An 89,262-nucleotide genomic window follows, 5' to 3' on the forward strand; every position below is an offset into this window, starting at 1 on the left:
GGCGTCGGCGATGAACGGCTTCGACAAGGCCGTGGAGTGTTGCTACTCGCCGCACGCGACGCCGATCACCGACGGCACCGCGAGCCGTGGGCTGGCGCTGATGGCGTCCGGGTTTGGCGCGCTGGCGGCCGAGCACCCCGATCCCGAGCGGTTCGACGATGCCGTCGCGGGCGTGGTCTGTGCCCAGTACGGCATCTCCACGCCCGGCGCCTATCGCGCGTCGATCATCCACGCGTTCGGCCACGGCTTCTCCCACGGCTACGACGTGCATCAGGGCACGGCTCACGGGATCCTCGCGCCGCACGTCCTGCGGCACGTGTTCGCCCGCGTGGACGGCCGCCGGGAACTGCTCGCCGAGTCGCTGGGCGTCGCCGAGGACGGGATGGACGACGAGGAACTCGCAGACGCAGTTGTCGACGCCGTCGCGGCCGTGCGCGACGACCTCGGCCTCCCCTCCCGCCTGCGAGAAATCGAGGCGCTCGATCAGGCTGACCTGCCGGAGATTGCCGAGATCATCGCCGAGGACGGCCTGTTCGCGCAAGCGCCGGTCCAGCCCTCCGTCGAGGAGGTTCTGGCCGTGCTGGAGGAGGCGTGGTGACCGCGCCGCGAGCGACCCACTTTTGGCCCGTTCGGGAGAACCCCGGGGCATGACCGAGTTCGACATCGTCGGCGCCGACGCCATCCGCGAGGGGCGGGCCACCGACGCGTACTTCTACCGGACGGAGGAGGCCCTGCGGGAGGCCGGCCGGAACCCCCGCGTGACCTGCGAGGTGACCGCCGACCAGTTCCCCACGGGGGAGTTCGAACTGCTCGCCGGTCTCGAGAACGCCGCACACCTACTTGAGGGCCTGCCCGTCGACGCCGACGCGCTGCCGGAGGGGACGCTGTTCGACGGCGGCCCCGTCCTCCGGATCGAGGGCAACTACCTCGACTTCGCGCGCTACGAGAGCGCGCTGCTGGGGTTCCTCTCGCACGCCTCTGCGGTTGCCACCGCAGCCCTCGAAGTCCGCCGCGCGGCGCCCGAGAGCAACGTGCTCTCCTTCGGCGCGCGGCACGTCCACCCCGCAATCGGCGGGATGATCGAGCGCGCGGCGCTCGTCGGCGGCCTCGACGGCTTCTCGAACGTCGCCGCGGGCGACCTGCTGGGGAAGGACGCCAGCGGCACGATGCCCCACGCGCTCTCGATCTGTTTTGGCCGCGGGAATCAGGAGCAGGCGTGGCGGGCCTTCGACGACGCCGTCGACGCCGATGTGCCCCGGATCGCGCTCTGTGACACCTACTCCGACGAGGTCGACGAGGTCCTGCGCGCGGTGGAGACGCTGGGCGAGGATCTGGACGGCGTCCGCCTCGACACCACCGGCTCCCGCCGGGGCGACTTCCGGCACATCGTCCGCGAGGTGCGCTGGGAACTCGACGCGCGGGGCCACCCCGATATCGACATCTTCCTCTCGGGCGGTCTGGGGCCCGCAGAGCTCCGGGAGCTCCGCGACGTGGCCGACGGCTTCGGCGTCGGCGGCTACGTCTCCAACGCCGACCCCGTGGACTTCGCGCTGGATATCGTCGAAGTCGACGGCGAACCCGCCGCGAAGCGCGGGAAGCTTTCGGGCGCGAAGTCGGTGTACCGCACCGACGACGGCGGTCACCACGTCGGCCTGCGCGGGCGTGAGGCGCCCGCGGACGCCGACTCGCTGATGGAGCCACTCATCCGCGACGGCGAGGTCGTGCGGGAGTTCTCCGTTCACGAATCGCAGAGCGATTCGGGAGCCAGGCAGAACGCGGAGCGTTCTGGCGCTGTCGACACCGCGGCCGAGCACGCGCTGGCGGACGCGGAGAAGGTGGGGTTCGGCGCCGACGACTGACCCACCGAACCGCTTAACCCCGGCAACGGCCTATCCTGAATTGGCAGAGAGAGCCCGGTTCCCGCGCCCCAGCCCGCGAGCAAGGGGCGTGAGGAAAGTCCCCCCACCGTCCGGACGGGCGACCGGGCGCAAGCCCGGAGTCGGAGACGGCTGGCTCTGGAACAGAAACGAGACCGCTCGTCCTGACCCATGACGTGTGCGAACCGACCCGTAAGGGAAGGGAGCTAACCCACGGAGGGCGCGTGGCGCGCAGCGCCACGAACTGGGCGAACGGCGAGAGCCGTGAGCCGACGGACGAGAACGGATGGAACGGCGAACCCTCGCCGGTGCAAGCCCGTGCCCGAAGGTAGTCCGGACAGCCGGCAACGGCAGGGCGCGGGTGCTTAGCGGAATGCCGGGTCGAAACAGAAGGGGGCTTACTCCTCTCGGCCGCTCACACTCATCAGCGACGGCGTTCGCCGGAACGTCTTTTTGACCACGCCTCGTCCCCGAACACGGATGCGCCTCACCCGTCGGTCCGTGTTCGCCGCCTCCTCGGCCGTCTCCGCGGACGGCGATCGCTCCGTCGTCGCCGCCCACCGACAGCACGGACGAGGTGACGATGGCTGAGGACCACCGCCCCACCGCCCCCGACTTCGACTCGGAGACGCTGGCTGATGCGCTCACCCGATTCGGCGGGAAGCCGGCCGAGCGCCGGACAGTCGCCCGCCAAGCCGTCGATCTGGCGGATTCGGGCGAGTACCACCGGGACAGCGGTCGGCGGCTGACGGTCGACCTGATCGTCGACGAACTCGCCGACGCCCCCGAGGGCTCGCCGGCAGAGCGCTGGAACTGGTGGATGGGCGTGCTCTCCTTTGCCTACGGCGGCTACGACCAGTTCGTCGTGCGGCGCTACCCCGGGTCGTCGGTCGATTCGGGGGAGTAAGCCGCGAGGACCGGCCCCGAGACGACCGGGAACCGACGAACGGAAACCCCGGGACCGCCGAAACCACACGAATGCAGCTACGCTTCCTCGGCGGCGCCGGCGAGGTCGGCCGCAGTGCCGTCCTCGTCGACGACTCCCTGCTGCTCGACTTCGGCCTGCTGACCGCCGAGCCCCCGCAGTACCCCGTCGGGACGCCCGACCCCGATGCTGTCGTCGTCTCCCACGGCCACCTCGACCACGTGGGGACCGTCCCGGCGCTCCTCTCGGGCGCGGATACTCGACTTACCAACTGAGATAGCCAATTCTGAAATAGGCTATTTTGGAATTGGTTATTCGCTACGTTTATGCCAGTGTCCGGACAGCAGACAGTATGGCCCGATTCGTCGACCGAGCAGCTGAGATCTCCCGGCTTCGAGGCTGCTACGGGTCGGACGAGGCTGACATGGTCGTTATCTTCGGTCGTCGGCGCCTCGGCAAGACCGAACTCGTCCGTGAGTCGCTGGCCGGCCGCGACGACGCCGTGCTGTACCAGGCGACCGAGACGACGCCGCAAGTACAGCTCGACGAGTTCGTCGACATCGCATCAGAGTCGTTCCCCGGCGTCGGCCGCATCAAACAGGAGTGGGAGTCGCTCCTCGGCTACCTCGCCGAGCAGGGCGCGGTCGTCGTACTGGACGAGTTCCCGTACCTGATCGACGCGGACGAAAGTCTCCCGTCGGTCGTGCAGCGATTGTGGGACCAAGAGATACAGAACACGGCCGCGACGCTCGTGCTCGTCGGCTCGTCAATCAGCATGATGGAGGAGGCAACGCTCCTCGGGAACAGCCCGCTGTACGGCCGGTTCTCCGAGAAGATCGACCTTCGACAGCTCGACTTCGACGCCGCGTGCGAGTTCTTCCCCGACTCGTACACACCCGAAGAGCAGGTGTTCGCGTGGGGCGTGTTCGGTGGAACGCCGTACTACCTCGACGGCGTCGACCTCGACCACGACTTGGGAACGGTCATCCAACAGTCGATCCTCTCCCAGCAGGGGTTCCTGCACAACGAGCCCGAGTACGTCCTCCGCACCGAACTCACCGAACCCAACCGGTACTTCGCCATCCTGAAAGCGATCGCCGCCGGGAACACGACCGCAAACGAGATCGCGGGGACAGTCGGCATCGACGGGAAGCAGATTTCGACGTACACGCAGAAGCTGGAACGGCTTCGACTGGTCGAACGCGAGGTCCCAGTCACTGAGGATAAGACGAAGTCACGCCGAGGCCGATACCGGATCCTCGACCCCCTGTTCCGGTTCTGGTACCGGTTCGTCTACGGCAGCGAAGACCGGTACGAGCGCCTCGGTGACGACACCTATGAGACCGTCATCGAATCCGGGATGGCCGACTTCGTGAGCCAGGGCTTCGAGACGCTCTGCCAGGACGCGCTCCCCGACCTGTATTCGGAGGAGACGTTCGTCGACATCGGCCGCTGGTGGTACAAGGAGCACGAGGTCGACATCGTCGGGTTGACCGACGGCGGAACGATGGTCGCGGGCGAGTGCAAGTTCACGTCGTCGCCGCTCGACTACAGCGCGTTCGCGTCGCTCGAAGAACACGCCGACGAGATTCGGTGGTCCGCCGATAGTGGTGAGGTGAAGCGGGAATACGCGCTCTTCGCTCGAAGCGGGTTCACACAGTCGGTCCGTGAAGCCGCCGCTGAACGTGACGACCTCCAGTTGTTCGACCTCGACCGGATCGTCGAGAGCGTCTGAACACCGGCCAGTACCGGGGCAGACGATCACCGAACACAATCGGGAAGTGTGTCACCCATCAGCGGCGTACTGCTCGATGGCCTCGCCCCTGCCCTCGACTACTTCAGGGCCTCTCTCGGCCGGTTCGTCGACGATTTCCATGAGAATCGCGTAGAAGCGCCACTCGTCGCCGTAGTCGTACAGGTAACAGAGTCGGTCACGTTCGTCGAGTCCTAACTGTTCGACGATGTCGCTGACCCTCGTCTCGCCGGCATCGTACGTCTCCTCGTCGAACCCAATTGTTGCCCCACCCTGTGAATCTTCGAACCCCTGCGAACACTGGTACTTGACGTCGCTGTTCCAGTAGTCCTCATCGGTACCGACGAACCAGAGGTGCCCCTGGTCGAGCCCCATCGTCGCGTTGACCGTCGTCTGAAACTCGTCGAGTGTGCGGTCTGCTCCGACGACTACGTCTCGCCAGAGGGATGTCGGATCTGGATCGAACTTGACGCGGAAGCGGTAGGCTGTCATCCTCGTTTTGTTCTCTCTCCACCGACGATTGTGAGCGTTCGGCTCCTGACCGAGGCGAGACGATTCGACGTTGTCAAACGGCATGAACGACTACCAGTCGGTAATGGATCTTCGGTTTCTGGGCGGTGCGGGAGAAGTCGGCCGGAGCGCGATCCTCGTCAACGATCGTCTCCTGCTCGACTACGGGATGAAATCGGGGAATCCGCCGCAGTTCCCGGTCGACGCCGATCCCGAATCGGTCGTGGTGAGCCACGGCCACCTCGACCACGTGGGGACCATCCCGGCGCTCCTCTCGGGCGCGGACCGGCCGCCGATCCACTGGACGCCGCCGACCCAGGAGCTGGCGCTCACGCTCGCACGGGACACGCTCAAACTCCACGGGCGCTCGCCACACTGCCCGTTCACCGAGAACGACGTGAAGCGCGTCACTGAGGTCTCTCAGACCCACGGCTACCGCGAGACGTTCGAAGCCGCAGGCTACGAGGTGACGTTCTTCCGGGCCGGCCACATTCCGGGGAGTGCGCACGTGCTGGTCGACGATGGTGACACTCGCTTGCTCTACACCGGCGACTTCCACGTCGACGAGGAGGCCGCCGCTGACCCGCCCGCGGGCTTCGACGCCGGCGAGCCACCCGTCGGCCAGCGACTCGTCAAGGGGTCGATAGCCCGCCCCGACGCCGACGTAGTGTTGTGTGAGAGCACCTACTCCGACGTGGACCACGACCCGCGGGCCAGCGTCGAACACCGGTTCGCCCAGAGCGTGAAAACGACCCTCTGGGAGGGCGGCACCGTCGTCGTTCCCGCGTTCGCCATCGGTCGCACTCAGGAGATGCTCATGATCTGCGAGGCCCACGACATCCCCTGCTATGTCGACGGGATGGGGAAGGAGGTGACCGAGATGCTGCGGCGCCATCCCGAGTTCGTGCGCGACCCGGCCGCGCTCCGGCGCGCGAAGTCCCACGCGCGGTTCGTGACGGGTCGCGACGGCCAGCGCGAGACCGGAGGTCTCGCTGGCCGCACGGGACGGGCTGGGCCGTCCCGTGGACAGCGCAAGCGGATTACGGACCAGAAAGCCGCCATCATCACCACGAGCGGGATGCTCTCGGGTGGCCCCGCTATGACCTACATCCCCGAGATCCGGGCGAACCCGGTGAACAAGATCACCATGACCGGCTATCAGGTCGAGGGGACGCCCGGCCGAGATCTGCTGGAAACCGGGCGCGCCGAGATCGACGGGCGCGTGATGCCCGTCAGCGCGCAGGTCGAGGCGTACGACTTCTCGGCCCACGCCGACCACGGCGGGATTCGGCGGTTCCTCGACTCCTACGACGACGCCGAGGTTCTCGTGAACCACGGCGACCGCTGTGGCGCGTTCGCGGCGGAACTCCGCGCGGACGGCTACGACGCGTCGGCGCCCGAACTCGGCGCGACCTACTCGGTCTGATCGCCGAGTTCCGCCGCCAGCCAGTCGAACTGCTGTTCCAGCTCCTTCCGGCGCTGACGCTTGATCACCGTCGCGTCCATCAGTTTCCCGACCAGCGCCACGTCGATGGCGAACTCCGTCTCGGCGGTCACTTGGGTCCCAGAACCGGTCGGTTCGACGGTGTAGCGCGTCACCATCTCCTCGAAGATGCCCTCCACCTGGCGGTACGCGAGCGCCGCGTCCGGGTCCTCGACCAGTTCGAGGCTGAGTTCGATGGTGGCGATGCCGACGCCGTTGGTGAGGCCGATCTGATCGCCGTCGCCGGCCTGCGGCCGGCTGCCAGAGGGGCTTTGCCCCTCCCTGTCCACTTCGACCTCGTCGAACCCCGCGGCGCGCATGAACGGCCCAACGTCCTGCATCCGCTCGCGGACCGCGTCCGGCGGCGCCGTGATCTCCCGCGACACGCTGACGGTCTCCATACCTCGGCGTAGGATGGGGTCACTGAAAGCTCCCGGCACGAACACCTCCGGCCTCAGCCGTCGACTGCTGCCGCGTCGCTCAGGCGCTCGGCCAGCCGTTTCGCCTGCCCGACGCGCCCGGGAATCCCCGCTCTCGACTCGTAGTTCGCACAGAGATGGATCCCCGCAGGCGGTTCGACGCCCTCCAGTGCCGTCCACGAGGTGTCGTAGGCAGGCATCCCGCGCTCCAGTCGACGCACGTCCAGCACCGTCGCCTCGGCGCCGGTCAGTTCGTCGAACTCGCGTTCGGTGATTTCGCGGATCGCCGACAGGGACTGGTCGACCAGTTCAGGGTTCTTCGCGCCGCCGAGGAACGCGGTGTGGAGGCGATCGCGGTCGAACAGCGTCGCGTTGCAGGTCACGCCCAACGTGCTGAACGCCTCCTCGTACTGGACCTGGAAGCCGCTGGCCTCGATTTCGGGGTCGGCCGCGAGATGGACGATTGCGAGAGGGTTGTAGCTGAGTCGTCGCAGCGGCACGGCCGTCGCGGGCGCGAGATCCTCGAGCAGCGTCGCCGTCACGTCGGCCGGCGTCGTGAGCACCACCTGATCGACGACGGTCGTCCCCGACGGCGTTTCGAGTTCGAACCGATCCTCGCTCTCCCGCACAGTTTCGACCGGTGTCTCCAGCCGAACGGTCTCACGGTGCTGCTCAGCGAGTGCTTGGGGGAGCGTCTGGAGGCCGCCGTCGAAGGAGACGACCGGCGGCGCCTCGGAGTCCCGGAGCCTCGCCCGCACGGCGGCGACGAGGAGACTCCGGTCGACGCCGTACTTCTCCAGTGCCCGCCCCAGCGAGTGTTCCATCAGCATCTCGTCGGGGTGGGTGCCGTAGATTCCGCCGTACAGCGGGCCGATGACGTACTGTGCGACCTCCGGCCCGACCATTCGGGTCAGGCTCTCCTCGACGGTTTCCTCGCCCCGCGGCGGCCCGGTCAGGGGCTCCATCAGCAAACGGAGCTTTCCGCGGAGCGAGAGCAGATCGGTCGAGAGGCCCTCTCGGAGTGAGAACGGCACCTGCCGGAGCGCGCCGTCGTGGTAGACGTACAGCGGCGCGTCCGCCGCCTCGACGACTCGGTCGCCGATGCCCAGCGACTCGACGAGCGACGCGACGGGCGGCGAGAGCCGGGTCCGTTGGGGGCCGTTCTCGACAGTCTGGCCGCCGATTTGGCGGCTCCGTATCACGCCGCCCGGTTCGGCGCCGGCCTCGAACACGGTGCTCTCGACGCCCTGCTGTGCCAGATAGTGCTGCAGCGTCAGTCCGCTGATCCCGCCGCCGACGATTCCGACGTGCATGGCTGTTGGGTGGTGATTCGCGGCGGATCGGCTACTGCGCTCGGCCGAAGATGTTCACGTCGACGACGGCCGGCGCCGCCCGAAATGGCTCAGCACTGTCAGTCGGCAGGCGACTGTTCGGGCAGCGGGCCGTCGTACCCCTCCGGGACGTAGGGACAGAGCGGGTCGCTCTCGAGGGGGTCACCCGTGGTCGCGTACGCCCGGGAGCGACTGCCGCCACAGACGTTGCGGAACTCGCAGGCCCCGCATTTCCCCTTGAGCGCGTCCGGATCCCGGAGCTCCTCGAACAGCGGCGAATCGCGGTAGAGGTCGACGAGGCTGTCTGTCCGGACGTTGCCCGCTGGCTTCGGCAGGAATCCCGAGGGGTACATCTCGCCAGTATGGCTCACGAACGCGAAGCCGTCGCCGGCAGTGATGCCCGTTCGGCGGCCGATGGCGTCGCTGTCAGGTTTGTCGGTCGCCGAGCGGCGCTGCTGGATCGCGACCCGGCGGTAGTGGGGCGCCTCGGTGGTCTTGATGCCGAAGTCGGCCGCTGAGTTGACCGCCGTCAGCCACTCCATCACGCGGTCGGCGCGTTCCGGGGGAACTGGGTCAAGCACCTGCCCCCTGCCGACCGGGACGAGGAAGAACACCGACCAGAGCACGGCGTCGAGGTCGGCGACGAGTTCGCGGAGCTGTGGGAGCTGTTCGACCGTCTCGGCACAGACGGTCGTGTTGATCTGGAGCGGGAGCCCGGCCTCGTTGGCGGCCCGCGCGGCCTCGACGGTCTGGCGGAAGCTCCCCGCCTCCTTCCGGAAGCCGTCGTGGGCGTCAGGGGTGGCGCCGTCGATGCTCAGCGCGAGTCGACGCAGCCCCGAATCGGCGAGGGCCTGAATCCGGTCTGGGGTGAGCGACGCCGTGCCGCTGGGGGTGAGCGTCATCTGCAAGCCCTGCTCGACGCCGTACTCGATCAGGTCGAACGTGTCGTCGCGGTAGAGCGGGTCGCCCCCGGAGAGGACGACCAGTTGGTTCTCGCCGAACTCGTTGGCTTCCTCGAGGAGTCGCTTCCCCTCCTCGGTCGTGAGCTCGTCGGGGTGGCGCTGGGGCTGGGCCTCCGCGCGGCAGTGTTTGCAGGCCAGTTCACACGCCTGCGTGAGTTCCCAGACCAGCACGAACGGGCGCTGATTCGTGTCGATAGTGGATGGGCGCATGGGGTTCGTTGGGGTCGGGGGTCGCTACTGGACGTGGACGCGCACGACGTGCCCGCCACAGCCACACTGTTCGACGTACTCCCAGTCGGCGTCGTCGCCGAAGGCGCGGCCGAGCGCGTCGTAGAGATACGTCTCCGGGTGTCCTTGCTCGCCGTGGGTGACGAGGTTGACGTGGTTCCCGGGCGCGGTATGGCCGACCGCTTCGAGTGCCTGTTCGACGAGCAGGTCGCGGTCGTCGGCGTGCTCCGGCCCTTCGAGGTTCGCGGACCACGAGTTGTCGTGCACGTGGTCGGTGATCGGTTCGGGGTCCTCGTGGTCGTGCTGAGACATGGCTCAGTTGCAGTTTGGCCGCCGACGCCCAAGTCCGGACTCCCGAACATGTTTCCGGTGTGCGAACCGCTCGCTCGGCCGCGGGAGGCTTTTCCCCCGCGGGGACGAACCGGCAGGTAATGTCACATCTCGACCCCGAGCGTGACGGGGCTGACGAGGAGGCCGTCGCCTCGACGGACCGTCGCTCGCGGGTGGGAGAGCCGGTCGTCCGCGCCGACCCCGAGATCACCGGCGAGCGAGCCAGCGAAGCCATCGACTTCGATCCCGACGACCCCGAGAGCGTCGAGCGCGCCGCGGAGGTGCTCGCGGCGTTCGCCGACGGCGAGGTCGGCGACGACTACCTCGAGATGCTCCGTGGCGCGGCGGCGTGTGCGGCGCTGGTGCGCGGGGTCGGCTCCTACCGCGCGGCCGCCGAACGCGCCGGCGGCGTCTCGGTCTCGTTCATCCGGACCTGGGCGCGGGTCCACGACTTGCCCCAGTCGGTGCGCCGGCACGTCGCCCGCGGCGACATCGCCCCCTCGGCGGCCAAACACCTCGCGCGGGTCGACGGCGCCGCTCGGCTGGATCTGGCGTGGGCGCTGCTGGATCACGATCTGACAGTCCGGGAGATCCGGTCGCTGGCGAGTCGGGTCAACGACGGCGAGTCCGCGACCGAGGCGCTCCGCTCCGAGGGTGTCGATCTGGGCGATATTCAGCTCTCGCTCCCGGTCGAACAGTACCGCGAACTCCGGCGCGAGGCGTCGATGCGCAACACGACGCCCGGCGACGTGGTCGCCGCGGCGCTGGCCGAGCGCTACGACTGAAGGAAGCGAACCGCGGTCTCGGCGATGGTTTCTCGCGCCTGTTCCACGTCCGGCCAGTCGATAGTCTCGTCGGGGAAGTGGGCCTGCTCGATGGTTCCGGGGCCGAACAGGACGGTCGGGATGTCGGCGGCGACGTAGTGCCGCGAGTCGGCGCCGTAGGTCGCGCCGCGCGGATCGGTCTCCGGGAGTCCGGTGTCCAACATCGCCGCCCGGAGCGTCCGGACGATGGGTTCGTCGGCATCGACCTCCGCGGAGGCGAACTGGATGCTGAAGCGCTCGAACGTCGGCGGATGCTCGGAGGCCAGTCGTCTGCGTTAACGACTGCCTGTAGGGCTTCTTCGTACTCCTGCTCGACCTCGTCGACGGTCTCGCCGGGCGCGACGCCGAAGCGCATCTCGGCGGTGAGCGAACTCGGGACCGAGGAGGCCCAGTTGCCGGCCTGCACCTTCCCGACCACGACGGGCCACGGGACGGGGTACTCCTCGTAGAGCGGGTGGGTGACGGTCTCACCGCGCTCGGCTTCGAGGTTCGTGAACGCCGCGCGGATGCGCTCGAAGTGCGGGAGCACGTCCTCGCCGCGCCAGCGCGAGGCCGCGTGGGCCGCCCGGCCCTGAATCTCGAGACGCTTCATGACGGTGCCCTCCGTGGCCGTGATGGGGGTGAGCTCCGTCGGCTCGGCGACGAGGGCGGCGTCGCGCTCGAAGGGGTAGGGGTTCGACAGCGCGGCCGCGGCGGCGCCGATGCCGCCCTCCTCCTCGCCCACGACGGCTTCGACGACGAGACGGCCGTTCAGGTCGGCGTCCTCGGCGCGCTCGGCGACGTCCAGCGCGGCGAACACGCAGGCCGCGACGGGGGCCTTCATGTCGACAGCGCCGCGGGCGGTCAGCGTCTCCTCGCCCTCGTCGTTCTCGCCCCACACTGGCTCGAACGGCGGCGAGGTCCAGGCGTCCTCGTCGGCCGGCACGACGTCGATGTGGCCGTTGAGGACGAGCGTCGGCCCCGCGTCGGGGTCGCCGGAACCGCCATCGGACGGTTCCGGCTGGCGAGCGGGAGCTTCGCTCCCGCCAACGTCGCCGAACTCCAGCACGCCGGCGACGCTGGGGCGGTTCTCGGTGTCGATCAGGTCCGGGTCGTCGGGAAACGAGGGGTGCTCTGCGAGTTCCTCGGCGTCGGCCAGCCACTCGTAGGTCTCGAAGCCGAGCGCGTCGAGGCGCTCGCGGGTCCACGCGGCCGCGTCGGCCTCCCCGGCATCGACGGTCTCGAACTCGAGCAGGCGTTCGGTGAACTCGCGGATGTCCATGGCTGGGGCGTTGGACGGAGGGGGTTTAGCTCCCACGGGAACCGTAAACGCTTACCCGGTGCTCGTATTGGTTCCGTGTGAGGGCTGATAGCTCAGCTTGGCAGAGCGTCTGGCTTTTAACCAGACGGTCGGGGGTTCGAATCCCTCTCAGCCCGTTACTCCGACGAACGAAGTGAGTCGTGAGTCGCGACGCTGGAGGGATTCGAAGCAGGGAACGGAGCGCAGCGAAGTGACCGTGGTTCGAATCCCTCTCAGCCCGCGACTTATCGAGAAACAGCCGTCCGCTCGCGCCTCAGTTCTCCCCCTGATACGTCCCATCGTACGTCCCCTCGTGGTCGGCATCAGCCACCACGAACTGCGCGATCCGGGCGCCCTGCTCGATCTCGATCTCGTGGCCCACGTGCAACATCCCCTCGCCGCGACCCTCGTAGCCCGCGTCCCAGACCGCGGTGTTCAGCGTACACGAGTTGCGCAGTAGCGTCGAGCGCGGGAGCACGAAGCCGATGCCGTCCTCGGGCACTTTGAGGCGCTCGCCGTAGCGTACGACGTACGCGCCGGGTTCGAGTTGGTACGTCGGCGGGTCGTCGCCGACGGGCGCGAGTTCCCCGCGCTCGCCGACGGTTTTCCCCTCGCGGCCGATACGGCCAGGGGTGGCCTGTTCGAACACCGCTGCGACGGTGAGATCGACGCCGTTGGGCTGGACCGCGTCGTCGGCGACCCCGTCGATGCCGGCGGCGACGCTGGCTCCGGAGCGGAACATACCGCCGAACGGGTCGTCGTCGGCATAACGCTGACGAACGCCGCTGTAGCTCCTACCGCAAGATTTCCGGAGTTTCACGCTGCCCTGCGGTTCTCGCCGGATTTATCACTGTTCCAAGCCCATCTGCAGACGATATGGGAAAGACAATCACGGAGAAGATTCTCGACGAGCATCTCGTCGAGGGCGACCTCACCCCCGGTGAGGAGATCGGGATCGAGATCGACCAGGTACTCGCACAGGACACCACCGGGACGATGGTGTGGCTCCAGTTCGAGGCCCTGGACCTCGACGAAGTACAGACCGAACTCGCCGCGCAGTACTGCGACCACCAGACCTACCAGTTCGACTTCAAGAACACCGACGACCACCGCTTCCTGCGTTCGGCCGCGGGCACCTTCGGCGCCCACTTCTCTCGGCCCGGTAACGGCATCTGTCACAACGTCCACAAGGAGAACTTCGCCGCGCCCGGCAAGACGCTGCTCGGCAGCGACTCCCACACGCCGACGCCCGGCGGGCTGGGCCAGCTCGCCATCGGTGCGGGTGGCCTCGACATCGCCGTCGCGATGGGCGGGGGCGCCTACTACGTCGAGATGCCCGAGATCGTCAACATCCGCCTCGAGGGCGAACTCGGCGAGTGGGCCTCCGCGAAGGACGTGATCCTCGAGCTGCTGGGCCGGCTCTCGGTGAAGGGCGGGGTCGGCAAGGTGTTCGAGTACACCGGTCCGGGCGTGGAGACGCTCTCGGTGCCCGAGCGGACCACCATCACCAACATGGGGACCGAACTCGGCGCCACCTCCTCGATCTTCGGCACGGACGAGCGCACGAAGGAGTGGCTCGACGAGGTCGACCGCTCCGGGGACTACGTCGATCTCCAGCCCGACGCCGACGCCGAATACGCCGACGAGATCGTCGTCGACCTCTCGGAGATCGAGCCCATGATCGCCGAGCCGTCGATGCCCGACAACGTCGTGCCCGTCCGCGAGGCGGCCGGCCAGTCCGTCGAGCAGGTGATGATCGGCTCCTGTACCAACGGCGCCTACGAGGACATCCTCCCGACCGCGAAGATGCTGGAGGGCCGCGAGGTCAACAAGAAGACCGAGATGATCATCGCGCCCGCCTCGAAGCAGGCCTCCGAGATGCTGGCCCGCGAGGGCTGGACCGCGGAGCTGATGGCCGCCGGCGTGAACTTCTCCGAGGCGACCTGTGGCGCCTGTATCGGGATCGGCCACGTCCCCGGCAGCGACACCGTCTCGCTGCGGACGTTCAACCGCAACTTCGAGGGTCGCTCGGGTATCGAGGACGACTCGGTCTTCCTCTGCTCGCCGGAGGTCGCCACCGCGGCGGCGATCAAGGGCGAGATCATCGACCCGCGTGATCTGGCCGACGAACTCGACGACCTCGAGGACCCCGGCTTCGAACTCGGTCGGGGCTACGACCGACAGGACGCCGACCTCATCGCCCCCGACGAGGCCGTCGACGACGAACTCGTGAAAGGGCCCAACATCGGCGACGTGCCGCTGAAGGACGCGCTGGAGCCGAACCTCGACGGTGAGGTGCTGCTCCGCATGGGCGACAACATCACGACCGACCACATCATCCCGGCCACCTCGGACATCCTGAAGTTCCGTTCCAACGTGCCCAAGCTCTCGGAGTTCACGCTCTCGCGTGTCGACGAGAGCTTCGCCCAGCGCGCGCTGGACGCCGACGGCGGCTTCCTCGTCGCCGGCGAGAACTACGGGCAGGGCTCCTCGCGTGAACACGCGGCGCTCTGTCCGATGTACCTCGGCGTCGAGGGCGTCCTCGCGCAGTCGTTCGCCCGCATCCACAAGGCGAACCTGTTCAACTTCGGCCTCGTCCCGCTGACCATCGACGAGGACGACTACGAGAACATCGAGCAGGGCGACAACGTCGAAATCGTCGACGACGTGGGTCAGGGTGTCCGCTCCGGCCAGGAGGAGTTCACCTTCCGCGTCAACGGCGAGTGGGAGGGCACGGCCCACCTCGACGCTTCCGAGCGAGAGCGCGAGATCCTCGCAGCGGGCGGGAAGCTCTCGTGGACGAAACAGCAGACCCAGGGCGGTAGCGGTGCGGCGCCCGCGGACGACTAAGCCAGTCACGTTGACGAGAGCCGCCGGCTCTCGTCTGCCAACCAGAAATCTTTGATTTCTGGTGACGGCTCGCGACCCACCGTGTCACGGTGGCGGAGCCTGTTGCCGTGACTGTGTATAGCCGACCACGGCTCGTGACCGGCGATCACCGTCGGGTGATCGCTCGGCGCCTGTTGCCGTGATCGTGTCGAAGCCAATCGCGGTTCGTGACCTGCCGTGACCGCCGTGTCACGGCGACGGAGCGCGATGCCGCGATTGTGGCCTAAAAATCACGACCCGCGATATCGCGGGCCACCCACCATCTCCGTTTTGCGGTTTTCACCTAAAAACGAGCCACAGCGTCGCCGGTGGCCACGGTGCTTATGCCGTCGAACGCCCTAGCCGCCGTACGTGACCTCCACTTCGGAGCCCCCGACTGCGGAGGACCTCACGATCCGCGAGGCGGGGCGCGCGGATCTGCTGGCGGTGTTCCGCATCGAGAAGGCGGTGTTCCCCCAGCCGTGGCCCTTCGCCTCCTTCGAGCAGTTCCTCGGCAACCCCGGCTTCCTCGTCGCTACCGAGGACGGCGCCGTCGTCGGCTACGCAATCGCCGACGTGACCGCCAGCGGGGGGCGGGATCTGGGCCACCTGAAGGATATCGCGGTCCACCCGAAGGCACAGGGCCGTGGGGTCGGGCGCGCGCTGCTGCGCCGCGTGCTGGTCTCGATGGCCGTCGCCGGCGCCAACGTCGTCAAACTCGAAGTCCGGGAGAGCAACGAGATTGCCCAGTCGCTGTACGATGACGTGGGGTTCGAGCGCGTCCGGCGGGTGCCGTCCTACTACGACGACGGCGAGGACGCCTACGTGATGGTGCTGGACATCGAGACGTGGAGCCGCGACGGCGCCTAGAGCACGTCGAGCACGACCACGGCGAGATACAGTTGACCGAGCCCTGCGGCCACCATCACGGCGCCGGCGGCCTGCCGGATTCGCCCCGTGTAGGAACCGACCGAGCGCCACACCTCGACGCCGGCGCCGGCCAGCAGCGTTACGCCCGCGAGCGGGGCGGCGACCCCGAGCGCGTACGCCCCGAGCGCGATCCCGCTCGCGGTGCCCTCGAGCGCGAGCGCTTGCGTGACGACGCCGAGGAACAGCGGGACGACACACCCCGCCGCGGCAATACCGTACACCGCGCCGAAGACGCCGAAGCCGACCAACGTGTTCGGCCGGCGCGGCAGCGGGATTTCGAGGGTCGGCGCGCCACTCCGGAACGTCACGACGCCGAGGGCGACGAGTCCCAGACCGACCAACGGTTCGAACAGCGGGAGCGCCCGGGTGAGCGGGCGGCCGATAGCGAGTACGAGGCCGCCCACGACTGCGAGCGCGAGCAGCGTGCCCGCCGCGGCCGTGACCGCGGCCGGGACCGCGGCCACGCGCTGGTCGCTCTCGCGGAGGTAGTAGCCGACGTAGCCCGGCAGCAGCGGGAACGCACACGGGGCGAAAAACGTCGTCACGCCCGCGCCCGCCGCGAACCCGACGACGCCGACGGTCCCCGGGTCAACCATTCCCGACCACCGCGTCCAGTTCCGTCCGGAGGGTCTCAGCGTCGACGAGGCCACCGTGTTCGAACTGGACCGTTCCCGCGGCGTCAGTGATGGCGATGTACGGGAGTCCGTCTGCGCCGAAGGCGGCCATCAGATCGCTGCCGGGGTTGAGCCCGACGGTCCACGCGCCGCCGTTCTCGGCCCACCAGTCGGCGATGTCGGCTCTCGTCAGCGACTCGCCGAGACGCTCGTTGGTCACGGAAACGAAGAGTACCTCGTCGTACTCGGTTCTGACGGCGTCGATAATCCCGATCTGTTCGCCACAGGGCGCACACCACGTCGCGAACAGGTCGACGACGGTCACTCGTCCCGGCGTGGGAACGGTCGCCGACCCCGATTCGGAGCCGGCCGCGTCGATGGTTTCGACGCGAATGGGGAGGGCTCCGGCGCCCGTCCCGGACAGGCCGCGGGCCGCCCAGAAACTCCCACCGGTCAGCCCGATGCCGGCGAGCGCGGCGAGCAGTCGCCGGCGGTTCATGCCTCTCGCAGGGCAGTTAGGTCGTCGATAACCGCCTGCTCGTCGGGGGTGGAGGTCTGGTACGCCCGTTCGACGTAGCCGTCCGCGTTGACGAGCAGCGTCAGGGAGGTGTGGGCGAACATGTACATGTCCATGTTCTCGGGTTCGGTACGCCGGAAGTCGACGCCGAACTGCTCCTGTACGACCGTTTTGGCACGCTCTTTGGACTCGGGTCGGAGGAACCGCCAGCCGTCCTCGCCGGTCGTGACGTTCATCTCCTCGCCGTAGCTGGCGAGTCGGTCGGCGGTGTCCCGGGCGGGGTCGAACGTCACCGGCGCGAACGCCACCTCGTCGGCGTACTCGTTCGTCCGTGCGTGAGCCTGGACGTTTCGGAGCGTGCCGATGAGGACGGGACAGACCGTCTGACAGTGGCTGTAGAAGAACGTGAGCAGTCCGGGCCTCCCGAGGTCACGCAGTGACCACGTTCCCCCGGCCAGCGGTGCGGAGAGGTCCACGTCGGGGACGCGCTGGCCCCACGCCGGATAGGGCACGTCCTCGCTCTCGAAGGGTCGGTCGGGTTCGGCGAGCGCGACATCGGGGTTCGCATCTCCCAATCCGACGGCATCGAGACAGCCCGCCGTCGCACCGACGGGAACGGCGGCGGTCGACTTGATGAACGTCCGTCGATTCATACGGGTCAGTGGGCTCTCGTCCGCTTAGGCTGTTTGGTGCGAACGTCGAAATACCCGGCGTACGTCCCGACAAGCGCATCGAGCGCATCTGTTTTCCCCTTCGGGGCACAGTTTCGGGTATGGGATACAGCTGTCCGGTCTGTGGCGCCCCCCAGCACGACGACGAGCATCTGGCGAACCACCTCGCGATGACCGCGATGCTCCACGGCGAGGACCACGAGGCGTGGCTCGACGACCACCTCGCGGAGTGGAGCGAGCACACGCCGCCGGAGCTCGCCGCGGAGATCGTCGAGGACGCCGAGGAGATCGACTACGAGGAGGCCACCGCCGAGCGCGCCGACATCCCCACGGAGGACGCGGACAGCCACGAACACGACCACGCCGGCGGTCACCCGACCGAGGAACTCGCCGAGCCGTCGGAAGTGCCCGATTCGGGGCTCATCGACGAGGCCGCAGAGGCAGTCGTCGCCGAGGCCCGGGAGATGACCCGGGAGCGCCGGGAGAAGGTGGCGGAGAACGACGCGGAAGAGGTCGAGGACGACGCCTGACCGCGCACCGCCAGCGGTAAGCCCGTCCGCTCCGAGGTCCGACCATGCGTACGGAAGGTGTTTTCGCCCCCGAGACCGAGGCTGAGGCGTTCGAATCCTTCGACGCCGTCGGGCCCGCCGCCCAGACCGTCGTGCGCGAGACGGCCAAGGCGATGGAGTTTGACCGCGAGGAGTACGACGAGCGCGTCACTGGCGACGTGGTGGAGACGGCCCGCGACGCGATGTTCGCGTCGCTGCTGGTCGTCAGCGTCGGCGACCGTGAAGAGTACGAGGCGTGGATCAACAACCACCCCAACTACGACGTCCACGAGACCGGCTCCGAGAACGTCGACAACGTCGTCTGGCATGCTTCGCCAGTCGCGGAGGCCGTGGTGGCGGCGACGTTCCAGTCCGAGCCGGAGGCGGCCGTTGCGACCCTCCGCCGGCAGGCGTTCGGCCGGATCTACCGGCCGATGTTCAAAGACGACGCCGGCGTGACCACCGAGTAGCCGAATGAGCGACTACCCGCCCCAGGACGGCCGCCGGCACGAACCGCTCCCGGAGCCACACCCAGACTGGCACGTCATCGAGAGCGTGCCGGAGTACGAAACCGGCTGGTTCGTCGCCGGCTACGACCGCGTCGAACAGCCCGACGGCACCGAGAAACGCTACTACTGGGCCGAGCTCCCGACGGCCGTCGTGATCACCGCCGTCACCGACGACCACGTGCTGTTCGTCGAGCAGTACCGGCCGACGATCCGCCACGAACAGCTCGAGCTCCCCGCCGGCGTCGTCGAGGCCGGCGAGTCCGCTACCGCCGCAGCCGAGCGGGAACTCGAGGAGGAGACCGGCTTTTGCGCGGACTCGCTGTCGGTGCTGGAGGAGGTCTGGGTCGCGACGGGCGTGCTCAGACACAAGCGCGCCTACGTGTTCGCGGAGGGACTCACCCCGACCCAGCAGGATCTCGACGACAGCGAGTTCCTCACGCCGCGGGCGGTGCCCGCCGACGAGGCGCTGCCGACGGCCCGGTCGCGGCCGCTCAACGAGGCCACGCTGCAGGGTCTGACGCTGGCCGACGAGGAAGGGCTGCTCTGACTTCCTAATCCAGCCTCCACGTGGCGCCGATATCGCGGGCCAGCCAGACGACCTGCTGCCGTGAGGTTCAACCCCGAGAGGCCGGTAGGCGGGGTATGGACGAAATCTCGCCCGAGCGCGTGGCCGAACTGCTGGCCGACGGCGCCGACCCGACGGTCGTCGACATCCGGGAGCCGCCGGCGTTCCGCCGGGGCCACATCCCGGGGAGCCTGAACGTCCCGTTCCGGCGCCTTCCCGACCGTGTCGCCGAACTCGCGGACGCCGACCATATCGTCACTGTCTGTCCACACGGCAAATCGAGCGTGCAGGCCGCGAAACTGGTCGAGTCCTACGAGGGTGTCGACGACGCCGCCGTCGAGAGCATGGCTGGTGGCTTGAGCGAGTGGGACGGTGAGATCGAGTCGGGCGCCGACGGCGACGCCGAACCCGACGAGGGTCCGGCGGCACCGTTCTAGACCGGCTAGGTCGCGGTCGCGGCGACATATTCGGAATTCACCCCGGCCTACTCGCCGGAACGCCGCCGTCGGAGAGCGATAGCGGCCCCAACGGCGCCGACCGCGGCCGGCGCACCGAACCCGGGGGTGGTCGTCGTCGAAGTCGCTGGTGTCGAAGTCGCTGGTGTCGAAGTCGCTGGTGTCGCAGTCGCGGGCTCCGTGACGCGCACGTCGACCTCGTTGCCCTCGACGCCGACGCGGTGGTCGCCGGCGTCGGGCATCCCGACGCGGTTCGTGACCGTCACCTGCTCGTCCGAGCCGAGGGTGACCGTCTCGGTCGCGATCTGCTCGCCGTCGCGCGTGAACGCCACCGTCGCGTTGCCCGGTACCGTCTCGTCGTTCGTCACGGTCGCGGTCACCGTCGCCTCGCCGCCGCGCTCGACGGATGTGGGTTGGACAGCCACCTCGGTCACCGTCGGCGTCGCCGGCTCCCGGACTCGAACGCTGAACTGCTCGTCGGCGACCGAGACGGTGTAGCGACCCGGCTCGGTGAACTGCCGTGCCAGCGAGGCGGTCGCTGTCTCCCCCGGTGGGAGCGTCCCGTTCGCCTCGTCGACGACCCTGTCGGCGGCTCTGAGGGTCACGGTGTAGTCGCCGGCGGTGCCGCCGCGGTTCTCGACGGTCGGCCGGACCGAGAGCGTCTCGCCAGCCGCAAGCGTCACGGGCGCGGGCAGGCTCGCGTTGCGGTACGGGCCGGTCGCACGCAGGTCCGTCGCCGTGTCGAAGTCGACCTGTAGCAGCGCGGCGTCGGCGCCGAACGCCTCGGTGTGAGCGCTCCGGTTCCAGACCGCGGGCACGTCGCTCGTCGTCGTGTAGCGCTCCGCGACGCTCCGGGTCTCCGCCGTAGCAGCGTTCCCGACGGCCGCGAGGATGTCCCCGTTCGTGATGGGGCTCGTGTGGCCGTTGAGCGCGCTAAAGGCCCGCTGGAGCGTGGCGCCGCCGTCGGTCGCCAGCCGGATCCGGCGGTCGATCTCTCCCGTCACCAGCGCGCCCTTCCAGTAGTTGGCGTTGTTCGCCCAGCTAGTGGGGTCCGCGAGCACTGCCGAGGCCTGTGGGCTCGCGGTGCCGCGGCGTAGGAACTGGGTGAGATCGTCGTAGCTGGCGCCCGCCTGCTGGCTCAGTAGGACGGCGTACCACGTCGCGCTGGCCTCGGTGAACCAGCGGGCTGACTCGTTGGTCCGGAACGCCTGCCGGGTGTGGACGTACTCGTGGAGCCACGTGCTGCCGACGGTGTCGACGGAACGGCTTGCGCGCGTCCAGAAGTCGGTGTCGCCGATCTGGAGCCCCTGAACGGCCCAGCCGACCCGGCCTGTCGGCGCCGCGACGGCGAACACCCGTGGGTCGCGGTCGCCGACATGCATCGCCCGCGAGGCGTTCCCGAGGCCGTCGAGGATCTGCTCGGGCGGGTCCGCGAGATCGGCTGCGTCGGGGACGATTAGCTGAATCTCCTGCCCGGCGACCTGCCGAGTGTGGACTGTGTGGGCGCCGAGGAAAGCGGTCGCCTCGCCGGCGGCGCCCTCGCCGTCGACGCGAGTCGAGCGGTTCACCGAAATCGGCTGGTCGCCCCGGTAGCTCGACCGGAGGCCGACGGTGGGCTGGCGGACCAGCGCCCACTCACCCACGTCGGTGTAGAGGTACGACCCGTCGGCGCCCATCGGACCGTCGCGGTCTGCAGTCCGATTGGCGGCCATCTCGTAGCGAAGCTCTGGGGTCGGCGTTTCGCCGTCCCACTCCCACGTCCGGCTGTCGATCTGACTGAAGCCGTCGGACTCGGTGACGGTCGATTCGGGGTCGAGCGTGACCCGGAGTCCGACCACCTCGTCGGGCGTGTCGAACGTCTGGACGACGCCGATGGAGCCCGGCTGCTCGGGCGTGAGCGACAGCACGGTGTCGACATAGATTGTCGGTGCCGCCGCTACGGTGGCGTTTGCGGTCTCGGTAGTAGTAGCGGCGTTGGGGACGTTGGCGGCGTCGACGGCGTCGCTGGACGCCGTCGTGATTCCGGAGCCGGGCGCAGCGGTTGCGACCGCCGGCTGGCCGAGCACGACGAGTAGCACGAACGCGACAGCGACGGCTCGAGGCACGTTCAAACGGTCGGCGCGGGCCGACATAGTTCCCACGTCACCGCCGCGGCCGGCGAGAGGGGTGAGAAGTCAGGTCGGCGAGAAGGGGGTCAGGCCACGTTGAAGCCTTTGTCGCGGAGGAAGTCCTCCACGCGGCCGCTGTGGTTGCCCTGGAGTTCGATGGACCCGTCCTCGACGGTGCCGCCACACGCGAACTTGGACTTCAGGTCCGAGGACAGACTGTCCATGTCCACGTCTTTCGGATCGAACCCTTCGATGACCGTTACCTCCTTGCCGTACCTGCGCTCGTCGATGCGGATGCTGATCTGTTGGGACTCTTTCGCGACGTCTTCGCAGACGCAGAGTTCCTCAGGCAGCCCGCACGTCGAGCAGACTTCACCCATTACGGCTAGAAATTAGCCACCCGTACTACAAAACAGTATCGGGGACGACACGGCGCGTTCGTCGGTTGGCCGGTTCCAATGCGGCCGTCGATGGTCTATTCCTCCCCCTCGTGGGGCCACTTGTGGACGTACGACCGCCTCGAGAGTCCCCGAGCAGTAGCTCACCGGGGGTGCGCTTCCGGTCGAACCCGCCGATTCGGGCGATATCCGGCCGTTCCTCGGCCGTCTGGAAGTAGTTCACCCCGTCACCAGCCACACGACGCCGGCGACGACCAGCCCCGTGAACGCCGCCTTGAACAACAGCGCCCAGTACTCGGTCTCGTCTCGAGGGTCCCCGTCCGGCACTGCCGGAGCACTACGGAACGGGTAACTTCTGGGGATCTCGCTCCCGCTCAGAACGGGCCGTACGCCCGCACCAGGATCGCCAGCCCGACCAGCGCGGTGATCGCGCCGAAGATCTGGGTGGCGTCGATCTCCCACTCGTCGGCGACGTCGGTCTCGTTGCCCTCCTTCATCGCTGCCTTCCGGGCGGCTTGGTACGGTGCGAACACGTGAATCGATCCCGAGGCGAGCAGAAACAGCCCCGCGACTAACGGCTGCCACCATTCGTAGGCCATGGCTGCTGGTTCTGGCCCGTCGGGCAAATCGGTTGTGGCGGCGAGGAGAGCCGGCGATGTCGTCGTCGCGGGGGTCGACACTGACGGCTGGCGGAAGATAACCTGGACCGGGAGTCGAACACGGCGAGAAATGCTCGTTCGCTTCGCTTACTGTGCGTTCCTCGCCTGCTCGACGCCCGGTGACAGCTTTCGCTCCTCACTGTCGTTCGGAGACGAAAGCCTGGACCGGGAGTCGAACCAGAGCAGGAGGTGCTCGCCCACGTCCGTTCGCTGCGCGCCACCTGCAGGCTTCGACTCCGGGTACGGCTTCCGCTCGTCGCGTTCGCTCCTCGCAGGAAGCCTGGACCGGGAGTCGAACCCGGGAAGTCTCGATTACAAGTCGAGTGCATGAACCACCCATGCTCTCCAGGCGCGGCCGGTGCTAGTCAGTCCTCCCTTGAGTGCATATCGCTTTCGGGTCCTTTCTCCATCTCCACGCGGTGGGGTTTGTAGCCGTGTCGCGCGTAGAACCGCCGGGCGGCCTCGTTGGGCGCCAACACGTCCAAGACGATCCGGTCGGCACCCCCCTCGCGCAGGCGGTCCTCGGCGGCAGCCAGCAGGTCGCTCCCGGTGCCGTCCCCGCGGTGGCTCGGCCGCACGTAGATGTTCTCGATCACGCCGCGGTCGGCGTCCTGCCGGTAGCTCACCGTCTCCGGCGCGAACTCGACGAAGCCGGCGATCTCGCCGTCGTCAGTTCGGGCGACCAACACTCCCTCGGTGACGATGGAACGCGCCAGCCCCTCCCGGACCGACGCACGGTTGGGTTCGGCCAGTAAGTGCGAGCCGTGTGCGCGCTGGTCGCGCGCGAGGTCCACCCAGAGCGACGCCAGCCGATCCGCGTCGGCCATCGTCGCCGACTCGATCTCCATGTCCGGGATCGTTGGACCGCCCGCGGGTAAGAGCTACCGGATGCGGCGCGCGACCGCCCGCCGGCTCCGGCCGGCGGACGTGGAGCCTGTTGCCGCATCCGTGTGCTACCACCCCCGGCGCGCGACCGCCCGCCGGCTCCGGCCGGCGGACGTGGAGCCTGTTGCCGCATCCGTGTGCTACTACCCCCGGCGCGCGACCGCCCGCCGGCTCCGGCCGGCGGATGTGGAGCCTGTTGCCGCATCCGTGTGCTACCACCCCGGCGCGCGACCGCCCGCCGGCTCTGCCCGGCGTCGACGACCACGCCGAACAACCCCGAGCCCGTTGCCGGTCCGGGAGAGGGAAACGTTCAACCGCTGCCCGACCGACGAGGGCCGCATGGATCCCGAGGATATCGAACGGATCGCGGTGCTCGGCGCCGGCAACATGGGTCACGGCATCGCGGAGATGGCCGCACTGGCCGGCTACGAGGTGACGATGCGGGACATCAACGAGGAGTTCGTCCAGAACGGCTACGAGCAGATCGAGTGGAGCCTCGACAAGCTAGCCGAGAAAGACCAGATCAGCCGCGCCGACGCCGAGGGCGCGCTCGACCGCGTCACGCCCGTCGTGGACCTCGACGCCGCCGTCGGCGACGCCGACGTGGTGATCGAGGCGGTGCCCGAGAAGATGGACATCAAAAGGCAGGTGTACCGCGACGTGATCGAACACGCACCGCCGGAGGCCATCTTCGCGACCAACACCTCCAGCCTCTCGGTCACCGAACTCTCGGAGGTCAGCGACCGCCCCGAGCAGTTCTGCGGGATGCACTTTTTCAACCCACCTGTGCGGATGCAGTTGGTCGAGGTCATCTCCGGCGCCCACACCGCCGAGGCGACCCTCGAGACCATCGAGGCACTCGCCGAATCGATGGGGAAGACGCCCGTCCGAGTCCGGAAGGACTCGCCGGGGTTCATCGTCAACCGCATCCTCGTGCCGCTGATGAACGAGGCCGCGTGGGCCGTCGAGGCCGACGACGCCACCATCGAGGAGGTCGACTCTACCACCAAGTACGACCTCGGGCTCCCGATGGGCTCGTTCGAACTCGCCGATCAGGTCGGTATCGACGTGGGCTACCACGTGCTGGAGTACATGTACCAAGAACTCGGCGACGCCTACCGACCCTCCCCGCTGCTCGCCGAGAACGTCGAGAAGGAGGAACTCGGGAAGAAGACCGGCCGCGGCTTCTATGACTACGAGAACGGCGGCGTCCAGATCCCGACCGACGCCGGCCGCGAGGACCTGCAGGAGCGCCTGCTCGCGCTGATGGCCAACGAAGTCGCCGGCCTCGTCGCCGAGGACGTCGCCGACCCCGAGGCCATCGACGAGGCAGTCAAGCTCGGTGCCGGCTTCCCCGACGGTCCGGCGAAGATGGCCGACGACTACGGCCTCGAAGCGCTGGTCGAGCGCCTCGACGAACTCCACGAGACGACGGGTGAGGCCCGGTACGAAGTCGAGGACTCCCTGCGCGAACTCGCCGAGTCCGGCGCCGGCTTCCACGGCACCGGCGACGACGGCTCCGACGCGACCCAGCACGAGACGCTGAACGTCTCGGTCGACGGCCGCGTGGGCCACATCGAGATCGCCCGGCCCCACCGGATGAACACGATCAGCGAGGAGCTACTGGGTGAACTCGACACCGCCATCGACGAACTCGACGACGACGACGACGTACGCTCGGTCCTTCTCACGGGCGAGGGCGACCGCGCGTTCTCCGCGGGCGCGGACGTGCAGTCGATGGCCGCCGGCGGGGGCGACCCGCTGCACGCGGTCGAACTCTCGAAGATGGGCCAGGAGACGTTCGGCAAACTCGAGTCCCTCGACGCGCCGGTCGTCGCCGCCATCGACGGCTACTGCCTCGGCGGCGGGATGGAGCTAGCTACTTGCGCGGATCTCCGGGTCGCCAGCCGCCGGAGCGAACTCGGCCAGCCCGAGCACAACCTCGGCCTGCTGCCGGGCTGGGGCGGCACCCAGCGCCTGCGCCACATCGTCGGCGAGGGCCGGGCGAAGGAGATCATCTTCACCGCCGAGCGCTACGACGCCGAGGAGCTGGCGGCGTACGGCTTCATCAACGAGGTCACCGAGGACAGCGAACTGCTCGACCGCGGCTGGGAGCTGGCTCGCGACCTCGCGGCCGGCCCGCCCATCGCCCAGCGGTTCACCAAGCGCGCGATGCTCGCCGGCCGCGACGACACCGACGCCGGCCTCGAGATCGAGAGTCAGGCGTTCGGCCACCTGATGAACACCGAGGACCTGATGACCGGCGTGACGGCGTTCATGGGCGACGAGGAGCCGGAGTTCGAGGGGAAGTAGGCGGTCGTAGCGGCCGGATCTTTTCACGGATTACGCGGCAGGGCCGCCGTGGGGCGTCGATATCGGAACGGCTGGTGGCTCGAACAGAAGTACTGGGTGGAGGGGCTGACACAGGCCGAGATCGCCGAGGAGTGTGGGGTGTCTGCGAGATGTATCCGGAAGTGGATGCAGAAACGCGGCGTCGAGACCCGGGAACTGGTCGGAGAGAACCATCCACAGCACGGCTGTGAGCGGGACGAGGAGACGAAAGAGAAGATATCGGAGACAATGGAGGGTAGAGAGTTCCCCCAGGAGACCATCGAGCGGTTCCGGGAAGCACGACGAGGGTCGGAGCTTCCCGAAGAAACCCGTGAGCGGATTTCGGAGTCGCTCACTGGGCTGACCCGTCCCGAGTCAACTCGTGAGAAGATGTCCGAGGCCAGAACTGGGGAACGGAACCCGCGATGGAAAGGAAGTATCTCCGAGAGTTACGGTCCGGGGTGGGACCGAGCGCGTCGGCGAGTACGGGAGCGAGACGAGCTCTGTCAGAACCGTGGTGACGATGGATCAAACCGCCGACTCGACGTACACCATATCGTACCGTTCAGGCTGTTTGATCAGGCTAACGACGTACCGAAGTCGGCCGCTCACGACCCCGGGAACCTCGTTCTCCTGTGTCGTCCGTGTCATCGGAAGGCAGAACGGGACGAAATCGAATTCCACTCTTCGTTGGAACCGCCCGAGTGAACGACGAAAAGACAGGTTTATACCTCCCCCTCGACCATATTTAGATACGCTCGGTTGGTGTAGTCCGGCCAATCATTTCGGCCTTTCGGCTAAAATTCGGGCATTGCCCGTTTAGGAAGAAAGCCGATGACCGGGGTTCAAATCCCCGACCGAGCATTTCTACGGCGAGCAACGGTCGCGAGCCGTTGCCGTGCGTCATCTGGGGTTTTGAACCCAGCAAGTCGCAGCAGCCGAGCGAAGCGAGGCTGACCGTCTTGCCTTGGTTCAAATCCCCGACCGAGCATTTCTACGGCGAGCAACGGTCGCGAGCCGTTGCCGTGCGTCATCTGGGGTTTTGAACCCAGCAAGTCGCAGCAGCCGAGCGAAGCGAGGCTGACCGTCTTGCCTTGGTTCAAATCCCCGACCGAGCATTTCTACGGCGAGCAACGGTCGCGAGCCGTGCGTCATCTGAGGTTTTGAATCTGGGTGTGAGCGAGACGGGACCGAAGGTCCCGCTGACAGCCGGCACAGCCGGCCAGCAAGGCCACGAGGGCGAGGTGTGCTGTGCGCGTGGCTGAACCAACTCACGCCAGCGGCTTGGGCGTGGGGGCCGGGTCGGTTGGGGATGATTCCGGCGAATATCCGCCTGCAGAACGAGTGTCGTGATCGCTCGAGAACGGCCGAGGGAGTACATCGTCGGGAGGCTGCCTCTGACAGCACCGTCGCTCCCTCGGCGGTCAGTCTGCGACTACTTCTCGATGACGGTGCCGGCGGCGCCGACGGCGATGTCCGTGCTGCCGCGCCGGATCGACTTCAGGTTCTCCCCGGTCGGCGTCGATTCCTGCGACCAGGTGCCGTCGGCGAAGCTGAACAGGGCGCCGCCACCGCCGACCACGTAGCCCGACCCGTCCGCGAGTTCGATATCGCGGAACGAGGCGTCGCCGAGATCGGTCGGCGTCCACGCCGCGCCGTCCCAGTCGTGGACCATCCCGCCGTCGCCGGCCACGTGAACCTCGTCGCGCCCGTCGGAATCGACGGCATAGAAGTTCACGTTGGCGTCGGCGATGCCGATCCGCTCGTAGACCTCGCCGTCAGTCGTCTCGAAGACGGTTTGGTTGCCGTCGACGGCGTGCCCGTTGGTCGGGCCGTGGAAGTCGATCGCCTGGATCGCCGCGCCCGATCCCGGGGTCACCTGCGACCAGGTCTCGGTCGCGCCGTTCGCGGCACTGCTGTAGATCTTGCCCGAGTCGCCGGCGATGTAGACGTTGGCGTCGCCCGGCTCCCCGACGACGCTCACGTCGTTGAAGTTGTTCGTCACGTCGTTCGGCGCGGAATGGTCGATGAGCGAGCCCGTGAGCACGTTGTACTCGCCAATCGCGCCCGAGGCGCCGACGACCCAGAGCCGAGTCCCGTCGTCGGTGCTCGCGGCGCCGTAGAGGTCGTTGCTGTTACCCGTCGGACCGTCGTCGAGCACGCGCTGCCAGCCGAGATCCGTCCGGTGGAGTACCTCACCGCCGCCACCCACTGCGAACGGACCCACAGCGGTCTCCACGACGGCGTGGAGCGTCCGGGCGGTCGGCGTCTCGGCTGTCGTCCATTCCTCGGCGGCCGTCGCGGCGCCGGCGCTCCCGAGGAGGCCGCCGGCTGCGAGGAGGCCGCCGGTCGCTTTGAGCACGCTACGTCTCGTTCCGTCGAGTGTGGGGGAGTCGGACATTGTGGGATCTCCGTCGACAACCGGGCTAAGGCATACGGCCTCTTTACTTCGGCTCTCGAAAACCCAGCCATCTCTCGCAGGCCGAGTCAGCCCCTGAGTGGCTGTTCAGGGGTTGAGCAGCTCGTCGGGTCGTGACGACAGTCCTTAACGGGGGAAACGACAAATACGGGCAAATGGGTCGCGTGGCGTCTCTCGGCGTCCGGCAGCAGATACACGCCATGGCCGTCGTGAGTCGCCTGTCGGCCACCATCGGCTACAACGTCGCCTCGGTGCTGTTGGGGGTCGGCATCGGCGTTCGCGTCGGCGGCCTCCCGATCGGGGTGACTGCGTGGGTGGCCGCGGGCTACGCGGTGGCGACGATGCTCGCCAAACTGCAGGCCTCCGTCGCCGACGCCATCCACGACCGCGCGGCCGACGCCACGAACCCTGGGAAGAACGTTATCGCCGCCGCCGTCGTGACGCTGGGCGTGCGCCGCGCGTGGGCCCTACTCGCCGGCTATCTCGTCGCCGCGCTGGCGCTCTACGCTGCCGTCGCCGTCGTCGCCGGCACGTGGGTGCTGCTCGCGGGCGTTGCCGTCATCGTGTTCGGTTTTACCTACTCCTATCCGCCGCGGTTCAAGGAGCGCGGGGTCTGGAACCACGTCGTTACGACCGGCGCCGACGCCGGCCTGCTCGTCCTCCCGATCGCCGCGCTGGTCGGCGGCCGCCTCACCCCGTCCATCGTCCTCGCCGTCGGCGTCGTCGCCTGCTACAGTTTCGGCTATCACGTTATCCATCAGGCGGCCGATGTCTACTTCGACCGACAGGCGGGCATCAGCACGTTCGCGACGGCTATCGGCGTCGACACCACCGTCGCGGTCGCGGCCGTCGCGACCGGCGCGGCCACCGGCTTCGCGTTCGCGCTCGGCTACGTGCTCGCGGCCGTCGTCCTCGGGTGTTTGACGGCGTTCTACGTCGATCTGTTCTACTCGATTCAGCGCGTGGACCCGGAGACGGCCTCGCGGGAACTCACCGACCGCTTCAGCATCGCGTGGGTCGCGACGCTCGCCAACGGGGCGCTCGCGGCGGCGGTCTGGCGCCGCGTGCTGGGCTACCCGGTCGTCGACGCGCTACTCGCGTGACGTAGCGGAAACCGATTTACCGCCGGGTTCCCCAGCGTTGGCCATGGAGAGAGACGGCATCGACGGTGAGCGCGTCCGGGACGTGTTGCGAAAGCGTGCCGACGTGCTGGCCATCCTCTCGGCCGACGGACTCGACAAGCCAGTGCTGGGCGACGCGGTCGGCGTCTCCCGTTCGACGGTCGACCGTGCGGTCGCCGAACTCGTCGAAACGGGCCTTGTCCGGTTGGTCGACGGCGAGTACGAGGCCACCCATGCCGGGGAGCTGGGGCTCGAAACGTATCGTGAGTACCGGGACGTGACTGACACGCTGGGGACAGCAGCGCCGCTGTTCGAGGCGCTCCCCGACGACGCGCCCGTCGGCACTGACCTGCTGGAAGGCGGCACTGTCACCTACGCCGACCCCTCGTTCCCCGAGGCGGCGCTGACGGAGGTGCTGGAGCGAATTCCCGAGGCCGAGACGCTCCGTGGGTTCGCGCCGGTAGTGAAGACCAACTACGTCTCGCTGCTGGAAGATGCCGTAGTCGAGGAGGGGCTGTCGGTCGAAATCGTCGTCAAGGAGCGGACGCTCGACTCGCTCCAGTCGGTCGCGGCCGCCCGCGACGAGGTCTCGGCCTTTTTCGCGGCCGACGCCGTCGACGTGTTCACTACCGACGAGGAGCTACCCTACGCCCTCTGGCTGCTCGACGGGCCGGATCTGGAACACGCCGGCATCACCGTCCACGAGAACGGCGCCGTCGTCGGCGTGCTGAGCAACGAACGCCCCGAGGCGGTCGCGAACTACCGCGACCAGTACGAGGCGATCCGCGAGCGCGCGACCCGGTTCGACGCCGACGCGCTTCAGGAGTAGCCCGGCGCGGCCGGCGGTGTTCAGATAATCGGGTCAAAAAGGAAACTGCATCTGTGAATCAGCCGGCATTCCTGGTGGCCTGCGGAAATCGAAGATTTCCGGGCGACGGAAACGGCTCGCCGTTTCCGTAGATTGAAAGGGCGAGGCGTTCGTCGGGCGGCGGCGCCGCCCGGCGGCTAGAGGGAGCTCTGCTCCCTCCGTGCTCGGCGAACCCCGGCGAAGTAAGCACGTGAGCGACTGGAAGGAGCGAACGCGCACAGCGAGCCGCGGAAGCCGAGACAACCGAGGGCTTTCAGCTGTTCCCACCACTTCTGCTGGTAGAAACTCCTTATCTGAACACTACCGCGCGGCCGGCGCTCGGGAGCGAGAGGCCTATCCACGCGGGCCACGCAGGGCCGGCCATGGGACTGGACGCGCTGCCGGAGTCATGGACCGTCTGGAACGAACAGCCGGGCGGCCGCGTCATCCTCGCCTACCGCCCGGACGTGTTCGACGCCGACGAGTTCCCGGCGCCGTGTCTGCCGACCATCTACGTCACCAACGGGTCGCGGGCCAACCGGCCCGGCGCGGGCCAGTATCAGACCGAGGAGTGGCACGCCACCCTCTTTGCCGAACCCGAGGTCGAACTCACGAACGAGACCCGCGAGAGCCGCGAGGCGGCCGTCGACGCCGCCGTCACCGTCGCAGAGCGGTTCGCCGCGGGTGAGATCGACTACCGCGGCGCGTATCAGGAGCCCAGGGAGGCGTACCTCGACGAACTGGACGCGCGAACGGGCCGCGAGGCCTGAGCCCCGCGTCGGCGCCCGGGCGGGAGCCTTAACCACGCAGCGAGGTAACGTCCACGCATGTCCACCGTCACGCTCGTCGGCGCCAGACTCGCCGACCCGGGCCAGGAGTTCGTCTATCAGGGGGAGTCCTCGGCCTGCGACGGCTGTCCCTACCGGAGCCAGTGTCTGAACCTCGCCGAGGGAACCCGCTATCAGGTGACCGACGTGCGCGAGAACACCCAGATCCTCGACTGTGCGGTCCACGACGAGGGGGTCCGGGCGGTCGAGGTCGAGCCGACTTCGATCCCCGCGAACGTGCCCTCGAAATCCGCCTATTCAGGGAGCAAGGCCAAACTCGCGGGCGAGTGCCCGCACACCGAGTGCCCCTCGCACCCGTTCTGTGAGCCGCTGGGCGCCGACTTCGACGCCGAGTACCAGATCGAGGAGGTCGTCGGCGACCCGCCCCACGAGACGTGTGAGTTGGGCCGGGACCTGACGAAGGTCGAGTTGGCGCCGAACAAAGAGTAGCCCGCCGCAGTCGACTGCTTACTCCAGCACCACGAGCACGTCGCCCATGTCGACGCTCTCGCCCTCGGAGACGAGGACCTGCGAGACGGTGCCGCCGCGCTCGGCGTCGATGTCGTTCTCCATCTTCATCGCCTCCAGCACCGCGACGGTGTCACCCGGTGCGACTTCGTCGCCGACCTCGGCATCGACCGACAGGACGGTCCCCTGCATGTCGACGGCGACGGACTCGCCGCCCTCCGGGACTTCCGGCGTGTCGGCGTCGGCGCCGCCGTCGCTGCCGCCACCGCTCCCGCCGGCCTGCGGCGGTCGGCTCTGGCCGCCGCTGCCGCCCACGTCGGGCGTCGGAATCGCGGGCGCGCCCTCCTCCTCGAGGTTCACGTCGAAACGCTTGCCGTTGACCTCGACGGTGAACTCCCGTTCGGCGGTTTCGGACTCCTCGCCCTCCTCGCTGCCGGTCGCCCCGGTGCCCCACTTCTCCTGGGCCTCGGCGACCCGGGCCTGATCGAGTTCCTCGTCGAGGTATTTGGTCGTGTGCGTCCCCGCGACGAACGCGTCGTCCTCGAGCATCAGCCGGTGGAACGGGGCGATGGTGACGACGCCCTCGATGTCGTACTCCGCCAGCGCGCGCTTCGAGCGGGCGATGCACTCCTCGCGGTCCGACCCGTGGACGATCAGCTTCGCGATCATCGAGTCGTAGTCGGTGACGAGTTCGTCGCCCTGCGCGAGCGCGTCGTCCATCCGGACGCCGATGCCCCCCGGCGGGTCGTAGGTGGTGAGCGTGCCGCCGGTCGCCGGCTGGAACTCCTCGTCGGCGTGCTCGGCGTTGATGCGGAACTCGATGGCGTGACCGTCGAGGTCGACCCCCTCCTGTGAGAACGTGAGTTCGTCGCCGGCCGCGACCCGTAGCTGCCACTTCACGATGTCGATGCCCGTCAGTTCCTCCGTGACGGTGTGTTCGACCTGGATCCGGGTGTTGACCTCGAGGAAGTAGAAGTTCGCGTCGGGGCCGAGCACCTCGCCGGCCGCGGCGTCGCGGTCCTCCTCCTCGACGAGGAACTCGAAGGTGCCGGCGTTGTAGTAGCCGGCGGCGTCGGCGCCGCGGCGCGCGGCCGCGCCGATCTCCTCGCGGAGGTCGTCCGAGAGTGCGGGGCTCGGGCCCTCCTCGATCACCTTCTGGTGGCGGCGCTGAAGCGAGCAGTCACGCTCGCCCAGATGGCGGACGTTACCGTGCTCGTCGGCGAGGATCTGCACCTCGATGTGGCGGGGGTTCTCGAGGTAGCGCTCGAGATAGACGTTGGCGTTGTCGAAGTACGCCTCGCCCTCGCGTTTGGCGCTCTCGAACTGGCTCTCTGCCTCTTCGGGGCCCTCGACGATCTTCATCCCGCGGCCACCGCCGCCGCCTTCGGCCTTGATGGCGACGGGGTAGCCGAACTCGTCGCCGAACTCCGTGACCTCCTCGGCGCTCTCGGCCGGTTCGGTCGTCCCGGGGACGATGGGTACGTCGGCCTGCCGCATCGTCTGGCGGGCTTTCGTCTTCTCGCCCAACTGCTCCATCGCGTCGGCGGCCGGGCCGACCCACGTGATGTGGTCGTGGGCCTCGACCTTCCCGGCGAACTCCGCGTTCTCCGCGAGGAAGCCGTAGCCAGGGTGGATGGCGTCGGCGTCGGCCTTCTCGGCGGCCTCGATCACGGCCTCGTGGTCGAGGTAGGAGTCGGCCGCACGGGCGGGGCCGACGTTGTACGCCTCGTCGGCGTGGCGGACGTGACCGCCGTGTTTGTCGGCCTCCGAGTAGACGGCGACGGTGTCGACACCGAGTTCTTCGCAGGCGCGCATGACTCGGACTGCGATTTCGCCGCGGTTCGCGACGAGCACCTTCTCGAACATCTTTAGCAGCCGTTCTCACAGCCGGGACGTGATTCTGTCGGTCCGGACCGAGCAGCTCAGTTCCCGCCGTCCTCGCCGCCATCGGCGCCCTCGTCGCCGGATTCGCCGTGTTCGTGGGGATCGTGGCCGTCCTCATCGTGCTGGTGGCCGTCGTGGTCGTGGGCTCCGTGATCGTGGCGATGATCGTCGTGGTCATGCCCATCGTCGTCGCGACTCGCCAGCCCCACGAGGTGGCCGGCGGTCGAGAGGATCAGTTCCGCCCCCAGCGCGGCGGCGTTCTCGCTCCCCGGCAGGCAGAAGATGGGCACGCCGTCGGCGACGCCGGCAGTCGCGCGCGTGGCGACGACCATGGTGCCGATCTCCTCGTAGGAGCGCCGGCGGAACAGTTCGCCGAAGCCCGGGAGTTCCTTCTTCAGGAGTGGCCGGACTGCCTCGACGGTCACGTCGTCGGGCGTGACGCCGGTCCCGCCGGTGGTGATCACGGCCTCAGTGTCCTTCCGGTCGACGAACCGCTGGACGGTACTCTGCACTTTGTCGTAGTCGTCGGGGACGAGATCCCGGGTGGTGACCTGGTGGCCGGCGTTCTCGAGGGCGTCGGCGATCTGGTCGCCCGCGGCGTCGTCGTCGAGCGATCTGGAGGAGGATATCGTGAGGACCGCGACGCCGAGTTCGTCGCGGTCGTGGTGATGATGGTCGTGGGTGCCGGGTTCGCCGTGGTCGTGGTCGTCGTGGGAGTGGCCGTGATCCTCGTGGGAGTGGTCGTGATCGTCGCTCATGGCCCGGTGTCGGGTCGGGCGGTACAAAACACCGGCCGATCGTGGTTCTGGTGGTTTCGTGGGAGTCAGCACACCGAGAAAGCCCCTGTCCGCTCGGCTCGCGCGGCTCGCTGCGCGCCGATACGAGCAGTCTAGCGGGATACCGTTTGGCTCGACACCCAGTACAGCCGACATACCGGCAAAACGCCTATTGGTAAGACCAGCGTATTACGACTATATGTCTGGAGTAACCACGGAGAGTGACGGCGAGGACAGCATCGTCACGGTGAACTTCAAACTCACCGAGTCGTTCCTCGACGAGATCGACGACACGTGGCAGGGACGCGGCTTCAACAGCCGAAGCGAGTTCATCCGCTATACGCTCCGAGACGCCATCGAGCACCCGACGTTCGACCGTGACGAACTCGTCGCGCTTCTCGACGCGGAAGCGGACATCCGCGAGGGGACGACGATGAGTTCCGAAGGGGCACGCGATCGGTTCGGAACTGATGAGTGAGGAGGAATGGAGTTGGGAACTGGCCTCGACGGCCCAGGAGGACCTTGCTGTACTCTCGCCCGAGGAACAAGACCGGGTGCTCGACAAACTCGACGAGATCGTTACGTCACCGTGGCGGGATCCACCGGCATACGGTGAACCACTCCAGAACAGTCCGTACAAGAAGATCCGTATCGGGGAGTTCCGTCTCTCCGTGACGTTCCGAAGAGACGATCAGCGATTGATCGTCGCTCGAATCAAACGTCGGGGCGGTGCGTACACCGCTGACGACTGACTGGGTCGTTCGCCCGACTGAGTAACACTCTCGAAACCCCGAGGACCAACCACCGTTATGGCGACGCCTCCCCAACCCCCCGATCATGAAGGCTGTCCAGTTCCACGGCCACGGCGGCCACGACGTGATCGCGTACGACGAGGTGCCCGAGCAGACGCCCGGGCCGAACGAAGTCCGCATCGACGTGAAAGCCGCCGCGGCGAACCACCTCGGCGTCTGGACCCGACGGGGGATGCCCGGCATCGACCTCGAGATGCCCCACACGCCCGGTAGCGACGCGGCCGGCGTCGTCATCGACGTGGGCGAGAACGTCGAGCGCTTCGACCAGAACGACCGCGTGGCCGTCTCGGCGGGCGTCGCCTGCGGCCGCTGTGAGTTCTGCCGCGACGGCGAGGCGTCGATGTGCGTGCGCTACCAGATTCTCGGCGAGCACCGACCGGGTGTCCACGCCGAGTACGCGACGGTGCCGGCGGACAACCTCGTCCCCGTCCCGGAGGGCGTCGATTGGGAGGTCGCTGGCTCCGCCGCACTGGTGTTCCAGACTGCGTGGCGGATGCTGGTCACGCGCGCGGAGCTCCAGCCCACCGACTCGGTACTGGTGCTGGGCGCCTCCGGGGGCGTCGGCCACGCCGCGGTCCAGATCGCCGACCACGTCGGCGGCGAGGTCTATGCGACAGCTTCCAGCGAGGAGAAACTCGGCTACGCCGCGGACTGCGGCGCCGATCACGTCATCGACTACACTGCACACGACTACGTCGACCGCATCCGGGATCTGACGGGCAAGCGTGGCGTTGACGTGGTGGTCGACCACATCGCCGGCGAGTCGTGGTCGGACTCGCTGGCCTCGCTGGCGAAGGGCGGAAAGCTGGTCACCTGCGGCGCTACCGCGGGCGGCCAGCCCCACACCGACGTGAACCGGATCTTCTGGAACCAACTCTCCGTGCTGGGGTCGACGATGGCCACCCCCGGCGAGGTGGACGACGTGCTCTCGCTCGTCTGGGACGGCACGTTCGAGCCCCGGATCCGCGAGGTAGTGCCGATGTCACAGGCCGCTCGCGCCCACGAGATGCTGGAGAACCGCGAAGGCTTTGGGAAGGTAGTGCTTAAACCGGATAGTGAGCTCTGAGGACGGCGACGACGGCGGGTACGTGCATACGCCCGGCAGTGTCGAAGACGGCGACGCCGACGCCGAGAGCGAGGACGGCGAGCAGAGTGGCCCCAGCGGCTGGCTCCTCGTCGGCGTCGTCACGCTGGCGACGCTGGTGATCCCGGGGATCATCTACCTCTACCCGACGCTGCTGGCGGATCACGTGCCGTTTCTGGTGGCGATGCTGGCGCTGCCGTTCATCCCGGCGCTGTTGCTGGGCGGGGTCGGTGTGTGGGCGATGAAGGAGTAGACTTCTGTTACGGTGGATATCCGGTGGTTGCGACTGCGACGGTGAACGGCACCGCGGAGTTCCCATGACCTCTGGGACCGCAGCGTGCCGGACACGAGGTCCGGTCACCAGAAATCTCCGATTTCTGGTTGGCAGCCGAGAATCTGCGATTCTCGGCGACGTCGCAGGAAGGCGCCGCCTTCCTGCTGGCGAACGGGAGCTTCGCTCCCGTTAACGGCACAGCGCGGATTCCCCCTCCCCCCGCGGGCGCCGACGTCGGCGCCCGCGAGGTGTCCACCGCGACCGCGGTTGTGGCGGCGCGAAGCCGTCGCCGCTCCGGCGGCGTCATCAGAAATCGAAAATTTCTGATTGGCAGACGAGAGCTCCGCTCTCGTCGACGACGTAGCGCGAGGGGTGAGCGAGGGTTAAGCCCGAGCGAACCGGCTGGGGAGGCGTGAGGCTGTTGCGTGGTCAGCGGTGCGGTACAAGTGGCCAACGACCGAGATGCTGTTGCCGTCGCTGCCGTAGTAACCGTTGACCCCCGAAAAAGACTCAACTCCGAAAAGCCCGCCCTATCGCTCGAAACCAACACTGCCGTCCGCAACCGCTTCGCCCTCGTGATCGCGGCGCATCGCGATTTCGAACCACGGACAGAGTCGAAGCTGCCGGTACCACTCGGGCTCTTCGTACAGCAGGTCGTAGTCCGCCCAGAGCAGCCCCTCGATCTCCTCGGTATCGGGGTCCAGATCCGTGTCGGTCAGCGTGACCTTCAGCACCGCACAGACCTCCCACTCCAGCCCCTCTCGCTCGTAGCGGCGTTTGTACTCGAAGCGGTCCGTCACGCGGAGGTCGTCGTACTGATCCGGCGTGACGCCCAGTTCCTCCTCCAGTCGCTGCTCGGTGGCGTCGACCTGACTCTGGCCCGCGACGGGGTGGGAGGCGACAGTCCCGTCCCAGTGCGTGTCCCAGAGGCGCTTGTTGGCGGCGCGCTGGGCCAGCAGAATGCGGCCCTCCTCGTCGAACACGAGCGCGGTAAAGGCGCGGTGGCGCTGCCCCTCGCCCGTGTGGGCGCCGAGGCGGTTCGCGAGGCCCGTTCGCTCGTCGTCGCCGTCGACGGCGACCACGTCCTGTGCGGCGTTGGGGTGGGGCTCCGTACCCCCGCCCGTGTTGGCGTTCTCGCTGCTCATACGCGACCCATCGGCCACCGGGGGTAAGGTCGCTTCGATGCCGCGCGCGGCAGTTCGCTGGTGTGCGGGTCAGTTCGCTAGCGTCCCGATCAGGCGTCGACGCCCAGTTCCTCCAGCAGCGTCAGCGCGGCCGCGTGGGAGGAGCCCGGGCCCCGAGCCGTCAGCAGGTCGCCGTCGACGGTGACGGAGGTGTCCGAATCGAGTTCGGCGTCGAAATTCGCGCCCGCGGCTTTGACCTCGTCCTCGACCCAGTAGGGGAGCTTTCGGCCGTCGGGCAGCAGGTCGTTCTCGTCGACGATGCCCTCCTCCCACGCGTTCGGGAAGCCAGTCACGTCGCGGCCGTCGACGAGGAACTCACCTTCGGCGTCGCGCGTGAACGCGAGAATCCCGACGGTGTGGCAGACGACCAGCGCGAGGCCGTCGTCGCCCTCGACAGCCGTTCGGAGCGCGGCGCGGGCGTGCACGTCCTGCGTGATGTCCCACTCGGCGCCGTGGCCGCCGGGGAACACGACGGCGTCGTACTCCGCCGGCTCAGCCGCGGCCAGCGGGGTCGGGTTGTTCAGTCGCTCGTCGGTCTCGTGGATCTCGCGGAGTTCCTCGGCCTCCTCCTCGCCGATGTCCTCGGGGTCGAGCGAGCGCTCGTCGACGACCGGGGGGTTCCCCGTCGGCGTCGCCACGTCGATGTCGACGCCCGCGTCGGTGAGCGTCGTGAGCGGGTCGATGCACTCCTCGGCCCAGTAGCCGTCCTCGCTGACGATAAATAGCGCGTCGGTCATGCATCCACAAGTGGGGGTGTCGGACGGAAAAGCTCACCAGCCGCGGCACGGGGTGGCGCGGCCGTGTCGCGTTAGGCGCCGAGCCGTTCGTCCTACGAGCCCAGCCGTTCGTCCAGAATGAGTCGGGTGGTGCTCTCCTCGACCTCCCCCTGCTCGCGGGCGCGGCTGATCAGTTCGTTCACCGCGCGGGTGTCGACACAGTCGACGACGAGCACGATGTCGTCCTCGCCGGAGACCTGCCAGACGAAGTCGACCTCCTCCCAGTCCGCGAGACGCTTGCCAACTTCGTCGGTGTTGACGTCCATCGCGACCGAGATCTCGATCATCGCCTTCACGTTCCCGGTCCGGGTGGTGACGGTGAACCGCTCGATGACGCCGTCCTCGACCATCCCCTCGACGCGGTTGCGCACGGTCCCCTCGCTCGTTCCGACCTGCTCGGCGATCTCGGTGTAGGGCGTCCGGGCGTCCCGCCGGAGGATGTTCAGGATCTCCCGATCGAGTTCGTCCATACACCTCCCTGCCGCTCCCGCGCCATACCGGTTACGAATTTCGTAAGAATCCTTCGAACGACACAGTTATTACGTTCGATGAGTACGTTTCTCGTAATGAGCGCGTACATCGCGCTGGCCGACGGTCGTGTCGTGGAGGGACGCTCGCGTGCCCCCGGCACGGGCCGGGGTGAGCTGGTGTTTACCACCGCCTACACCGGCTACGAGGAGAGTCTGACTGACCCGTCCTACGCCGAACAGGTACTCACGTTCTCCTACCCACTGATCGGGAACTACGGGGTCCGGGAGGAGCGCTTCGAGTCCGACCAGATCCAGCCCCGCGTCGCCGTCGCCCGCGAGTTCACCGACGACGTGGCCGAGTGGCTGGAGAGCGAGGGGATCCCGGCTATCGACGGTCTGGACACCCGCGATCTGGTCACCTCGATCCGCGAGCAGGGGGCGATGCGCTGTGGCGTCGCCGCCGGCCCGGACGCCACGCCCGAGCAGGCCCGCGAACAGTTGGAGCAGTGTATCGAGATGAGCGACCACACCGAGATCGGCGCGCAGGTCAGCGTCGACGAACCCCAGCAGTATCAGGGGAGCGGCGTGAAAGTCACCCTCATCGACTGCGGCGCGAAGCAGTCGATCATCGAGGCCCTGACGGCCCGCGACGCCGCCGTCACCGTCCTGCCCTACGACGCGACGCCCGCCGAGGTCGCCGACACCGAACCGGACGTGGTGTTCGTCTCGAACGGGCCGGGCGACCCGGCGAACTTCGAGGCCGCCGGCGAGGTCGTCGAGGAGTTCGTCGGCGAGACCCCCATCGCGGGAATCTGTCTCGGCCAGCAGGTCGTCGCCCGCGCGCTGGGCGGCGAGACCGAGAAGATGGAGTTCGGCCACCGCGGCCTGAACCAGCCGGTTCGTGACCTCGAAACCGACCGCGTGGTGATGACGACCCAGAACCACGGCTACAGCGTCGCGGACCCGGGCGACCTCGCGGTCACGCAGGTCAACGTCAACGACGGCACCGCCGAGGGGCTGGAGGGCGTCGACGTCGACGTGCTCACCCGCCAGTACCACCCCGAAGCGAACCCCGGTCCCCACGACTCGCTTTCCTTCTTCGACGACGTGATCGAGATGGCCGAGAACCGCGCGCCTGCGGTCGCCTCGGACTAAGCGGCGGCTGAGCCCGGCGCACAACCTTTTTCAGCCTCGTTCGCCTCTGATACGTATGAGCTACGACGCGGTCGTGTTCGATAACGACGGCGTTCTGGTGGACACCACCGACTACGACGTTCTCCACGAAGCCGCGTGGCACGCGTTCGAGGAGGCCGGGATCGAGGACCCGGACCCCGAACACGTGGAGGACGTCGTCGTCGGCGTGACGCCCGAATCGCTGTCAGCAGTTTGTGACGTGTACGATCTCTCGGTCGACGAGTTCTGGCGAATTCGCGACCGAACGGCCCACGAGGCCCAGCGCGAACACGTCCACGCCGGCGGGAAGCCGCTGTTCGACGACGTGTCGACGTTGTCGGATCTGGACCTCCCGATGGGTGTCGTGAGTTCGAACCAACAGGAGACGGTCGATTTCCTGCTCGATCATTTCGGCGTGTCGGGGCTGTTCGACACGGCCTACGGCCGACAGCCGACGATGGAGGACCTCCGGCGGCGCAAGCCGGACCCGCACTTCATCGAGCAGGCGCTGTCGGATCTGGAGGCCGAGGACGCGCTCTACGTCGGCGACCGGGAGAGCGACGTGACGGCGGCGTTCAACGCCGGCGTCGACTCGGCGTTCATTCGCCGGCCCCACCGGAAACATCACCGGCTCTCGGTCGAGCCGACCCACGTCGTCGACGACCTGCACGACGTGCGCGCGCTCTGTCGCTGATTTTTGGAAGCTGTTCGGTGTGTCTCGGGGTCGATCGCTGAGGGCGTCTCTGCGGCATCCCGATGCAGTATCTCGAAGCGAGCTGGCTGCAACAGCGGCGGCAACAGCATCTCTATCGTTGGCAACTTGTGACCGCCCCGCGCCGCACCGCGGCCACAGCCTCCCCAGCCGACTCGCTCCCTCCGGCAGAGCAAGTTCTGCCGTGCTCTCGTTCGCTTCGTCGCCGGCGGCGTCGCCGCCGGCTGTCACCGAAAGCCGCTGGCTTGCGGTTGCCCGAGGAGCTTCGCTCCTCCCCGCCAGCGGAACCTTCGGTTCCGCCCCGCTCACGAGAACATACAGTCGCTCGTCCTCCGAGGGAGCAAGTAGTTCGAGAGAGCACAGCTCTCTCGTCATGTCGCCGAGAATCGGAGATCCTCGTCTGCCAACCAGAAATCTCTGATTTCTGGTGACCGGACCTCGTGCCCGGCACTCTGCGGTCACAATTTGCCAACGAACGAAATGCTGTTGCGGTCGGAGTTACCAGCCTAACCGCCGAGATACCGCTAAAACCCTGAAAATCCGAAAATCACCGACCGCTACAGTCCACCACCGCCACGTCACAGTCCACCTCCCGAATCCGCTCGAACGTCGGCGGCGAAATCAGCCGTGACGCCGCCGAGCGCCCGCCCGAGGAGCCGATCATCACCAGATCGTACGCGCCGGCGTTCTCCGTGATGTACTCAGTAATCTCCGCCCGAGCAACCCGAGTCTCGACGGGCGCGTCGAACGTCTCGACGATGTTGGCGAGGCGGTGTTCGGCGTCGCGGCGCTCGACCTCGCTGCCGATACAGGTGCAGGCGCTGACGCGGCCGTACTCGCCGGCCAGTCGGGCCGCGAAGTCCATCATCGCGTGGGCGGAGTCGCCCGGTCGAGCGATGGGGGCGAGCACCCGGCGCCACCGCGTCGGCCCCATCGAGCGGTGCGCGATGGCGTCCACGGGCCCCGAAAGCACCCGCCGGACGTACGGGGCGAGCGCGCCGTCCTCGGTCTCGTAGGGCGTCACGATCAGGTCGCAGTTCGCGCGCTCGGCGCTGTCCAGCGCCGTCGTCGCCGGGTCGCCGCTGGCGACGATGACTTCACAGGGCACTTCGGTCGCCTCGTGGACGCGCTCAGCCACCTCGTTCAGGCGTTCGGCGGTCTCCCGAACGCGCTCGGCGTCGGCCTCGTCCACCGATTCGGGGTCTGCCTCACCGCGGCGCGCGGCCAGTGCATCGGCGTCGACGCCGTCCAGCACGTCGAGCAGTACGACCTTGCCGCCGCTGTGGGCGGCCGCGATCCGCCCACCCATCATCGCTGTCTCCTCGGCTGTCTCGCCCCGCATCGGGACGAGCACGTGGTCGTCGCCGTGGGTGGTCCCGTAGAGGTAGGCCGCGCGCTGCTCGTAGAGGCGCTCGCGCCAGACCAGAAACACCCCCGCGACCAGCGTCGTCGAGAGGAAGACGCTGATCACGTACGCCGCCCGGGGGTCGAGCGCGATTCCCGGGAGGACGACGGCGGGGCCGGTCGCCAGGTCGCTCACCAGCACCAGCAGCGCCGCGGAGAACGCCGACGCCTCCTCCACGTCGAACAGCCACGTTGCGGCCGCGGTCAGGGCGACGGCACCCGCCGCCGCGCCGGGGTGGACGATACCCCCTGTCGCCGCCGGGAGCAGGTGGCTCGCCGCTTCGAAGGAGAGCCAACCACAGAGCGCGCCCAGCGTGATGCCGCCGACGAACCGCCCCGGCGAGGCGTAGCGGCTCTCCGGGTTGGCAAACAGCATGTACGTCCCGGAGGCCAGCGGCGGGAACAGCAGGTACGGCAGCGCGGAGACGGCGTTCGACAGCGTCGTCACCACCGCGATCAGCAGCGGGACGAACAGCAGTACCGAGAGATGGAGGAGGTTGTCGGTGGTCTCGACCCAGCGGCGAAGGTCGCGTAGCTCCCGGCGCTCGATGGCGCGGGCCCGCCGGCAGGCCGCAAACAGTGCCTCGCGAAGCCGTGCTCGCATCCCGCTCAGAGCGCGGCGACGGCGTCCAGCGCGATGCCGATGGCGCGCTCGACATTGTTCTTGGCTTTCTCGGGCAGTTCACCCTCCTCGGTCTCGCCCTTCTGGGTCCCCTTCACGAGGTTGCCGTCGACGGTACAGATGGCGCCCGCCCGCATTCCGCGGCGGCGCGCCAGCGAGAAGACGGCGGCGGCCTCCATCTCGATACAGAGCAGGCCCGCTTTCTCCCAGTCGGCGACGAACTCGTCGCTCTCGTTGTAGAACGCGTCGTCGGAGACGATGGGGCCGACGTGGACGGCCGCCCCGGAGGGGCCGCTTGCGGTCGTGTCGGGCTCGTCCGACACGACCCCCTCGCTGGCCTCGGCGGCGTCGACGAGGTTCGAGAGCACGTCGTAGTCCGGGACGGCCGGGTAGGTCGCGGACTCGTAGCGCTTGCTGGTCCCCTCCTCCTTGGCGGCGCCGGTGGCGACGACCATGTCGCCGATCTCGATCTCCGCCTGCAGCGCGCCCGTGGTGCCGACGCGCAGCACCGTCTCGACGCCGACGTTGTGGAGTTCCTCGATGGCGATAGCCGCCGAGGGGCAGCCGATCCCCGTCGAGCAGATGGTCAGCTCGGTTCCCTCGTACTCGGCGTTGACGACCTTGTACTCGCGGTTCTCGGACACTTCCTCGACGTTCTCACACTGCGCGGCGATGCGGTCGACGCGGCCCGGGTCGCCCGGGATCAGCGCGATCTCGTTTACGTCACCCTCGCCGACGAGTAGGTGCGGCTGTTTGGCCATACTCGCGGATGCCGCCGGCGAGGGCAAAAGCGCCGCGATCCGGGGGGACCGTCACAGCTTTCTTGCCGGCGCCGTGTGAGTCGTTCACTATGCCGGGGCGCAAACGCGGCCGAAGCCGCGCGCTGCGGGCCTACTACCACCCGCGACTGCCCGACCGCGTCGAGCGACTGCTGTTCGAGTCGGGCCGGCCCGGCCGCCGAAGCGTCGGCGAGCGTCTGGCTGCCCGGCTGGATAGGCTCCTGATCGTCGCCGGCCTCAGACTACTGGCGCTCGCGCTGTTCGTCGATCTCGTCACGCAGCAGTATCTGGCGTTCACGGCGTTCAACGTCGCGCTCAGTCTCCCCGTGTTCGCGCTCACCATCTACCAGTTCGTCGCCGATCCGGGCCACAGGATGCTCGACGGCCGGATCCGGGCGCGCCTGCGACGCCTGCGACGGGACCGCCGCTGGTACAGCAAGCGGCGGAACCGCCGGCGCTAGTTTTCTAACCAGTTATCGCGAACAGCAGGAGATTGTGCGCCCCCGGGCCGAGGCCGACGGCGGCGACGAACACGAGCAGGAGACGACCCTGCCGCGGCGCCTCGCGGACCGACTCGGCGAGCAGCGCCGTGATCCCCGCGCCGAGGGCGAGTTTCACCAGCACGAACAGCCACGCGCTCCCGAGCAGGTCCGCGGTCGGCAGCGTCGCGCCGAACTCGATGATCGCCCGCGAGAGCGGCGTGCGCTCGGCGGCGCCGAGCACGTCGATACCGATAGCGGTGGAGACCGCGTCGACGCTGTGGGCGACGACCGCCAGCGCACCTGCGGCGCCGGCATCGGCGACGTTCGGGTAGCCACGCCGGAGGCCGGACCAGACCGCGAGGCCGAGAACGACGCCGAGAACGGCCGCGATGGCCGGCCAGGCCGGCGTGAAGGTGCCGTCGATGATCCCCCAGCGGAGGCCGACAGCGAACGCGAGCAGTGCGAGACCGGTGCCGCCGGCGGCGAAGCCGCGCTCGGTGTCGAGAGTGAGGCCGTCGGCGGCCAGCCAGACCGCGCCGGCCAGGATGGCCGTCGTGAGATACGCCGACGGCGTACCGAGCAGCGGATCAACGAAGTCCGGCGCGGCGCCGATGACGTGGAGGACGTGGAGCCACGCCCCCGCGAGCATCCACGGGACGAGCGCGAGCACGAGTCGATCCGAAACGGCCGGGTCGCGCTGCCGGAGCGCGGCCGCGACGGCGCCGCCCGCGAGCACGATAGCGAGCAGGTACGGCAGCGACGGCAGCGCGAACCCGGCAGGAAGCAGCGCCATGGTCCCGGAGGGACCGGCAGCGCGGAAAGGTTTACGGAGCGAGTGGCCCCGGGCGGTTGCTGCTGGCGGGGCCGCGGTCAACGTCGACGACGACGCGTAGCGGCGGTGTTTTCACCCAGGCGGGCCCAGTGGCGGCTATGCACCGCGACGACCTCGCCCCCCGAATCGACCACACGGTTCTCGGCCCGGAGACGACGTGGGCCGACACGGAACGCGTCCTCGACGAGACCGCCGAGCACGGCATGAACGCCTGCATCCCGCCCTGCTACGTCGCCGAGGCCGCCGACTACGCGCCGGACGTGACGCTGGCGACGGTGATCGGCTTCCCACACGGCCAGAACGCCCCCGCGGCCAAGCGCGAGGAGGCGGTCATCGCCGACGAGGACGGCGCCGACGAACTGGACGTCGTGATCAATATCGGTCGACTGCAAGCCGGCGACACCGACGCCGTACAGGAGGAACTGGCCAGTATCGTCGCCGCGACGCCGCTCCCGGTGAAGGTGATCATCGAGACGGCACTGATCACCGACGAGGAGAAGCGCAACGCCTGCGCGGCCGCGGAGGCGGCGGGCGCCGAGATGGTGAAAACCTCGACGGGGTTCGCCGACGGCGGCGCCGCGGTGGCGGACGTGGAGCTAATGAGCGAGTACCTCCCGGTGAAAGCCTCCGGGGGCGTGGGGAGCTACGAGGAAGCTATCGCGATGCTCGACGCCGGCGCCGAGCGCATCGGCGCGAGTTCGGGCGTGGAGATTCTCTCCGACGCGCCTGACGCCTAGCCCGACTCCTAACTCTCCCGCGACCGCGGGTCCAGCCACGCGCTCGCGAGGTCGGTGACGATGCTGCCGCCGACGCCGACAAACACCAGCACCATCGTCGTCCCGAGGATCAGCGGGATGTCGTTCTCCTGGGTCGCGCGGTAAGTCAGCCAGCCGATCCCCCGGATTCCCAGTAGCTCCTCGATCACCACCGCCGAGAGCACGAGCACCGAGAACAGCTCCGCGGCGGTCATCGAGAGCACCGGCACGAGCACGTTTCGCAGCACCCGGCGGTCAATGCCGTACTCGGAGAGCCCCTTCGCTCGGAGGTAGCGCACGTAGTCGGCGTCGAACTCGTCGATGCTGCGCGATCTGGTGAGGCTCACCTGCCCGGCCAGCAGCGCCGCGGCGACGACGCCCGCGGGGACGAGCACGTCGTACAGCAGCGCCCAGTCGCTCTCGATAGCGACGACCGCGATGGCGGCCAGCCAGAACCCCGGCAGGCCGAACAAGACGTACGTCGCAAGGCGGCCCAGACGGTCGAATCGACTGCCGCGCTCGCGGGCCGAGCGGATGCCGGCGGCGACGCCGACGACCCACGCTGTCACCGCGCCGGGGACGAGATACTTCGCGGTCCGGAGGCTGGCGTCGGCGACGACCTGTGTCACCGGTTCGCCCATGCTGGCCGAGAGCCCCCAGCGGAACAACGTGACGTTGACCATCCAGTCGAGGTAGCGCTGGTAGAGCGGGCGGTTCCGGCCCCGGACGGCCATGTACGTCTCGCGCATCTGCTCCATCTCCGCGGGAGTGGCGCCGGACCACAACGCGGTGCCGAGCATCCCCCGGAGGTTCGTGTCCGGAGTGAACACGACGACGAGGAACGTCAGCGTGATCACTAGGTAGACGGCGAGGACGGCGAAGCCGGCCCGAGTGAGCACACGCGTGCGGAGGCTCATCGGCGCGAGGCGGGGCGGAGGGGTGGTCGCATTGCGGGTATAGATGGGAGCAAGGCTGACTGGGTGATAAACGTTGTCGAGCGGGAACGTTTATCACTGCGCAAACGAACCTCAGAATCGTCCCATGGTCCCCGACGTGGGGTGGCGGCGCCGCCGGGTCGAGCTCTCCGTCGTCGCACTGGCGCTCGTCGTCGCCCTCGCCCTCTACGACACGCAGGTGAACGACGGCTACACCGTCGGTACGTGGGCAGCGAGCACGCTGGACTGGCTGTTCATCGCCTCCAACGTCGTGCTGCTGTTCTACGGCGTGCTCCCCCTCCTCCAGAACCGCGAGCGCGCGGCGACGCTCTGGCAGGAGTTCCGCGAGACGCCGGAGGCAGTCGCTGGCGCCGCGTGGCTGGTGCTGGTGTACCTGCTCGGGACGTTCGGCCTCTTCTTCGTGCCGGCGCCGAAACTCGACTTCCTCAACGGGAACCAACCCCCGGTCTGGGCGACGATCCCCGAAGAGGAACTCCCCCACGACTGTGCCGGCCGGGTCGTCGACGGCCTCTGTCACGGCACGTGGCAGTACCTGCTGGGCACCGACGTGAACGGCTACGCGATGGAGATTCTGCTGCTGCAGGGCCTGCACGTCACGCTCTACGTCGCCGTCATCTCGCTGGCGATGATCGTCCCCCTCGCGCTGGTGGTCGGCACCGTCGCCGGCTATCGCGGTGGGATGGTCGACACCGCCGCGATGCGGGCCGTCGAGGTGCAGGACGCGGTGCCGCCGCTGGTGGTGTACCTGCTGGTCATCTGGATCACCGGCGAGTCGCTGCTGGTGGTCCTGCTACTGTTCGGCTTCCTCGGCTGGGGCGGCGCCGCCCGGGTCGTCCGCAGCGAGGCCCGACGCCTCCGGCAGTCGGAGTTCGTACAGGCTGCGAAGGTGCTCGGCGGCGACGACCGGCACGTCCTCACGAAGCACGTGCTCCCGGCGGTCTCGGTCGTCGCCGTGCCCACAGCGACCCAGCAGATCCCCGTGTTGCTCCTGACCGAGGCGGGGCTGGCGTTCCTCGGCCTGGAGGCGTTCGACCTCCAGTCCCTCGGAAACGTCATCGCCCGCGGCATCGCCGGCGAGGTGGCGATGACGACCAAATGGTGGGTCTCGGTGTTCCCGGGCGCCGCGCTGGCGGCGACGGTGGTGTCGTTCAAACTGGTCGGCGACGCGCTGGTGGAGGCGCTGGATCCGCGGGCGGACTGACCGTCCACCGGTGCCAGAACACCGGCGCGGTTGCCCGTCACCGCGCCCGGTGGACACTCCCGCGCTGCACGGTCGCGGGAGCGCGGAACCGTCGCCCTTTTGCGCGCCGCTCGCCGAACGTCGATATGGCCCGTTACCACATCGAGACGTACGGCTGTACGTCCAACCGGGGTGAGAGTCGGTCGATCGAGAGCGCGCTGCGCGACGCCGGCCACTACCGCGTCGACGGGCCCAAAGAGGCGGACGTCTCAATCCTCAACTCCTGTACGGTCGTCGAGAAGACCGAACGCAACATGCTGCGCCGCGCCGAGGAGCTGGACGACCAGACTGCGGACCTGATCGTCACTGGCTGCATGGCGCTGGCCCAGAGCGAGGAGTTCGAGCAGGCGGACCTCGACGCGCAGGTCCTCCACTGGGACGACGTGCCCGAGGCCGTCACGAACGGCGAGTGCCCGACACCCGGCCCGGGCGTCGAACCCGTCCTCGACGGCGTCGTCGGCATCCTCCCCATCGCCCGGGGTTGTATGAGCAACTGCTCGTACTGCATCACGAAGCAGGCCACGGGCCGCATCGACTCGCCCTCCATCGAGGAGAACGTCGAGAAGGCCCGCGCGCTGATCCACGCCGGCGCGAAGGAGGTCCGCGTGACTGGGCAGGACACCGGCGTCTACGGCTGGGACGACGGGAAGCGCGACCTGCCGGAACTGCTCGACCGCATCTGCGACATCGACGGCGAGTTCCGCGTCCGCGTCGGGATGGCCAACCCCGGCGGCGTCCACGGCATCCGCGAGGAACTGGCCGACGTGTTCGCCGAGAACGAGAAGCTCTACAACTTCCTCCACGCGCCAGTCCAGTCCGGCAGCGACGACGTGCTGGAGGAGATGCGCCGCCAGCACCGCGTCGAGAAGTTCGTCGACATCGTCGAGACGTTCGACGACACGCTCGACCACTGGACGCTCGCGACGGACTTCATCGTCGGCTTCCCCACCGAAACGGAGGCCGACCACGAGCAGTCGATGGCGCTGTTCCGCGAGACGCGCCCGGAGCGGGTCAACGTCACCCGCTTCTCGAAGCGTCCCGGCACCGACGCCGCGGAGATGAAGGGCCTCGGCGGGCAGACGAAGAAGGACCGCTCGAAGGCGATGAGCGAACTCAAGCGCGAGGTCGTCGCCGAGGCGTACGAGGAACTGATCGGCACCACCCGCGAAGTGCTGGTGGTCGAGGAGGGGACCGGCAACTCGGTGAAGTGCCGGGACGCCGCCTACCGGCAGATCATCGTCCAGAACGCCGAGGAACACGGCCTCGAACCCGGCGACTTCGCCGAGGTCGAGGTGACGAGCCACCAGACCGTCTACGCGTTCGGGACGCCGGTCTGATCGCCGGACGGCTCACCTCCCCAACCCCCACAAGGCTTGTTACGGTCGCGGCCGCCGTTTTCGGGTGATGCCCTCCACCAGACGACAGTTCCTCGCGGGTAGCCTCGGCGTCACCGCGGCGCTCGCGACCGCCGGCTGTATCGACGATTCGCCCGGGACAGAAAGTGAGTCACCGACCGACTCCCCGCAGGGGTCCCCATCCGAAACCGAGACGCCGCCGCCCGAGTCCGCCGAGCGCTCCGTCGGCGGCGACACCGTCGCTGTCACCGACATCGTCGCCGAGAAGGCCGTCAGCTACGAGTCACTGATGGGCGCAGGCGGCGTCGTCGCGCCCGAGGGGCGGCAGTTCGTCGTCGCCTCGGTCCGGAGCGATGCCGAACTGGAGATGGACCAGTTCTCGCTGCAGGCGGGCGGCGAGCCGTGGGCCGCAGTCGACCCCGGCGAGCACGGTGCCCGGAACTACTCGGTCGCCGACCACGAGGGTGGCGTCGTGGGCGAACCCGCCGCCAGCGGCGACGGGTCGAAACGCTACGTCGCGTTCGAACTCGACTCGCCGCTTTCGGCCGCGGATCCGCGGATCGTACTCGAACGCGGCGGCGAGTCCGGGGAGTGGGCGCTCCCTGACGCCACCCAAGAAACGCTCGCCGCATCGTCGCCCTCGTTCGAACGCGACTCGCTCTCGGTTCCCGACTCGGTCCAGCAGGGCGAACCGCTGGAGGTGGAACTCACGGCCACGAACACCAGCGACACCGACGGCCGCTTCCTTGCGGCGGTCTACTGGCCGACCCGCCTGATCGCCGACGACGACGAGTCCCACCTGATCGAGAGCTCCGTCGCCGCCGGCGAGTCGACGACGGCGTCGCTCTCGCTCGACACCGAGTACACGACTGACACGAGCCGAACGGTCACGCTGCGCGTCGAGGGGCACGTCGACGCCGAGCGAGAGGTGGCTTTCGAAGCCAGAACAGCGACGCCGGAGTGAACTCAGGCCACGCGCTCGTCGCGCCAGCGGTCGACATCCTCCTCCTTCCACTCGCCGAGTTCTTTCGGGTCGACGTGGACGAACGCGTCGTCAACCTCGGGGAGGTCCCGGATGTCGTTGATCACCGCAGTCTCGATGTCGTGAGCCTCTCGGACGGTCATGTCACCCTCGACCTCGATGTGGAGGCTCACGTCGACCTCCGGGCCGACGTAGTGGGCGACCACGTCGTGGGCGCCCTGCACGTCCGGGTGTGAGAGCGCGGCGGCGACGATCTCCTGTCGGAGGTCATCGGGCGGCGCGGCGCCGACGAGGTAGCCGACGTTGTCCCGGACGATGTCGACGCCGGTGAGGAGGACGCCGACGGCGACGACCAACGCGGCGATGGGGTCGAGGACCGGATAGCCGACCGCGGCGCCGCCGGCGCCGATCAGCGCCGCGAGGGCGGTCAGCACGTCGGTGCGGTTGTCCTTCGCGGCCGCGACCAGCGCGGGCGAGCCGTGGTCCTTGCCGGCGGCCAGACAGTAGCGATAGAGCGCGAACTTCGCGACGGCGCCGCCGCCGAGGACGACCGCCACGAACGGCGAGACGGGCGCGTAGTTCCCCGCGAGCAGCGCGGTCACGCCAGACCACGCCACGCCCACGCCCGCCGCGAGCACGCCCGCGGCGACGAACAACGAGACGAACGGCTCGATCCGCTCGTGGCCGTGGGGGTGTTCGAAATCCGGCGGTTGGGTTGTGAGATAGAGGCCGGCGACGACGACGGCGCTGTAGAGGGCATCGGCGCCGCTGTTGACCGCCTCGCTGGCCAGCGCGAGGCTTCCCGTCTCCAGCCAGACCCCGCCCTTCACTAACGCTAACGCGAGGTTGGCCACGAGGACGACGGCGCCGACCCGGCGGACGATCCGCTTGCGGTCCACGGGACGAGTGGGGACGCCATCGTACTTGAATGGTCGCTCTCGGTGAACCGGTAGGGATTTATGTGAGATAGACGGCTTGCGAAACCATGGCACAACGAGAAACGTGGACGACGCGTGCGGGCTTCGTGCTCGCCGCCGTCGGTAGCGCAGTCGGACTGGGGAACATCTGGCAGTTCCCGTTCAAGACCGCGGAGAACGGGGGCGCGGCGTTCGTCCTCGTCTACCTGCTCGCGGCAGTACTGATCGGTCTCCCGACCATCCTCGGGGAGTTCGCCATCGGCCGCCGGGCGAAGCTCAACGCCGTCGAGGCGTTCGACCGACTCGACCATCCGGCATGGACAGTCGTCGGCGGCTTGGGACTGTTCACGGGGCTCTGGATCCTGTCGTACTACAGCGTCGTCGGTGGCTGGGTCATCCGGTACACTATCGGCAGCCTGACCGGCGGCTACTTCGGCGGCACCGCGGCGTACTTCGGCGCCGTCTCCGCTGGCTGGGAGGCAATCGCCTTCCACGCGCTGTTCATGGCGCTGACCGCGGGCATTGTCGCGTTCGGTATCGAGGACGGTATCGAGAAGGCGACGAAGCTGATGGTCCCCTCCGTCGTGCTGATGCTGGTGGGGCTTGCGGTGTACGCGTTCACGCTCGACGGGAGCGGCCCGGCGTACAGCTACTACCTCTCGCCGGACATGGACTACCTCGCGAACAACCTCGGGAGCGTGATCCCCTTCGCCGTGAGTCAGGCGTTCTTCTCGCTCTCGCTGGGGATGGGCGCGATGATCACCTACGCCTCCTACCTGAGTGACGACGACAGCCTCCCCGCGGACGGCGGCCTCGTCGTCGGCCTCAACACGCTCATCGGCGTGCTGGCGGGGCTTGTCGTGATCCCGCTGCTGTTCGTCCAGTTCAGTCAGATCCCCGAGACCGCCGCCGGCGGCGGCCCGGGTGCGCTGTTCGTCTCCGTCGCACAGGTGTTCGGCGGACTCGGCATCACGGGCCGCATCCTCGGCGCCCTGTTCTTCTTCGTCGTCCTGATCGCCGCGCTCTCCTCGGCGATCAGCCTGCTGGAAGTGGTGACGGCCTACTGCGTCGACAGGTACGAGTGGAACCGGATGGCGACCGCCTTTGGCTTCGGCGGCGTGCTGTTCCTGCTCGGGACGCTCTCGGCGTGGGACACGGCGTGGCTGGGCTGGTTCGACACGCTGGCTTACAGCGTGCTGCTGCCGGCCTCGGTGCTGCTCGGCGTCATCTTCGTCGGCTGGGTGTACGGGCCCGAGGCCGTCGAGGAGATGGAGAAAGGCGCCGACGGCGCCGGCCAGTACGCGACGCTCTGGATCTGGTGGCTCCGCACGGTCGTGTTCGTGGGTGTGCTCGTGACGCTGTATCTCGGCGTCACGTCCATCTACGCCTCGCCGGGCCTCCCCGGCCTCTAGTCGAAGCGAAGCCGAACCGCCGCTGATTTTTCCGTTTTTTCTCCGTCCGGTAGCGTCGCGAACGCCCCCTGGAGTTTGTCGTAGCTGTCCTCCAGGGCCTCGACGATCACTTTCGTATCCGAGACCAAGGGCATGAAGTTCGTGTCGCCGCTCCAGCGCGGGATCAGGTGGGTGTGGAGGTGGTCGTCGATAGAGCCGCCGGCGGCGTCGCCGCCGAGGTTCTCGCCGGCGTTGACGCCGTCCGGGTCGAACCCTTCCTCGAGTGCGTCGATGGCCGCTACTTTCAGCTTCGCGTGGTCCAGTAGCTCCCCGTCAGAGAGGTCGGCCCACTCGCCCGTGTGGCGGTCGGGGATGACCATCACGTGCCCCGGCGCGTAGGGGGCGTTGTTGAGAATCACGAAGGAGTGCTCGCTGCGGGCGACGATTCGGCTCTCGCGGTCCGCGTCGCGGTCGGGGAGCACACAGAACGGGCAGCCCTCGATCTCCTTCTCCTCGGGGTCGCGCTCGACCCACTCGATCCGCCACGGGGCGAACAGTTCGTCCATACCGGCGGGTCGAGCGGTGGGGGGTTAGTGGTTCTGTTCCCGTCGAGCGCCACAGCCCGCGAAACCCGGATTAACCGGGGTTAACTCGGCCGGAATCCGGGTGCAGCGCTTGGGGTGTTTATCGCCCGCCACCCCCTGGGTCGATTCGCAATGAACACGAAACTGATCGTCGGCGTCCTCGCGGCGCTCATGCTGGTGAGCGTGGCGGCGACGCCCGCCGTCGCGGCACAGCCATCCGACACCGCCGGCGCCGAGCAGGTCGAGGAGTGCAAGAACGCCGACAACGGCCCGAGCGGTGACGCCGGGCCGCCCGGGTTCGTGAGTAATCTCGTCCCGGACTTCCTCGGTGAGCTGTTCAGCTCGCTGCCCGTTCCGAACTTCGTGAAGTCGGCGTTCGGTGCGACGACCTGCTGACGCCTCTCCATTTTCCGTAATCAAATCCAGATCCCGCCGGGGTCGTTGGCTTATTCGGGAAATCGCGACCAGTAGGCAGCGTCGCGTTACGTCCTCCACCTCGCGACAGTTCCGTTGCATCAGCATCGATACGGGATTCAGTTTCCACACAATGAGGGCCGGTACCAGACAACCCGAAACACTATATCTGTACTGACGCAAACACTTGACAGAGCTGTCTGATGCTCCTCTCTTTCGTACGCGCCTGATTCTCTTTTTCAGGGATTTGGCACTGTCGACGTACTACTCGCACAAGAGGACCGCAGTGTACCCATGTCAGATACGACGTTCATCCACGGAGACCGTATCGAACTCAGACCGCTTGAGGAGGGAGATATTCCCCACCTTGTCGAAGCTGAGAACCATCCCGAAATTCGGCGCCACATCAGTTCCTTCCGTACCCCGCTCAGCGAATCCACCTATCGTGAGGAGCGCTGGCCACCGAGCGACAACGGCGTTACACTCGCGATAGTTCCGAAAGACGAAGCAGACTCCGACAAGGCGATCGGCTCTGCTTCGGTCGGAAATATCCAACAGCCCGACGGCTACGGAAACTTCAGCATATGGCTTCATCCGGATGCGTGGGGCAACGGATACGCGCTGGAGGCTGGAGCGTTCCTACTCGATCATGCCTTTCGCTCCCACCGACTCCACCGCATCTCAGCGACAGTGGCAGCGAGCAACGGGGCCTCCCGTCGACTCTGTGAACGGCTCGGGTTCGTTGAAGAAGGCGCGGCCCGCGAGTCGTGGTACCTCGACGACAAGCACGTCGACGCCGTCCACTACGGGCTGCTTGAACGCGAGTGGGAGGGGCCAGCCTCGGTACTCGACTAACCGCCACCGGTGGGTTTAATCGCCGACTGGCCCAACCCAGAGACATCATGACGAAAGTCAGCGTAGTCGGTGCGGCCGGGACTGTCGGCGCCGCGGCGGGCTACAACCTCGCGCTCCGTGACGTGGTCGACGAACTGGTGTACGTCGACATCCCCGAACAGGAGGACGTGACCGTCGGGCAGGCCGCCGACGCCAACCACGGCATCGCGTACGACTCCAACACCACCGTCCGACAGGGTAGCTACGCCGATACCGCCGGCTCCGACGTGGTGATCATCACCGCCGGCATCCCGCGCAAGCCGGGCCAGACCCGGATCGACCTCGCGGAGGACAACGCGCCGATCATGGCCGACATCGGCGCCTCGCTGGCCGAACACAACGACGACTTCGTCTCGATCACCACCTCGAACCCGGTGGACCTCCTCAATCGGCACCTGTACGAGGCGGGCGACCGCGACCGGAACAAGGTGATCGGCTTCGGCGGCCGTCTGGATTCGGCACGCTTCCGGTACGTGCTCTCCGAGCGCTTCGATACGCAGGTCCAGAACGTCGAGGCGACGATCCTCGGCGAACACGGCGACGCACAGGTGCCCATGTTCTCGAAGGTGCGCGTCGACGGCCGGGACCCCGAGTTCACCGCCGCGGAACGCGAGGAGATCCTCGGCGACCTTCAAGAGTCGGCAATGGACGTGATCGAACGGAAGGGCGCGACCGAGTGGGGGCCCGCGACCGGCGTCGCCCACATGGCCGAGGCGGTCATCAACGACACTGGCGAAGTCCTCCCCGGCAGCGTCGTGCTCGACGGCGAGTTCGGCTACGAGGACACCGCCTTCGGCGTCCCGGTCAAACTCGGCGCCGACGGCGTCGAGGAAGTAGTCGAGTGGGAACTCTCGGCCTACGAGTCCGACCTCATGGACGACGCCGCCGAGAAACTCCGCGAGCAGTACGCGACAATCGAGTAACCCCGGGAACGTTTTTGCCGACCGCGGTGTCACCGGGAACGCATGGAGACTCGGTTCCCGACACCCGAACGGCTCGAACGCCGACGCATCGGCGTCTTCCTCCTCGTCGCCTTCGGCGTTTCGTGGGCGACGGCGCTGGCCATCTGGGCCACCGGCGGCCTGACCGACAGCCCCGAGATCACCGAGGGGATCACGCTCGCGACCGTCCTCCTGCCGTCGGCGTATATGTTCGGCCCCGCAATCGGTGCCGTCGCCGCCCGACTCGCCACCGGCGAGGGGTGCCAGCACCACCGCCTCCGCCCCGAGTTCGAGGGGACGATGTGGCTCTACGCGGCGGCGTGGCTCGCGCCCGCGGGGCTGGTCGTCGCCGGCAGCGCGCTCTACTTCGCGGTGTTCCCCGGCCAGTTCGACCCGACGATGGCGGCGTTCCGCGGGCAGTTAGCGGCGGCCGGGGTGGCGATGGATCCCCGACTGCTGGCGGTGATTCAGATCATCGCCGCACTGACGGTCGCGCCGCTCATCAACGGGCTCCTCGCGTTCGGCGAGGAGTACGGCTGGCGGGCGTACCTGCTCCCGAAACTGTGGCCCCTCGGGCGCCGGCGCGCTATCGTCCTCACCGGCGTCGTTTGGGGCGTCTGGCACTGGCCGATCATCGCGATGGGGTACAACTACGGCTTCGACTACCCCGGCTTCCCGTGGACGGGGATGGTCGCGTTCCTCGCCTTTACCGTCGGCGCCGGGACGTTCCTCGCCGTGCTGACCGAGCGAGAGGGGAGCGTCTGGCCCGCGAGCGTCGGCCACGGCGCGATCAACGCCATCGCCGGCGTCGCGGTGCTGTTCGTCGCCGGCCAACCCAACAGCCTACTCGGCCCGACGCCGGTGGGCGTGCTGGCGGCGCTGCCGTGGCTGGCGCTGGCTGTGTGGCTGCTCGGTGACTCCGACTGACGGTGTATCGGTCGGCACGGGCCACCATCATGACCTCCGCTATCGCTGCTTGTTATAGCCATTAATAGTCATGCGAACATGTTTTGGTCGGGAAGCGGGAATATCCAGTGGTATGGTGACAAATGCCAATGAAGAGTACATCACCGACGAGGAGCGTAGAGAGTTCCTGAAAGCGCTCGGCGTCGGCGGAGCCGTCGCTGCGGGCGGAGTAGGGCTAACTGAGGTCCGGAACTCGATGACCGCAAGCGAGAGTGCCGGGCTGTCGGCGGTCGGCGAGTCGATCCGGGCCGACCTCGCGGGCCGGATGGACGCTGAGCTGATCGCGTCCCAACAGGCCACGGTCGCGACGGCGACCAGCCAGCTTTCGGGCGTCGTCGAGCGGGGACTGCCTGCCGACCAGCAGCGCCACGAGTTCGCCGCCGTCGAGGAGGCGGCGCGGCCGATCTTCGATCACCTGACCGAGGCAGGGTTCTTCGAGGTGACTACCGAGCACCTCCCGGCGTTCGAGCCGTCCTACCTGGAGTCGGCGGTGAGCTCGTTCGTCGGCACCGAGGCGCTCGCCGAACCCCTCTCGGGGATGGGGCTGGGCGAGGGTGCCGGCGTCGACATGCTCTCGGAAGTGATCGCCAACGCCGAGGAACTCGGCGAGCGCCACTGGGTCGCGACCGACGAGATCCCGCGAGCCGAGATCGAGTTCGGGGAGTACATCCCCTCGATGACCCGGGGCGCCGCCGGCGGGGCGCTGCTCTGGCTCAAGGATCTCGACCATCACCTCTGGAGCCACCAGGTCGTGCTGACCGAGGAGATCCTCGCGGATGCGACCTGGCACGGCCAGTCGATGGCCGCGGGGTTCCAGCTAATGGCTGAGGGCGCAAAAACCATCGCCGCCGACGGCGACGTGCTCGCAAACGACGAACTGACGGCGCTGCTGTCGACCGGCTTCGCCGTGCAGGCCATCGCACAGGGACTGCTTCCACAGGACGCCTACTGGGTGTCCGAGGAGATGCGCGGCGAGCGACGGACCGACCTGCAGCGAGTAACCCGCGGGAACTGAGGTGAGAGAGATGCATCCAAACGACTTCATCAAACCCGACGTCAACGACCACGACTTCGAGGAGGACGGGGAGCCGATGCTCGAGGAGAACGTCCACGAACTCCAGCAGGAGGTCCCCGGAGAGGACGTGACCGACCAGATGCTCCGGGAGGACATCGCGAACCCGAACTCCTGGCTCCACTACAATAAGGGGCTCGAACAGATCGGGTTCGCGCCGGCCACCCGGATCACCCCGGAGAACATCGGCGACCTGAGTCCCGAGTACATGATCGACGAGTACGGCGGGAGCCAAAACGAACCGATCATCGTTCCGGGCGACCCGCCGGTGCTCTACTACACGCAGGCCAGCCCCCAGGAGGTCCGGGCAGTCAACGCGCGGACCGGCGACGAGTACTGGCGGTTTGCCTACTCGAACGAGAACACGAAGGGGCTCACGCAGGCCAACCGCGGCGTCGCGGTGTATCAGGACAAGGTGTACCTCGGTGCCCACGACAACAGCCTCATCGCCATCGACCGCTACACCGGCGAGCAGGTCTGGAAGACAAAGACGCTCACGCCCAAACAGGAAGAAGAGATGAGCGTCCCCGAGCGGATGGCGAACACGCAGGCCCCGGAACTGTTCGACGGCCTCGTGTTCAAGGGGATGACCGGCTACTACGGTGGCTGGGGTGCCTACACGGCCGTCGACGCCGAGACCGGCGAGATCCAGTGGCAGTACGAGGTGATCCCCGAGGACGAGTGGGTCGGCGAATCGTGGCGCTACGGCGACGCCTCGCCGTGGAACAGCGCCGCCATCGACCCGGAGTCCCGGACCATCTTCATCCCGGGTGCCAACCCCGGGCCGATGATGAACGGCGTCGTCCGGCCGGGGCCGAACAAACACTCCGACTCGGTCATCGCCCTCGACGTCGACTCCGGCGAGGAGAAGTGGACGACCCAACTGGTCGCCCACGACTGGCACGACTACGACACGTACAACACCCGGATCGTGGAGATGGAGGTCGACGGCGAGGTCAAACGGGTCCTCGAGGCGGTCAACAAGACCGGCTACCTCTACTTCCTCGACATCGAGACGGGCCAACTCATCGAGCGTTCGCGGCCCTACGCGAAGCAGGGCGGCGAAGTCGACTTCATGGGGATTCTCCCGAAGGGCCAGGAGAACGCCGCGACCGTCTGGCCCTCCGACTGGGGGTCGACGGAGTGGACGCCCGACTCCTACAACCCACAGACGGGGCTGGCCCACATCGCGGCCAACGACACGGTGAAACGCTACTGGTACGACGACTACGAGTACGATAGCTCCGTCGCGGAGGTCAACGTCGGCGGCGGCTTCCAACTCGTCGACTACGAGGAGTTCCCGGACATCTCCGCCCACATCACCGCCATCGATCCGGCGACCGGCGAGGAGGTCTGGCGCGAGGAACTCGAACAGGACAAATACCAGTCCCGCGCCGGCGGGACGACAGCCGCCGGCGGCGGCGTCGTGTTCGCGAGTTCGCCGACGGCGAACCTCGTCGCCGTCGACGCCGAGTCGGGCGAGCGCGTGTGGGAACACAGCGTGACCGACCCGCCGCGAGGGATCACCGCCGCACCCGTCTCCTGGGACGACCCAGTCGAGTCGAAACAGTACGTCGCGGTTGCGAGCGTCGACGGGATCCAGGTGTTCGCACTCGAAGCCCAGGAGGAGACCGCGACACCGACCGAAACCGCGACAGAGACGGCGACAGCCACGGACGAACCGGCGGACACCGCGACTGACACGGAGGAAACGACGAGCACGGACAGTCCCGGATTCGGCGCCGCCGCCACCGCGGCGGGCCTCGGGAGCGCGGCGTACGCGGCCAAACGCCGATACGACGGCCAGAATGACGACGAGTCGGACGAAACCTGAGGCCACGTCCGACCCCGCGAAGCCACAGCATCTATGGGCTCTGCGGCCGCAGACGGCGGTATGCGCCGCCGTGCCCTCCTCTCCAGTGCGCGCACCGCCCTCCTGACCACCCCGCTACTCGCGCTCGCCGGCTGTTCCGGGTTCGGGAGCGGCGGCAGCGAGTCGCCGACCGACACTGCCGAACCGACCGACACCGTCGAGTCGCCGTCATCAACCGACACCCCGACTGCATCGCCCACATCGACGCCAGCCGTGGTACAGACCCCCGACGGTCTCCGCGTGGTTGAGCACGCGCTCGTCCGCTCGAACGAGGGGACCGAGGACGAACTGGTCGGCGTCGACGCGGTGATCGAAAATACGGGCGCAGAAGCAACAGATGCGACCGCGACGGCTCGGTTCTACGATGGATCGGGAAGCCTGCTCGACGAGAGCGAGGCCGACACAACCGACCTCTCGTCCGGCGGTCGCTGGTCGCTGGAGCTACTGTTCGGCGGCAGCGGCGAGGCCGCCCGGGCCGTCGCCGACTACCGGCTGGTCGTGGAGCGGGTCTGAGTTACTCGTTGACCAGCAGGATCTTCCCGACGAACTCCCCGGACTCGGCCAGTTCGTGGGCCTCGTCGACGTCCGAGAAGCTGAAGCGCCGGTCGATGTGGGGCGCGACCGCGCCGTCGTCGACCAGCGTCGCGATGTCCTCGAGTTCGTCGCCGACGCGCTCCTGCCCCTCGCCCAGCAGCACCGGGAGGATGACCAGCACGACCCCGAGTTCGAGGGACTGCTGGTGCATCGGCGCGAGCGAGAGGTCCTCGGCCGCGCTGGACTCGGTGGTGACGACGCTCCCGAACGGTCGAACGGCCTCGAACGCGGTCGCGAGGTGGTCGTCGCCGATGGGGTCGAAGACGGTGTCGAAGCCAGCGCCGTCGGTGTGTTCCGCGACGTACGCCCCGGGATCGGTTTCGGTGTAGTCGATGGCCGCGTCGGCGCCGAGATCGAGTGCAAGGTCACGCTTCTCGGCCGTCGATCCGGTAGCGACGACGTTCGCGCCGAGCCAGCGGGCGATCTGCACGCCGATGTGGCCGACACCGCCGCTGGCGCCGTAGACGAGCACGTCGTCGCCGAGGCCGACGTCGCTCTTGTCGGTGAGCATCTCCCAGGCCGTCAGCGCGACGACGGGGAGCGCCGCGGCGTCGGCCAGCGGGATCGACTCCGGCGCGTCGGCGAACGTCCCGGCGTGGCCGACGACGTAGTCCGCGAGGGCGCCCTGTCGACCGGCGCCGCCGGGCATCCCGTACACCTCGTCGCCCGCCTCGAAGCGCTCGACGCCTTCGCCGACGACGTCGACGACGCCCGAGATGTCACAGCCGAGCGTTGCGGGGAAATCCGGCGCGAACGGGTCGATGTGGCCCGCGCGGATCTTGTAGTCGACGGGGTTGACGCTGGAGGCGACGACCTCGACCCGGATCTCGCCGGGGGCCGGATCCGGGACCGGCTGCTCGGTCTCGGTGAAAACACCCGGGTCGCCGTACTCCTCGATGACGTGTGCGGTCATCTCTGATGGCATACTCGAACGGAGGAACTACCCGGGGGAGAACTCGGCGGTAGTGACACGCGGCAGCGGCGCTGTTCGGTTGGGGTGTGCGAAAAAGTGGAAGACGGCGCTGTCGGCCTACTCGCCGCTATCGGACTCGTTGCGCGTGAGTTCGTACTGGAACCCGATGGTGTCCTGTGGCATGATCTCGACTCCCCACTCGCCCGTATCGGGTGCGTCGAGGACGTAGACGAACTCGGTCTGACCGTTGTTATCGGCGTAGGCGCCCTCGGTGGTGCGCTGGCGGGCGCCGAGGTCGACGTGGCCGCGCTTGGAGACCTGCACGCGCTCGGCCTCGATGCGCTCACCGTCGGGCGAGACGAACGTGACGTTGAAGCTCGCCGCGTCGGCGTTCTCCGCCGAGCGGTAGTTCCGCGGCGTCAGCGTGAGCGTCACGTCGTCGGTGCGCTCGGTCACGGTGAACCCGGTCGTGAACGGCTCGCTGGGCTGTTCCCAGACGACGAAGTTCACGTTGATCTCCTGCCAGTAGTTCCCGCGGTCGGGCCGGTTGGGGTCTTTCAGACCCAGGTCGATGGAGGTGTCGTAGCGGCCGCGCTCGGCGTCCTCGCCCGGGGAGATGGAGATGGTCACCGTTGCGGTCTCGCCCGGCGCGATCTGGCTTGGCGCGTCGATGTCGATCCAGGACTGGTCGACCTGCTCCGAGCAGCCGGGACCGTGGCAGGTGCCGCGCTGCTTGGCGCGCTCGGGGCTCACCGGCACGGACTCCTCGCCGGTGTTCTTGATCACGATCTCCTTGGTGACCGTGTCGCCCGCTTCGACCTGCGTGCTGATGTACGTCTCAGAGAGGATCTTGACGGTCGGCTCCTTCCAGACGTTGACGCTGGTGTGGGCCGCGTGGATCGGTCGCGGCGGCTGGCCGGCGACCGGTTTCGTGGTCTGGTTGGTGAACGCGATCTGGCCGGAGTAGCGCGCGATCTCGGCGTCCTCGGGGATCGAGATGCTCACTTCGTACTCGACCTCCGCGCCGGCCTCGATGGTGTCGGGGCCGGAGATGTCGACCCACGACGCTTCGAGGGGGTTGCGGTCGGTCGGCGACGTGAACAGGTGCGGGTTCACGTCGACCGCCTCGTCCTCGCCGTTCTCGACGGTGACGGTGAACGTCCCGCTCTGGCCGGGCTTGAGGTCGAGGTAGCTCTCACGCGCGTCGACGTAGAGCCGCGTGTAGTTCGTTTGACCGTCGCCGGCGTCGGCGCCGGTCGCAGTCGCGGTCGCGGCCGCGGGGGTGGCCACGTTCGCGCCTGCGTCGGTCGGTGCGACTGCCGCCGCGGCTGGCACACTAGCCAGTGCGACGACGAAGGCGATCAGGATGACTCGTTTCATGGGTTTGGCGTACGCTGACGACTCGCCATGGAGGGCGGAGGGCAGCGAACAGGCGGCCGTTCGCTCGGTGACGTGAAATAGCTTCTGGGGATTGATGTGGGCGAGAAAAACGCCCGCTAGAGTCGTCGCCGGATGCGTTCGGCCGTCGTGGCGCCGATGCCGTCGACGTCCCGCAGGTCGTCCTCGCCGGCCTCGCGGACGGCGTCGACGGAGCCGAACCGCCGCAGCAGGCGCTTTCTGGTCTCCGGGCCGACCCCATCCACCTCGTCGAGCGCCGTTCCCACGTCGTCGCGGACGCTCTGGTGGTACTGGACGGCGAAGCGATGGGCCTCGTCGCGCACGCGCTGGAGCAGGTGAAGGTGGGGCGCGTCGTCGTCGAACCGCTCGACGTTGTCGGGAGTGATCACTAGCTCCTCGGCTTTCGCCAGCGCGATGCAGGGCACCTGCCAGCCGGTCTCGTCCAGCGCGTCCATCGCCGCGCCCAACTGCCCTTCGCCGCCGTCGATGAGCAGGAGATCCGGATCCGGGCGGTCGTCGCGCCCCTCGACGGCGCGCTCGGCCCGCCAGCGCACCAGTTCGCGCATGTTGGCGTAGTCGTCGTTCCGGTCGGTGAGCTTCTTGCGGCGGTAGCCGGACTTCTCGGCGCTGCCGCCGGCGAAGCAGACGTCGCTGCCGACGACGGCCTTCCCCTGTGCGTGGCTCACGTCGAACCCCTCGATGCGCTCGGGTCGGGGGATGTCGAGCGCCTGTCCCAGCGCGCCCACGGGGTCGTCGGCGCCGCCGACGCCGCTGCGGGCGTTCTTGAGCGCCAGTTCGACCAGCTTCCCCTCCCGGCCCGCGCCGGGCACCGACACGTCGACGCCGGCGGAATCGAGCCAGTCGAGCACGTCCTCGTCGTCCGGGCGCTCGGAGAGCAGAATCGCGTCCGGTAGCTCTCGCTCGGCGTAGTACTGCGTGAGGAAGGCCGAGAGGAGTGTGGCGACGCGGTCCTCGCCCTCCGGCGCATCGAGCCGGTGGCGGGAGCGGTCGACGAGCTGGCCGGAATCGGCGTGCAGACGCGCAACGGTCGCGTTCTCGCCCTCGACGACGGCCGCGAGCACGTCCACCTCGCGCCGACTGCTGGGCGAGGAAACGGCCTCACCGCCGCCGCCGTGGAACGCCTCGACGGCTTCCAGTCGGTCGCGGGCGTTGGCCGCGCGCTCGAACTCCTCCGCTTGGGCGGCCTGCTCCATCTCCCGGCCCAGCGGGTCGGCGAGCACGCCCGTCTCGCCCTCGAAAAAGCGGATCGCGCTCTGGACGTCCTCGGCGTAGCGCTCGGCGTCGATGGCGTCGACGCAGGGCGCCGAGCAGAGCCCCATCTCGTGGTCGAGGCAGGGCCGCTCGCGGTTCTGGAACTTGTGGTCCGAACAGCCACGCAGGCCGTACGTCTCCCGGATGGCCTTCACGACCGTCTCGACCTCGCCTTTCCGGGTGTAGGGGCCGAAAACCGTGGCCGCGTCGTCGGGGTCGCGGGTGATCTCGATACGGGGGTACTGGTGGTCCGTTAGCTGGACCAGCGGGTAGGATTTGTCGTCCTTCAGCCGGACGTTGTAGCGGGGCTGATGGCGCTTGATCAGGTTCGCCTCCAGCAGGAGGGCTTGCGTCTCGGTGTCGGTGACGGCGGTGTCGATGGCGTCGGCGCGGGCCACCATCCGCCGGATGCGGTCGCTGCGGGGATCGGCGTAGGAGCGCACGCGGTCACGGATGTCGACGGCTTTGCCGACGTAGAGCACCGTGTCGACGTCGTCGCCGCGTTCGAGGAAGCGGTAGACCCCCGGCTCCCGGGGGAGGTCGCGCGCGCGCTCTCGAACCTCGCTCGCGTCCATCTATCCGGGGTAGGGGGTGGGCGCGTTTCAGCGTGACGCCCCATGATCGTGGAGCGCGTTTAGTCAGTGGGTTAGAACCACCGTGAAAGCCCCTTCCGATCCCACCCGACAGCATTCGCCGGGTACGAGGCCCGGCGCGGCATCCGGTCCCCGCTCCTCCCCGTCGCCGCCGGCGCTCGCTCGTTGCACTCGCTCGCGCGTTGGCGGCGACGCTACCACCGCATCCGGCGCGAAGCGCTCGCACCGCCATGCGCGAGCAAGCGCGAGGGATGAGCGAGTGAGCAGAGCGAACGAGCGAATCGGCTGGGGAGGATGAGGTTGCGGTGGGCGGGACTGAAAGGGGCTACTCGCTCGACGAACCCGGCCGACGTAAGCACTGCAGCGACCGAAGGGAGCGAAGCGCGCAGCGAGGCCCGGGAGTCGAGCGGGTAGGGGCTTTCTCGGTGTTTACGACCAATCCAGTAACCCCTAGAACCCAAACTGACGTGGCAGTCGTCGATACAGCAACCGAGACCCATACCCGACCGTCGGCTACAAACCGACCCCGATCCAACCCCGAACCATGCCCCGCGTCTGGCTCGTCGAACGCGATGTCGACAGCCGCAACCTCGTGACGATGACCTACGCCACCCCGGACGGCGAGCGCGCGTTCACCCGGCAGGCGGCGCTGGATAGCCTCGCACGCCGAGACGGTCCCACCGCCGCCGTCGATGTCGAGGAGGACCGACTCGAAACCGTCGGCGACCCCGAGACCGCCGCGCGATACGCCGAGGAGGCCGAACGCGTCGCCGAGCGCCACGACCCCGAAGACAGTCTGTAGGAATTCTGACCCCCTCGCGGAGCCGAAACCCTTTATCGGGAACCGAAGCAACCCCGCCCATGGCCGCTATCGAACTCGACGGGGTGACCAAGCGGTTCGGCGACGTGACCGCCGTCGACGGACTGGACCTGACGGTGGCTGAGGGCGAGGTGTTCGGCTTCCTCGGCCCCAACGGCGCCGGGAAGTCGACGACTATCAACGTCCTGCTGGACTTCGTCCGCCCGACCGAGGGGTCGGTGCGGGTGCTCGGGATGGACCCACAGCGCGAGAGCGTCGCCGTCCGGGAGCGCACCGGCGTGCTCCCGGAGGGGTTCTCCGTCTACGACCGGCTGACGGGCCACGAACACCTCGAGTTTGCCATCGAGTCCAAGGACGCCGACGCCGACCCGGACGCACTGCTGGAACGTGTCGGCCTCGCGGGCGACGGCGACCGCAAGGCCGGCGGCTACTCCAAGGGGATGGCCCAACGGCTCGCACTCGGGATGGCGCTCGTGGGCGATCCGGACCTGCTGATCCTCGACGAACCCTCCTCCGGCCTCGACCCCGCCGGCGCGAAGGAGATGCGCGAAATCGTGCGCGAGGAGGCCGACCGCGGCGCGACGGTGTTCTTCTCCAGCCACGTGCTGGGACAGGTCGAAGCGGTCTGTGACAGCGTCGGCATCCTCCGAGAGGGGAAACTGGTCGCGCGCGACTCCATCAGGGGGCTGCGTGAGGCGGTCGGCACCGGCGCGACCCTCGAAATCACCGCCGAGGGCGTCACCGACGACCAACTCGACGCCGTGCGCGACCTCGACGGCGTCGACGCCGCGACGACCGACGGGACCGTGGTGACGGTACAGTGCGATCCCGAGGCCAAGACCGCCGTCATCGGCACCTTGGAGGACGCGGGCGTCGTCGTCGACGACTTCGCCACTCGCGAGTCGTCGCTGGAGGACCTGTTCCTCGCCTACACGGAGGGTGACGCGCCGGGTGCTAGTGAGGCCGCGGACTCGGAGGTGGAGGCATGAGCTGGGAGGCCGTCGCCCGGAAGGACTTCCGCGACGCGGTGCGCTCGCGCTGGCTCTGGGTGCTGTCGGCGCTCTCGGTGCTCGTGTTCGCCGGCGCCGCCGTCGGCCGGCTGTACGTGGGCAACGGCGCCCAGAACACCCAGGGGCTCGTGCAGGGGTTCCTCTTCTTCCTGAAACAGGGGACCGCGATCCTGATCCCGCTGACCGCGCTGGTGGTCGCCTACGGCGCCATCACCCGCGAGCGGGAGTCGGGAACGATCAAACTCCTGCTCTCGCTGCCCCACTCCCGGGACGACGTGGTGCTCGGGAAGTTCCTCGGCCGCAGCGCCGTGGTGACGCTGCCGGTACTGATCGGCTTCTTCGTCGCCTTCCTCGCGCTACTGCCCGCTGGCTCGGGCGTGGACATCCTCGTCTACGTCGAGTTCGCGCTGCTGACCGCGCTGCTGGGCGTGGTGTTCGTCGGCATCGCCGTCGGCGTCTCCGCGGCCGCGAACACGAATCAGCAGGCGCTCGTGGGCGCCGGCGGGCTGTTCAGCATCTTCTGGTTCCTCTGGAACTTCTTCGTCAGCGGCGTCAACCGCGCGGCGACGGAGCTGTTCGGGCTCTCGAACCCCGCCCAGTTCCGGCTTCGGCTGGCGCTGAAGATCCTCAACCCGATTCAGGCGTACAAGACGCTGGTCGACAGCCTGTTCATGAGCGGCCTCGAAGCCCGCGTCCGGATGTTCAGCATGCTACTCGGGATGATCCCGAACCAGCAGGCCGCGCAGGCGCTGGGCCCGGAGCTCTCGCCGCTGTTCGCCGATTCGATGGTGCTGCTGGCGATGCTGGTCTGGCTGGTCGTCCCGCTGGCGGTCGGGATCGTCTGGTTCCGCGAGGCGGAACTGTAGACGCTCGACCCACAGAAACTATATCAGCCGTTCGACCGATCCGCGACGTACGCCCTCCATGTCGGACGATGACGAGCGAGTGACCGTCGCGGGGTACGACCGACTCGCCGACGCCACGGACCTTGACCAGTGGGAGAGTCCGTGGGGCGACAGCCACTATCAGCGCCACTACGTCTGGCCCGCCGCTGCGTCGATGCTGCCGGAAGTAGACGGCTTGGACGTACTCGACGCCGGTTGTGGCGTCGGCTCTTACACCGAGTGGTTCCACGACAACGGCGCCGCCGTCGTCGCCGTCGACGCGAGCGAGGACGCACTCGCGAGCGCCCGTGAGCGATGTCCCGAGGACGTAACGTTCTACCAGCAGAATCTGACCGAACCGTTCGAGTTCGCCGATAGCGATAGCTTCGACCTCGTGTTCAGCAACCTCGTGCTGGACCACATCGAAGATTGGTGCCCGGTCTTCGAAACGTTCGCCCGCGTGCTGCGTCCGGGCGGAACGGTGGTGTTCACCACAATTCACCCGTTTCGGCGCTACCTGAACCACCGCGATGACCTGGCTAACTACTACGAGACCGAGGGGTACGTGGTCGAGTGGGGAAGCACGGACGTGGAGATCGAGTCGTACTACCGACCGATCGGGGAAGTGGTCAACGCCGTCGCAGACGCCGGATTCCGGATCGACGAGTTCCGCGAGGCTAGACCGCAGGAGAGTTACGAGGACCACCAGCCCGAGCGCTACGAGAGCGCGATGGCGAAACCGGATACGCTGTGTGTCCGGGTCGAGTTGCCCGGGAACCGCTAGCGACTACTGCCGGGAGACCTCGTGCCGGCCGAACCCGTATCGCAGGCGGTTGGCGAGCCGTCGGGCGAATCGCCCCTCCTCGGGGGCGCGCGAGCCGAACCGCTCGGCGAGCGCCTGGTAGATGAGTGGGACGGGCACCTCCTGTTCCAGCGCCTCCTGTACCGTCCACGTGCCCGTCGAGCCACCGGCGACGTGGTCGGCGACATCGCCCAGATCGTTGCCCTCCTCGCGGAACGCCTCCTCGCAGAGTTCGAGCAGCCACGAACGAATCACGGCGCCGTTGTTCCACGTCCGGGCGACAGACTCCAGATCGAGGTCGTAGCGACCGTTCGCGAGCAGTTCGAACCCTTCCCCGTAGGTCTGCATCAGCGCGTACTCCACGCCGTTGTGGACCATCTTCACGTAGTGGCCCGAGCCGGCGGGACCCATCCGGTCGTGCCCGGCGTTCCCGGTGGCGACGGCGTCGAAGACCGGGACCATCGCCTCGTAGGCCCACTCGGGGCCGCCGACCATCAGCGAGAAGCCGAGATGTGCGCCCGCGGGGCCGCCGGAGGTGCCACAGTCGAGGTAGGCGGCCTCCGTCTCCGCGGCCCGGCGCACGGACTTCTCGAAGTGGGAGTTGCCGCCGTCGACGACTACGTCGTCCGCGTCGAGGTGGGGTTCGAGGTCGTCCAGGGTGGCGTCGACGGGGTCGCCCGCCGGCACCATCAGCCAGATGCGTTTCTCCTCGCCGAGTCGGTCACAGAGATCCGCGACGCTGTCGGCGGGCGTCGCGCCCGCCTCGGCGGCCTCGGCGGTGGCCTCCGCGCTGAGGTCGAACGCGACCACGTCGTGGCCCGCGTCGATAGTTCGGTCGACGACGATCTGTCCCATCCGACCGAGTCCGATGACGCCGAGTTCCATACTCGGAACTGTGAGGGTAGCGTGGTAGCCGTTGCGGTCCCGTGCGGGCGTCGATGTCGCTGGCGTGCCGTGCGGTAGTAGGGACGCCCTGGGCCGGGGCAGTCCCGCGGGTATTTTGCCGCCGAGGGGCGACCGCCCGGGCATGGACGAACGCATCCGTGAACACGCGAGGACGCTGGTCGACTGGAGTGCCCGGATCGAGGCGGGCGACAACGTGGTGCTGTCGGTCGCCGAGGGCGCCCACGACCTCGCCGTCGCCGTCGCCGAGGAACTGGGGAAGCGCGACGCGAACGTGGTGACGCTGTACAACTCCGACGAAGTGAGCCGCGCACACACCCGCGCCCACAGCGACGAGTTCGACGAGGACCCCGAGTACGAGCGCGCGCTGTACGCGAACGCCGACTCGGTGCTGAGCCTCGGCGGCGGCCACAACACCACCGCCAGCGCCGACGTGCCCGCCGAGAAGCGCCAGGCGAAGGGCCGCGCCCGGCAGGGGATCCGCGAGGCACGGATGGACACCGACTGGGTGTCGACGGTCCACCCGACGCGCTCGCTGGCCCAGCAGGCCGGCATGAGCCACGAGGCGTATCAGGCGTTCGTCTACGACGCCATCCTGCGGGACTGGGAGGAACTGGCCGACAAGATGGCGATGATGAAGGACCTGCTCGACGAGGGCAGCGAGGTCCGCATCGTCAAGGAAGACACCGACCTCACGATCTCCATCGAGGGCCGGACGGCGGTCAACTCCGCCGCCAGCGTGGCCTACGACTCCCACAACCTCCCCTCCGGCGAGGTGTTCACCGCGCCCCACGCGACGGAGGGCGAGGTGTTCTTCGACGTGCCGATGACGATCAACAGCCAGCGCGTGCGGAACATCCACCTCACGTTCGAGGATGGCGAGGTCGTCGACTTCGCTGCCGAGCAGAACGAGGACGTCATCGCGGAGGTACTGGACACCGACGAGGGGGCCAAACGGCTGGGCGAACTCGGCATCGGGATGAACCGCGGCATCGACCAGTTCACCGACAGCATCCTGTTCGACGAGAAGATGGGCGATACGGTGCATCTGGCGCTCGGGCGGGCCTACGAGTCGAACTTCCCCGAGGGCAGCGAGGACGAGGCCAACGACTCGGCGGTCCACGTCGACATGATCACCGACATGAGCGAGGACTCGCGGATGGAGGTGGATGGGGAGGTGGTCCAGCGTAACGGGACGTTCCGGTGGGAGGACGGGTTCGAGGAGTAGGTAGATCGGGTCGGAGGCGTCGATATTCTCGGTATCGGTTTTTGCTCTAGGACTGCATCGGCGAACAGCACCGCGGAGTTCCCTTGGACACTTGTAACGGCACCGCTCAGCACAGCCCACAGCCTCCCCAGCCGACTCGCTCGGGCTTAACCCTCGCTCGTCCCTCGCGCGCTCGTTCGCGCCGACGCGTTGTGCGGGCGACCCGTGCGTCGCCCGCACGGCCAGCGAGAGCTTCGCTCTCGCCCTGCTCACGTCACGCGCCACCACCGCGCGGTGCGGGTGCGGTGGACGCCTCGCGTCGGCGAATCGTCGCCGACGCCGGGGGAGGGGTGGGGACCCGGCGCTGCGCCGGACCTCGGGTCCGGCGCCCGGCTGTTTCTCAGGTGTCAACGATAGAGCTGCTGTTGCTGCGGCTGTCCCGAAAACCGTACGCCATTCTGCCGTCGACACACCAGCAGTCCCCTATCGAGATACCACCAACTACCCAGTAAAACGGCCACCGAGATTTTCACCCCCACGCCACAACCCACGCCCCATGCCCGAGTTCGACGCCGACGCCGTCGACCCGACGCTCCGACTGCTCTACCAGTCCGGCGTCGGCATCTCGCCCAGCGGCATCGCCGCCAACCTCCAGCACCGGATGAACGACCCACCCTCCAGAACCGCCGTTCTGAACGCGGTCCGGGAGCTATCCGAAGGCCGGTACATCCGCTCGATCAGCGACGTGGAGTCCTGCTACATCATCACCGACCACGGCCGGGACTACGTCGAGACGGAGATAGACGACGAGGCGATGGGGTTCGTCGACTAGTCAGTTTCGTGGACGTGCCCACACTCCGGGCACTTGACCTCCTCCCCGCGCACCTCCGCCGACGCCTCCCGCACCTCGCGCATCACCCGCGAAATCTCGTCCTCCGCTTCCAGTTCCTCGTCGACGGAGAGATCCACACCCTCGACCTCCAGGAGGAACTTCGCGATCTCGGTCACCTCGTACATCGTGTCGTCGAGCTCCTCGGCCGTGTAGAACCCCGACATCGCACCGTAGAGGAACGTCGCGCCGGCCTTCGTGACCTTCTCCTCGAAGGACGCGCGGGCCTGATTCACCGCCTGCGGCGAGTAGGTGTCCGTCATAAAGGGCACCAGCCGCGGGAGGTTCTCGCCGATCTTGGTCATCTCGACGCCGGTCTCGGTCCGGAAGTCCGCACAGAGTCGCGCGATGGCCCACTCGCGGGCGGTGATGTACGTCCGCTCGCGCAAGAACTCGTTGACGCGGTCGTAGTCCGCGCGGTCCATCTTCGTGAACCGGGTGTACTCCTGTACGTCCTCGGGCACGTCGGCGGGCATGTCGTCGAGGCCAGTGCGCTCGTGGGTCGGCTGAGTGTCAGTCGGCTCGCTATCGGTGGCGTCACGCTCTGTCGGGCCGTCGTCGACGCCTGCCGTGGGGGCGTCGCCCGCTGCATCGGGAGATTCGTCAGTCGGCGACTCGTACTCGGGCGACTCGCGGTCGCCGGGCGTCGCTCGGTCGTCGTTTGCAGACGGCGTCGGATCCTCGCTCATGCCCCTACCTGACACAGCCACGGACATAGGGCTACTCCTCCGCCGGCGGCCAGCGCGGGTCGACGCCCGCCCCGGGGGTTTATCAACCGAGGGGGCGTCCGGCCGGCCATGAAGGTGCTGCTCGGGATCGGCGGGAGCGACGACTCCATTCGGGCGCTGGAGGCGGTCGTGGCCCGCGCCGCGGCGGTCGGCGACGACCTCACCATCGCCATCGTCGAGAACCCCCGGTCGCCGCGTTCACGCGAGGAGATCGCCGAACGGGCACGCGAGGAGCTCGAGGGCGCCGGTATCGACGCCCCGATCCGGCAGGTCGAGGGCAACCCCGGGAGCGAACTGGTCGACATCGCCGAGCGCGGGGCGTTCGACGAGATCGCGCTCGGCGGCGGGCAGACCAGCCCCATGGGAAAGATCAACGTCGGCAGCATCGCGGAGTTCGTGCTGTTGAACGCCCGGACGACGGTCCGGCTGATCCGGTGAGATGACCGGACCAACGCGCTATCCGGACGAACCCGTCGGCGGCTTCCCGTCGCCGCCCCGTACCGTCGAGGACGCCGATGGCCGTGAGATCGATCTCCGGGCCTACGACGGCAGCGACGACGAACGCGAGGCGCTCCGGGCGATGTACGAGGCGTTCGACCCCGCCGACCGCGCACAGGGGATCCCGCCGAGTCGGCCCGGAAAACTCGAAGAGTGGCTCGACCGCATCCTCACCACCGAGTGCTGCAACGTGTTCGCGTGGGACGGTGACGACGTGGTGGGTCACGCGACGCTGGTGCCCGAGAACGGCCCCGAGTCGCCCTACGAACTCGCCATCTTCGTGGTCCAATCCCACCAGGGCGCCGGGATCGGGACGGCGTTGATGAAGTCGATACTGGGCCACGGCGCCGACGAAGGCATCTCGAAGGTGTGGCTCACTGTCGAGCGTTGGAACCGGTCGGCGGTGGGTCTGTACGAGAAGATCGGGTTCGAAACCACCGACGCCGAGAGCTTCGAGTTGGAGATGGCGATCCGACTCGACGCCGGTCAGACCGAAAGCACGGGCTGACTCGCGTAGCGGAGCACGTACTCCGCCGTCTTCTCCAGGACGGCCGCGCGGGTCCCGGTCTGGGGCTCGCGGGGGACGACGAGGAAGTCCGCGCCGTCCTCCTCGGCAGTGTCGAGGACGACGCTGCCGGGGTGTTGGCTGAGTCGGTCCGTCGAGAACCCCGAGACCGTCCCGGTAGCGACGTCGACGCCGTGGTCGGCCGCGATCTCCGTGGCTGTCTCTTCGTACTCCTCGGCGTCGCGGTCGGCGACCGCGCTCTCGCCGAGCACGTAGACGACCTGTACGTCGGCGTCGTAGGCTTCGGCGACGGTCGCCGCGTACTCGAGGGCGCGGGTCGACTCCTCGCTCCCGTCGACGGCCACGAGCACGAGGTCGAACGGATCCATGGGTGTGAGTCCGGGCGGGGACGCAAAACCGTTTCCGTGCGAGGTCGGGGCAACTCCGCGACCGAAGCTCTCACGAGTGAAGCGGGTGAGAGCACGTCGGAGCTTGCTCCGACGGAGGGAGCGGAGGCAAACCGCCTCGAAAGCGAACGGCGAACGGAGTGAGCCGTGAGTCACGAGCGCCGTGGGGGAACCCCCGACACTAGTGAGGATCGTATCTGGTAGTGATCTTCATCTGTCTCTTTACTTATGGAGGGAGGCTACAGGTTCGATGGGTTGCTACTGCGAAGATACCAACGCCACCGCCGAGTTCAAGAGTTCGTGATTCATAGTACTGTCAGATAATGGATTATGACCGATCGGGGTGAACGTATGAACTCCGGGACGAAGATTCTGCACCAACAGGCAGTTCGAATTCCGCTGCCAGATGTGGAAGCAGAACGTTCCCACCACAAGAACATGGCGAGAATTGCAGCGGCTGGCGAGCGAAAGAGCGAGTTGCTCAACGACCCAGATGTCCCGTTAACGGAGGTATATGAGGACGAACTGGATGAAATGAGACAGAGTTTCAAACACCGTTTACACCAGATTGCTGGCGATGACTACTACGAGGTTGCGACCGCGTATCTCGATGGGGAGCGTGACGACTGGATCGGAGCACTCGCAGCGTATTACTTGGAGTGTTACTATCGTCTTCAGGAGCGATACACCGTTGACGAGCAAATTTTCTTCTTGGTGATTCTGCGATATCCGGACTGTTTCACGGTGAACCTCAGTTTCCTCACCGGCGATATCAGCCCCGCTGCAGTTCGATACGAGTCCATCAAACACGTGGAGGCAAATCTCAACGAACACCACCAAGAACAGTACTACGCAGACTGTCAGTACTCCCAGCACAAGGCGTCGGAATACCTTCGTGAGAGCGTCAACTGCATTCGGGAAGCGTTCCCGGATCCGGATACGACTCCGTATGAGCAACGCCAGTATGGGGGGTTTGTACACGTCACCGGGCGGGACGGCACGACGTTCGCAGAGGTCCTTGATTCACTCTCTGCAAACTCGGATCGGTTCGATGACGAGGCCACGTCCCCGAGCCTCGTATCGGAAGGCCCAGAGACCAGCCGAGCTAAGGAAACATATGTTTCGAACCCCGAGATCAAACTCTAGATGAAGTTTCTTCCTAACGACTGTTGGGGATAGACCATCCCAGAAACGCGAGTGGTGAGACCGGCACCCCGCTTACACGTCCCGCGCCCCAGTCACTCAGAGCGACTCGGCCACGTCCTCGGCGAAGTAGGTCAGGATCAGGTCCGCGCCGGCGCGCTTGATCGACAGCAGCGACTCGTGCGCGACGGCATCGAGGTCCAGCCAGCCCTTCTCGGCGGCGGCCTGCAGCATCGCGTACTCCCCGGAGACGTTGTACGCCGCAACCGGGTGGTCGTGGTCCTCGCGCACCTGCGCGACCACGTCGAGGTACGGCAGCGCGGGCTTGACCATCAGCACGTCGGCGCCCTCGGTCACGTCGAGTTCGACCTCGCGGCGGGCCTCCCGGGCGTTCGCCGGGTCCATCTGATAGTGCCGGCGGTCGCCGAAGGCGGGCGCGCCGTCGGCGGCGTCCCGGAACGGCCCGTAGAACGAGGACTCGTACTTGGCGGCGTAGGACATGATCGGGCGGTTCCGGAACCCCGCCGAATCGAGACCGTCGCGGATGGCGCCGACCATGCCGTCGAGGCTGGCCGATGGAGCGACCATGTCCGCGCCCGCTTCAGCGTGGGAGACGGCGGTTTCGGCGAGCAGGTCGACGCTCTCGTCGTTCCGGACGGTGAGATGCGGGTCCTCGTCGGCGCCCGGTTCGACGATGCCGCAGTGGCCGTGTTCGGTGTACTCACAGAGACAGACGTCGGTGATGACGTAGGCCCCCGTCTCCTCGGTGATCGCTCGGACCGCGCGCTGGACGACGCCGTTCTCGGCGTAGGCGCGGGTCCCCCGGGCGTCCTTGAACTCGGGGATGCCGAAGATCATGACCGCCTCGACGCCCGTCTCGAGCACCTCCTCGACGCGGGAAACGGCCTGTTCGACGGGCACGCGCTCGTGGCCGGGCATCGTCTCGATGGGGACGCGCTCGTCGGTAGTCGCGTCGACGAACACGGGCGCGATCAGGTCCGACGCCGAGAGGTCGGTTTCGGCGACGAGCGAGCGGACGCCGTCGGCCCGCAGACGGCGCGGGCGCCGGGCATCGTCGCGGCCGGGGCGAGGGGTGTGGTCCATATCGGAGCCAGCGGCCCCGGCGGCAAAACCGCGTCGCTCCGGGGGCCGGCATCCGCGTTCTTAACCGACTGGATCGCGTACTCTCGGGTATGAAATGCCACTACTGCGAGGACGACGCCGTCTACGCCGCGGAGACGGACGGGATCAAGGTCGGCCTCTGTGAGCAGCACTTCCAGGAGCGCGTCGAGGAGTTGGCCGACGACGAGGGGCTGGAAGCGCTGCGCGAGCAGACCGAGATCGACCGCGCGGAGTAATCGTTACCAGAGGACGTCGACGCCGAACACGTACAGCGCCGCCAGCGCCGACTCGAACAGCACCGTTCCGAGCGCCGAGAGCGCGACGAACCGCGCCGTCTCCATCTTCGCCAACCCCGCCGGCACCGTCAACATCCCGCGGGTGAACAGCATCGCGTTGCTCCCGGTGACCGCCGGGCCGCCCCAGCGGTCGAACCAGCCGTCGAACCGGGTGAGGGTGCGGTCGCTCACGCGGAACCACCGATTCTGCAGGAGATACTCGCGACCGGCGCGTTTCGCGACCGTAAAGAGTGCGACCTGCCCGACGGTGGCGCCGAGCACCGCGACCGCGAGAATCGGCAGCAGGCGGTCGGGGCTGTGGCCAAGCAGGGCCAGTGACCCCGGGACGAGGAGTTCGCTGGGGACGAAGTACATCAACATCGCTCCCTCCAGCACGAACACGCCGAACAGGACGAGATAAGCCCACTCCGAGTGCAGCAGCGACTGGAGCCAGCCCGGCATCTCCGAGACGATCCCCTCGTTCACGGCCGGTGGTATCGGTGTCGCGGGTAAATCAGTTACTCTCCGCCAGGGAGACCGCCTCGGGCAGGTGCTCGCGTACGCGCTTCCACGCCGCCCGCGGGAGGCCGTCGACGGCTAACTCCTCCTCGTGGGCGTCGGTGCCGCCAGTGGCCAGCAGGTCGTGTTCCGAGATGGCGGCCTCGACGGGCCGCGGGTCGAGCGACTCGGGTTCGTCCGGCGAGACCGGGCGGTCGTAGGGGTAGTAGCGCTCGACAGCGTCCAACTCGGCCGTGAGTTCCAGCGCGGCCTCGGGGTCGTCGTAGCGAAGCGGGTGCGCGAGGCCGACGAACGCGCAGGCCTCCTCGAGCAGCTCCCGACCGGTCTCGAAGTCGGGTACCTCGCGGGCGACGTAGCAGGGGCCGTCGTCGCCGATCAGGTCGTCGAAGACGGCGCCAATGGTGTCGTAGTCGGCATCGCTCTCGACGACGGCGCGGGCGATGTGTGGGCGCCCTAGCCCTTCGTGGGGTTCGATGCCGAGGTCGACGCCCAACTCGGCCTCGACGTTCTCGACGATCCGGCGCCCGCGGTCGATCCGGTCCTGCTGGAGGCGTTCGACCTCCGCGGTCAGCGCGTCGGTCTCGGTCAGGCCGTAACCCAGCAGGTCGACGCGTTCGTCGCCGGCGTCGACGCGGAGTTCGATCCCGCGGACGATCAGCAGGTCGCCTCGGCGCTCGACGGGGACCGAGATGTCGGGGTGGTAGCGGTCGTGGTCGGTGACAGCGACGGCGGCGAGCCCCTCCTCGCGGGCGGTCGCGACGAGGTCGGGCAACGACAAGGTGCCGTCTGAGACGGTGGTGTGGGTGTGGAGGTCAGCAACGACGCTCATTAGTCGAATCTGTCGGTCGCGGGAGAAACGCCTTGCGGTGTCGCTCAGTCGTCGATCCACTCGACCGCGTCCCCCAGATCAAGCGGGAGCCCCCCCTTCCGGTAGGCCTCGATGGTTCCGGAGGGGCGCAGCCGAAACACGACTGCCGGGCGGTGCCGGACTTCCGGCTGTTCGCCGGCGATAGCCAGCCAGTCGTCGTCCGGGAACGAGGAGCAGTCGACGAACAGCGTCACGCCGCCGCCGTGCTCCTCCAGTTGGCCGGTGGACTTGGTCTCGGCCGTCTCCCGGATGGCGGTGACCGGTGACGTGGCCGAGCGGTGTTTCGGCGGGAGCGGCCGGGTCACTTCCACCAGCGTCGCCTCGGCGTCGCTGGGGCGGCTGGCGCGATAGTCGATTGAGTGGCCCGTCGTCACGGCGGCCTCGGGGGTCACGTCGTAGCCCGCCTCCAGCAGGAGGTAGGCCGCGTTGAACTCCCCCATCGTCGCCGTCATCCGGGTGAGGTCCATCGTCTCGGAGGTGCCGAGTTTGCCGGCCATCGTCTCGCGGTACTCGTCGAGCGCGCCGGTCGACAGTAGCTCCTCGTAGAACGTGAGCGCCTCGTCCCGACTCGCGTCGGGGAAACCGGCGGCGTAGTCGTGGAAGAACGCGCGGGTGGTCTCCCGGCCGTCCTTCGACAGGAAGACGGGAAGGAAGAACCACGAGAGGTGCGGGTACTCCTCGAGCCACGGCGACTCCTCGGTGAGTTGGGCCAACAGCTCCCGCTCGGCCCAGCGCTTGACGGCGTAGGGGACCTCGTCGAGTCCCTGTTTGTCGGTGCGCCAGAGCGACGACGGCGTCTCGGTGTTGCCCAGCCAGTAGCCGGCGTCGTCGTCCCAGCAGAACAGCGCGGTGTCGCCGTTGTCCATGTCGAACCGGACCGCCTCGAACCCCTGGGGGCCCTGGAACCACGGATCGTTCATCTCCGCGCCGATGTTGGCCTGGAGGGCCTGCAGTAGCTCGTTGCGGACGCGCGCCTCGGACCACGAACCGGGGGCGTATCGGAACCGAAGCGGCTTTGCCACACGTTCACTCTGAACGCCGGACGGTTTACGTACTGCGATGCGGATCGGCGCCGACCGTTTCCTCATGCGATCCAAGCTGAAAACTAACCGGTACGTATATTGGGGGTTCTACCCAAGGGTAAGCATACCATGGCATTTGGAGCCTATGACGAGGGCGAACACGAACGCCGTGACCAGTTGACCTCGCAGGCTGACGCCGAGTTCGAGGAGCGGCCCCAGCAGTTCAGCGGGACCGTAAGCTACGACGCCGGTGACTCCACCGAGGAGCTACTCAACCAGTTCCACGAGATCCAAGAAGACTGATCCGCACCCGCTCTTCTGCGTCCATCCCGACCGGCGAGCGACGGCGCCGCCGCCGGAGCGCCTAACCGCCTCGGCCCCGAACCGCCGTCGATGGCCTCCCAACGCTGTGACGGCTGTGACCGGCGGGTGCGGATCGGCGGCGGTATCGGCGACTTCTGGTCGTTCAGCAACGACGGCCCGAGCCAGGGGATGGATCTGGAACTGGCCGATGGCTCGGAGTTCTTCCTCTGTTTCGACTGCATCGAGCGCCTGCCCGACGACCACGACGCGACGGCGGCGGACATCGAGGCGCTGCCCCAGCACGAGGAGCAGTAAGGGTCGCGAAAAACGGAACCGCGTTCGGACTGCGTTCTAGCGGATTTACTCCGGCTTCAGGCCTTCGTCCTGCGACACCGACCTTTTGCGCTGCGCTCGCGGTGCTCGCTCGGCAAAAGCTCGATCAAAAACGCTCGTCGCTCCCGGAGGTCGCTCCTCGCGATTACTCCGGCTTCAGGCCTTCGTCCTGCGACACCGACCTTTTGCGCTGCGCTCGCGGTGCTCGCTCGGCAAAAGCTCGACCAAAAACGCTCGTCGCTCCCGGAGGTCGCTCCTCGCGATTACTCCGGCTTCAGGCCTTCGTCCTGCACGCGCATGATCGCCTCGCCGTCGGCGAGGTTGGGCGCGTCGACAAGGCGCACGATACGCTTGTCGCCCTTCGACTTGCGGAGGTAGATGCGGAACGTGGACTTGTGGCCCAGAATGTTCCCACCGATGGGCTGGGTCGGGTCGCCGAAGTAGGAGTCGGGGTTGGAGGCGACCTGGTTCGTGACGAGGACGGCGACGTTGTGGAGGTTGCCGACCTTGTCGAGTTCGTGCAGGTGTTTGTTGAGTTTCTGCTGGCGCTCGGCGAGTTCGCCACGGCCGACGTACTCCGCGCGGAAGTGGGCGGTGAGCGAGTCGACACAGAGCAGGCGGATCGGCCACTCGTCCTCCTCGTGTTCCTTCGCGAGTTCGAGGGCCTTCTCGGCCAGCAGCATCTGGTGGTTGGCGTTGAACGCCTTCGCGACGTGGATGTTGTCGAGGAACGACTCGAGCAGCGCCTCCATCGTCTCCTCATCGCCCGGTTCGCCCTCGATCTCGCGGCGTTCGAGTTCGTCGGCGATGATGTCGTCGTCGAGACCCCGGATCATGTCGTCGATCCGCTCGGGGCGGAACGTGTCCTCGGTGTCGATGAAGATGCAGCCACCGTTGAGGCCGCCGTTCTCCTGGGTTAGCTGGACGTTGACCGCCGTTTGGTGGGTGACCTGAGACTTCCCGGCACCGAACTCACCGTACACTTCGGTGATGGACTGTGTCTCCATCCCGCCGCCGAGCAGGTCATCGACGTCGTCGATGAGCCACGAGAGCTTCCCGATCCGTTCGCGGCGCTCGAGCACGGTCGCGCCCGTCTCGAAGCCGCCCACGTCGGCGGCCTCGCGGGCCGCGTTGATCACGTCAGCAGCCGTCGAGTCGCCCACGTCCGCGGAGTTCGATAGCTCGCCGGGGCTGGCCACGGCGATGCTCTGGTAGCTCTCGAAGCCCGCGTCAACGAGCTTGTCTGCGGTTGCGGGGCCGACGCCTGGGAGACTTTCGAGGTCGTCTTCTGGCATACACCATCGTTGTGCGTCACCGGGGATAAACCCTCGTTAACAGTAGGGTGAAAGTGAAACTGGTGCCCGTGAGAGGCGGCGAGTGAGCGACGAGCCGAACGTTGAAACCGGAAGACGCGGCGGCGAATCAGTGCCGACGCCAGAGGAGGTAGCCGCCGCCGAGGGCCAGAATGGCGCCCGAGACACGGTCGCCGGCGGGGTGGACCGCAACGGCGACGCCGGCGAGGACCATCAGCCCCGCGAGGTAGTCAGGCGCCTCGAAGCGCGGGTCAGGATTGTCGGCCGGGTGGAACGCGGTGTCGAGTTCGTCGCGGTCGACGTACCGGAGGTCGCCGGTCGCCTCGCGGTTCCCCTCGTCGTCGGTGAGGCGGAGCAGCGTCGCTCGATTGGCGTCAACACCGACGACGCGGTAGACCGGGCCGTCGTCGCCGCGCGGGCGGTAGTGGTCGTAGACCGCGGGCGTGTCGTCAGTCATCGGTCACTCCCACGGGTGGCCGCCGACGCTGTCGGGCCAGAGTGGGTACCAGTGGGACTCGTCGTCCTCGATGTCGAGTTCGCCGTCCAGCACGGAGCGGAGTTTGAACTCGGCCTTGCTGTTCCGTTCGTGCTGGCCGCTGGGGCAGAACGGGTAGTAGGCGCCGCGGCGGAACGAGTAGATCCAGTAGGCGCGGTCGGTGCTGGCCCGCGCCGCCGCCGCCCCGCGGTCGCCCGACGTGCCGGCCGCCTCGGCGTCGTCGCCGGCCTTCTCGAAGCCGAACACGGCCGCGAGTAGGCGGGAGCCGAAGCCCTGCTCGACGAACTCGTCGGCGGCGAAGTGGACGCTCGTGACCAGGTCCTCCGGGTCGTCGTCCTCGAGGACCACCCAGTGGTAGCCGTGGTCGTCCTTCCGGCGGCGGAACACGGTCCCGGTCTCGTTCTCGCCAGCCTGGAGGATGGCTTCGACCTGATCGACGGCGTCGGCGAACGCGGTGCTGTCGACCTCGGAGAAACAGAGCGCGGCGGCGCCGGCCGACTCGTAGCCGAGTTCGGCCTCCATCGTGACGTAGGCGGTGCTCATGCCGAACAGCGCGTCGGGGTCGGCCGCGCTCGCGGCGTCGGCCTCCGCGCGCATGCCCAGCACGGACTTCAGCGAGTCGAGAATGCCCATACAGGCCGTTGGGCGCTCCGGCGTTTAGTTCTCCCGTCAGCCGTTCGTTTCGGCCTGGGCGACCTGCTGTTCGCCGTCCATCCCGTCGTGGATCACCGTCGTCGTCCCGGGGAGGCCGCCGTCGAACTCGACGGTGGCCCGGTAGCCGCGGTGGACGATTTGCTGGGTACACATCTCGTCGGTGTCGGACTCGTCCTCGGTGACCACGCGGACCGTGAGTTCGTCCGCGTCGGCGTCATAGGTCGCCGAGTCCAGTGCGGCCACCATACAGCCGTTCTTGCCGACGATGCAGCCCTCGACGGTGACGGTTGTTCCATCGGCACTGATCAGCGCGCTCCCGGCTTCGTGGCAGCCCTCGAGCGGTTCGAGTGAGCGTGCGGTGATCGACGGCGTCGGCGTCGTTGCGGGACCGTCGTCGGGCGTCTCGGGCCCGCCGCCGACACAGCCGGCGGTCGCCGCGAGCAGTCCCGCCGCAGCCGTGAGGAACGTTCGGCGCTCCATACACAGGCAGTCGGGCGCTCGTTGCATAAGCCCGCCGGACGGACAAAACGTCGTTTGTGCCTCCTGCTCACGGTGTCCGGGAACCGCAACCGACTTATGCAGGTCGGGCGTTTATCGATATGAGTCCCGGTAGGGTAGTGGACTATCCTCTTGGCTTGCGGAGCCAGGGACCGGCGTTCAAATCGCCGCCGGGACGTTTTCGCTGAACTACGACGACGAGCGACAGCGAGGAGTCCGTGAAGCGAAACGGCCGTCGCGGCGAATTGAGCCAGCGAAGCGAACGGAGTGAGCTTCGCGCGTTCAAATCGCCGCCGGAACACCACCAACAGCGAGCAGCGGCGCCGACCCACCGCGACGCGTTCACGTCGTCCGTTACGCCCTGAGAACGGAGGGGAAGCGTTTTACGCGCCACGCCCCGCCTAACGGTATGACCGTCGAGCTGCCGTTCGCCCCCGTCGACGCCATCATCCGGCGCAACGCGGACGGGCTCCGAGTGAGCGCCGAGGCGGCCGGGGAACTGGCCGCCCGCATTCAGGACCGCGGCGCCGAACTCGCCATCGAGGCCGCCGAACGCGCGACCGAAGACGGCCGCAAGACCCTCATGGCCGACGACTTCGGCGTCCAGCAGGTCGTCGAACGCGAGGACATCGACCTCCCCGTCGCGCCCGTCGACCGGATCGCCCGCCTGCGCATCGACGACCGCTACCGGGTGTCGATGGAGGCCCGCATCGCGCTGGCGGACATCCTCGAGGACTACGCCGACAACGTCGCCCGCGCGGCCGCGAAACTCGCCCGCCACGCCGACCGGCGCACCGTGCAGGCCGAGGATATCGAGACGTACTTCGCCCTCTTCGAGTAATGCAGTTCGGCTACTCGGAACGCTGTCTCGACCACGATACCGGTCCCCGCCACCCCGAGTCACCCGACCGCATGCGGGCGATCCGGGAGGCGCTCAAGGAGCGCCACGGCGTCAGCTACGTCGATTCCGACTCCGCCGACGGCGCGGCCATCGAGCGCGCCCACGACGCCGAACACGTCGACGCCGTCCGGGAGTTCTGTGAGGACGGCGGCGGGGAGTGGGACCCCGATACCGTCGCCGGCCCGGACACCTACGACGTCGCGCTCCAGTCCGCCGGCCTCTCGATCTGGGCCGCCGAGGCCGCCCTCGACGGCGCCGACGGCCGGGACACCCCCTTCGCGCTCGGCCGGCCGCCGGGGCACCACGCCGAATCCGACGAGGCGATGGGGTTCTGTTTCTTCAACAACGCCGCCGTCGCCGCCCGCGACGCTATCGCCACCCGAGAGGAGGTCGACCGCGTAGCCATCTGGGACTGGGATGTCCACCACGGCAACGGCACGCAGGAGATCTGCTACGACGACCCGGACGTGTTCTACGCCTCGACCCACGAGGCGGGGCTCTACCCCGGCAGCGGCGAAGTCGAGGAGACCGGCGAGGGCGCCGGCGAAGGGACGACGATGAACGTCCCGCTCTCGGCTGGCTGTGGCGACCCGGAGTATCTCCACGCCTTCGAAGAGGCAATCGCGCCCGCCATCGAGCGCTTCGATCCCGACCTACTCCTGATCTCCGCGGGGTTCGACGCGCACCGCCACGACCCCATCTCCCGGATGCGCGTCTCCACGGAGGGGTACGCCCAACTCACCGAGGCCGTCAAGCGACTCTCCGAGACCGTCGACGCCCCGCTGGCGTTCATACTGGAGGGTGGCTACGGCCTCGACACGCTCTCGGAGAGCGTCGCCGTGGTCCACGAGACGTTCGACGGCCGGGAGCCAGTCGTCGACGGCGCGGAGCCGACTGACGAAGTGGCCGATCTGGTCGCGGAACTGCGCGAGATCCACGGCCTCTGAGCGAGCGGGGGCGCCCGAATCAGACTTCTGGCTCGAAATACTCCCGAAGTTCCGTCCCGAACGCTTCCGCCAGCGTCGCGGTTTCCTCGCCGACGAGCACCTCGTAGTCGGCTTCGAGCGCCGTCTCGACGTGGGTGCCAAGCGCCACATCGAACAGCGAATCGCTCCGGAGGAACGCCTCGGGCGTCCGGTGGTCGCGCTCCCGTTCGACGACGTAGCGCTCTGCCGCGACGAATGGGCCGTACGTCGACTCGTCGTCGGCGTAGGCGTCGTAGAACGACTTCGCGTGCTCGCCCACGTGGACGGGCGGGCCCTCGTGACGCGCGACCGCGGGGAGTTCGTCGACGCTGGTCTCCACGAGCAGAACCGATCGGCCCGAAGCGTCCTCACCCACGCCGTTCGCGACTGTCTCGGCCCGCAGCACGTCGAAGCCCCGCCTGTCGAATTCGCCAACGACCCCCGCAAGCGAACGCCGGAGTTGGGGGTACAGTTGGTCCTCCACGACGTCCGGCGTGTCGAACACGACGGCGACGGCGTGGCTCCCGCGGCGGTCGAGATGCTTCTGGACGCCGTCGGCGTCGATTGGCTCCGTGGGTTCGGGGAAGAACAGCGATTCCCGGGACTCGTCGAGCAGCTCCCGGCAGTAGTGTTGGAAGCGCGCGAGATTGGCGGCCGAGAGGACGGCAGCGACGTTCCGGTCGGGGTCAGTCGGGTCGATGACGACCAGCGGATCGTCGAACTCGGCGGCTTCAGCCACCTCGGGCGGGACCTCGGCGGGACCGCCATCGCCGCCGGGGTCAGCGGCGCTCGGTCGGTCGCTGTCGCCGCGCAGGTCGAACCGCTCGGGCGGGTGCCACTCGGCGGCGGCCTCAACCAGCGGGACGAAGCCGCCGTACTCGAGGATCAGGAGCTCGACGAGATAGCCCGAGAACCCCTCGGTCCGGAGGTCGCTGCCGTAGACGCCGACGCCCTTCATGAACCGCTTGAGAAGGCGGGCGCCCTCAGCGAGTTCGGGGGTGTATCGGGCCTGCAGGAAGGCGTCGTGGAACGGCGTGCGGTCGACGGCCGAGCGGATCTCGGTGGCCGACTCCACGTCGTAGCACGGCACCAGATCCACGTCGAACCCCTCGTACTCGCCCTTGACGTAGGGATGCTCGGCGTACTCCTCGTGGCCGTCGGGGAGCACGGCGTGGCCCACGTCGAGGCCGTAGGACTCCAGTCGCTCCCGGTCGAGATCCGGCGGGAAGCGGACGAACAGGTCGATGTCGCGGTCGCCGGCCAGCCACGTCGAGCGAGCGCTGGAGCCGACCTGCATGGTGTCGGCGTCGACGGGTAGATCGTCGATGGCTGCGTCGGCCCGCTCGGCCAGCTCATCGGCGACCTCACGCAGGCGCTCGCGTTCGTCGGCATCGGGGGTGACGCGCTCGCTCACGCTCGTGAGCACGGCGTCGAGGGCGTCGTCGGTCATGGGTTCGGGTTCGCCCGGGCGGCGGGAAACCGTGTCGGTGCGACGGCCGCGGGTGGAAACGAAACCCATTTGTGTGAAACCGCGGTACGAGGAAGTGAGCCGTCGTAGCTCAGCTGGTAGAGCACCACGCTGTTAACGTGGTTGTCCCAGGTTCGAGCCCTGGCGACGGCGTCGATCCTTTCGGTAGTCTCAAGGGCGAGCCGTCCGGCTATTCGGTAAGGGCCCTTAGCTTAGTCTGGTTTAAAGCCCCCGGCTCATAACCGGGTGATCGGTGGTTCAAATCCGCCAGGGCCCATCCGAGTGCTCCGAACGATAGTGAGGAGCCGAGGCTGTCGCCCTGGCGGATTCTGAACCAGGGAGCGGGAGGTGAGCGAGCGCAGCGAGCGAACGGGAGCGACCGTGGTTCAAATCAGCCAAGGCCCATGACTGACGTGCAATACCGCTCTCAAACACTACGAAGCCGAGAAAGGGAGAGACAGCCGGTCGTTACTCGCCGATGTCCGGGTCGATACGGGAGAGCCGCATCGCGTTCCCGGTAACGCCGAGGGTCATCCCGGCGTCGCCGATCAGGACTGCGGCCCAGATCGGGACGAGGCCGAACGGAACGGCGAGCGCGAGGCCGGCCTTCACGGCCAGACTGGTCCAGATGTTCTGTCGGATGACGCTGTTCGCGTCGTGGGAGAGCTCATAGAGGTACGGGAGGCGTGAGAGGTCGTCGCCCATTAGCGCGATGTCGGCGGTCTCGATTGCGGTGTCGGTCCCTGCTGCACCCATGGCGACGCCGACGGTGGCCGTCGCCAGCGCGGGGGCGTCGTTGATACCGTCGCCGACCATTGCGACGCCATCGTACTGCTCGTCGAGTTCTTGTACCGCCTCGACTTTGTCCTCGGGGAGGAGCTCGGCACGGAACTCGTCAACTCCAACCTTCTCAGCGATAGCGCGGGCGGTGCGCTCGTTGTCCCCAGTCAACATCACGACGTGTTCGACGCCGAGGTCGTGGAGGCGGGAAACCGCCCGCTTGGCTTCTGTTCGTACGTCGTCAGCGACGGCGATGGCCCCCTCGATCTCGTCCTCGGTTCCGACGAGTACGACCGTTTTCCCTTCTGACTGGAGATCGGGAACCACGGACTCCAGCAGGTCCACACAATCGTTTCGCTCGCACATCTGCCGACTCTTCCGTGTGACCATCCCGCCGTCCGTCGCTGCGTGGACGTGGTTGAGGTCGAACCCGAGTTCCTCGAACAGGCCGGGTTTCCCCGCGTAGTGGGCGGTACCGGCGAGTTCGGCTCGGACACCCTTCCCGGTGATGCTCTCGAACTCCGAGACGCGACGGTCACCGACATCCTGTGTATCGGCACGCTCGACGATAGCGTCACCGATGGGGTGCTCCGATCGGGTTTCGAGCCCCTTCGCACACCGGAGGACGTCGTCTTCGGTGTTCTCTCCGAGCGGGATCACGTCGGTGACAGTGAGTTCGCCGAACGTGAGCGTCCCAGTCTTGTCGAGAGCAACCGCATCGACCTCGCCCATCGCTTCGAGGTGGTTTCCGCCCTTGATCAGGACGCCGTTTTTCGCGCCGCTGGTGATGCCCGAGACGACCGAGACCGGCGTCGAGATGACGAACGCACACGGGCATGCGAGCACGAGCAGCGTCAGTCCGTAGACGATCCCCTGGGTCTGTGTCGCGCCGAGCACCGCCGGGGACGCGAGCGTCACCAGCACCGCGAAGACGACGACTAACGGCGTGTAGTAGCCCGCGAACCGCTCGACGAACTGCTCGCGCTCGGTCTTGTTCGACTGGGCGTTCTCCACCATCTCGATGATGCGGGAGAGCGTGTTGTCGCCGGCCTCGGAGGTGACCTGAACCTCCAAGTAGCCCTGTTCGTTGACTGTGCCGGCATACACCTCGTCACCCGGCGTCTTGTCAACAGGGACACTCTCCCCAGTGATCGGTGCCTGGTTGACTGCGCTTTCACCCTCGAGCACTTCGCCGTCGAGCGGGATCTTTTCACCCGGCTTGACGACCACCACATCGCCGGCCTGTACCTCGTCAACTGGGACAGTCACCTCTTCACCGTCGCGCCGGACAGTGGCCTCGTCGGGTGAAAGGTCCATCAGCTCCTGAAGGGAGTTACGCGCCTTGTCCATCGAGTAGCGTTCGAGCAGTTCGGCGACGCTGAACAGGAACGCGAGCGTCGCCGCCTCCATGTAGAGGGCCTCGCCGAAGACGAAGCTGACCGTCACGGCACCAAGGATGGCGAGACTCATCAGGAGGTCGATGTCGAGGTTCCAGTTGCGCAGGGAGTAGTAGCCACCCCGAACGATCTCCTGTCCGCCGGCTACGACGGCGGCGAGGAACAGCACGTCCGCGGTCGAGAGCGCTACGCCGGCGACAGCGAGGAGTTCGGCGTTCAGTCCACCGAGGACGAACTCGACCAGTAACCCGAGTAGGGTGAACCCCCCACTAATCCAGGTCTTGATGGCCCGGGTGCTGCGCCAGACGCTCTCAGTCTCGGCGACAGCGCCGTCTCCGCCGGCAGCAGTCGAATCGGTGACCTCGTAGCCGGCGTTCTCGATTGCGCGAGTGATCTCGTCGGCCGAAGTCTGTGACTGGTCGAACGTAACCGTGATCTTCCCGGTCGTCGGCTGAGTCCGAAAGGCAGTGACGCCCGCAACGGTCTCGATTGCGTTCTCGACTTTTCCGGCACAGGACGGACAATCCATCTCGGGTGCGGTGAACGTCTCGGTCTTCTCACCGACGCCGGACTCGACCGTGTAGCCCGCTTTTTCGACCCGTTCGGCGACTTCCTCCGGTGTCGTCCCTCCCTGTTCGTACCCTACAGTAAGCGTGCCAGTCGTTGCCTGTGGATCAACAGCCTCGACGGCGTCGAGTTTGCGAACACTGGTTTCGACTTTCCCGGCACAGGACGGGCAGTCCATCTCGGGCACCGTCAGTTGGACGGACTCTTCTCCACCGAGATCACTGGCTTCGTCGCTCTCAGAGTTATCGTGATCATGGTCGTGGTCATGATCGTGGTCGTGATGTGAGTCGTCTCCGCTGGTCATGTTCCAACGTAAGCGACACGGGGTTAACAATCCTGCTGCCAAATACCCCCGTCTAAATGGGAGAGATTGATAATTAACACGGACTAAATTATTAACTATCGGGCTTAATGCTCCCGTCGCTTCTCGGCGTCGGTGCCAGCTGACACGAGATCAACTGTGACGTGGTCCGCATCGTACTCCGACGCGAGAATCGTCGAAATCCGCTCGTTGAGGGCGTCCCGTTCGGCGACCGTCGTCGCATGGTCGCGAACGTGGACGGTCGCGACACGAAGGGAACTGGACAACTCCCAGATGTGCGCGTCCTCAACGCTTTCTACACCGCCGATTTCGAGGAGTCGTTTCCGAACATCTTCCACAGAAACAGGACTCCGCTGCAGGAAGATCGCGCTACTCTCACGTATCAACTCGATGGCGGACCAGACGATTATCGCCGCGATGATGACGGCAGTGATCGGGTCCGCAAGCTTCGAACCGGTGAACTCAACGACCAGCATCGAGACGATCACGGCGATGGATGCACCGGTATCACCGAGGAGGTGGTAGTATGCGCCCCGTTCATTAAGACTCATCGACCCACCCTGAATCACGTACACCGAAACGACGTTGAGAACTAATCCGCCAGTAGCCAATGCAGCGGTCTGAAGCGGTTCGATCTCGACCGGATGGAGGTACCGCTGGTACGACTCCCAGACGAGATAGCCGACCATCGGGACCAACAGGACGCCGTTCAAGAACGCAGCGAGAGGTTCCAGTCGGTTCAGCCCGTACGACCAACGGCTCCCGGGCTCCGTTCGCCGACCGACGTAAACCGCACCGAGCGCAAGCACGTACGCCACCGCGTCGAACAGCATGTGGAGGGCGTCGCCGATGAGTGCAACCGACCCGAAAAGGAGTCCCCCGGCGAGTTCTGCGACGAACCCAGCGAGGTTGATCGCCGAAACGACGGCGAGCTTCCGGGTACTCTGGCCTCCTCCGTGGCTATGACCATCTCCCATAGAGATTCACGTAATAAGTCCGTCAAGGACAGTATCAATAAATATGGCTTTCAGACCGAGGGCCGTGTCCCTGTGTTCAATCCGCCTGGATTGATGCGATGTCCGTAGAGCGGTCGGGACGATACACCGAGCCGATCGAATAGAGAATACTGCCCGTAAACAGCAGCATACTTCCGACGATGAAGATCACACTCAGTGGCGACGATGTATCGACGAAGACCCAGTACAGCGGCGCCGCAACTGTAGGGCCGGCAACGAGGACGGCAACCTTTGCGACGAGTGGGCCACAGCACCCACACGTACACGTACCGACGATGGCGGAGGTGTTGGCCGTGCTTATTGTTGCACCGACCTGCTCGTCAACCCGCCATTTCCGGGCGATGAGGCTGGCTTGAATCCCGACCAGCACGCTGAGGGTACCGACATTGACATCCTCCTCCGGCTAAAGCCGGAGGAATCCCAAGCGTTGGGATATTAGGGTTTACAGTCTCCCTGCTCTCTCGGTGTGAACCGTCCGCTCTCGCGGTCGAACAGGAAGACTCCGGGCTGTGCCAAACAGCCGTTACTCATATCCCCCGTCGGAGGACTCTGAGTTATCTTTCTCCGAATATTCACCGCGCCGTTCACGTCCGCATTCATCGTCGTCTCGCA

The 89,262-nt window shown here is 67.6% G+C and carries 93 protein-coding genes, 6 tRNA genes, 1 other RNA gene and 3 pseudogenes (1 of these 103 only partly in view); 58 read left to right on the forward strand and 45 right to left on the reverse strand.

The window, feature by feature from the left end:
• The 6 genes and pseudogenes from J2753_RS13165 to J2753_RS13190 form a co-directional block, all read left to right on the forward strand.
• Positions 1-598, forward strand: partial view of an iron-containing alcohol dehydrogenase family protein gene (locus J2753_RS13165; RefSeq protein ID WP_209492522.1) — the end only. 620 nt of this gene lie to the left of the window's left edge; only the last 598 of its 1,218 coding nucleotides appear in the window; the start codon falls outside the window, past its left edge; the stop codon is at positions 596-598.
• Between the two features lie 49 nt (positions 599-647).
• Positions 648-1,859: a nicotinate phosphoribosyltransferase gene (locus tag J2753_RS13170; RefSeq protein WP_209492523.1), complete on the forward strand. Its 1,212-nt coding sequence runs from the start codon at positions 648-650 to the stop codon at positions 1,857-1,859.
• A 42-nt stretch (positions 1,860-1,901) separates the two neighbouring features.
• An RNA gene (rnpB, locus tag J2753_RS13175) (RNase P RNA component) lies at positions 1,902-2,290 on the forward strand.
• Between the two features lie 170 nt (positions 2,291-2,460).
• On the forward strand, positions 2,461-2,784 hold the full coding sequence (locus J2753_RS13180) for a hypothetical protein (protein WP_209492524.1): 324 nt from the start codon (positions 2,461-2,463) through the stop codon (positions 2,782-2,784).
• A 71-nt stretch (positions 2,785-2,855) separates the two neighbouring features.
• Positions 2,856-3,053 (forward strand): annotated as a pseudogene (locus J2753_RS13185) (MBL fold metallo-hydrolase); the annotation flags it as partial.
• A gap of 101 nt (positions 3,054-3,154) precedes the next feature.
• Positions 3,155-4,537, forward strand: coding sequence for an ATP-binding protein (locus J2753_RS13190; RefSeq protein ID WP_209492525.1), 1,383 nt, complete (start codon positions 3,155-3,157; stop codon positions 4,535-4,537).
• Between the two features lie 51 nt (positions 4,538-4,588).
• Here the strand turns inward: J2753_RS13190 and J2753_RS13195 are convergent, their stop codons facing one another.
• Positions 4,589-5,131, reverse strand: coding sequence for a plasmid pRiA4b ORF-3 family protein (locus J2753_RS13195; RefSeq protein WP_245334648.1), 543 nt, complete (start codon positions 5,129-5,131; stop codon positions 4,589-4,591).
• A 19-nt stretch (positions 5,132-5,150) separates the two neighbouring features.
• On the opposite strand from J2753_RS13195, the gene J2753_RS13200 reads away from it, so the two are divergent.
• A complete protein-coding gene (locus tag J2753_RS13200; protein WP_209492619.1) occupies positions 5,151-6,491 on the forward strand; it encodes an MBL fold metallo-hydrolase in 1,341 nt (446 codons plus the stop codon).
• Here J2753_RS13200 and J2753_RS13205 read toward each other — a convergent pair.
• The 4 genes from J2753_RS13205 to J2753_RS13220 form a co-directional block, all read right to left on the reverse strand.
• Entirely contained in the window at positions 6,479-6,949 is a 471-nt protein-coding gene (locus J2753_RS13205; RefSeq protein WP_209492526.1) for an SRPBCC family protein, read from the reverse strand. The genes J2753_RS13200 and J2753_RS13205 overlap by 13 nt on opposite strands.
• A 53-nt stretch (positions 6,950-7,002) precedes the next feature.
• The gene (hemG, locus tag J2753_RS13210; RefSeq protein ID WP_209492527.1) at positions 7,003-8,280 is read right to left on the reverse strand and encodes a protoporphyrinogen oxidase; all 1,278 of its coding nucleotides are present in this window, start codon (positions 8,278-8,280) and stop codon (positions 7,003-7,005) included.
• A gap of 98 nt (positions 8,281-8,378) precedes the next feature.
• The gene (locus tag J2753_RS13215; protein ID WP_209492528.1) at positions 8,379-9,470 is read right to left on the reverse strand and encodes a TIGR04053 family radical SAM/SPASM domain-containing protein; all 1,092 of its coding nucleotides are present in this window, start codon (positions 9,468-9,470) and stop codon (positions 8,379-8,381) included.
• A 24-nt stretch (positions 9,471-9,494) separates the two neighbouring features.
• Positions 9,495-9,800, reverse strand: coding sequence for a CGCGG family putative rSAM-modified RiPP protein (locus tag J2753_RS13220; RefSeq protein ID WP_209492529.1), 306 nt, complete (start codon positions 9,798-9,800; stop codon positions 9,495-9,497).
• 119 nt (positions 9,801-9,919) lie between these two features.
• Between J2753_RS13220 and J2753_RS13225 the strand changes: the two genes are divergently transcribed.
• Positions 9,920-10,603, forward strand: a complete 684-nt coding sequence (locus J2753_RS13225; RefSeq protein ID WP_209492530.1) for a DUF7119 family protein — start codon at positions 9,920-9,922, stop codon at positions 10,601-10,603.
• Here J2753_RS13225 and J2753_RS13230 read toward each other — a convergent pair.
• Positions 10,594-11,903: pseudogene (locus J2753_RS13230) on the reverse strand (M20/M25/M40 family metallo-hydrolase). The gene J2753_RS13225 and the pseudogene J2753_RS13230 sit on opposite strands and share 10 nt — an antisense overlap.
• A gap of 81 nt (positions 11,904-11,984) precedes the next feature.
• Here J2753_RS13230 and J2753_RS13235 point away from each other — a divergent pair.
• Positions 11,985-12,058, forward strand: a tRNA-Lys gene (locus J2753_RS13235).
• Between the two features lie 137 nt (positions 12,059-12,195).
• On the opposite strand, the gene J2753_RS13240 is transcribed toward J2753_RS13235, so the two are convergent.
• A complete protein-coding gene (locus J2753_RS13240; protein ID WP_209492531.1) occupies positions 12,196-12,663 on the reverse strand; it encodes a deoxyuridine 5'-triphosphate nucleotidohydrolase in 468 nt (155 codons plus the stop codon).
• Between the two features lie 134 nt (positions 12,664-12,797).
• Here J2753_RS13240 and J2753_RS13245 point away from each other — a divergent pair, with 134 nt between their 5' ends.
• A complete protein-coding gene (locus J2753_RS13245; protein ID WP_209492532.1) occupies positions 12,798-14,771 on the forward strand; it encodes an aconitate hydratase in 1,974 nt (657 codons plus the stop codon).
• Between the two features lie 390 nt (positions 14,772-15,161).
• On the forward strand, positions 15,162-15,659 hold the full coding sequence (gene rimI, locus J2753_RS13250; protein WP_209492533.1) for a ribosomal protein S18-alanine N-acetyltransferase: 498 nt from the start codon (positions 15,162-15,164) through the stop codon (positions 15,657-15,659).
• Here the strand turns inward: rimI and J2753_RS13255 are convergent.
• Genes J2753_RS13255 through J2753_RS13265 form a run of 3 tightly spaced genes read right to left on the reverse strand, consistent with a single transcriptional unit; the run spans position 15,656 to position 17,503 of the window.
• Positions 15,656-16,315, reverse strand: a complete 660-nt coding sequence (locus J2753_RS13255) for a cytochrome c biogenesis CcdA family protein (protein ID WP_209492534.1) — start codon at positions 16,313-16,315, stop codon at positions 15,656-15,658. The genes rimI and J2753_RS13255 overlap by 4 nt on opposite strands.
• Positions 16,308-16,832: a TlpA family protein disulfide reductase gene (locus J2753_RS13260; protein ID WP_209492535.1), complete on the reverse strand. Its 525-nt coding sequence runs from the start codon at positions 16,830-16,832 to the stop codon at positions 16,308-16,310. The genes J2753_RS13255 and J2753_RS13260 overlap by 8 nt, the downstream gene beginning before the upstream one ends.
• Positions 16,829-17,503 carry an SCO family protein gene (locus tag J2753_RS13265; protein WP_209492536.1) on the reverse strand — a complete coding sequence of 225 codons (675 nt, stop codon included), beginning with the start codon at positions 17,501-17,503 and terminating at the stop codon, positions 16,829-16,831. Before J2753_RS13265 ends, J2753_RS13260 begins: the two co-directional genes overlap by 4 nt.
• Positions 17,504-17,622: 119 nt before the next feature.
• On the opposite strand from J2753_RS13265, the gene J2753_RS13270 reads away from it, so the two are divergent.
• The 4 genes from J2753_RS13270 (at position 17,623) to J2753_RS13285 (ending at position 19,580) form a co-directional block, all read left to right on the forward strand.
• Positions 17,623-18,051, forward strand: coding sequence for a DUF5810 domain-containing protein (locus J2753_RS13270; RefSeq protein WP_209492537.1), 429 nt, complete (start codon positions 17,623-17,625; stop codon positions 18,049-18,051).
• Positions 18,052-18,095: 44 nt separating this feature from the next.
• Positions 18,096-18,539, forward strand: a complete 444-nt coding sequence (locus J2753_RS13275) for a DUF5809 family protein (RefSeq protein WP_209492538.1) — start codon at positions 18,096-18,098, stop codon at positions 18,537-18,539.
• 4 nt (positions 18,540-18,543) lie between these two features.
• A complete protein-coding gene (locus J2753_RS13280) occupies positions 18,544-19,125 on the forward strand; it encodes an NUDIX hydrolase (RefSeq protein WP_209492539.1) in 582 nt (193 codons plus the stop codon).
• Between the two features lie 95 nt (positions 19,126-19,220).
• Positions 19,221-19,580 carry a rhodanese-like domain-containing protein gene (locus J2753_RS13285; protein WP_209492540.1) on the forward strand — a complete coding sequence of 120 codons (360 nt, stop codon included), beginning with the start codon at positions 19,221-19,223 and terminating at the stop codon, positions 19,578-19,580.
• A gap of 47 nt (positions 19,581-19,627) precedes the next feature.
• Here the strand turns inward: J2753_RS13285 and J2753_RS13290 are convergent, their stop codons facing one another.
• The 5 genes from J2753_RS13290 to J2753_RS13310 all read right to left on the reverse strand — a co-directional run bounded on the left by J2753_RS13290 (position 19,628) and on the right by J2753_RS13310 (position 23,611).
• Positions 19,628-21,703: a hypothetical protein gene (locus tag J2753_RS13290; RefSeq protein WP_209492541.1), complete on the reverse strand. Its 2,076-nt coding sequence runs from the start codon at positions 21,701-21,703 to the stop codon at positions 19,628-19,630.
• A gap of 89 nt (positions 21,704-21,792) precedes the next feature.
• A complete protein-coding gene (gene yciH, locus J2753_RS13295) occupies positions 21,793-22,086 on the reverse strand; it encodes a stress response translation initiation inhibitor YciH (protein ID WP_209492542.1) in 294 nt (97 codons plus the stop codon).
• Between the two features lie 392 nt (positions 22,087-22,478).
• Entirely contained in the window at positions 22,479-22,703 is a 225-nt protein-coding gene (locus tag J2753_RS13300; RefSeq protein ID WP_209492543.1) for a hypothetical protein, read from the reverse strand.
• Between the two features lie 337 nt (positions 22,704-23,040).
• A tRNA-Thr gene (locus J2753_RS13305) sits at positions 23,041-23,114 on the reverse strand.
• Between the two features lie 14 nt (positions 23,115-23,128).
• Positions 23,129-23,611, reverse strand: a complete 483-nt coding sequence (locus tag J2753_RS13310; RefSeq protein ID WP_209492544.1) for a GNAT family N-acetyltransferase — start codon at positions 23,609-23,611, stop codon at positions 23,129-23,131.
• Between the two features lie 376 nt (positions 23,612-23,987).
• Between J2753_RS13310 and J2753_RS13315 the strand changes: the two genes are divergently transcribed.
• The 3 genes from J2753_RS13315 (at position 23,988) to J2753_RS13325 (ending at position 26,843) form a co-directional block, all read left to right on the forward strand.
• Entirely contained in the window at positions 23,988-25,961 is a 1,974-nt protein-coding gene (locus J2753_RS13315) for a 3-hydroxyacyl-CoA dehydrogenase/enoyl-CoA hydratase family protein (protein ID WP_209492545.1), read from the forward strand.
• A gap of 48 nt (positions 25,962-26,009) precedes the next feature.
• Positions 26,010-26,687 carry an NUMOD3 domain-containing DNA-binding protein gene (locus J2753_RS13320; protein WP_209492546.1) on the forward strand — a complete coding sequence of 226 codons (678 nt, stop codon included), beginning with the start codon at positions 26,010-26,012 and terminating at the stop codon, positions 26,685-26,687.
• 48 nt (positions 26,688-26,735) lie between these two features.
• Positions 26,736-26,843: transfer RNA gene (locus J2753_RS13325), tRNA-Glu, on the forward strand.
• A 571-nt stretch (positions 26,844-27,414) separates the two neighbouring features.
• Here the strand turns inward: J2753_RS13325 and J2753_RS13330 are convergent.
• Positions 27,415-28,380 (reverse strand): WD40/YVTN/BNR-like repeat-containing protein, encoded by a 966-nt coding sequence (locus J2753_RS13330; RefSeq protein WP_245334649.1) that lies wholly within the window; start codon positions 28,378-28,380, stop codon positions 27,415-27,417.
• Positions 28,381-28,553: 173 nt separating this feature from the next.
• On the opposite strand from J2753_RS13330, the gene J2753_RS13335 reads away from it, so the two are divergent.
• From J2753_RS13335 to J2753_RS13350, 4 genes are all read left to right on the forward strand, one after another.
• Positions 28,554-29,501, forward strand: coding sequence for a UbiA family prenyltransferase (locus J2753_RS13335; RefSeq protein WP_245334650.1), 948 nt, complete (start codon positions 28,554-28,556; stop codon positions 29,499-29,501).
• 43 nt (positions 29,502-29,544) lie between these two features.
• Positions 29,545-30,348 (forward strand): helix-turn-helix transcriptional regulator, encoded by an 804-nt coding sequence (locus J2753_RS13340; protein WP_209492547.1) that lies wholly within the window; start codon positions 29,545-29,547, stop codon positions 30,346-30,348.
• A gap of 401 nt (positions 30,349-30,749) precedes the next feature.
• The gene (locus J2753_RS13345) at positions 30,750-31,136 is read left to right on the forward strand and encodes a DUF5820 family protein (protein ID WP_209492548.1); all 387 of its coding nucleotides are present in this window, start codon (positions 30,750-30,752) and stop codon (positions 31,134-31,136) included.
• A 57-nt stretch (positions 31,137-31,193) separates the two neighbouring features.
• Positions 31,194-31,643: a UPF0179 family protein gene (locus J2753_RS13350; RefSeq protein WP_209492549.1), complete on the forward strand. Its 450-nt coding sequence runs from the start codon at positions 31,194-31,196 to the stop codon at positions 31,641-31,643.
• A gap of 18 nt (positions 31,644-31,661) precedes the next feature.
• Here the strand turns inward: J2753_RS13350 and J2753_RS13355 are convergent, their stop codons facing one another.
• Together J2753_RS13355 and J2753_RS13360 are read right to left on the reverse strand one after the other, a co-directional pair.
• Positions 31,662-33,527, reverse strand: coding sequence for an acetyl-CoA carboxylase biotin carboxylase subunit (locus J2753_RS13355; RefSeq protein WP_209492550.1), 1,866 nt, complete (start codon positions 33,525-33,527; stop codon positions 31,662-31,664).
• 56 nt (positions 33,528-33,583) lie between these two features.
• Positions 33,584-34,303, reverse strand: coding sequence for a MogA/MoaB family molybdenum cofactor biosynthesis protein (locus J2753_RS13360; RefSeq protein ID WP_209492551.1), 720 nt, complete (start codon positions 34,301-34,303; stop codon positions 33,584-33,586).
• 217 nt (positions 34,304-34,520) lie between these two features.
• On the opposite strand from J2753_RS13360, the gene J2753_RS13365 reads away from it, so the two are divergent.
• From J2753_RS13365 to J2753_RS13380, 4 genes are all read left to right on the forward strand, one after another.
• Complete coding sequence (locus J2753_RS13365; protein WP_209492552.1) at positions 34,521-34,799, forward strand: ribbon-helix-helix domain-containing protein; 279 nt, start codon at positions 34,521-34,523, stop codon at positions 34,797-34,799.
• Positions 34,792-35,073, forward strand: coding sequence for a type II toxin-antitoxin system RelE family toxin (locus tag J2753_RS13370; protein WP_209492553.1), 282 nt, complete (start codon positions 34,792-34,794; stop codon positions 35,071-35,073). Before J2753_RS13365 ends, J2753_RS13370 begins: the two co-directional genes overlap by 8 nt.
• 85 nt (positions 35,074-35,158) lie before the next feature.
• Positions 35,159-36,199: a zinc-binding dehydrogenase gene (locus tag J2753_RS13375; protein WP_209492554.1), complete on the forward strand. Its 1,041-nt coding sequence runs from the start codon at positions 35,159-35,161 to the stop codon at positions 36,197-36,199.
• Positions 36,189-36,470, forward strand: coding sequence for a hypothetical protein (locus tag J2753_RS13380; RefSeq protein ID WP_209492555.1), 282 nt, complete (start codon positions 36,189-36,191; stop codon positions 36,468-36,470). Before J2753_RS13375 ends, J2753_RS13380 begins: the two co-directional genes overlap by 11 nt.
• Before the next feature lie 551 nt (positions 36,471-37,021).
• Here the strand turns inward: J2753_RS13380 and J2753_RS13385 are convergent.
• From J2753_RS13385 to J2753_RS13395, 3 genes are all read right to left on the reverse strand, one after another.
• Positions 37,022-37,636: an NUDIX hydrolase gene (locus J2753_RS13385; RefSeq protein ID WP_209492556.1), complete on the reverse strand. Its 615-nt coding sequence runs from the start codon at positions 37,634-37,636 to the stop codon at positions 37,022-37,024.
• An 89-nt stretch (positions 37,637-37,725) separates the two neighbouring features.
• Positions 37,726-38,412 carry a type 1 glutamine amidotransferase domain-containing protein gene (locus J2753_RS13390; protein WP_209492557.1) on the reverse strand — a complete coding sequence of 229 codons (687 nt, stop codon included), beginning with the start codon at positions 38,410-38,412 and terminating at the stop codon, positions 37,726-37,728.
• 92 nt (positions 38,413-38,504) lie between these two features.
• A complete protein-coding gene (locus J2753_RS13395; RefSeq protein WP_209492558.1) occupies positions 38,505-38,921 on the reverse strand; it encodes an Lrp/AsnC family transcriptional regulator in 417 nt (138 codons plus the stop codon).
• Between the two features lie 96 nt (positions 38,922-39,017).
• Between J2753_RS13395 and carA the strand changes: the two genes are divergently transcribed.
• Positions 39,018-40,076 carry a glutamine-hydrolyzing carbamoyl-phosphate synthase small subunit gene (gene carA / locus J2753_RS13400; protein ID WP_209492559.1) on the forward strand — a complete coding sequence of 353 codons (1,059 nt, stop codon included), beginning with the start codon at positions 39,018-39,020 and terminating at the stop codon, positions 40,074-40,076.
• Positions 40,077-40,131: 55 nt separating this feature from the next.
• Positions 40,132-40,788 (forward strand): HAD family hydrolase, encoded by a 657-nt coding sequence (locus J2753_RS13405; RefSeq protein WP_209492560.1) that lies wholly within the window; start codon positions 40,132-40,134, stop codon positions 40,786-40,788.
• A gap of 565 nt (positions 40,789-41,353) precedes the next feature.
• Here the strand turns inward: J2753_RS13405 and J2753_RS13410 are convergent.
• Positions 41,354-42,814, reverse strand: coding sequence for a universal stress protein (locus J2753_RS13410; RefSeq protein WP_209492561.1), 1,461 nt, complete (start codon positions 42,812-42,814; stop codon positions 41,354-41,356).
• A gap of 5 nt (positions 42,815-42,819) precedes the next feature.
• Positions 42,820-43,593 (reverse strand): nucleoside phosphorylase, encoded by a 774-nt coding sequence (locus tag J2753_RS13415; RefSeq protein WP_209492562.1) that lies wholly within the window; start codon positions 43,591-43,593, stop codon positions 42,820-42,822.
• Between the two features lie 89 nt (positions 43,594-43,682).
• On the opposite strand from J2753_RS13415, the gene J2753_RS13420 reads away from it, so the two are divergent.
• Complete coding sequence (locus J2753_RS13420) at positions 43,683-44,072, forward strand: hypothetical protein (RefSeq protein ID WP_209492563.1); 390 nt, start codon at positions 43,683-43,685, stop codon at positions 44,070-44,072.
• Positions 44,073-44,076: 4 nt separating this feature from the next.
• On the opposite strand, the gene J2753_RS13425 is transcribed toward J2753_RS13420, so the two are convergent.
• Positions 44,077-44,886, reverse strand: coding sequence for a DUF63 family protein (locus J2753_RS13425; RefSeq protein ID WP_209492564.1), 810 nt, complete (start codon positions 44,884-44,886; stop codon positions 44,077-44,079).
• A gap of 137 nt (positions 44,887-45,023) precedes the next feature.
• On the opposite strand from J2753_RS13425, the gene deoC reads away from it, so the two are divergent.
• Entirely contained in the window at positions 45,024-45,662 is a 639-nt protein-coding gene (gene deoC, locus J2753_RS13430; protein WP_209492565.1) for a deoxyribose-phosphate aldolase, read from the forward strand.
• Positions 45,663-45,670: 8 nt separating this feature from the next.
• Here the strand turns inward: deoC and J2753_RS13435 are convergent, their stop codons facing one another.
• Positions 45,671-46,597, reverse strand: coding sequence for an ABC transporter permease (locus tag J2753_RS13435; RefSeq protein ID WP_209492566.1), 927 nt, complete (start codon positions 46,595-46,597; stop codon positions 45,671-45,673).
• Positions 46,598-46,721: 124 nt separating this feature from the next.
• Between J2753_RS13435 and J2753_RS13440 the strand changes: the two genes are divergently transcribed.
• From J2753_RS13440 to J2753_RS13450, 3 genes are all read left to right on the forward strand, one after another.
• Positions 46,722-47,837, forward strand: a complete 1,116-nt coding sequence (locus tag J2753_RS13440) for an ABC transporter permease (protein WP_209492567.1) — start codon at positions 46,722-46,724, stop codon at positions 47,835-47,837.
• A gap of 125 nt (positions 47,838-47,962) precedes the next feature.
• Entirely contained in the window at positions 47,963-49,213 is a 1,251-nt protein-coding gene (locus tag J2753_RS13445) for a tRNA (N(6)-L-threonylcarbamoyladenosine(37)-C(2))-methylthiotransferase (protein ID WP_209492568.1), read from the forward strand.
• Positions 49,214-49,280: 67 nt separating this feature from the next.
• On the forward strand, positions 49,281-50,195 hold the full coding sequence (locus J2753_RS13450; RefSeq protein WP_209492569.1) for a twin-arginine translocation signal domain-containing protein: 915 nt from the start codon (positions 49,281-49,283) through the stop codon (positions 50,193-50,195).
• 2 nt (positions 50,196-50,197) lie between these two features.
• Here J2753_RS13450 and J2753_RS13455 read toward each other — a convergent pair whose 3' ends face one another.
• Entirely contained in the window at positions 50,198-51,112 is a 915-nt protein-coding gene (locus J2753_RS13455; protein ID WP_209492570.1) for a cation diffusion facilitator family transporter, read from the reverse strand.
• Between the two features lie 86 nt (positions 51,113-51,198).
• On the opposite strand from J2753_RS13455, the gene J2753_RS13460 reads away from it, so the two are divergent.
• Positions 51,199-52,542: a sodium-dependent transporter gene (locus tag J2753_RS13460; RefSeq protein WP_209492571.1), complete on the forward strand. Its 1,344-nt coding sequence runs from the start codon at positions 51,199-51,201 to the stop codon at positions 52,540-52,542.
• Here J2753_RS13460 and J2753_RS13465 read toward each other — a convergent pair.
• Positions 52,539-53,087, reverse strand: coding sequence for an HIT family protein (locus tag J2753_RS13465; protein WP_209492572.1), 549 nt, complete (start codon positions 53,085-53,087; stop codon positions 52,539-52,541). The genes J2753_RS13460 and J2753_RS13465 overlap by 4 nt on opposite strands.
• A 150-nt stretch (positions 53,088-53,237) precedes the next feature.
• Between J2753_RS13465 and J2753_RS13470 the strand changes: the two genes are divergently transcribed.
• The 7 genes from J2753_RS13470 (at position 53,238) to J2753_RS13500 (ending at position 59,778) form a co-directional block, all read left to right on the forward strand.
• On the forward strand, positions 53,238-53,501 hold the full coding sequence (locus tag J2753_RS13470) for a histidine kinase (RefSeq protein WP_209492573.1): 264 nt from the start codon (positions 53,238-53,240) through the stop codon (positions 53,499-53,501).
• Between the two features lie 312 nt (positions 53,502-53,813).
• Positions 53,814-54,374 (forward strand): GNAT family N-acetyltransferase, encoded by a 561-nt coding sequence (locus J2753_RS13475; RefSeq protein WP_209492574.1) that lies wholly within the window; start codon positions 53,814-53,816, stop codon positions 54,372-54,374.
• Between the two features lie 47 nt (positions 54,375-54,421).
• Positions 54,422-55,336: a malate dehydrogenase gene (gene mdh, locus J2753_RS13480; protein WP_209492575.1), complete on the forward strand. Its 915-nt coding sequence runs from the start codon at positions 54,422-54,424 to the stop codon at positions 55,334-55,336.
• Between the two features lie 42 nt (positions 55,337-55,378).
• Positions 55,379-56,281, forward strand: a complete 903-nt coding sequence (locus J2753_RS13485) for a CPBP family intramembrane glutamic endopeptidase (RefSeq protein ID WP_209492576.1) — start codon at positions 55,379-55,381, stop codon at positions 56,279-56,281.
• Positions 56,282-56,393: 112 nt separating this feature from the next.
• Positions 56,394-57,335, forward strand: coding sequence for a twin-arginine translocation signal domain-containing protein (locus J2753_RS13490; RefSeq protein ID WP_209492577.1), 942 nt, complete (start codon positions 56,394-56,396; stop codon positions 57,333-57,335).
• A gap of 10 nt (positions 57,336-57,345) precedes the next feature.
• Positions 57,346-59,226, forward strand: coding sequence for an outer membrane protein assembly factor BamB family protein (locus tag J2753_RS13495; protein WP_209492578.1), 1,881 nt, complete (start codon positions 57,346-57,348; stop codon positions 59,224-59,226).
• Between the two features lie 60 nt (positions 59,227-59,286).
• Complete coding sequence (locus J2753_RS13500) at positions 59,287-59,778, forward strand: FxLYD domain-containing protein (protein WP_209492579.1); 492 nt, start codon at positions 59,287-59,289, stop codon at positions 59,776-59,778.
• A 1-nt stretch (position 59,779) separates the two neighbouring features.
• Here the strand turns inward: J2753_RS13500 and J2753_RS13505 are convergent, their stop codons facing one another.
• The 3 genes from J2753_RS13505 to J2753_RS13515 all read right to left on the reverse strand — a co-directional run bounded on the left by J2753_RS13505 (position 59,780) and on the right by J2753_RS13515 (position 64,017).
• Positions 59,780-60,784 (reverse strand): zinc-binding dehydrogenase, encoded by a 1,005-nt coding sequence (locus J2753_RS13505; protein ID WP_345777195.1) that lies wholly within the window; start codon positions 60,782-60,784, stop codon positions 59,780-59,782.
• A gap of 105 nt (positions 60,785-60,889) precedes the next feature.
• Positions 60,890-62,152, reverse strand: coding sequence for a COG1470 family protein (locus J2753_RS13510; RefSeq protein WP_209492581.1), 1,263 nt, complete (start codon positions 62,150-62,152; stop codon positions 60,890-60,892).
• Positions 62,153-62,268: 116 nt separating this feature from the next.
• A complete protein-coding gene (locus J2753_RS13515) occupies positions 62,269-64,017 on the reverse strand; it encodes an excinuclease ABC subunit C (protein ID WP_209492582.1) in 1,749 nt (582 codons plus the stop codon).
• A 562-nt stretch (positions 64,018-64,579) separates the two neighbouring features.
• On the opposite strand from J2753_RS13515, the gene J2753_RS13520 reads away from it, so the two are divergent.
• From J2753_RS13520 to J2753_RS13535, 4 genes are read left to right on the forward strand one after another with little or no spacing between them, the layout of a single operon-like run.
• Positions 64,580-64,837 (forward strand): hypothetical protein, encoded by a 258-nt coding sequence (locus tag J2753_RS13520; RefSeq protein WP_209492583.1) that lies wholly within the window; start codon positions 64,580-64,582, stop codon positions 64,835-64,837.
• Between the two features lie 59 nt (positions 64,838-64,896).
• A complete protein-coding gene (locus J2753_RS13525; RefSeq protein WP_209492584.1) occupies positions 64,897-65,844 on the forward strand; it encodes an ABC transporter ATP-binding protein in 948 nt (315 codons plus the stop codon).
• Positions 65,841-66,731, forward strand: a complete 891-nt coding sequence (locus J2753_RS13530; RefSeq protein WP_209492585.1) for an ABC transporter permease — start codon at positions 65,841-65,843, stop codon at positions 66,729-66,731. Before J2753_RS13525 ends, J2753_RS13530 begins: the two co-directional genes overlap by 4 nt.
• Before the next feature lie 58 nt (positions 66,732-66,789).
• Positions 66,790-67,533, forward strand: coding sequence for a class I SAM-dependent methyltransferase (locus J2753_RS13535; protein WP_209492586.1), 744 nt, complete (start codon positions 66,790-66,792; stop codon positions 67,531-67,533).
• A gap of 3 nt (positions 67,534-67,536) precedes the next feature.
• Here J2753_RS13535 and gnd read toward each other — a convergent pair whose 3' ends face one another.
• The gene (gene gnd, locus J2753_RS13540; protein WP_209492587.1) at positions 67,537-68,436 is read right to left on the reverse strand and encodes a phosphogluconate dehydrogenase (NAD(+)-dependent, decarboxylating); all 900 of its coding nucleotides are present in this window, start codon (positions 68,434-68,436) and stop codon (positions 67,537-67,539) included.
• A gap of 142 nt (positions 68,437-68,578) precedes the next feature.
• Here gnd and J2753_RS13545 point away from each other — a divergent pair, with 142 nt between their 5' ends.
• Positions 68,579-69,682 carry an aminopeptidase gene (locus tag J2753_RS13545; protein WP_209492588.1) on the forward strand — a complete coding sequence of 368 codons (1,104 nt, stop codon included), beginning with the start codon at positions 68,579-68,581 and terminating at the stop codon, positions 69,680-69,682.
• A 535-nt stretch (positions 69,683-70,217) separates the two neighbouring features.
• Positions 70,218-70,493: a hypothetical protein gene (locus J2753_RS13550; RefSeq protein ID WP_209492589.1), complete on the forward strand. Its 276-nt coding sequence runs from the start codon at positions 70,218-70,220 to the stop codon at positions 70,491-70,493.
• On the opposite strand, the gene J2753_RS13555 is transcribed toward J2753_RS13550, so the two are convergent.
• Entirely contained in the window at positions 70,490-71,239 is a 750-nt protein-coding gene (locus tag J2753_RS13555) for a DUF5806 family protein (RefSeq protein WP_209492590.1), read from the reverse strand. The genes J2753_RS13550 and J2753_RS13555 overlap by 4 nt on opposite strands.
• A gap of 108 nt (positions 71,240-71,347) precedes the next feature.
• Here J2753_RS13555 and J2753_RS13560 point away from each other — a divergent pair, with 108 nt between their 5' ends.
• Positions 71,348-71,716: a universal stress protein gene (locus tag J2753_RS13560; RefSeq protein ID WP_209492591.1), complete on the forward strand. Its 369-nt coding sequence runs from the start codon at positions 71,348-71,350 to the stop codon at positions 71,714-71,716.
• A gap of 1 nt (position 71,717) precedes the next feature.
• Positions 71,718-72,284, forward strand: a complete 567-nt coding sequence (locus J2753_RS13565) for a GNAT family N-acetyltransferase (RefSeq protein WP_209492592.1) — start codon at positions 71,718-71,720, stop codon at positions 72,282-72,284.
• Here the strand turns inward: J2753_RS13565 and J2753_RS13570 are convergent.
• A complete protein-coding gene (locus J2753_RS13570; protein WP_209492593.1) occupies positions 72,263-72,670 on the reverse strand; it encodes a universal stress protein in 408 nt (135 codons plus the stop codon). The two genes, J2753_RS13565 and J2753_RS13570, sit on opposite strands and share 22 nt — an antisense overlap.
• 369 nt (positions 72,671-73,039) lie before the next feature.
• Here J2753_RS13570 and J2753_RS13575 point away from each other — a divergent pair, with 369 nt between their 5' ends.
• Entirely contained in the window at positions 73,040-73,834 is a 795-nt protein-coding gene (locus tag J2753_RS13575; RefSeq protein WP_209492594.1) for a hypothetical protein, read from the forward strand.
• 96 nt (positions 73,835-73,930) lie between these two features.
• Here the strand turns inward: J2753_RS13575 and hemB are convergent, their stop codons facing one another.
• Complete coding sequence (hemB, locus tag J2753_RS13580; RefSeq protein WP_209492595.1) at positions 73,931-74,935, reverse strand: porphobilinogen synthase; 1,005 nt, start codon at positions 74,933-74,935, stop codon at positions 73,931-73,933.
• A gap of 89 nt (positions 74,936-75,024) precedes the next feature.
• Between hemB and J2753_RS13585 the strand changes: the two genes are divergently transcribed.
• Entirely contained in the window at positions 75,025-75,189 is a 165-nt protein-coding gene (locus J2753_RS13585) for a DUF6757 family protein (RefSeq protein ID WP_209492596.1), read from the forward strand.
• A gap of 3 nt (positions 75,190-75,192) precedes the next feature.
• Here J2753_RS13585 and J2753_RS13590 read toward each other — a convergent pair whose 3' ends face one another.
• From J2753_RS13590 to J2753_RS13600, 3 genes are read right to left on the reverse strand one after another with little or no spacing between them, the layout of a single operon-like run.
• The gene (locus J2753_RS13590; RefSeq protein WP_209492622.1) at positions 75,193-75,690 is read right to left on the reverse strand and encodes a DedA family protein; all 498 of its coding nucleotides are present in this window, start codon (positions 75,688-75,690) and stop codon (positions 75,193-75,195) included.
• A gap of 52 nt (positions 75,691-75,742) precedes the next feature.
• Positions 75,743-76,576: a PHP domain-containing protein gene (locus J2753_RS13595; RefSeq protein WP_209492597.1), complete on the reverse strand. Its 834-nt coding sequence runs from the start codon at positions 76,574-76,576 to the stop codon at positions 75,743-75,745.
• 44 nt (positions 76,577-76,620) lie between these two features.
• Complete coding sequence (locus J2753_RS13600; RefSeq protein WP_209492598.1) at positions 76,621-77,637, reverse strand: DUF5784 family protein; 1,017 nt, start codon at positions 77,635-77,637, stop codon at positions 76,621-76,623.
• 129 nt (positions 77,638-77,766) lie between these two features.
• Between J2753_RS13600 and J2753_RS13605 the strand changes: the two genes are divergently transcribed.
• The gene (locus J2753_RS13605) at positions 77,767-77,940 is read left to right on the forward strand and encodes a DUF5786 family protein (RefSeq protein ID WP_209492599.1); all 174 of its coding nucleotides are present in this window, start codon (positions 77,767-77,769) and stop codon (positions 77,938-77,940) included.
• Between the two features lie 90 nt (positions 77,941-78,030).
• Complete coding sequence (locus tag J2753_RS13610) at positions 78,031-78,255, forward strand: DUF7561 family protein (RefSeq protein WP_209492600.1); 225 nt, start codon at positions 78,031-78,033, stop codon at positions 78,253-78,255.
• A 281-nt stretch (positions 78,256-78,536) separates the two neighbouring features.
• Here J2753_RS13610 and radA read toward each other — a convergent pair whose 3' ends face one another.
• The 4 genes from radA to J2753_RS13630 form a co-directional block, all read right to left on the reverse strand.
• Positions 78,537-79,568: a DNA repair and recombination protein RadA gene (gene radA, locus J2753_RS13615; RefSeq protein ID WP_209492601.1), complete on the reverse strand. Its 1,032-nt coding sequence runs from the start codon at positions 79,566-79,568 to the stop codon at positions 78,537-78,539.
• A gap of 127 nt (positions 79,569-79,695) precedes the next feature.
• On the reverse strand, positions 79,696-80,043 hold the full coding sequence (locus J2753_RS13620; protein ID WP_209492602.1) for a hypothetical protein: 348 nt from the start codon (positions 80,041-80,043) through the stop codon (positions 79,696-79,698).
• Between the two features lie 3 nt (positions 80,044-80,046).
• Complete coding sequence (pspAB, locus tag J2753_RS13625; protein WP_209492603.1) at positions 80,047-80,715, reverse strand: PspA-associated protein PspAB; 669 nt, start codon at positions 80,713-80,715, stop codon at positions 80,047-80,049.
• 36 nt (positions 80,716-80,751) lie between these two features.
• Positions 80,752-81,216 carry a hypothetical protein gene (locus tag J2753_RS13630; protein WP_209492604.1) on the reverse strand — a complete coding sequence of 155 codons (465 nt, stop codon included), beginning with the start codon at positions 81,214-81,216 and terminating at the stop codon, positions 80,752-80,754.
• 123 nt (positions 81,217-81,339) lie between these two features.
• On the opposite strand from J2753_RS13630, the gene J2753_RS13635 reads away from it, so the two are divergent.
• The 3 genes from J2753_RS13635 to J2753_RS13645 all read left to right on the forward strand — a co-directional run bounded on the left by J2753_RS13635 (position 81,340) and on the right by J2753_RS13645 (position 83,082).
• Positions 81,340-81,412, forward strand: a tRNA-Arg gene (locus J2753_RS13635).
• 231 nt (positions 81,413-81,643) lie between these two features.
• Entirely contained in the window at positions 81,644-82,075 is a 432-nt protein-coding gene (locus J2753_RS13640; RefSeq protein WP_209492605.1) for a histone, read from the forward strand.
• On the forward strand, positions 82,075-83,082 hold the full coding sequence (locus tag J2753_RS13645; protein WP_209492606.1) for a histone deacetylase family protein: 1,008 nt from the start codon (positions 82,075-82,077) through the stop codon (positions 83,080-83,082). Before J2753_RS13640 ends, J2753_RS13645 begins: the two co-directional genes overlap by 1 nt.
• Before the next feature lie 19 nt (positions 83,083-83,101).
• Here J2753_RS13645 and cca read toward each other — a convergent pair whose 3' ends face one another.
• Positions 83,102-84,550, reverse strand: a complete 1,449-nt coding sequence (cca, locus tag J2753_RS13650; protein ID WP_209492607.1) for a CCA tRNA nucleotidyltransferase — start codon at positions 84,548-84,550, stop codon at positions 83,102-83,104.
• Between the two features lie 98 nt (positions 84,551-84,648).
• Here cca and J2753_RS13655 point away from each other — a divergent pair.
• Positions 84,649-84,721 (forward strand) — tRNA-Asn (locus tag J2753_RS13655).
• Positions 84,722-84,769: 48 nt separating this feature from the next.
• Positions 84,770-84,845 (forward strand) — tRNA-Ile (locus J2753_RS13660).
• A 191-nt stretch (positions 84,846-85,036) separates the two neighbouring features.
• Here the strand turns inward: J2753_RS13660 and J2753_RS13665 are convergent.
• The 3 genes and pseudogenes from J2753_RS13665 to J2753_RS13675 all read right to left on the reverse strand — a co-directional run.
• Complete coding sequence (locus J2753_RS13665; protein WP_209492608.1) at positions 85,037-87,616, reverse strand: heavy metal translocating P-type ATPase; 2,580 nt, start codon at positions 87,614-87,616, stop codon at positions 85,037-85,039.
• Positions 87,617-87,720: 104 nt separating this feature from the next.
• Positions 87,721-88,611 (reverse strand): cation diffusion facilitator family transporter, encoded by an 891-nt coding sequence (locus tag J2753_RS13670; protein WP_209492609.1) that lies wholly within the window; start codon positions 88,609-88,611, stop codon positions 87,721-87,723.
• Between the two features lie 474 nt (positions 88,612-89,085).
• Positions 89,086-89,262, reverse strand: a pseudogene (locus tag J2753_RS13675) (RNA-guided endonuclease TnpB family protein); the annotation flags it as partial.

The organism is Halolamina salifodinae (assembly GCF_017874235.1).
Lineage (GTDB): Archaea > Halobacteriota > Halobacteria > Halobacteriales > Haloferacaceae > Halolamina > Halolamina salifodinae.

Excerpts from the sequence above, each read along its gene's own strand:
- J2753_RS13340 (WP_209492547.1), top strand. The coding sequence starts at position 29,545 with ATGGAGAGAGACGGCATCGACGGTGAGCGCGTCCGGGACGTGTTGCGA.
- J2753_RS13665 (WP_209492608.1), bottom strand. The coding sequence starts at position 87,616 with ATGACCAGCGGAGACGACTCACATCACGACCACGATCATGACCACGAC.
- J2753_RS13670 (WP_209492609.1), bottom strand. The coding sequence starts at position 88,611 with ATGGGAGATGGTCATAGCCACGGAGGAGGCCAGAGTACCCGGAAGCTC.
- J2753_RS13405 (WP_209492560.1), top strand. The coding sequence starts at position 40,132 with ATGAGCTACGACGCGGTCGTGTTCGATAACGACGGCGTTCTGGTGGAC.
- J2753_RS13260 (WP_209492535.1), bottom strand. The coding sequence starts at position 16,832 with ATGAACCGCCGGCGACTGCTCGCCGCGCTCGCCGGCATCGGGCTGACC.
- J2753_RS13205 (WP_209492526.1), bottom strand. The coding sequence starts at position 6,949 with ATGGAGACCGTCAGCGTGTCGCGGGAGATCACGGCGCCGCCGGACGCG.
- J2753_RS13595 (WP_209492597.1), bottom strand. The coding sequence starts at position 76,576 with ATGAGCGTCGTTGCTGACCTCCACACCCACACCACCGTCTCAGACGGC.
- J2753_RS13640 (WP_209492605.1), top strand. The coding sequence starts at position 81,644 with ATGACCGTCGAGCTGCCGTTCGCCCCCGTCGACGCCATCATCCGGCGC.
- hemB (WP_209492595.1), bottom strand. The coding sequence starts at position 74,935 with ATGGACCACACCCCTCGCCCCGGCCGCGACGATGCCCGGCGCCCGCGC.
- J2753_RS13365 (WP_209492552.1), top strand. The coding sequence starts at position 34,521 with ATGTCTGGAGTAACCACGGAGAGTGACGGCGAGGACAGCATCGTCACG.
- J2753_RS13460 (WP_209492571.1), top strand. The coding sequence starts at position 51,199 with ATGGCACAACGAGAAACGTGGACGACGCGTGCGGGCTTCGTGCTCGCC.
- J2753_RS13485 (WP_209492576.1), top strand. The coding sequence starts at position 55,379 with ATGGAGACTCGGTTCCCGACACCCGAACGGCTCGAACGCCGACGCATC.
- J2753_RS13330 (WP_245334649.1), bottom strand. The coding sequence starts at position 28,380 with ATGTCCGACTCCCCCACACTCGACGGAACGAGACGTAGCGTGCTCAAA.
- J2753_RS13245 (WP_209492532.1), top strand. The coding sequence starts at position 12,798 with ATGGGAAAGACAATCACGGAGAAGATTCTCGACGAGCATCTCGTCGAG.
- J2753_RS13225 (WP_209492530.1), top strand. The coding sequence starts at position 9,920 with ATGTCACATCTCGACCCCGAGCGTGACGGGGCTGACGAGGAGGCCGTC.
- J2753_RS13385 (WP_209492556.1), bottom strand. The coding sequence starts at position 37,636 with ATGAGCAGCGAGAACGCCAACACGGGCGGGGGTACGGAGCCCCACCCC.
- J2753_RS13180 (WP_209492524.1), top strand. The coding sequence starts at position 2,461 with ATGGCTGAGGACCACCGCCCCACCGCCCCCGACTTCGACTCGGAGACG.
- radA (WP_209492601.1), bottom strand. The coding sequence starts at position 79,568 with ATGCCAGAAGACGACCTCGAAAGTCTCCCAGGCGTCGGCCCCGCAACC.
- J2753_RS13195 (WP_245334648.1), bottom strand. The coding sequence starts at position 5,131 with ATGCCGTTTGACAACGTCGAATCGTCTCGCCTCGGTCAGGAGCCGAAC.
- J2753_RS13275 (WP_209492538.1), top strand. The coding sequence starts at position 18,096 with ATGCGTACGGAAGGTGTTTTCGCCCCCGAGACCGAGGCTGAGGCGTTC.
- J2753_RS13280 (WP_209492539.1), top strand. The coding sequence starts at position 18,544 with ATGAGCGACTACCCGCCCCAGGACGGCCGCCGGCACGAACCGCTCCCG.
- J2753_RS13475 (WP_209492574.1), top strand. The coding sequence starts at position 53,814 with ATGTCAGATACGACGTTCATCCACGGAGACCGTATCGAACTCAGACCG.
- J2753_RS13605 (WP_209492599.1), top strand. The coding sequence starts at position 77,767 with ATGGCATTTGGAGCCTATGACGAGGGCGAACACGAACGCCGTGACCAG.
- J2753_RS13440 (WP_209492567.1), top strand. The coding sequence starts at position 46,722 with ATGGTCCCCGACGTGGGGTGGCGGCGCCGCCGGGTCGAGCTCTCCGTC.
- J2753_RS13575 (WP_209492594.1), top strand. The coding sequence starts at position 73,040 with ATGAACTCCGGGACGAAGATTCTGCACCAACAGGCAGTTCGAATTCCG.
- J2753_RS13420 (WP_209492563.1), top strand. The coding sequence starts at position 43,683 with ATGCCGGGGCGCAAACGCGGCCGAAGCCGCGCGCTGCGGGCCTACTAC.
- J2753_RS13345 (WP_209492548.1), top strand. The coding sequence starts at position 30,750 with ATGGGACTGGACGCGCTGCCGGAGTCATGGACCGTCTGGAACGAACAG.
- J2753_RS13510 (WP_209492581.1), bottom strand. The coding sequence starts at position 62,152 with ATGAAACGAGTCATCCTGATCGCCTTCGTCGTCGCACTGGCTAGTGTG.
- J2753_RS13645 (WP_209492606.1), top strand. The coding sequence starts at position 82,075 with ATGCAGTTCGGCTACTCGGAACGCTGTCTCGACCACGATACCGGTCCC.
- J2753_RS13435 (WP_209492566.1), bottom strand. The coding sequence starts at position 46,597 with ATGAGCCTCCGCACGCGTGTGCTCACTCGGGCCGGCTTCGCCGTCCTC.
- J2753_RS13410 (WP_209492561.1), bottom strand. The coding sequence starts at position 42,814 with ATGCGAGCACGGCTTCGCGAGGCACTGTTTGCGGCCTGCCGGCGGGCC.
- hemG (WP_209492527.1), bottom strand. The coding sequence starts at position 8,280 with ATGCACGTCGGAATCGTCGGCGGCGGGATCAGCGGACTGACGCTGCAG.
- J2753_RS13500 (WP_209492579.1), top strand. The coding sequence starts at position 59,287 with ATGCGCCGCCGTGCCCTCCTCTCCAGTGCGCGCACCGCCCTCCTGACC.
- J2753_RS13515 (WP_209492582.1), bottom strand. The coding sequence starts at position 64,017 with ATGGACGCGAGCGAGGTTCGAGAGCGCGCGCGCGACCTCCCCCGGGAG.
- J2753_RS13310 (WP_209492544.1), bottom strand. The coding sequence starts at position 23,611 with ATGGAGATCGAGTCGGCGACGATGGCCGACGCGGATCGGCTGGCGTCG.
- cca (WP_209492607.1), bottom strand. The coding sequence starts at position 84,550 with ATGACCGACGACGCCCTCGACGCCGTGCTCACGAGCGTGAGCGAGCGC.
- J2753_RS13490 (WP_209492577.1), top strand. The coding sequence starts at position 56,394 with ATGGTGACAAATGCCAATGAAGAGTACATCACCGACGAGGAGCGTAGA.
- J2753_RS13560 (WP_209492591.1), top strand. The coding sequence starts at position 71,348 with ATGAAGGTGCTGCTCGGGATCGGCGGGAGCGACGACTCCATTCGGGCG.
- J2753_RS13370 (WP_209492553.1), top strand. The coding sequence starts at position 34,792 with ATGAGTGAGGAGGAATGGAGTTGGGAACTGGCCTCGACGGCCCAGGAG.
- J2753_RS13530 (WP_209492585.1), top strand. The coding sequence starts at position 65,841 with ATGAGCTGGGAGGCCGTCGCCCGGAAGGACTTCCGCGACGCGGTGCGC.
- J2753_RS13220 (WP_209492529.1), bottom strand. The coding sequence starts at position 9,800 with ATGTCTCAGCACGACCACGAGGACCCCGAACCGATCACCGACCACGTG.
- J2753_RS13170 (WP_209492523.1), top strand. The coding sequence starts at position 648 with ATGACCGAGTTCGACATCGTCGGCGCCGACGCCATCCGCGAGGGGCGG.
- J2753_RS13520 (WP_209492583.1), top strand. The coding sequence starts at position 64,580 with ATGCCCCGCGTCTGGCTCGTCGAACGCGATGTCGACAGCCGCAACCTC.
- J2753_RS13445 (WP_209492568.1), top strand. The coding sequence starts at position 47,963 with ATGGCCCGTTACCACATCGAGACGTACGGCTGTACGTCCAACCGGGGT.
- J2753_RS13285 (WP_209492540.1), top strand. The coding sequence starts at position 19,221 with ATGGACGAAATCTCGCCCGAGCGCGTGGCCGAACTGCTGGCCGACGGC.
- J2753_RS13270 (WP_209492537.1), top strand. The coding sequence starts at position 17,623 with ATGGGATACAGCTGTCCGGTCTGTGGCGCCCCCCAGCACGACGACGAG.
- J2753_RS13620 (WP_209492602.1), bottom strand. The coding sequence starts at position 80,043 with ATGACTGACGACACGCCCGCGGTCTACGACCACTACCGCCCGCGCGGC.
- J2753_RS13550 (WP_209492589.1), top strand. The coding sequence starts at position 70,218 with ATGCCCGAGTTCGACGCCGACGCCGTCGACCCGACGCTCCGACTGCTC.
- J2753_RS13610 (WP_209492600.1), top strand. The coding sequence starts at position 78,031 with ATGGCCTCCCAACGCTGTGACGGCTGTGACCGGCGGGTGCGGATCGGC.
- J2753_RS13565 (WP_209492592.1), top strand. The coding sequence starts at position 71,718 with ATGACCGGACCAACGCGCTATCCGGACGAACCCGTCGGCGGCTTCCCG.
- deoC (WP_209492565.1), top strand. The coding sequence starts at position 45,024 with ATGCACCGCGACGACCTCGCCCCCCGAATCGACCACACGGTTCTCGGC.
- J2753_RS13535 (WP_209492586.1), top strand. The coding sequence starts at position 66,790 with ATGTCGGACGATGACGAGCGAGTGACCGTCGCGGGGTACGACCGACTC.
- gnd (WP_209492587.1), bottom strand. The coding sequence starts at position 68,436 with ATGGAACTCGGCGTCATCGGACTCGGTCGGATGGGACAGATCGTCGTC.
- J2753_RS13545 (WP_209492588.1), top strand. The coding sequence starts at position 68,579 with ATGGACGAACGCATCCGTGAACACGCGAGGACGCTGGTCGACTGGAGT.
- carA (WP_209492559.1), top strand. The coding sequence starts at position 39,018 with ATGAGCGCGTACATCGCGCTGGCCGACGGTCGTGTCGTGGAGGGACGC.
- J2753_RS13350 (WP_209492549.1), top strand. The coding sequence starts at position 31,194 with ATGTCCACCGTCACGCTCGTCGGCGCCAGACTCGCCGACCCGGGCCAG.
- J2753_RS13355 (WP_209492550.1), bottom strand. The coding sequence starts at position 33,527 with ATGTTCGAGAAGGTGCTCGTCGCGAACCGCGGCGAAATCGCAGTCCGA.
- J2753_RS13335 (WP_245334650.1), top strand. The coding sequence starts at position 28,554 with ATGGGTCGCGTGGCGTCTCTCGGCGTCCGGCAGCAGATACACGCCATG.
- J2753_RS13395 (WP_209492558.1), bottom strand. The coding sequence starts at position 38,921 with ATGGACGAACTCGATCGGGAGATCCTGAACATCCTCCGGCGGGACGCC.
- J2753_RS13570 (WP_209492593.1), bottom strand. The coding sequence starts at position 72,670 with ATGGATCCGTTCGACCTCGTGCTCGTGGCCGTCGACGGGAGCGAGGAG.
- J2753_RS13555 (WP_209492590.1), bottom strand. The coding sequence starts at position 71,239 with ATGAGCGAGGATCCGACGCCGTCTGCAAACGACGACCGAGCGACGCCC.
- J2753_RS13450 (WP_209492569.1), top strand. The coding sequence starts at position 49,281 with ATGCCCTCCACCAGACGACAGTTCCTCGCGGGTAGCCTCGGCGTCACC.
- J2753_RS13265 (WP_209492536.1), bottom strand. The coding sequence starts at position 17,503 with ATGAATCGACGGACGTTCATCAAGTCGACCGCCGCCGTTCCCGTCGGT.
- J2753_RS13585 (WP_209492596.1), top strand. The coding sequence starts at position 75,025 with ATGAAATGCCACTACTGCGAGGACGACGCCGTCTACGCCGCGGAGACG.
- J2753_RS13215 (WP_209492528.1), bottom strand. The coding sequence starts at position 9,470 with ATGCGCCCATCCACTATCGACACGAATCAGCGCCCGTTCGTGCTGGTC.
- J2753_RS13315 (WP_209492545.1), top strand. The coding sequence starts at position 23,988 with ATGGATCCCGAGGATATCGAACGGATCGCGGTGCTCGGCGCCGGCAAC.
- yciH (WP_209492542.1), bottom strand. The coding sequence starts at position 22,086 with ATGGGTGAAGTCTGCTCGACGTGCGGGCTGCCTGAGGAACTCTGCGTC.
- J2753_RS13240 (WP_209492531.1), bottom strand. The coding sequence starts at position 12,663 with ATGTTCCGCTCCGGAGCCAGCGTCGCCGCCGGCATCGACGGGGTCGCC.
- J2753_RS13590 (WP_209492622.1), bottom strand. The coding sequence starts at position 75,690 with ATGCCGGGCTGGCTCCAGTCGCTGCTGCACTCGGAGTGGGCTTATCTC.
- J2753_RS13360 (WP_209492551.1), bottom strand. The coding sequence starts at position 34,303 with ATGAGCGACGATCACGACCACTCCCACGAGGATCACGGCCACTCCCAC.
- J2753_RS13465 (WP_209492572.1), bottom strand. The coding sequence starts at position 53,087 with ATGGACGAACTGTTCGCCCCGTGGCGGATCGAGTGGGTCGAGCGCGAC.
- J2753_RS13470 (WP_209492573.1), top strand. The coding sequence starts at position 53,238 with ATGAACACGAAACTGATCGTCGGCGTCCTCGCGGCGCTCATGCTGGTG.
- J2753_RS13630 (WP_209492604.1), bottom strand. The coding sequence starts at position 81,216 with ATGGAGCGCCGAACGTTCCTCACGGCTGCGGCGGGACTGCTCGCGGCG.
- J2753_RS13390 (WP_209492557.1), bottom strand. The coding sequence starts at position 38,412 with ATGACCGACGCGCTATTTATCGTCAGCGAGGACGGCTACTGGGCCGAG.
- pspAB (WP_209492603.1), bottom strand. The coding sequence starts at position 80,715 with ATGGGCATTCTCGACTCGCTGAAGTCCGTGCTGGGCATGCGCGCGGAG.
- J2753_RS13425 (WP_209492564.1), bottom strand. The coding sequence starts at position 44,886 with ATGGCGCTGCTTCCTGCCGGGTTCGCGCTGCCGTCGCTGCCGTACCTG.
- J2753_RS13525 (WP_209492584.1), top strand. The coding sequence starts at position 64,897 with ATGGCCGCTATCGAACTCGACGGGGTGACCAAGCGGTTCGGCGACGTG.
- mdh (WP_209492575.1), top strand. The coding sequence starts at position 54,422 with ATGACGAAAGTCAGCGTAGTCGGTGCGGCCGGGACTGTCGGCGCCGCG.
- J2753_RS13495 (WP_209492578.1), top strand. The coding sequence starts at position 57,346 with ATGCATCCAAACGACTTCATCAAACCCGACGTCAACGACCACGACTTC.
- J2753_RS13300 (WP_209492543.1), bottom strand. The coding sequence starts at position 22,703 with ATGGCCTACGAATGGTGGCAGCCGTTAGTCGCGGGGCTGTTTCTGCTC.
- J2753_RS13375 (WP_209492554.1), top strand. The coding sequence starts at position 35,159 with ATGAAGGCTGTCCAGTTCCACGGCCACGGCGGCCACGACGTGATCGCG.
- J2753_RS13255 (WP_209492534.1), bottom strand. The coding sequence starts at position 16,315 with ATGGTTGACCCGGGGACCGTCGGCGTCGTCGGGTTCGCGGCGGGCGCG.
- J2753_RS13415 (WP_209492562.1), bottom strand. The coding sequence starts at position 43,593 with ATGGCCAAACAGCCGCACCTACTCGTCGGCGAGGGTGACGTAAACGAG.
- J2753_RS13190 (WP_209492525.1), top strand. The coding sequence starts at position 3,155 with ATGGCCCGATTCGTCGACCGAGCAGCTGAGATCTCCCGGCTTCGAGGC.
- J2753_RS13200 (WP_209492619.1), top strand. The coding sequence starts at position 5,151 with ATGGATCTTCGGTTTCTGGGCGGTGCGGGAGAAGTCGGCCGGAGCGCG.
- J2753_RS13505 (WP_345777195.1), bottom strand. The coding sequence starts at position 60,784 with ATGCCATCAGAGATGACCGCACACGTCATCGAGGAGTACGGCGACCCG.